Origin of the sequence: Burkholderia multivorans ATCC BAA-247 (assembly GCF_000959525.1) — a bacterium.
GTDB classification, from domain to species: Bacteria; Pseudomonadota; Gammaproteobacteria; order Burkholderiales; family Burkholderiaceae; genus Burkholderia; species Burkholderia multivorans.
In genome coordinates, this window is record NZ_CP009831.1 from 2,123,308 (window position 1) to 2,238,650 (window position 115,343).

Annotated in this window: 84 protein-coding genes, 2 tRNA genes, 3 rRNA genes and 3 pseudogenes (2 of these 92 only partly in view); 50 read left to right on the forward strand and 42 right to left on the reverse strand. The window is 66.9% G+C overall.

Going from position 1 to position 115,343, the window contains the following annotated elements; genetic code table 11:
• On the reverse strand, positions 1-154 hold the beginning of the coding sequence (locus tag NP80_RS11480) for a 2-hydroxyacid dehydrogenase (RefSeq protein ID WP_006411486.1). 776 nt of this gene lie to the left of the window's left edge; only the first 154 of its 930 coding nucleotides appear in the window; its start codon is at positions 152-154; its stop codon lies beyond the left edge, outside the window.
• Positions 155-321: 167 nt separating this feature from the next.
• Here NP80_RS11480 and osmF point away from each other — a divergent pair, with 167 nt between their 5' ends.
• The 5 genes from osmF to NP80_RS11505 all read left to right on the forward strand — a co-directional run bounded on the left by osmF (position 322) and on the right by NP80_RS11505 (position 4,997).
• Entirely contained in the window at positions 322-1,245 is a 924-nt protein-coding gene (gene osmF / locus NP80_RS11485) for a glycine betaine ABC transporter substrate-binding protein OsmF (RefSeq protein WP_006411484.1), read from the forward strand.
• Positions 1,242-2,420, forward strand: coding sequence for an ABC transporter permease (locus tag NP80_RS11490; protein WP_045593454.1), 1,179 nt, complete (start codon positions 1,242-1,244; stop codon positions 2,418-2,420). The genes osmF and NP80_RS11490 overlap by 4 nt, the downstream gene beginning before the upstream one ends.
• A complete protein-coding gene (locus NP80_RS11495) occupies positions 2,417-3,355 on the forward strand; it encodes an ABC transporter ATP-binding protein (protein WP_045593456.1) in 939 nt (312 codons plus the stop codon). The genes NP80_RS11490 and NP80_RS11495 overlap by 4 nt, the downstream gene beginning before the upstream one ends.
• On the forward strand, positions 3,352-4,143 hold the full coding sequence (locus NP80_RS11500) for an ABC transporter permease (protein WP_045593458.1): 792 nt from the start codon (positions 3,352-3,354) through the stop codon (positions 4,141-4,143). Before NP80_RS11495 ends, NP80_RS11500 begins: the two co-directional genes overlap by 4 nt.
• A 194-nt stretch (positions 4,144-4,337) precedes the next feature.
• Positions 4,338-4,997, forward strand: a complete 660-nt coding sequence (locus tag NP80_RS11505; protein ID WP_006411878.1) for a lytic transglycosylase domain-containing protein — start codon at positions 4,338-4,340, stop codon at positions 4,995-4,997.
• A 210-nt stretch (positions 4,998-5,207) separates the two neighbouring features.
• On the opposite strand, the gene NP80_RS11510 is transcribed toward NP80_RS11505, so the two are convergent.
• From NP80_RS11510 to NP80_RS11535, 6 genes are read right to left on the reverse strand one after another with little or no spacing between them, the layout of a single operon-like run.
• Positions 5,208-5,648, reverse strand: a complete 441-nt coding sequence (locus tag NP80_RS11510) for a dihydroneopterin aldolase (protein WP_006405983.1) — start codon at positions 5,646-5,648, stop codon at positions 5,208-5,210.
• Complete coding sequence (locus NP80_RS11515; RefSeq protein WP_035489014.1) at positions 5,645-6,277, reverse strand: sarcosine oxidase subunit gamma; 633 nt, start codon at positions 6,275-6,277, stop codon at positions 5,645-5,647. Before NP80_RS11515 ends, NP80_RS11510 begins: the two co-directional genes overlap by 4 nt.
• A complete protein-coding gene (locus NP80_RS11520) occupies positions 6,267-9,278 on the reverse strand; it encodes a sarcosine oxidase subunit alpha family protein (protein ID WP_035948262.1) in 3,012 nt (1,003 codons plus the stop codon). Before NP80_RS11520 ends, NP80_RS11515 begins: the two co-directional genes overlap by 11 nt.
• Positions 9,275-9,574 carry a sarcosine oxidase subunit delta gene (locus NP80_RS11525; RefSeq protein ID WP_006396311.1) on the reverse strand — a complete coding sequence of 100 codons (300 nt, stop codon included), beginning with the start codon at positions 9,572-9,574 and terminating at the stop codon, positions 9,275-9,277. The genes NP80_RS11520 and NP80_RS11525 overlap by 4 nt, the downstream gene beginning before the upstream one ends.
• A gap of 16 nt (positions 9,575-9,590) precedes the next feature.
• Positions 9,591-10,835 carry a sarcosine oxidase subunit beta family protein gene (locus NP80_RS11530; RefSeq protein WP_006396310.1) on the reverse strand — a complete coding sequence of 415 codons (1,245 nt, stop codon included), beginning with the start codon at positions 10,833-10,835 and terminating at the stop codon, positions 9,591-9,593.
• A gap of 15 nt (positions 10,836-10,850) precedes the next feature.
• Entirely contained in the window at positions 10,851-12,236 is a 1,386-nt protein-coding gene (locus NP80_RS11535) for an L-serine ammonia-lyase (protein ID WP_006396309.1), read from the reverse strand.
• 260 nt (positions 12,237-12,496) lie between these two features.
• On the opposite strand from NP80_RS11535, the gene NP80_RS11540 reads away from it, so the two are divergent.
• The 8 genes from NP80_RS11540 (at position 12,497) to denD (ending at position 20,773) form a co-directional block, all read left to right on the forward strand.
• Positions 12,497-13,564, forward strand: a complete 1,068-nt coding sequence (locus NP80_RS11540) for a GlxA family transcriptional regulator (protein ID WP_006411879.1) — start codon at positions 12,497-12,499, stop codon at positions 13,562-13,564.
• A gap of 347 nt (positions 13,565-13,911) precedes the next feature.
• Positions 13,912-14,616: a FadR/GntR family transcriptional regulator gene (locus tag NP80_RS11545; protein ID WP_006396307.1), complete on the forward strand. Its 705-nt coding sequence runs from the start codon at positions 13,912-13,914 to the stop codon at positions 14,614-14,616.
• Positions 14,617-14,663: 47 nt separating this feature from the next.
• Positions 14,664-15,554, forward strand: coding sequence for an L-threonate dehydrogenase (ltnD, locus tag NP80_RS11550; RefSeq protein WP_006411877.1), 891 nt, complete (start codon positions 14,664-14,666; stop codon positions 15,552-15,554).
• Between the two features lie 18 nt (positions 15,555-15,572).
• Positions 15,573-16,859, forward strand: coding sequence for a 3-oxo-tetronate kinase (otnK, locus tag NP80_RS11555; protein WP_006409745.1), 1,287 nt, complete (start codon positions 15,573-15,575; stop codon positions 16,857-16,859).
• Positions 16,859-17,497 (forward strand): 3-oxo-tetronate 4-phosphate decarboxylase, encoded by a 639-nt coding sequence (gene otnC / locus NP80_RS11560; protein WP_172488720.1) that lies wholly within the window; start codon positions 16,859-16,861, stop codon positions 17,495-17,497. The genes otnK and otnC overlap by 1 nt, the downstream gene beginning before the upstream one ends.
• Positions 17,498-17,600: 103 nt before the next feature.
• Positions 17,601-18,926 (forward strand): MFS transporter, encoded by a 1,326-nt coding sequence (locus tag NP80_RS11565; protein WP_035946489.1) that lies wholly within the window; start codon positions 17,601-17,603, stop codon positions 18,924-18,926.
• Between the two features lie 61 nt (positions 18,927-18,987).
• Positions 18,988-19,764, forward strand: coding sequence for a 2-oxo-tetronate isomerase (otnI, locus tag NP80_RS11570; protein ID WP_006396302.1), 777 nt, complete (start codon positions 18,988-18,990; stop codon positions 19,762-19,764).
• A gap of 37 nt (positions 19,765-19,801) precedes the next feature.
• Positions 19,802-20,773, forward strand: a complete 972-nt coding sequence (gene denD / locus NP80_RS11575) for a D-erythronate dehydrogenase (protein WP_006409739.1) — start codon at positions 19,802-19,804, stop codon at positions 20,771-20,773.
• 120 nt (positions 20,774-20,893) lie between these two features.
• Here the strand turns inward: denD and NP80_RS11580 are convergent, their stop codons facing one another.
• Entirely contained in the window at positions 20,894-21,181 is a 288-nt protein-coding gene (locus NP80_RS11580; RefSeq protein ID WP_006409741.1) for a DUF4148 domain-containing protein, read from the reverse strand.
• Positions 21,182-21,271: 90 nt separating this feature from the next.
• Here NP80_RS11580 and NP80_RS31520 point away from each other — a divergent pair, with 90 nt between their 5' ends.
• The 8 genes from NP80_RS31520 (at position 21,272) to NP80_RS11620 (ending at position 26,358) form a co-directional block, all read left to right on the forward strand.
• Positions 21,272-21,715 (forward strand): hypothetical protein, encoded by a 444-nt coding sequence (locus NP80_RS31520; RefSeq protein ID WP_172488715.1) that lies wholly within the window; start codon positions 21,272-21,274, stop codon positions 21,713-21,715.
• Positions 21,716-21,782: 67 nt separating this feature from the next.
• Entirely contained in the window at positions 21,783-22,472 is a 690-nt protein-coding gene (locus tag NP80_RS11590) for an aspartyl/asparaginyl beta-hydroxylase domain-containing protein (RefSeq protein WP_035946485.1), read from the forward strand.
• A gap of 144 nt (positions 22,473-22,616) precedes the next feature.
• Entirely contained in the window at positions 22,617-22,871 is a 255-nt protein-coding gene (locus NP80_RS11595) for a type II toxin-antitoxin system HicA family toxin (protein ID WP_035946484.1), read from the forward strand.
• Entirely contained in the window at positions 22,868-23,227 is a 360-nt protein-coding gene (locus tag NP80_RS11600) for a type II toxin-antitoxin system HicB family antitoxin (protein ID WP_006409751.1), read from the forward strand. Before NP80_RS11595 ends, NP80_RS11600 begins: the two co-directional genes overlap by 4 nt.
• Before the next feature lie 37 nt (positions 23,228-23,264).
• Positions 23,265-24,113: a hypothetical protein gene (locus NP80_RS30800; protein WP_140401773.1), complete on the forward strand. Its 849-nt coding sequence runs from the start codon at positions 23,265-23,267 to the stop codon at positions 24,111-24,113.
• A gap of 219 nt (positions 24,114-24,332) precedes the next feature.
• The gene (locus NP80_RS11610; protein ID WP_006396296.1) at positions 24,333-24,731 is read left to right on the forward strand and encodes a nuclear transport factor 2 family protein; all 399 of its coding nucleotides are present in this window, start codon (positions 24,333-24,335) and stop codon (positions 24,729-24,731) included.
• Between the two features lie 120 nt (positions 24,732-24,851).
• Positions 24,852-25,121, forward strand: coding sequence for a MoaD/ThiS family protein (locus tag NP80_RS11615; protein WP_006396295.1), 270 nt, complete (start codon positions 24,852-24,854; stop codon positions 25,119-25,121).
• Between the two features lie 79 nt (positions 25,122-25,200).
• Complete coding sequence (locus tag NP80_RS11620; RefSeq protein WP_006396294.1) at positions 25,201-26,358, forward strand: WD40/YVTN/BNR-like repeat-containing protein; 1,158 nt, start codon at positions 25,201-25,203, stop codon at positions 26,356-26,358.
• Between the two features lie 133 nt (positions 26,359-26,491).
• Here the strand turns inward: NP80_RS11620 and NP80_RS11625 are convergent, their stop codons facing one another.
• From NP80_RS11625 to NP80_RS11640, 4 genes and pseudogenes are all read right to left on the reverse strand, one after another.
• The gene (locus NP80_RS11625; protein ID WP_006409742.1) at positions 26,492-27,442 is read right to left on the reverse strand and encodes a choline ABC transporter substrate-binding protein; all 951 of its coding nucleotides are present in this window, start codon (positions 27,440-27,442) and stop codon (positions 26,492-26,494) included.
• A 100-nt stretch (positions 27,443-27,542) separates the two neighbouring features.
• Positions 27,543-28,541 carry a GlxA family transcriptional regulator gene (locus NP80_RS11630; RefSeq protein WP_006396291.1) on the reverse strand — a complete coding sequence of 333 codons (999 nt, stop codon included), beginning with the start codon at positions 28,539-28,541 and terminating at the stop codon, positions 27,543-27,545.
• 109 nt (positions 28,542-28,650) lie between these two features.
• Positions 28,651-29,547 carry a choline ABC transporter permease subunit gene (choW, locus tag NP80_RS11635; protein WP_006405970.1) on the reverse strand — a complete coding sequence of 299 codons (897 nt, stop codon included), beginning with the start codon at positions 29,545-29,547 and terminating at the stop codon, positions 28,651-28,653.
• Positions 29,540-30,825: pseudogene (locus NP80_RS11640) on the reverse strand (quaternary amine ABC transporter ATP-binding protein); the annotation flags it as partial. The gene choW and the pseudogene NP80_RS11640, both read right to left, overlap by 8 nt.
• Before the next feature lie 447 nt (positions 30,826-31,272).
• On the opposite strand from NP80_RS11640, the pseudogene NP80_RS11645 reads away from it, so the two are divergent.
• The 10 genes and pseudogenes from NP80_RS11645 (at position 31,273) to NP80_RS11690 (ending at position 50,406) form a co-directional block, all read left to right on the forward strand.
• Positions 31,273-34,223: pseudogene (locus NP80_RS11645) on the forward strand (DUF2339 domain-containing protein).
• Positions 34,220-35,620 (forward strand): DUF3999 domain-containing protein, encoded by a 1,401-nt coding sequence (locus NP80_RS11650; RefSeq protein WP_045593462.1) that lies wholly within the window; start codon positions 34,220-34,222, stop codon positions 35,618-35,620. Before NP80_RS11645 ends, NP80_RS11650 begins: the two are co-directional and overlap by 4 nt.
• Before the next feature lie 269 nt (positions 35,621-35,889).
• Positions 35,890-36,540, forward strand: coding sequence for an NADPH-dependent FMN reductase (locus NP80_RS11655; protein ID WP_006411298.1), 651 nt, complete (start codon positions 35,890-35,892; stop codon positions 36,538-36,540).
• A gap of 223 nt (positions 36,541-36,763) precedes the next feature.
• Complete coding sequence (locus tag NP80_RS11660) at positions 36,764-36,982, forward strand: hypothetical protein (protein WP_006396283.1); 219 nt, start codon at positions 36,764-36,766, stop codon at positions 36,980-36,982.
• A gap of 96 nt (positions 36,983-37,078) precedes the next feature.
• Complete coding sequence (locus NP80_RS11665; protein ID WP_006411299.1) at positions 37,079-37,981, forward strand: aminomethyltransferase; 903 nt, start codon at positions 37,079-37,081, stop codon at positions 37,979-37,981.
• Between the two features lie 942 nt (positions 37,982-38,923).
• Positions 38,924-45,754 (forward strand): ESPR-type extended signal peptide-containing protein, encoded by a 6,831-nt coding sequence (locus NP80_RS30805; protein ID WP_045593560.1) that lies wholly within the window; start codon positions 38,924-38,926, stop codon positions 45,752-45,754.
• 121 nt (positions 45,755-45,875) lie between these two features.
• Complete coding sequence (locus NP80_RS11675; RefSeq protein WP_045593467.1) at positions 45,876-46,538, forward strand: OmpA family protein; 663 nt, start codon at positions 45,876-45,878, stop codon at positions 46,536-46,538.
• A gap of 268 nt (positions 46,539-46,806) precedes the next feature.
• Positions 46,807-47,952, forward strand: coding sequence for a DUF2827 domain-containing protein (locus NP80_RS11680; protein ID WP_006396278.1), 1,146 nt, complete (start codon positions 46,807-46,809; stop codon positions 47,950-47,952).
• Between the two features lie 14 nt (positions 47,953-47,966).
• Entirely contained in the window at positions 47,967-49,121 is a 1,155-nt protein-coding gene (locus NP80_RS11685; RefSeq protein WP_006396277.1) for a DUF2827 domain-containing protein, read from the forward strand.
• 148 nt (positions 49,122-49,269) lie between these two features.
• Complete coding sequence (locus NP80_RS11690) at positions 49,270-50,406, forward strand: DUF2827 family protein (RefSeq protein ID WP_006396276.1); 1,137 nt, start codon at positions 49,270-49,272, stop codon at positions 50,404-50,406.
• Positions 50,407-50,724: 318 nt separating this feature from the next.
• On the opposite strand, the gene NP80_RS11700 is transcribed toward NP80_RS11690, so the two are convergent.
• From NP80_RS11700 to NP80_RS11730, 7 genes are all read right to left on the reverse strand, one after another.
• Positions 50,725-51,099 (reverse strand): hypothetical protein, encoded by a 375-nt coding sequence (locus NP80_RS11700; protein WP_006410096.1) that lies wholly within the window; start codon positions 51,097-51,099, stop codon positions 50,725-50,727.
• 119 nt (positions 51,100-51,218) lie between these two features.
• Complete coding sequence (locus tag NP80_RS11705) at positions 51,219-52,034, reverse strand: EAL domain-containing protein (RefSeq protein ID WP_006405956.1); 816 nt, start codon at positions 52,032-52,034, stop codon at positions 51,219-51,221.
• Between the two features lie 708 nt (positions 52,035-52,742).
• Positions 52,743-53,885 (reverse strand): DUF2827 domain-containing protein, encoded by a 1,143-nt coding sequence (locus NP80_RS11710; protein WP_006405955.1) that lies wholly within the window; start codon positions 53,883-53,885, stop codon positions 52,743-52,745.
• Positions 53,886-54,148: 263 nt separating this feature from the next.
• A complete protein-coding gene (locus NP80_RS11715; protein WP_006410103.1) occupies positions 54,149-56,161 on the reverse strand; it encodes an acetyl/propionyl/methylcrotonyl-CoA carboxylase subunit alpha in 2,013 nt (670 codons plus the stop codon).
• A 59-nt stretch (positions 56,162-56,220) separates the two neighbouring features.
• Positions 56,221-57,006, reverse strand: coding sequence for an enoyl-CoA hydratase/isomerase family protein (locus tag NP80_RS11720; RefSeq protein WP_006396268.1), 786 nt, complete (start codon positions 57,004-57,006; stop codon positions 56,221-56,223).
• Positions 57,007-57,025: 19 nt separating this feature from the next.
• Entirely contained in the window at positions 57,026-58,633 is a 1,608-nt protein-coding gene (locus NP80_RS11725) for a carboxyl transferase domain-containing protein (RefSeq protein ID WP_006396267.1), read from the reverse strand.
• A gap of 30 nt (positions 58,634-58,663) precedes the next feature.
• Complete coding sequence (locus tag NP80_RS11730; RefSeq protein WP_006396266.1) at positions 58,664-59,845, reverse strand: isovaleryl-CoA dehydrogenase; 1,182 nt, start codon at positions 59,843-59,845, stop codon at positions 58,664-58,666.
• Positions 59,846-60,015: 170 nt separating this feature from the next.
• Between NP80_RS11730 and NP80_RS11735 the strand changes: the two genes are divergently transcribed.
• Positions 60,016-60,762: a TetR/AcrR family transcriptional regulator gene (locus NP80_RS11735; protein WP_172488719.1), complete on the forward strand. Its 747-nt coding sequence runs from the start codon at positions 60,016-60,018 to the stop codon at positions 60,760-60,762.
• 44 nt (positions 60,763-60,806) lie between these two features.
• Here NP80_RS11735 and NP80_RS11740 read toward each other — a convergent pair whose 3' ends face one another.
• Entirely contained in the window at positions 60,807-62,729 is a 1,923-nt protein-coding gene (locus NP80_RS11740; protein WP_035946788.1) for an SMP-30/gluconolactonase/LRE family protein, read from the reverse strand.
• 531 nt (positions 62,730-63,260) lie between these two features.
• The gene (locus NP80_RS11745) at positions 63,261-64,454 is read right to left on the reverse strand and encodes a porin (protein ID WP_035946791.1); all 1,194 of its coding nucleotides are present in this window, start codon (positions 64,452-64,454) and stop codon (positions 63,261-63,263) included.
• Positions 64,455-64,868: 414 nt separating this feature from the next.
• Between NP80_RS11745 and NP80_RS11750 the strand changes: the two genes are divergently transcribed.
• Complete coding sequence (locus NP80_RS11750) at positions 64,869-65,411, forward strand: GNAT family N-acetyltransferase (RefSeq protein ID WP_006410099.1); 543 nt, start codon at positions 64,869-64,871, stop codon at positions 65,409-65,411.
• Positions 65,412-65,509: 98 nt separating this feature from the next.
• On the forward strand, positions 65,510-66,244 hold the full coding sequence (locus NP80_RS11755) for a metallophosphoesterase family protein (RefSeq protein WP_006410095.1): 735 nt from the start codon (positions 65,510-65,512) through the stop codon (positions 66,242-66,244).
• 107 nt (positions 66,245-66,351) lie between these two features.
• Here NP80_RS11755 and NP80_RS11760 read toward each other — a convergent pair whose 3' ends face one another.
• Together NP80_RS11760 and NP80_RS11765 are read right to left on the reverse strand one after the other, a co-directional pair.
• On the reverse strand, positions 66,352-67,680 hold the full coding sequence (locus NP80_RS11760; protein ID WP_006410101.1) for an ATP-binding protein: 1,329 nt from the start codon (positions 67,678-67,680) through the stop codon (positions 66,352-66,354).
• Positions 67,677-68,417 (reverse strand): response regulator, encoded by a 741-nt coding sequence (locus NP80_RS11765; RefSeq protein ID WP_006410090.1) that lies wholly within the window; start codon positions 68,415-68,417, stop codon positions 67,677-67,679. The genes NP80_RS11760 and NP80_RS11765 overlap by 4 nt, the downstream gene beginning before the upstream one ends.
• 228 nt (positions 68,418-68,645) lie before the next feature.
• Here NP80_RS11765 and NP80_RS11770 point away from each other — a divergent pair, with 228 nt between their 5' ends.
• Positions 68,646-69,227, forward strand: coding sequence for a thioredoxin family protein (locus NP80_RS11770; protein ID WP_006410104.1), 582 nt, complete (start codon positions 68,646-68,648; stop codon positions 69,225-69,227).
• Between the two features lie 76 nt (positions 69,228-69,303).
• On the opposite strand, the gene NP80_RS11775 is transcribed toward NP80_RS11770, so the two are convergent.
• Entirely contained in the window at positions 69,304-69,942 is a 639-nt protein-coding gene (locus tag NP80_RS11775; protein WP_006405940.1) for an FMN-binding negative transcriptional regulator, read from the reverse strand.
• 162 nt (positions 69,943-70,104) lie between these two features.
• Here NP80_RS11775 and pdxR point away from each other — a divergent pair, with 162 nt between their 5' ends.
• Positions 70,105-71,610, forward strand: coding sequence for a MocR-like pyridoxine biosynthesis transcription factor PdxR (pdxR, locus tag NP80_RS11780; protein ID WP_045593469.1), 1,506 nt, complete (start codon positions 70,105-70,107; stop codon positions 71,608-71,610).
• 162 nt (positions 71,611-71,772) lie between these two features.
• Positions 71,773-74,004 (forward strand): penicillin-binding protein 1A, encoded by a 2,232-nt coding sequence (locus NP80_RS11785; RefSeq protein ID WP_045593471.1) that lies wholly within the window; start codon positions 71,773-71,775, stop codon positions 74,002-74,004.
• A gap of 4 nt (positions 74,005-74,008) precedes the next feature.
• Here the strand turns inward: NP80_RS11785 and NP80_RS31900 are convergent.
• Together NP80_RS31900 and NP80_RS11795 are read right to left on the reverse strand one after the other, a co-directional pair.
• Positions 74,009-75,321: pseudogene (locus tag NP80_RS31900) on the reverse strand (hypothetical protein).
• Positions 75,322-75,520: 199 nt separating this feature from the next.
• Positions 75,521-76,939: an MFS transporter gene (locus NP80_RS11795; RefSeq protein WP_006405936.1), complete on the reverse strand. Its 1,419-nt coding sequence runs from the start codon at positions 76,937-76,939 to the stop codon at positions 75,521-75,523.
• A 429-nt stretch (positions 76,940-77,368) separates the two neighbouring features.
• Between NP80_RS11795 and NP80_RS11800 the strand changes: the two genes are divergently transcribed.
• The gene (locus NP80_RS11800; RefSeq protein WP_006405934.1) at positions 77,369-79,816 is read left to right on the forward strand and encodes a DUF3772 domain-containing protein; all 2,448 of its coding nucleotides are present in this window, start codon (positions 77,369-77,371) and stop codon (positions 79,814-79,816) included.
• Positions 79,817-79,928: 112 nt separating this feature from the next.
• Here the strand turns inward: NP80_RS11800 and amaB are convergent, their stop codons facing one another.
• Positions 79,929-81,440 (reverse strand): L-piperidine-6-carboxylate dehydrogenase, encoded by a 1,512-nt coding sequence (amaB, locus tag NP80_RS11805; RefSeq protein WP_035947022.1) that lies wholly within the window; start codon positions 81,438-81,440, stop codon positions 79,929-79,931.
• Between the two features lie 605 nt (positions 81,441-82,045).
• Here amaB and NP80_RS11810 point away from each other — a divergent pair.
• From NP80_RS11810 to NP80_RS11820, 3 genes are all read left to right on the forward strand, one after another.
• Positions 82,046-83,626: an amino acid permease gene (locus NP80_RS11810; protein ID WP_035947016.1), complete on the forward strand. Its 1,581-nt coding sequence runs from the start codon at positions 82,046-82,048 to the stop codon at positions 83,624-83,626.
• Between the two features lie 132 nt (positions 83,627-83,758).
• A complete protein-coding gene (locus NP80_RS11815; RefSeq protein WP_035947018.1) occupies positions 83,759-85,027 on the forward strand; it encodes an NAD(P)/FAD-dependent oxidoreductase in 1,269 nt (422 codons plus the stop codon).
• 125 nt (positions 85,028-85,152) lie between these two features.
• Positions 85,153-85,827, forward strand: a complete 675-nt coding sequence (locus NP80_RS11820; RefSeq protein WP_012468043.1) for a TetR/AcrR family transcriptional regulator — start codon at positions 85,153-85,155, stop codon at positions 85,825-85,827.
• Here the strand turns inward: NP80_RS11820 and NP80_RS11825 are convergent.
• The gene (locus NP80_RS11825) at positions 85,812-87,647 is read right to left on the reverse strand and encodes a phospholipase D-like domain-containing protein (RefSeq protein ID WP_035947020.1); all 1,836 of its coding nucleotides are present in this window, start codon (positions 87,645-87,647) and stop codon (positions 85,812-85,814) included. The genes NP80_RS11820 and NP80_RS11825 overlap by 16 nt on opposite strands.
• 223 nt (positions 87,648-87,870) lie before the next feature.
• Complete coding sequence (locus tag NP80_RS11830) at positions 87,871-88,629, reverse strand: DeoR/GlpR family DNA-binding transcription regulator (RefSeq protein ID WP_006405927.1); 759 nt, start codon at positions 88,627-88,629, stop codon at positions 87,871-87,873.
• A gap of 207 nt (positions 88,630-88,836) precedes the next feature.
• Here NP80_RS11830 and NP80_RS11835 point away from each other — a divergent pair, with 207 nt between their 5' ends.
• The 3 genes from NP80_RS11835 (at position 88,837) to nadE (ending at position 91,304) form a co-directional block, all read left to right on the forward strand.
• Complete coding sequence (locus NP80_RS11835) at positions 88,837-89,022, forward strand: hypothetical protein (protein ID WP_006405926.1); 186 nt, start codon at positions 88,837-88,839, stop codon at positions 89,020-89,022.
• A 155-nt stretch (positions 89,023-89,177) separates the two neighbouring features.
• The gene (locus NP80_RS11840; RefSeq protein ID WP_045593474.1) at positions 89,178-90,053 is read left to right on the forward strand and encodes a DMT family transporter; all 876 of its coding nucleotides are present in this window, start codon (positions 89,178-89,180) and stop codon (positions 90,051-90,053) included.
• A gap of 372 nt (positions 90,054-90,425) precedes the next feature.
• Positions 90,426-91,304, forward strand: a complete 879-nt coding sequence (gene nadE, locus NP80_RS11845) for an ammonia-dependent NAD(+) synthetase (RefSeq protein WP_006405924.1) — start codon at positions 90,426-90,428, stop codon at positions 91,302-91,304.
• 79 nt (positions 91,305-91,383) lie between these two features.
• On the opposite strand, the gene NP80_RS11850 is transcribed toward nadE, so the two are convergent.
• The 3 genes from NP80_RS11850 to NP80_RS11860 all read right to left on the reverse strand — a co-directional run bounded on the left by NP80_RS11850 (position 91,384) and on the right by NP80_RS11860 (position 95,551).
• Positions 91,384-93,060, reverse strand: coding sequence for a S10 family peptidase (locus NP80_RS11850; protein WP_006410336.1), 1,677 nt, complete (start codon positions 93,058-93,060; stop codon positions 91,384-91,386).
• Between the two features lie 71 nt (positions 93,061-93,131).
• A complete protein-coding gene (locus NP80_RS11855) occupies positions 93,132-94,721 on the reverse strand; it encodes a S53 family peptidase (RefSeq protein WP_006410334.1) in 1,590 nt (529 codons plus the stop codon).
• A gap of 206 nt (positions 94,722-94,927) precedes the next feature.
• Positions 94,928-95,551: a LysE family translocator gene (locus NP80_RS11860; RefSeq protein WP_006409255.1), complete on the reverse strand. Its 624-nt coding sequence runs from the start codon at positions 95,549-95,551 to the stop codon at positions 94,928-94,930.
• A gap of 134 nt (positions 95,552-95,685) precedes the next feature.
• Here NP80_RS11860 and NP80_RS11865 point away from each other — a divergent pair, with 134 nt between their 5' ends.
• Positions 95,686-96,150, forward strand: a complete 465-nt coding sequence (locus NP80_RS11865; protein WP_006409251.1) for an Lrp/AsnC family transcriptional regulator — start codon at positions 95,686-95,688, stop codon at positions 96,148-96,150.
• Positions 96,151-96,216: 66 nt separating this feature from the next.
• Here the strand turns inward: NP80_RS11865 and NP80_RS11870 are convergent, their stop codons facing one another.
• Positions 96,217-97,131, reverse strand: coding sequence for a LysR family transcriptional regulator (locus NP80_RS11870; RefSeq protein ID WP_006402851.1), 915 nt, complete (start codon positions 97,129-97,131; stop codon positions 96,217-96,219).
• A 138-nt stretch (positions 97,132-97,269) separates the two neighbouring features.
• On the opposite strand from NP80_RS11870, the gene speB reads away from it, so the two are divergent.
• Together speB and NP80_RS11880 are read left to right on the forward strand one after the other, a co-directional pair.
• On the forward strand, positions 97,270-98,226 hold the full coding sequence (gene speB, locus NP80_RS11875; RefSeq protein ID WP_006409250.1) for an agmatinase: 957 nt from the start codon (positions 97,270-97,272) through the stop codon (positions 98,224-98,226).
• A 51-nt stretch (positions 98,227-98,277) separates the two neighbouring features.
• Positions 98,278-99,618, forward strand: coding sequence for an MFS transporter (locus tag NP80_RS11880; protein WP_006409253.1), 1,341 nt, complete (start codon positions 98,278-98,280; stop codon positions 99,616-99,618).
• Between the two features lie 58 nt (positions 99,619-99,676).
• Here NP80_RS11880 and metE read toward each other — a convergent pair whose 3' ends face one another.
• Positions 99,677-101,971, reverse strand: a complete 2,295-nt coding sequence (gene metE / locus NP80_RS11885) for a 5-methyltetrahydropteroyltriglutamate--homocysteine S-methyltransferase (RefSeq protein ID WP_006409257.1) — start codon at positions 101,969-101,971, stop codon at positions 99,677-99,679.
• 126 nt (positions 101,972-102,097) lie between these two features.
• On the opposite strand from metE, the gene NP80_RS11890 reads away from it, so the two are divergent.
• The 3 genes from NP80_RS11890 (at position 102,098) to NP80_RS11900 (ending at position 107,008) form a co-directional block, all read left to right on the forward strand.
• On the forward strand, positions 102,098-103,006 hold the full coding sequence (locus NP80_RS11890) for a LysR family transcriptional regulator (RefSeq protein ID WP_035946045.1): 909 nt from the start codon (positions 102,098-102,100) through the stop codon (positions 103,004-103,006).
• Between the two features lie 87 nt (positions 103,007-103,093).
• Complete coding sequence (locus NP80_RS11895) at positions 103,094-104,683, forward strand: inorganic phosphate transporter (protein WP_006409254.1); 1,590 nt, start codon at positions 103,094-103,096, stop codon at positions 104,681-104,683.
• Between the two features lie 1,581 nt (positions 104,684-106,264).
• Positions 106,265-107,008, forward strand: a complete 744-nt coding sequence (locus NP80_RS11900) for a 2OG-Fe(II) oxygenase (RefSeq protein WP_006409252.1) — start codon at positions 106,265-106,267, stop codon at positions 107,006-107,008.
• 99 nt (positions 107,009-107,107) lie between these two features.
• Here NP80_RS11900 and NP80_RS11905 read toward each other — a convergent pair whose 3' ends face one another.
• The 8 genes from NP80_RS11905 to phnY all read right to left on the reverse strand — a co-directional run.
• A complete protein-coding gene (locus NP80_RS11905) occupies positions 107,108-108,532 on the reverse strand; it encodes a DHA2 family efflux MFS transporter permease subunit (RefSeq protein ID WP_006405914.1) in 1,425 nt (474 codons plus the stop codon).
• A gap of 258 nt (positions 108,533-108,790) precedes the next feature.
• Positions 108,791-108,903: ribosomal RNA gene (rrf, locus tag NP80_RS11910) — 5S ribosomal RNA — on the reverse strand.
• 112 nt (positions 108,904-109,015) lie between these two features.
• Positions 109,016-111,896 (reverse strand): 23S ribosomal RNA (locus NP80_RS11915).
• A 290-nt stretch (positions 111,897-112,186) separates the two neighbouring features.
• A tRNA-Ala gene (locus NP80_RS11920) sits at positions 112,187-112,262 on the reverse strand.
• Positions 112,263-112,302: 40 nt separating this feature from the next.
• A tRNA-Ile gene (locus NP80_RS11925) sits at positions 112,303-112,379 on the reverse strand.
• A gap of 61 nt (positions 112,380-112,440) precedes the next feature.
• A 16S ribosomal RNA gene (locus tag NP80_RS11930) occupies positions 112,441-113,973 on the reverse strand.
• The 16S, 23S and 5S rRNA genes sit together here with 2 tRNA genes alongside, the layout of an rRNA operon.
• Before the next feature lie 509 nt (positions 113,974-114,482).
• A complete protein-coding gene (locus tag NP80_RS11935) occupies positions 114,483-115,034 on the reverse strand; it encodes a phosphonate degradation HD-domain oxygenase (RefSeq protein ID WP_006406898.1) in 552 nt (183 codons plus the stop codon).
• 4 nt (positions 115,035-115,038) lie between these two features.
• On the reverse strand, positions 115,039-115,343 hold the final stretch of the coding sequence (gene phnY / locus NP80_RS11940; protein ID WP_006406897.1) for a phosphonoacetaldehyde dehydrogenase. 1,150 nt of this gene lie beyond the right edge of the window; only the last 305 of its 1,455 coding nucleotides appear in the window; its start codon lies beyond the right edge, outside the window — the gene reads right to left on this strand; its stop codon occupies positions 115,039-115,041.

A 115,343-nucleotide genomic window follows, 5' to 3' on the forward strand; every position in this document is an offset into this window, starting at 1 on the left:
CGTTGGTCAGCACCGCGCGGATCGTGCCGCCGTGCTCGGCGATCGTGCGTTCGCGCAGCTCGGCAGTCGGTGCATGGCGCACCTCGAACGACGCGGCAATGCGGCGCTGCGCGTCGTCGCGCAGCGGAATGAGGACCAGCAGTTCCGGTTTCATGGCAGCAGATGTCCGCAGGGCGGGAACGGCTTGCAGTGTAGCAAGGCCGCGCGCCGGCTGCCGGTTGTCCCCACGCGCGCAGGGGCCACGCGGCCGCGCGCGGTTTGCCAAAGCCGGCTCAGTCAAGTAAGTTTCGGCGTACGCCCCCGTCCTGGAGATTGGCCACGATGAAGCTCGCCCTGCCCGCCCGGATCCTGGGCCTCGCACTCGCCGCATCCGTCGTCGCACCCGGTGCACACGCGGATGCGCCCGTCGTCGTATCGTCGAAGATCGACACCGAAGGCAACCTGCTCGGCAACGTGATCGCGCAGGTGCTGAAGGCGCACGGCATTCCCGTCACCGAAAAGATCGCGCTCGGCGCGACGCCGATCGTACGCAAGGCGCTGACGAGCGGCGAGATCGACATCTACCCCGAATACACCGGCAACGCCGCCTTCTTCTTCAACAAGGCCGACGATCCGGTCTGGAAGAACGCGAGCCAAGGCTACGACACCGCGAAGCAGCTCGACTATGCGGCGAACCACCTCGTGTGGCTCGCGCCGGCGCCCGCCAACAACACGTGGGGCGTCGCCGTGCTGTCGTCGGTCGCGCAGGCGCGGCATCTGAAAACCTTCAGCGATTTCGGCAAGTGGGTCGCGGGCGGCGGCAACGTGAAGCTCGCCGCATCGGCGGAATTCGTCAACAGCGCATCGGCGCTGCCGTCGTTCGAGAAGGCGTACGGCTTCAAGCTGAAACCCGATCAGCTCGTCGTGCTGTCCGGCGGCGACACGGCCGCGACGATCAAGGCGGCCGCGAACCAGACCGACGGCGTGAACGCCGCGATGGTGTACGGCACCGACGGCGGGATCGCATCGAGCGGGCTCACGGTGCTCGACGACGACAAGCACGTGCAGCCCGTCTATGCACCGGCGCCGGTGATCCGCGAAGCGGTGCTGAAAGCGCATCCGCAGATCGCCGACTATCTGAAGCCCGTGTTCGCGAGCCTCGATCTGAAGACGCTGCAGATGCTCAACGCACGCATCCAGATCAACGGCGAGCCAGCGGCCGGCGTCGCCAAGAGCTATCTGAAATCGAAGGGCTTCGTGAAATGACGATGCGCGCGGCGGCCTGCGCGCGGCGCGTGACACCGGACAAGGTCGGCATCCTGATCGGCCTGCTGACGATCGTCGCCGTGCTCGGCATGCCGTTCGTCGTGCTGCGGCCGAATCGTATCGCGGCCGGCACCGGGCTGTCGGTGTTCGCGGCGCTGCCGGTCGCGCAGGGTGCGGCGCTCGCGACGCTGTGGATCGTCGGCGCACTCTGGGCGATGACGGCGAGCCGCCCGACGTGGCGGCTCGCGGCCGGCTGCACATGGCTCGCGACGCTCGCGTATGCGCTCGGCGCCGCCACGTCGCACGCGGTCGCACCCGACGACATGCTCGCGCGCGTGTCGCCGGCGGCCGGCGTGTGGGTGCTGCTGTTCGCGTGGGCCGTGCTCGTCGCGGACGCGCTCGCCCGGCTCGCGTTCGGTCCGTGGCGGAGGCTCGCCGCGCTCGTCGTCGCGATCGCGGCGGTGTCGGTGCCGCTCGCGACCGGCTGGTGGGACGGGCTCTCCGTGATGCGCGAATACGCGGTGCGCAGCGACGACTTCTGGCGCGAGGCAAGCCGTCATCTGTCGCTCGCGGGCGGCTCGGTCGCGGCCGCGCTCGTCGCGGGGCTGCCGCTCGGCATCGCATGCGCGCGCGCGGCGCCGGTGCGTGCAATCGTGATGCCGGTGCTCAATATCGTTCAGACGATTCCGAGCATCGCGATGTACGGGCTGATGATGGCGCCGCTCGGCCTGCTCGCCGCGCACGTGCCGCTCGCGGCAGCGCTCGGCGTGCGCGGCATCGGCGTCGCGCCCGCCGTGCTCGCGCTGTTCCTCTACTCGCTGCTGCCGATCGCGTCGAGCGTCGCGGTCGGGCTCGCGCAGGTGCCGCCGCATGTGACCGAAGCGGCGCGCGCGATGGGCATGACGCGCGCGCAGCGGCTGTTCCGCGTCGACCTCGTGCTTGCGCTGCCGGTGATCCTGAGCGGCGTGCGCGTCGTGCTCGTGCAGAACATCGGGCTGACCGCGGTCGCCGCGCTGATCGGCGGCGGCGGGTTCGGCACCTTCATCTTCCAGGGAATCGGGCAATCGGCGGCCGACCTCGTGCTGCTCGGCGCGATTCCGACGATCGCGCTCGCGCTCGCGGCCGCGGTCGTCTTCGAAGCCGCGACGTCGCTCGCGAAAGGACGGTCCGGATGATCGAAATCGATCGCGTCGGCAAACGCTTCGGCGACATCGTCGCCGTCGACGACGTCTCGCTGACGATGAAGCAAGGCACCATCACCGCGCTCGTCGGCGCATCGGGCAGCGGCAAGTCGACGCTGCTGCGGATGATCAACCGGCTGATCGCACCGACGAGCGGCACGATCCGCATCGACGGCACCGACACGGCCGGCGTGCCGCCCGAGCAGCTGCGGCGGCGCATCGGCTACGTGATTCAGGGGCACGGCCTGTTTCCGCACTGGAGCGTCGCGCGCAACATCGCGACCGTGCCGCGCCTGCTCGGCTGGCGCCCCGACCGCATCCGCGCGCGCGTCGCCGAACTGCTCGAGCTGTTCCATCTCGCGCCGGCCGAGTTCGCCGACAAGCTGCCGCACGAACTGTCGGGCGGCCAGCAGCAGCGCGTCGGCGTCGCGCGTGCGCTCGCGGCCGAGCCCGCGATGCTGCTGATGGACGAACCGTTCGGCGCGCTCGATCCGATCATCCGCAACAAGGCGCAGGACGATCTGCTCGCGCTGCAGCGGCGGCTCGGCATCACGGTCGTGATCGTCACGCACGACATCGAGGAAGCGCTGAAGCTCGGCGACACGATCGCCGTGATGGACGGCGGCCGCCTGCTGCAGGTCGCGACGCCGGGCGACATACTCGGCAATCCGGCCGAGGGTGTCGTCGAGCAGCTCGTCGCGGGCGTCGACCGCCCGTTGCGCCTGCTCGCGCTGACCCCGGTCGACGCTGTCGCCGAAGCGGGCCACGCGGACGGCGCGCCGATCGAGGCCGCGCGCACGCTGCGCGATGCGATCTCCGAGCTGCTGTGGCGCGGCGTCGATGCGCTGCCGGTCGACGACGGCCACGGCCGTCCGTCGCGCCGCATCACGCTCGACGCGATCCGCGCGCATGCGAGGAAGCCCGCATGAATGCGCGCGATGCGCTGCGCGGTACGCCGTCGGCGTCGCGGCCGTTCACGGCGCGCCGGCTCGTCGCGCCCGCGGCGCGCGCGGCCGCGCTCGCGCTGCTGCTCGTGCTGCTGCTGCGCCCGGCCTGGCTGCACGGCTGCTTCGCGCCGTTCGCCGACAACGGCGCTCCGGTGATCTACGATCGCGCAAGCCTGCTCGATCTCACGCTCGCGCATCTCGGTACGGTCGCGCTGTCGAGCGCGATCGGCACGCTGATCGCGGTCGCGGCCGGCATCGCCGTCACACGGCCGTTCGGCGCGGACTTCCTGCCGGTCGCACGCAGCATCGTCGACATCGGTCAGACCTTTCCGCCGGTCGCCGTGCTCGCGCTCGCGGTGCCGGCCGTCGGCTTCGGATTGAAGCCCGTGCTGATCGCACTCGTGCTGTACGGGCTGCTGCCCGTGTTCGAAAGCACGATCGCCGGGCTCGAGGACGTGCCGCGCGACGTCGTCGAAGCCGCGTGTGGAATGGGGATGAGCGGCTGGCAGCGGCTGATGTCGGTCGAGCTGCCGCTCGCGTTTCCGGTGATCGTCAACGGCATCCGGCTCGCGGTCGTGATCAATCTCGGCACTGCGACGATCGGCTCGACGGTCGCCGCGCGCGGGCTCGGCGACGTGATCATCGCCGGCCTGCAGACGTCGAACACCGCGTTCGTGCTGCAAGGCGGCGTGATCGTCGGGCTGCTCGCGGTGCTCGTCAGCGATGCGATCGGCGCGGTGGCGCGCATCGCGGCCGCGCGACGCGCGTAGCGCATAACGCGTGGTGCGTGGTGCATAACGCGTTGCGCGACGCGACCATTCGTCAGGACGCCGTTGGGTGTTCATGCAACCGGTTTAGCGCCGCCCGTCACACACCTACAGATCGCTTTCGTTCGAGCGCCGCTTCGAATGCGCGACGGAATTGGCCGATATACTGTGCGCCTTCCGTTCTCCCCCATTCGCCCATGCGACGGTTACTCTGGCTGATCGTGCTTTCGTTCGGCGTCGCGCACCAGGCGTCGGCGCAACCGGCATCGGCGCCGGCCGCGCCCGCTGCCGCGGACGTTGCGGCCGCATCGACCGCGCTGCCCGCATCCGACCCGCTCGCCGCCGCCGATCAGCCGAACGAAGCCAATCGGCGGATCACGGCGTATCTGACGAAGAAGTTCGGCGTCGCGAAGGAAAAGGCGATCAAGCTCGCGGACATCGTCAGCGCGACCGCGACGAAATATTCGCTGCCGCCGGCGCTCGTCTACGCGATCATCTCGATCGAATCGCGCTTCCAGGAAAAGGCGCGCGGCCAGCATGGCGCGACCGGGCTGATGCAGGTCGTGCCGGCCGCGCATCGCGGGCTGCTGCGCAACGTGACGGATCTGACCGAGCCGAACGCGAACGTCGAGGCCGGCTCGGCCATCCTGTCCGGCTATGTGAAAGCGGCCGGCGGCAACGTGCAGGCCGCGCTGAAGAGCTACGGCGGATCGAATGCGTATGCGGCGAAGGTGCTGCAGCGCGTCGATTCGTTCCGCTTCGTGCTCGAGCCGGCCGACGAGGCGAAAGCCGGCAGCGATGCGAAGGCGCGCATGGTGCCGGTCGGCGATTCGTCGCCGGCGCCGCGCAAGCCGTAAGCGGGCGCCGCGCGAATCACGGAGCAGGCAGGCAAGGATAAAGCGCTGTCGGCGCGACGCCACAACATACCTACGAAAATATCGGCATTACAGGCGCACCAATGCAGAACGGCCCATTGTTCCGATATTTCAGGAACAACGGGCCGCTTCCCGTCGGTCGCATCGATTATTCCGATATTCCAGGAATAATCCCGCCCGCACCGCCAGCGCTCAGATCTGCCCGGCCGCGCCCGTCCACCGCAGGTAATCGCCGCGCGTCCAGTCGAGCGACACGCCGACGCGCTTCGTGCCCGGCCGGATCTTCGGCTTGTGCACCGACAGCGTCAGCGATTCGAGGGCGGGCCATTCGCGAAACGACAGTGCCGCGATGTCGGCGACGAGCGTCTCGAGCAAGCGCGTATGCGGCTTGTGCGCGAGATACGACGCGATCCGCGCGCAGTAGCCGTCGTAATCGATCCACTCGCCCTGCTCGCTCGGCTCGCAGCGATACTCGAGCCGCGCATCGATCACGATCGGCTGCGGCGCCTCGTGCTCGTGCGCGTGAATGCCGACGCGCGCGGGCACCTTCAGTTCGTCGACGAACACGCTCCAGCCGCGCCCGCGCAGGCGCGGTCCGTCGACCGCCGCGAACGGTTCGTCGAACGGCTTCATGATGCGAGCGGCGCCGCGGCGTCGAGCATGATGCGCACGAAATAGTCGGCGAAGCTGCGGCGCACGACGATCTCGTACGACGCGTCGCCGGTCGGGATCAGCACGATCGACGCCTTGAAGTAGTGCGACTGCGCGCACTGGCCCGGCTTCAGCACGCGCGGATGCAGATCGAGCGGGCAGCCGCGTGCGAGCACGTCGCGCACGCGCTCGCCGCCGATCTCGACGACCGTGTAGCCGCTGCCGACGTCGACCGCCGCCGCATACGAACCCTGCACGGCCTCGGCGAGCTGCGCTTCGAGCACGCCGGCCTGCACGGGCCCGTTCGAGCGCACGAGCCATTCGTCGGGACCGAGCCACAGCACGTCGTAGTCGGCGCTGCGCGCGACGGTGTTCGGCTCGGCCGGCGGCCGGCAGCCGACCACGCGCTCGAACGCGCCGACGAACGCCGGATCGCTCAGCTCACCGCGCACGTTCACGAGATCGAGGAACGGCCGCTCGCGCAGCGTGAACTTCTTCGAGGCGCGCGCCTGATGCGTTTTCAGCAGGTCGGCCGCGCCGACGAACGGCGACTCGAGCCGCACGCTGCCCGTGCCCGCCACCGGCGTCTGGTTTCTGGTCTCATTCCACATGCTGGCGCACCCCTTCCGTATCGTAGAAAACCGGGCTCGAGATCTTCGCGGTGACGCGCTTGCCGTTGGCCAGCGGAATCACGACGCTCTCGCCCATCTTGTTCAATCCGCCCTTCACCACTGCCAGCGCGATCGAGCGCTTCAGGATCGGGCTGTAGTAGCTCGACGTCACGTGGCCGATCATCGGCGTCGGTTCGACCGTCGAAATCTGCGTGTCCTTCGCGACGATCTGGGCGCCTTCCGGCAGCACGAACTGCTCGTCCTCGGTCAGCAGGCCGACGAACTGCTTGCGGCCTTCCTTCGCCGTGTCCGAACGCGACAGCGAACGCTTGCCGAGGAAGTCCTTCGACTTCGCGACGAGCCCGCCCATCCCGAGGTCGTACGGCGTGACCGAGCCGTCCGTGTCCTGACCGACGATGATGTAGCCCTTCTCCGCACGCAGCACATGCATCGTCTCGGTGCCGTACGGCGTGATGTCGAACTCGGCGCCCGCCGCCATCAGCGCTTCCCACACCGCGCGGCCCGCATTGGCCGGCACGTTGACTTCGTACGCGAGTTCGCCGGAGAAGCTGATCCGCATCACGCGCGCCTTCACGCCCGCGACGGTGCCGTTCCGGTAGCTCATGAACGGGAACGCTTCGTTGCCGAAGTCGATGTCCTGGCAGACCTTCTGCACGACCTTGCGGCTCTTCGGGCCGACCACCGCGAACGTCGCCCAGTGATCGGTGACGGACGCGAGGCGCACCTTCATGTCGGGCCATTCCGTCTGCAGCCAGCGCTCGAGCCACGTGAGCACGCGCGCGGCGCCGCCCGTCGTCGTCGTCATCATGAAGTGCTGATCGGCGAGGCGCACCGTCACGCCGTCGTCGAACACCATGCCGTTTTCGTCGAGCATCAGCCCGTAGCGGCACTTGCCGACCTCGAGCTTGTTCCACGGGTTCGTGTACATCCAGTTCAGCAGCTTCACCGCATCGGGGCCCTGGATGTCGATCTTGCCGAGCGTCGAGGCATCGAGAATGCCGACGCTGTTGCGCACCGCGAGACATTCGCGCTTCACGGCCGCATGCAGATCCTCGCCCTTCTTCGGGAAGTACCACGGGCGCTTCCAGTTGCCGACGTCCTCGAACATCGCGCCGTGCTCGACGTGCCATTCGTGCACGCAGGTCTTGCGGATCGGATCGAGGAAGTCGCCGAGCTCGCGGCCCGCGAACGTGCCGAACGACACGGGCGTGTAGTTCGGGCGGAACGTCGTCGTGCCCGTTTCCGGAATCGTCTTGCCGAGCGCCTGCGCGAGAATCGCCATCCCGTTGATGTTGCCGAGCTTGCCCTGATCGGTGCCGAAGCCCATCGCGGTATAGCGCTTCACGTGCTCGATCGACTCGAAGCCTTCACGTGCGGCCAGCAGGATGTCCGCCGCCGACACATCGTTCTGGAAGTCGACGAACTGCTTCGGCCCGCGCGCGGCGGCCTCGCGGCTGCCGACGAGCCAGAGCGGCTGCAGTGCGCCTTCGACCGTTTCGGCAACCTGCGGCGCCACCGGGCGCTGCGCGGCCGTGAAACCGGCCGCTTTCGCCGCTTCCGCACCGGCGTCGAGCGCGAGGCGCAGTGCGCGCGCCAGCCCGAACTCGCCGGCGGCCGCGCCGACGCTCGCCTCGGCCTGCACCGGCTTGCCGGGCAGGAAGCACGCCTTCTCGTCGCTCCAGCACGCCTTGCCGCCCGACTGCGCGAACAGGTGCAGCACGGGGCTGAAGCCGCCCGACATCGCGAGGAGGTCGCACGGCAGCGTCTGCAGCTTGCCGCCGGTCTGGCCGTTCGTATAGGACGCGACGTCGACCGACGATACGCGCCACTTGCCCGAGGCGGCCGTCACGACCGTCCCGCTCATCACCGTCACGCCCTGCCGCTTCGCGGCGGCCGGCAGCGCGCCGTTCGACGACGCGCGCGAATCGACGATCGTCACCTTCGCGCCGCAGGCCTTCAGATCGAGCGCGGTCTGGTACGCACGGTCGTTGTTCGTGAACACGACCGCATTGCGCCCCGGCAGCACGCCGAAGCGATGAATGTAGGTCGACACCGCGCCGGCCAGCATCACGCCGGGCAGATCGTTGTTGCCGAATACGATCGGCCGCTCGTGCGCGCCGGTCGCGAGAATCACGCGCTTCGCACGCACCTTCCACAGCAGTTCGCGCGTGCCCTTGCGCATCGACACCGGCAGGTGATCGGTCAGGCGCTGCGTGATCGTCACGAGGTTGTGATCCTGATAGCCGAACGCGGTGCTGCGCGACAGGATCGTCACGTCCGGCAGCTTGCGCAGCTCGGCCTCGATCTTCTCGACCCATTGCAGCGCCGGCTTGCCGTCGATCTCCGCACGGCACGACAGCAGGCTGCCGCCGAGCTCGCGCTGATCGTCGACGAGCATCACGCGCGCACCGGCCGTCGCCGCCGCGTGCGCAGCGGCGAGACCCGACGGGCCACCGCCGACCACGAGCACGTCGCAATGCGCGTAGCACTTGTCGTAGCGATCGGCGTCGAGCGTGTCGGGCGCCTTGCCGAGGCCGGCCGCCTCGCGGATCTTCTCTTCATACTTCGGCCACATCTTGCGCGGCCACATGAAGGTCTTGTAGTAGAAACCGGCGGGCAGGAAACGCGACAGCTTCTGGTTGATCGCGTATTTGTCGTTCTCGAGCGACGGCTCCGCATTCACGCTCGTCGCGACGAGCCCCTGATACAGCTCGATCTCGGTCGCGCGCGCATTCGGCACCGTGTACGGGCCCGACTCGAGCTGCACGACGGCATTCGGTTCCTCGACGCCGGCCGTCACGATCCCGCGCGGACGGTGATACTTGAAGCTGCGCGCAACGAAGTGCACGCCGTTCGCGAGCAGTGCGGACGCGAGCGTGTCGCCCTGGAAGCCCTGATACGTGCGTCCGTTGAACGTGAACGTCAGCGGAATCGCGCGATTGATGCGGCCACCGGTGCCGAGGCGGTCTTTCTGGCTCATTTGCTCGTGCCCTCTTCGTGTGCGTTGCCGGCGGTTGCCCCGCCGAACTTCTCGTAGCTCTTGATTTCGTACGTGACGGTGTCGCGCGTGACCTTGAACCAGCGGCGGCAGCCCTGCGTGTGCAGCCATTGCTCCTTGTGGAGCCCGCGCTTGTTCTCGCGCATGAACACGTACTCGCCCCACTCGCGGTCGGTCATCGTTTCATTCGCGACCGGGCGCACGATGTCGGCTTCGCCGCCGCACGTGAACTCGGATTCGGCGCGCGGCCCGCACCACGGACATTCGATCAGCAACATGTTGGTTTCTCCTCGTTCAGTGCGCGACGGCGGCGGCGCCGTGTTCGTCGATCAGGTGGCCGGTGTAGAAGCGGTCGAGCGAGAACGGCGCGTTCAGGGGATGCGGTTCGTCGCGAGCGATCGTATGGGCGAACACCCAGCCCGAGCCCGGCGTCGCCTTGAAGCCGCCCGTCCCCCAGCCGCAGTTGAAATACAGCCCCTTCACGTCGGTCTTGCTGATGATCGGGCAGGCGTCCGGCGACACGTCGACGATGCCGCCCCACTGACGGTTCATGCGCACGCGCGAGAACACCGGGAACATTTCGACGATCGCCTGCAGCGTGCCTTCGATGATGTGGAAGCTGCCGCGCTGGCCGAAGCCCGTGTATTGGTCGATGCCCGCGCCGATCACGAGGTCGCCCTTGTCGGACTGGCTGATGTACGCGTGCACGGCGTTCGACATGATCACCGAGTTGACGACCGGCTTGATCGGCTCGGACACGAGCGCCTGCAGCGGATGGCTTTCGATCGGCAGCCGCACGCCGGCCATGTCGGCGAGCGTCGTCGTGTTGCCGGCCGCGACCACCGCGACCTTCTTCGCCTTGATGAAGCCCTTGACCGTGTCGACGCCGACCACCGCGCCGCCTTCGCGGCGAATGCCGGTGACCTGGCAGTTCTGGATGATGTCGACGCCCGCGCGGTCCGCGCCGCGCGCGAAGCCCCATGCGACGGCGTCGTGACGCGCGACGCCCGCGCGACGCTGGATCGATGCGCCGAGCACCGGATAGCGGCTGTTCAGGTTGATCGTCGGCTCGATTTCCTTCACCTGTGCGGGCGTCAGGAATTCCGCATCGACGCCGTTGAGCCGGTTCGCGTTCACGCGGCGCTCGGTGTCGCGCACGTCCTGCAGCGTGTGCGCGAGGTTCATCACGCCGCGCTGGCTGAACATCACGTTGTAGTTGAGGTCCTGCGACAGCCCTTCCCAGAGCTTCATCGCCTTCTCGTACAGCGCGGCCGATTCGTCCCACAGATAGTTCGAGCGCACGATCGTCGTGTTGCGCGCGGTGTTGCCGCCGCCGATCCAGCCTTTCTCGAGAATCGCGACGTTCGTGATCCCGTGCTCCTTCGCGAGGTAGTACGCGGTCGCGAGCCCGTGCCCGCCGCCGCCGACGATCACGACGTCGTACTCACGCTTGGGCTCGGGGCTCTTCCATTGCTTCTCCCAGTTCTCGTGATACGAGAGGCCGTTGCGGAACAGGCTGAATATCGAGTAGCGGCTCATGTTGATGGTCCTTCGTTAGCATTCGATGACGTTCACGGCCAGACCGCCGCGCGACGTTTCCTTGTATTTCGTCTTCATGTCGGCGCCCGTCTCGCGCATCGTCTTGATGACCGAGTCGAGCGACACGTAGTGCTGACCGTTGCCCTTCAGCGCCATGCGCGACGCGTTCAGCGCCTTGATCGCGCCCATCGCGTTGCGCTCGATGCACGGGATCTGCACGAGCCCGCCGACCGGGTCGCAGGTCATCCCGAGGTTGTGCTCCATGCCGATTTCGGCGGCGTTCTCGACCTGGTCCGGCGTGCCGCCCATCACGGCCGCGAGCGCGGCCGCGGCCATCGAGCATGCGACGCCGACTTCGCCCTGGCAACCGACTTCCGCGCCGGAGATCGACGCGGTTTCCTTGTAGATGATTCCGATCGCCGCGGCGGTCAGCAGGAATTCGACGATGCCCGCCTCGTTCGAGCCCGGCACGAACTTCACGTAGTAGTGCAGCACGGCCGGAATCACGCCTGCCGCGCCGTTGGTCGGCGCGGTGACGACGCGCCCGCCCGCCGCGTTCTCCTCGTTGACGGCCATCGCATAGAGGTTGACCCAGTCGAGCATCGACAACGGATCGCGCAGCGATTCCTCGGAGCGCGCACGCAGCCGCGCATTCAGTTCGGCCGCGCGGCGCTTGACGCGCATCGGGCCCGGCAGATCGCCCTCGACCTTGCAGCCGCGCTCGACGCAGGCGGCCATCGTGCGCCAGATCGCGAGCAGCCCCGCACGCACTTCGTCTTCCGGACGCAGCGCGCATTCGTTGCGCATCATCAGCTCGGCGATCGACAGCCCGTGCTCGCGGCACTGGCGCATCAGGTCGTCGCCGGTGCGAAACGGATACGGCACCTCGGCCGCCGCGCGCACGCCGTTGACGCGATCGCCGTCGCGGTTCACGACGAAGCCGCCGCCGATCGAGTAATACTCCTTCTCGACGAGCAGTTGACCGTGTTCGTCGAACGCCTGGAAGCGCATGCCGTTCGGGTGCACGATGCTCGTGCCCGTCATCAGCTTCCGGTAGAAGCCGATGTGCTCCTTCTCATCGAAGCGGATCGTCTGCTTGCCGAGCAGCGACAGCGACTTCTCGGCGCGGATCGCGGCGAGGCGCGGCTCGATCAGATCCGGATCGATCGTGTCCGGCAGATGGCCCTCGAGGCCGAGCAGCACGGCCTTGTCGGTGCCGTGGCCCTTGCCCGTGGCGCCGAGCGAGCCGTACAGCTCGACGCGCACGCGGCGCACGAAGCCGAGCAGGTTCGCGTCCTCCACGTGCGACGCGAAGCGGCACGCCGCGATCATCGGTCCGACCGTATGCGAACTGGACGGTCCGATGCCGATCTTGAACAGGTCGAAAACGCTGACGTTCATCTGGCTTCCTCTGGATGGCACTGCAAAGTGACGTTGGACGCCAGTACATCAAAGCGTAAAATCCGCCGATAGAACAAAAACGGCATCGGCGTGGGATAGCGCCGCCAAGCGCTCGGCCGCCCGGCCCGAAAGTGCGTTTTGGCGATGGTTCGCGACGAAAAACCACAAGTCCGGCCGCGTCCGCATCGCGCGGCCGCGCGCCGGTTGCCGTATCCTGAACAGCGTGAGACCGCCCGCCCGGCGTAACGAGATTTGCCGCAATGACACCCGACGTACCCGCTTCCCCTCTCGCCGAACCGGCGCCGCGGCGCATCCGCTTCGGCATCGTGCTGCTGCCGAACTTCACGCTCACCGCGTTCTCCGGGTTCGTCGACATGCTGCGGCTGTCCGCCGACGACGGCGACTACAGCAAGCCCGTGCGCTGCGCGTGGAGCGTGATCGGCGACACGCTCGCGCCGGTGCGCGCGAGCTGCGGGATCCAGATCACGCCGTGGGAAACGTTCGATGCGGCCGAGCCGTTCGATTACGTGGTCGTCGTCGGCGGGCTGCTGCACTCGGGACCGCAAGCCGGCCCCGAAACGCTCGAGTTCATCCGTCGCGCGGCCGCGCGGGGCGCCACGATCGTCGGGATCTGCACGGGCGTGTTTACGCTGATGCGCGCCGGCGTCCTCGACGGCTACCGCACCTGCGTGAGCTGGTTCCATTACTGGGATTTCATCGAGCGCTTTCCGAACGCCGATCCCGATCTGCTGATCGCCGACCGGCTGTTCGTGATCGACCGGCGGCGCATCACCTGCTCGGGCGGGCGCGCATCGATCGACGTTGCCGCCGCGATTCTGCTGCGCCACTTCGAGCACGCGACCGTGCAGAAGGCGCTGCGCATCCTGCTCGTCGGCGAGATGCAGAAGGGCAATGCGCCGCAGCCGCATCCGCCGGGCCTCGAGCCCGCGACGCATCCGAAGGTCAAGCGCGCGATTCTTCTGATGGAACAGCATGTCGGGCGCGCGCTGCCGCTCGAGGAACTCGCATGCAAGCTCGATCTGTCGACGCGGCAGCTCGAGCGGCTGTTCAAGGCCGAAACCGGCAAGAGCCCGCAGGCGTTCGCGAAGCAGGTGCGGCTGCGCACGGCCGCCTGGCTGCTGACCAGTTCGGACCGCACCGTCGCCGACATCGCGTCGAGCTGTGGATTCGCCGACGCGTCGCATCTCGGGCGCGAGTTCCGCAAGCAGTTCGGCGTGCCGCCGGCCGCGTATCGCGAGCGTGGCGGCGACGAAGCGGCAGCCGCCGCGAGCGTGACGGACGACGCGCTTCACGACGAAGTCGAGTGAGCGGGCAGTCCGTCGGCGCGTGACGATCGGCCTGCGCCAGCGCGAAAACCAGACGTTCATGCCGCGCGTGTGCCGGCGCCCCCGCTCGAGCGCCAGCAGAGTGGCTACGGACTGACCGAGCGCGGCCCTTCTCCCGGTTCTCCCTGCTCCAGTCGAGCCGCGCAATTCCCTGCCGCTCGCCTCCGACGGCGCGGCCGCGCAATCACATTGCGCGCCGTTCGCGTCAAAATGGAACCGGTTCCAGTCAGTTTCGCCGATGTTCGTGCATTTTGACCGAGGGTATTCCCGGATGCCTCACCGCGATCAAATTTGTATGATGACCACATCACCTTACAAGCTATCGCGTCATGTTCGAGAAAATCCCTGCCCGTGCGATGAGCGACCACGTCGCGCAGCAGCTGCTGAAGCAGATCGAAGCCGGCAGCTTCGTGGCGACCGGCAAGCTGCCGACCGAAGCGGTGCTCGCGCAGGAATTCGGCGTGAGCCGCACCGTCATTCGTGAAGCGATCTCGCGGCTGAAGAACGAAGGCGTCGTCGAGCCGCGCCAGGGCAGCGGCGTGTACGTGAACCAGCACGGCGCGATCCGGCCGCTGCGCATCGACTATGCGGAAGCGGTCGAGGCGAGCTCGCTGCCGCATCTGCTCGCGGTGCGTCGCGCGATCGAAGCCGAAGTCGCGGCCGAAGCCGCGCTGCGTCACAGCGACGAAGACATGGCCGACATCGACGACGCGCTGCGCAAGATCGACGAAGCGGTCGCCGAGGGGCGCGACGGCGTCGCCGAGGACGTCGCGTTCCACCGTACGATCGCGGCCGTCACGGGCAACCCGTACTTCCTCAAGACGCTGCAGTTCCTGAACCAGTATCTCGAAGCGGGCGTGAAGGTCACGCGCCGCAACGAAGCCACGCGCGAGGACTTCTCACGGCAGGTGCGCGAAGAACATGCGGCGATCGCCGACGCGATCCGCTCGCGCGATCCGATGGCCGCGCGCAACGCGGCGCGCACGCACATGTACAACGCTGCGCGCCGTCTCGCGGAAGCCGGCATCTGCTGACGCCGCGGCGCATTCCCGAATCTGTTCCGAATCGATCAAGGTTGACCATGTCACGAAATGTTGGAGTCATCGGCCTCGGCGCGATGGGCCTCGGCGTCGCGCGTTCGCTGCTGCGCGCGGGCTTTCGCGTGCACGCATGCGACGTCCGTGAAGCGGTGCTGCACGCGTTCGCGGCCGAAGGCGGCATCGCCTGCGCGACGCCGGCCGAACTCGGCGCGCAGTGCGACGTCGTCGTCACGCTCGTCGTCAATGCCGCGCAGACGGAAACGGTGCTGTTCGGCGAACACGGCGCGGTCGCGTCGATGAAGCCGGGCGGCGTCGTGATCGCGAGCGCGACCGTCGCGCCCGACTTCGCGGTCGCGCTCGGCGCGCGCATCGAGGCGGCCGGCCTGCAGATGCTCGACGCGCCGGTGTCGGGCGGTGCCGCGCGCGCGGCGTCCGGCGAGATGACGATGATGACGTCCGGCCCCGCCGCCGCATACGCGGCGTGCGAAGACGTGCTCGCCGCGATGGCGGGCAAGGTCTACCGTCTCGGCGATACGCACGGTGTCGGCTCGAAGGTCAAGATCATCAACCAGCTGCTGGCCGGCGTGCATATCGCGGCCGCCGCCGAAGCGATGGCGCTCGGCCTGCGCGAAGGCGTCGATCCCGATGCGCTGTACGACGTGATCACGCACAGTGCCGGCAATTCGTGGATGTTCGAGAACCGCGTGCCGCACATCCTGAACGGCGACTACACGCCGCTGTCGGCCGTCGACATCTTCGTGAAGGATCTCGGCCTCGTGCTCGACACCGCACGCCGCAGCAAATTCCCGCTGCCGCTGTCGGCGACCGCGCACCAGATGTTCATGAGCGCGTCGAGCGCCGGTCACGGCGGCGAGGACGATTCCGCCGTGATCAAGACTTTTCCCGGCATCACGCTGCCGCCCGCCCGCTGATTCGAACCACGCCTTGCCATGACCCCTTCCGCTTCCCGTCCCCTGCTCGGCTGCATCGCCGACGATTTCACCGGCGCGACCGATCTCGCGAACATGCTCGTCAAAAGCGGCATGCGCACCGTACAGACGATCGGTGTGCCGGCCGAGTCGGCATCGATCGACGCCGATGCGATCGTCGTCGCGCTGAAGTCGCGCACGATTCCGGCCGCCGACGCCGTCGCGCAGTCGCTCGCCGCGTACGAATGGTTGCGCGCGCAAGGGTGCCGGCAATTCTTCTTCAAATACTGCTCGACGTTCGACTCGACCGACGCCGGCAACATCGGCCCCGTCGCCGATGCGCTGCTCGACGCCGCCGGCGGCGGCTTCACGATCGCCTGCCCCGCGTTTCCGGAAAACGGCCGCACGATCTATCACGGCCACCTGTTCGTCGGCGACGTGCTGCTCAACGAATCGGGCATGGAGAACCATCCGCTCACGCCGATGAAGGATGCGAATCTCGTGCGCGTGCTGCAGCGGCAAACGCCGTCGAAGGTCGGCCTGATCCGCTACGACACGATCGCGCGCGGTGCCGCCGACGTGCGCGCCTGCATCGCGCAGCTGCGCGCCGACGGCGTGCGCATCGCGATCGCCGACGCGCTGTCGGACCGCGATCTGTATGTGCTCGGCGAAGCCTGCGCAGCGCTGCCGCTCGTCACCGGCGGCTCCGGCATCGCGCTCGGGCTGCCCGAGAACTTCCGCCGTGCCGCTGAGCTCGCCGCGCGCGACAACGCGGCATCGCTCCCGCGCATCGACGGCACGTCGACGGTGCTCGCCGGCAGCGCATCGAAGGCGACCAACGCACAGGTCGCCGCATGGCGCGCCACGCGGCCGAGCTTCCGCATCGATCCGCTCGCGGCCGCGCGCGGCGAGCCTGTCGTCGAGCAGGCGCTCGCGTTCGCGCGTTCGCATCTGCCGGAACCGGTGCTGATCTACGCGACCGCGACGCCCGACGAAGTGATGGCCGTGCAGCAGGCGCTCGGCGTCGAGGCGGCCGGCGAACTCGTCGAGCGCACGCTCGCCGCGATCGCGCACGGCCTGCGCGCACTCGGCGTGCGCAAGTTCGTCGTCGCGGGCGGCGAGACGTCCGGCGCCGTCGTGCAGGCGCTCGGCGTGAAGTCGCTGCAGATCGGCGCGCAGATCGATCCGGGCGTGCCGGCAACGGCGACCATCGACACCGAGCCGCTCGGCCTCGCGCTGAAGTCCGGCAATTTCGGCGCGGTGGACTTTTTCGACAAGGCGCTGCGCGCGCTCGACGGAGCCGCATGATGAGCATCGAAGCGAAGCTGCGCGAAGAAATCTGCGTGGTCGGCGCGAGCCTGTACGCGCGCGGTCATGCGGTCGGCAGTGCGGGCAACATCAGTGCGCGGCTGCCCGACGGCTGGCTCATCACGCCGACCGATGCGTGCCTCGGCCGGCTCGATCCGAACGACATCGCGAAGGTCGATCTGAACGGGCAGGCCGTGTCGGGCGGCAAGCCGTCGAAGACGCTGACGCTGCATCGCGGCATCTATGCGCGCAACGCCGAAGCGAACGGCATCGTCCACACGCATTCGACGCACCTCGTCGCGCTGACGCTCGCGGGCGTGTGGCGCGACAGCGACGTGCTGCCGCCGATCACGCCGTACTACGTGATGAAGGTCGGCCACATTCCGCTGATCCGCTACCGCCGCCCGGGCGACCCCGACGTCGCGGCCGAAGTCGCGGCGCTCGCCGACCGCGTGCGCGGTGTCCTGCTCGATCGGCTCGGCCCGGTGATGTGGGGGCCGTCGGTGTCGCACGCGTCGTACGCGCTCGAAGAACTCGAGGAAACCGCGCGGCTGTGGCTCATGACGAACCCGAAGCCCGAGCCGCTGCCCGATGCGGCGCTCGACGAACTGCGCGCCGCGTTCGGCGCGCGCTGGTAGCACGCGAATCTCACGCCCGCCGTGTGCGCGGGCCCTTCCGTCAGCACACACCTACGACCGGCAGCGTACGCGCCGCCGGCACTCGCCACCTTTGGAGACGACGATGACTGCACTCGACGCGGCTGCGGGCCGCTCGCCCGCCGCGGCCGCCAGCCCGGCCGAACTCGACCTGACCTACAAGAAAGTGTTCTGGCGCATCGTGCCGTTCCTGATGCTCTGCTACGTGGTCGCGTATCTCGATCGCGTCAACGTCGGCTTCGCGAAGCTGCAGATGTCGCAGGACCTCGCCTTCAGCGAAACGGTGTTCGGCCTCGGCGCCGGCATCTTTTTCCTCGGCTACTTCCTGTTCGAGCTGCCGAGCAACATGCTGATGCACCGGATCGGCGCGCGCATCTGGATCGCGCGGATCATGATCACGTGGGGGCTGCTGTCCGCCATGTTCGCGTTCGTGAAAACGCCGACGCAGTTCTACGTGCTGCGCTTCCTGCTCGGTCTCGCCGAAGCGGGCTTCTATCCGGGCGTGATCCTCTATCTGACGTACTGGTTCCCGTCGCACCGCCGCGCGAAGATCATCGCGGTGTTCATGTCGGCGATTCCGGTGTCGGGCATCTTCGGCAACCCGCTGTCGGGCTGGATCATGGAGGCGTTCCACGGCGGCTCGGGCTTCCACGGCTGGCAGTGGATGTTCATGATCGAAGCCGTGCCGGCCGTGCTGGTCGGCATCGCGACGATCCTTTATCTCGACAACAATATTCGCAGCGCGAAGTGGCTGAACGAGCGCGAAAAGCAGCTCCTCGAAGACGAGATCGCCGCGCAGCCGCAGGAGCAGCAGAAGCAGGGCCATTCGCTGAAGGCCGTGTTCGCCGACCCGCGCATGTGGTGGATGTCGCTGATCTACTTCGCGTTCGTCACCGGCCAGTACGGGCTCACGTTCTGGATGCCGACGCTCGTCAAGTCCACCGGCATCACCGACACGCTGCAGGTCGGCCTGCTGTCCGCGATTCCGTTCGTCGTCGCGATCGTCGTGATGAACCTGTTCGGCCACAGCGCGGACAAGCGCCGCGAGCGCCGCTGGCACCTGATCGTGCCGGCGCTGATGGGCGCCGCCGGCTTTGCGGTCGCCGCGTCGTACTCGCACAACACGGCGGTGTCGATCGTGTTCCTGTCGATCGCGGCGGGCGGCGTGCTGACCTGCGCACCGCTGTTCTGGTCGCTGCCCACCGCGTTCCTCGCGGGCAGCGCGGCCGCCGCCGGCATCGCGATCATCAACTCGGTCGGCAACCTCGCCGGCTTCGCGAGCCCGTACGTGATCGGCTATCTGAAAGACCTCACGCACAGCACGTCGTCGGGCATGTACGTGCTCGCCGCGATGCTCGTGATCGGCGCGTTCGCCGTGTGGCTCACGCCCGCGAAACTCGTGAACCGCTGATCGGCTACCGTTCGATGCGGGGCGTCACGCCCCGCCCCATTCATTCACAGGATCCGCTGCCATGCCACGCTTCGCCGCCAATCTCTCGATGATGTACAACGAGCACGCGTTCCTCGAACGCTTCGCCGCCGCCGCGTACGACGGCTTCAAGGCCGTCGAGTACCTGTTCCCGTACGACTTCGCGGCCGAGGACATCCGCGCGCGCCTCGACGCGCACGGCCTCGAGCAGGCACTGTTCAACGCGCCGCCCGGCGACTGGGCGGCCGGCGAGCGCGGCATCGCATCGCTGCCGGGCCGCGAGGACGAGTTCCGGCGCGGGATCGACCGTGCGCTCGACTACGCGCGCGTGCTCGGCAACAAGAAGCTGCACGTGATGGCCGGCCTCGTCGCGCCCGGCGCCGATCGGGCGCGCCATCGCGACACGTACGTCGCCAATCTGCGTCACGCGGCGCAGGCGGCGGCCGCGCACGGCATCACGGTGCTGATCGAGCCGATCAACCAGCGCGACATGCCCGGCTATTTCCTGAGCCGCCAGGATGACGCGCATGCGATCCGCGCGGAAGTCGGCGCGCCGAACCTGAAGGTGCAGTTCGACTGCTACCACTGCCAGATCGTCGAAGGCGATCTCGCGATGAAGCTCAAGCGCGACTTCGCGGGCATCGGCCACATCCAGATCGCGGGCGTGCCCGAGCGGCACGAACCGGATCTCGGCGAACTGAACTATCCGTATCTGTTCGAGCTGATCGACGCGCTCGGCTACGACGGCTGGATCGGCTGCGAATATCGGCCGAAGGCCGGCACGTCGGCCGGCCTCGGCTGGCTCAAACCGTACCTGTAATTCGCGTATCTGACGTATTCCTGCGAGGGCAACCAATATGAAAGTACTGATCACCGGCGGCGCCGGCTTTCTCGGCCAGCGGCTCGCGCGCAAGCTGCTCGAGCGCGGCGAACTGACCGGCCCCGACGGCCGGCCTGAAAAGCTCGACGAGCTGGTGCTGCTCGACGTCGTCGCCGGCAGCGACTTCGGCGACGCGCGCGTGACGTCGATCGTCGGCGACATCGCCGATCGCGCCGTGCTCGAGCGCGCGATCGACGCGCAAACGGGCGCGATCTTCCATCTCGCGGCGATCGTCAGCGGGCAAGCCGAAGCCGACTTCGATCTCGGCATGCGCATCAACCTCGATGCGTCGCGCACGTTGCTCGAAGTGTGCCGCGCGCGCGGGCATCGGCCGCGTGTCGTGTTCACGAGCTCGGTCGCGGTGTACGGCGGCACGCTGCCGGACGTCGTGCAGGACGATACCGCGCTGAATCCGCAATCGTCGTACGGCACGCAGAAGGCGATCGCCGAGCTGCTGCTGTGCGACTACGCGCGACGCGGGTTCGTCGACGGCCGCGTGCTGCGCCTGCCGACCATCAGCGTGCGGCCCGGCCGGCCGAACGCGGCGGCTTCGTCGTTCGCGAGCGGGATCATTCGCGAGCCGCTGAACGGCGAGGAAAGCGTCTGCCCGGTGCCGGGTTCGACGCGGCTGTGGCTGCTGTCGCCGCGCGCAGCGATCGACGCGCTCGTCGCCGGTTGCGAGCTCGATGCCGCGCAGCTCGGCAGCAAGCGCGTGATCAACCTGCCCGGCATTTCGGTGTCGGTCGACGAGATGATCGCGGCGCTGCGCGAAGTGGCCGGCGACGAAGTCGTGAAGCGGATCCGTCATGTGCCGGACGAGCGCGTCGAGAAGATCGTCGGCAGCTGGCCCGGCCGCTGGGACACAACGCGCGCGCATGCACTCGGTTTGAAAGGCGATGCATCGTTCGCGGACGTGATTCGCAGCTATATCGACGACGAACGGCGCTAAAGGCGTGGCGCTTCGGCGCCGTGGTGCGCGGTGCGAGGCGCGACGCGCATGCGCGTCGCGCACATCGCGCGCGGCCGCGACATGCCGACGGCCGATACGCAGCCCGCACACACGAACGCGCTAGTTCGTCATCCGTGCGGGCGCGCCGACACCGTCGTCGGCCGACGCGGCGATCCGTCGTTGCGTCTCGGCCTGGGCCTGCGCCTGAACCGCGAGCTTCGCCTCGGCCGCCTGAATATCGGCGGGATACGTACCGTCGTCGCCTCTCGACGGATCGTAGCCGGCCGCTTCGAGACGCATCAGTTCGTCGCGTACCTGTGCGCGCGTCAACGGCGCGGTCGGCTGCGCGAAGGCGGACTGAACGACGACGGCAGCCGTCGTCGTCAAGAGGGCGATCAAGGTTTTCATCGTGAGCTCCTCAGTTTTTGCGCGACGCGCATCCGCTCGGGAATGCGCGCCTCATATGCGCACGCGCGGCATCAACTGCCGAAGTAAAGCGTGCAGAAACTTTCGGGACCGACACACGCCGCCGGCCGCTTGCCCGACGGCAGCGCAGAAGGCCCGCCCGCTTCCGATGCCGCAGCCGCATCAGCGCCGATTGCCGTATCGCCGTTCGCTTCCGGCATCGGCCTGATCGGCGCCATCGACTGCACGCCATCCGCGTCGCGCGCGAGCTGCGCGACCTGCATACGCATCGGCGACTGCGCGCGCGCCGGCATCGCCCCACTCGCGATCGCGCTGGCCGCGACGAGCGCGACGATCCATCCATCCGTGTTCATGTTCCACTCCTTCAGAAGTCGACGAGACGACGTGCTGCACCCGTACGACGACGGAGCGTGGCCGTTTATTCCCGCGCCGCACGATCGGCGCGCACGACGCGGTGCCGCCCCCTTTTTGCGTTGCGGCGCGCGGCCGCTGTCATTCATTCGTCAGCCGGCGTAACCTGACGTAACCGTCCCCTTGCGCGTCTGGGGCAGACTGACGGCACTTCGTGGAGCGCCGCTCGAACATGTCCGTTGCCTACGACTACGCCGCCGGCCTGCTGCGCCGGCTATACGACCGTCACATCGACGGCGGCGCGGTGCTCGACGCGTCCGCCTTCCCCGACGCCGACCGTTTCGTGCACGCGTGGCGCGCGATCCGCGCGGAAGCGCTCGCGGTCGCGCGCGACCTGCCGCGCATTCCGCGCTTCCACGAGATCATGCGAGAGCAGCACGACATCTCGGCCAACGATGCGCGCGACTGGCGGATGTTCATCATGCAGGCGTACGGGCAGCCGTTTCCGCGCAACCTGTCGCGCTGCCCGACCGTCGCGTCGATCGTCGCGACGTCGCCGGACGTGCTGTCCGCGTCGCTGTCGTTCCTCGCGCCGGGCAAGCACATTCCGCCGCATCGCGGGCCGTTTCGCGGGATCCTGCGCGGCTATCTGGTGTTGTCGATGCCCCGTCGCGCGGACGGCACGCCGGCCGCCGTGCTGAAGGTCGACGGCCGCGAATACCGGCTCGACGAAGGCCGCTTCCTGCTGTGGGACGACACGTTCGAGCACGAGGTATGGAACGACAGCGACGACGTGCGGATCGTGCTGCTGCTCGACATCCGCCGGCGCGACACGCCGCGCATGCTGAGGTGGTTGTCGAATGCGGTGATCGGTATCGTGCGGCTCGGGATACGGCTGCGTGGCGGGTCGATTCCGGTGTAGCGTGTTGTGGCGGCGCGCGAGTGGCAGCGGCCGGCGGACTCGGGCTAGACAGCGGCGGAGCCGGCGTCCTGTCCCAATTGTCCAAAGCTCCGACGATATCATTTTCTGATAGCATTTGATATCAGAATCTGCTATCATTTGGGCATGAAAACCAAGCACGCCCGCACGCTCACCGCGATCTACACGAAGCCGACTTTGGGTGGCATCGTGTTCGCGGATATCGAAACTTTGATTGTCGCGCTGGGCGGCAGCATTCACGAAGGCGCCGGGTCGCGCATCGCCTTCGAGCTGAACGGGACGCGCCGATACCTGCATCGCCCGCATCCTGGCAAAGAGGCGAAGCGCTATCAGGTCGAAGATGTGCGCGACTGGTTCAACGAATTGGGGATAAAGCCATGACCAACGCAATGACGTACAAGGGCTATTACGCCCGCGTCGACTTCGACGGCCGCGACAATATTTTTGTCGGGCACGTGCTCGGCATCGCCGACAAGATCAGCTTTCACGGTGAGACGGTGGCCGAGTTGACGCAAGATTTTCATGCGGCCGTCGATCACTATCTCGAAGAATGCGCCCGCATGGGTCGGGCGCCGCAAAAGCCTGCGTCTGGAAAACTGATGCTACGCCTCAACCCCGAAACGCATGCGGCCGTCGGTGTGGCCGCCGCCGTTGCAGGTGCCAGCGTGAATCAATGGTCGGAAGAGGTATTGGGACGTGCGGCTCGCGAAGTACTTGAGCGTGCCGCGCACGCCTGAGCGTGCCCATTGAAGACTTCCGCATCGGATTGCCACGGTGGCGACATTGAATAGCGTCGCGACTACCCCCGACCGCTACACGAAGTTGTTGGGAGAATACGATGCGATGCTCGACTATGCGTGCGCTATGTCTGATCGCTTGGCGGACCACCGCATAGGCGCCAGGCATCTAGCGTATGCCGAGACCATTTTTACCAAACTCGTTTGTCATGGCGTAAGCCTGAAAAAGCTCTGTCCGACACTCTCGCCTTCGCATGAACTTTGGGACATTGGCGCAATTTGTGCCGTTGCGCGCACACTAATCGAGGCGTTCGACGCGCTGGCATATATCAGCCTACAGCCAGTACTTCCCGCGCAGCGAGAACTGCGGCTTCTGGCATGGGAGCTGCATAGTCATGAGCGGCGCTTGGTGATGTTGGATGGTATTGGGGCGAGTGGTCCGGAGGTAGAAGCGGTCCGAACGGCGGCAAATAGCCTACGCGAAGCAGTTATGGCTCATGCGCTATATACCGAACTGCCCAGCGGTGCAAAGAAGCGTATCGAGTCACGTGATGCACCCGACATGCTTCTTAGCCAAAGGGAATTGAACTCCTCGTGCGGCGTCTGTCATGATTTTTATGCGGTCGTGACCAGATTTCTCTCACAGTACGTGCATACGCACCCATTGGCGCTGAATCAACTGGCGTTGACCCACGCCGGGGATCCGGGGGCGTTGCACCTGATCGCACTGGCTGTGCAATACGCGACGGCTTTCCTCGCAAAAGCCATAGAAGGGATGGGCTCGCTCTGGCCGGACATACGCGTCGACATGTCGGAAGATTTAGAGCGCGCCTACGTTGTATGGTTGAGAGTTGTGCAAAAAGGCGTGAAAGGAATCACGCTGTGACCGGCAACATCGTTGCCAATTATTGAAATTCCTTGGATACCGGAACTTCTGACTCGGGAATCGGCTGCCTCCGGTCCTTGTTCGCACCCGGTGAGCAGTAGAACAGGTTCCGGAAATTGCCCCCGTCACTTCGCACTCTTCAACGAAACCACGTGCAGCCTGCACGCCCGCTGCACCCCGAACGCAGCATTGCTCGTCGACACACAACGGAGAACACGAATGGCCCCGTCGCCCGATTCCACCTACGCGCGCCAGATCGACACCTATCTGCAAGCGCTCGAACGCGGCGACGTCGCCGCAATCTGCGCGCTGTTCGCGCCCGATGCGCAGATTCATTCGCCGTTTCTCGGCTGGATGGCGCCCGCGCCGTTCTTCGAGAAGGTCGCGGCGGCGTCCGGGCAGAGCCGCATCACGCCGATCGACATCTGCGTAAGCACCACCGGCGCCCGTCGCGCGACAGGCTATTTCGTCTATGACTGGGGACTGAAGGACGGCTCGGTCGTCACGTTCGAATGCGTCGACGTGTTCGAATTCGACGAAGCCGGGTTGATCGAGCGGATGAAGATCGTCTACGACACGCATCCGGTGCGCGGCGCGGTCGGCGACAAGTACGCGTAAGCTGACGCCCGCGGCCCGCGTGCGATGCTGCATCGCAATGCGGTCGCGCCAAAACGATCGCCTACACTACAGAACCGGCGCAACCATCGCTCCGTCCGCCCCACTTTCCGGTGTCCCGCCATGGCGCATCTGTTTTTCGCCGCGTCGATCCAGCGGCATATCGAGACGCCCGAGCGCGACGTCGACGCGCATTCGCTCGGCGAAGCGCTCGACGCGGTGTTCCGCGAGCAGCCGCGACTGCGCGGCTATATCGTCGACGATCAAGGCGCGCTGCGTAAGCATCTCGCCGTGTTCATCGACGGCCGGCCGATCCGCGACCGGCAGCGGCTGTCCGACGCGCTCGCCGCAGACAGCCGCGTGTACGTCGTGCAGGCGCTGTCGGGCGGCTGACGTCCGCCGCGCAGAACGAACGACGAAACGAACGACGCGGCGCCGCCATGCAGCGCGCGCCGGTGAACAGGAGACATCGATGAACGACCGTTTGCTTGTCGCGACCCGCAAGGGCCTGTTCGTGCTGCATGCGGACGGCAGCGGCCGCTGGACGCTCGGCGATCCGCACTTCGCCGGCGAACCGGTCGGCATGACGCTTGCCGATCCGCGCGACGGCACGCTCTATGCGGCACTCAATCTCGGTCACTTCGGCGTCAAGCTGCATCGTCGCCGTGCTGGTGCGGCCGAGTGGGAAGAATGCGCGGTGCCCGTCTATCCGCCGCAGCCGGCCGACGCACCGCGCCCGAACGGCGATGCGCACGCGAGCGCCGCCGCCGATCCGGACGGCAACGCCGCATCGCCCGCGCCCCCGCAGCCGCCGTGGACGCTTCAGCAGATCTGGTCGCTCGAAGCCGGCGGCGCCGACGAACCGGGCGTGCTGTGGGCTGGCACGATTCCCGGCGGCCTGTTCCGCTCCGACAACGGCGGCGACTCGTGGGTGCTGAACCGCGCGCTGTGGGACCGCCCCGAGCGCCCCGAATGGTTCGGCGGCGGCTACGACGCGCCGGGCATTCATTCGGTGATGGTCGACCCGCGCGACAGCCGCCACGTGACGGTCGGCATTTCGTGCGGCGGCGTCTGGCAGACCGACGATGGCGGCGCGAGCTGGCGCGTCACCGCAGACGGGATGGAAGCCGACTACATGCCGCCCGAGCGGCGCGGTGAACCGAACGTGCAGGACCCGCACCGCGTCGTCCAGTGCGCGGCCGCGCCCGACGTGCTGTGGGCGCAGCATCACTGCGCGATCTTCCGCTCGACCGACGGCGGTGCGCGCTGGCAGCGCATCGAAGCGCAGCCGTCGAGCTTCGGCTTCGCCGTCGCCGTGCATCCGCGCGATCCGGACACGGCGTGGTTCGTGCCGGCCGTCAAGGATGCGTGCCGGATTCCGGTGAACGGCGAATTCGTCGTCACCCGTACGCGCGACGGCGGCCGCAGTTTCGAGCGACTGTCGAACGGCCTGCCGCCCGCACCCGCGTACGATCTCGTGTACCGGCACGGACTCGCGGTCGACGATTCAGGCACACGGCTCGCGATGGCGTCGACCACCGGCGCGCTATGGACGTCCGACGACGGCGGCGATCGCTGGCAACTGGTGTCCGCGCATTTGCCGCCGGTCTATTGCGTGCGGTTCGCGTGACTGCGGCGAAGACGTAGCGCCGCGCGCGATTGTCCCGACGAAAAACCCCCCGCGCAGGCGGCGTCGGCCGCCATACTCGCGGGGGTATCGCGCGGCCGCCGCCCGGCGATGCCCGAGCAGCAGCGCGCGCCGCTTACTGCACGCCGAGATAGGCCTTCACGGCCGGCAGGCCGGGCTTGCCGTCGATCGTCGTCACGCCGGCGAGCCACTTGTCGAGCGACTGCGGATTCGCCTTCAGCCATTCCTTCGCGGCCTTGTTCGGGTCTTCCTTGTTCATGATCGGCACCATCACGTGGTTCTCGATCGACGTCGTGAACTGCAGGTTCGACACGAACTTCGCGACGTTCGGGCAGCGCTGCGCATAGTCGGGCGGCGTGGCCGTCAGCACCTTCGCCTCGCCGTAGTTCGGGCCGAACACGTCGTCGCCGCCGGTCAGATAGTCGATCTTCATCTGCACGTTCATCGGGTGCGGCTCCCAGCCGAGGAACACGATCCACTGCTTGTCGCGGATCGCGCGATTCACCTCGACGAGCATCCCCGCCTCGCTCGACTCGACGAGCTTGAACTTGCCGAGGCCGAACTGGTTCGTGTCGATCATCTTCTTGATCAGCGCGTTGCCGTCGTTGCCCGGCTCGATGCCGTAGATCTTGCCGTTCAGCTTGTCCGCGTATTTCTGGATGTCCTGGAACGACTTCAGGCCGCCCTGATAGACGTAGTCGGGCACCGCGAGCGTGTATTTCGCGCCGGTCAGGTTCGGCGTCGCGAGCACCTTGATCGTGCCGGCCTTCGTGAACGGCTGGATGATCGGGTCCATCGTCGGCGACCAGTAGCCGAGGAACACGTCGATCTGTTTGCTCTTGATCCCCGCGAACGTGATCGGCACCGACGCGATCGTCTTCGTCGGGTTGTAGCCGAGACCTTGCAGCATCGTCGACGCGAGGCCCGTGGTCGCCGCAATGTCGGACCAGCCGACGTCCGCGAACCGGACGTTCTTGCACACCGGCGGATCGGCCGCGTAGACGGCCGACACCGGCGCGGCGGCGATCCCGACGCCACATGCCGCTGCGATCAATAGGCGCTTCATCTGTCTTCTCCTCAATGTGATGCTGTTTGCACGAGTGCGGGATCGTTGATGGACACCGCGCGCCGCGATCCCGGCGGCGTCGCGGATGGTGTTGAAGCCGTCAGCGGCCGGGCAGCCGGCGCTCGTAGCTCGGCGCGTGGCCGAACTGCGCGCGATAGGCCTTGCTGAAGTGACACGGCGAATGAAAGCCGCACACGGTCGTCACGCGCGCGATCGACGCGTCGGTCGTGCGCAGCAGATCGCGCGCGCGCTTCAATCGCAGCGTCAGGTAATAGTGCGTCGGCGACACGTTCAGATACACCTTGAACATGCGCTGCAGATGCCGCTGCGACAGCCGCACGAGCCGCGCGAGCTCCTCGAGCGACAGCGGTTCCTCGATGTTCGCCTCCATCAGCCGCACGACCTCGATCAACTCCGCGCGCGAAAAGCCGACGCGCGCATCGACCGGAATCGGCTGCGTATCGGTCGAGCTGCGGATGCGTTCGAGGATGAACTGCTCGGACACCTGCGCGGCGAGCTGCTGCCCGAAGCGCATGCCGACGAGGTTCAGCATCAGGTCGAGCGGCGCGGTGCCGCCGGTGCAGGTGAGCCGGTCGCGATCGACGACGAACAGCTCGTCCGCGAAGCCGACCTGCGGAAACTCGGTATGCAGCGCCGACAGGTTTTCCCAGTGCACGGTGCAGCGGTAGCCGTCGAGCAGCCCGCTCGACATCAACGCATAGGCGCCGGTGCAGATGCCGCCGAGCGGCAGCCCGCGTTCGGCGAGCGCGGCGAGCGTGTCGCGCGCGACGTCGTCGACGACGTCGCGGATGCGAATGCCGCCGCACACGATCATCACGTCGGGCAGGCGCGTGTAGTCGAGCGCCTGCGTGGGCCGCACCGCGATGCCGTTGCTCGCGTGCACGGGCGCGCCGTCGAGCGAATAGATCGACCAGCGATAGTGGTCTTCGCGCGCGACGTAGTTCGCCATCCGCAGCACTTCGACCGCGCTCGAGAACGCGATCATCGAGAAGTTCGGCAGCGTCAGGAAACCGAAGTGTGCGAGGGACGAAACCGGTGAAACGCAGGCGGCGGGCGCGACAGCGGCGGCGGACGTCACATCGCTCTCCTATCGAGAGGTTGCACGAAACCTGCCCCGCGGCGCGAACCGCGGGAGCAGGAACTGGACGAGGGAGAGGCGGCGGGACGAGGCGCCCGCCGCCGGGCGATCAGGCCTGCGCGGGCGCGGCCTTCACGCGAAACAGCTGCTTGAGTCCGGCGAACAGCGGTGCCCGCGCGGCGCCCGGCGCACGGCCGAAGCTTTCGGTGATGCGGTCGAGAATGATCGCGAGCAGCACGACCGACAGACCGCTTTCGAAGCCGAGGCCGATATCCAGGCGCTGGATGCTCGCGAGCACGTCGTTGCCGAGGCCGCCCGCGCCGACCATCGACGCGATGATCACCATCGACAGCGCCATCATGATCGTCTGGTTCACGCCCTGCATGATCGACGGCAGCGCGTTCGGGAACTGCACTTTGTACAGCAGCTGCCACGGCGTGCAGCCGAATGCCTGGCCGGCTTCGACGATCTCGCGGTTCACGTGGCGGATGCCGAGGCTCGTCAGACGCACGGCGGGCGGCATCGCGAAGATCACCGTCGACAGGATCCCCGGCACGCGGCCGAGACCGAACAGCATCGCGGCCGGAATCAGATAGACGAAGGCGGGCATCGTCTGCATCAGGTCGAGGATCGGCCGCACGATGGCGGCGACCCACTTGCTCTTCGCGGCCCAGATGCCGAGCGGAATGCCGAGCACGAGGCTGATGATCGTCGACGACAGCGTGAGGCCCAGCGTGATCACCGTCTGATCCCAGAAGCCGGTCGCGAAGATCAGCAGCAGCGACAAGGTGGTGAACAGCGCGAAGCGCCAGCCCACGCGCCACAGCCCGATGCCGATGAAGAACGCCATCATCAGCCACATCGGCACGGCCTGCAGGCCGTGCTCGATCAGTGCGGCCAGCCCTTCGATCGCGCGACCGATCGCATCGAACGTCGCGGCATCATGGTCGAGCAGGTAATGAACGGACTGGTCGACCCAACTACCGAGCGGAATCATTTCAGACATGGGAGCCTCGCGAACGCGTGATGGCCTTCAGGATGAGCGCGCGGTCGACCGAACCGCAGTAGCAGCCGTCGTCGTCGACGACGGGCAACGCGTTCGGGCTCGCGACCACGCGCGCGACGACGTGCTCGAGCGACGCGTCGCGGCGGATGCTTTCGATCGGACGCAGCGCCGGCGTCGTGCTGCCGATCGCGTCGCGCGTGACGAAGCCGCGGATCTTGCGTTCGGCGTCGAGCACGAATGCGTATTCGGCGCTGCCGTTCAGCGATGCGGCGACGTTGGCCGCGTCGAACTTCGACACGAGCGGCACCGCGCCCGTCTGCATCAAGTCGCCGGCCGTCAGGTAGCGGCTGGTGTCGATGCCGTCGAAGAACGCGCGTACGTAGTCGTCGGCCGGGTTCGCGATGATGTCCTGCGGCGTGCCGACCTGCACGAGCCGGCCGCCTTCCATGATCGCGATGCGGTTGCCGATGCGCAGCGCTTCCTCGAGATCGTGCGACACGAACATGATCGTGCGGCGCTGTTCCTTCTGCAGCTGAAGCAGCACGTCCTGCATTTCGCGGCGCTTGAGCGGATCGAGCGCGGAGAACGCCTCGTCCATGATCATCAGCGACGGGTTCACGGCCAGTGCGCGGGCGAGGCCCACGCGCTGCTGCATCCCGCCCGACAGCTCGGACGGCAGCTTGTGCGAGAACGGTGCGAGGCCGACCTGCTCGAGCACCTCCATCGCGCGCCGTTCGCGCTCCTTCTTCGCCATGCCGGCGACCTCGAGGCCGAACGCGGCGTTCGACAGCACGGTGCGGTGCGGCATCAGCGCGAACGACTGGAACACCATGCTCATGTCCTTGCGGCGCAGCGCGGTGAGCGCCGAGCGGCGCGCCGACGCGACGTCGAGCCCGTCGACGAGCACCTTGCCGGCGCTCGGATCGACCAGCCGGTTCACGAGGCGGATCAGCGTGGATTTGCCGGAGCCGGACAGGCCCATCAGCACGAAAATTTCGCCTTCCTGCACGTCGAACGATACGTTATGCACGCCGACAACCTGGCCCGTGCGCTTCAATACCTCGTCCTTCGTCGCACCGGCAGCGAGCATGTCGAGCGCCTGCTGCGGGTTGCTTCCAAACACCTTGCACAGACCTTCGACTACGACCTTGGGGGCATCCATCGAAACCTTCTCCTCGTGTAGCGGGGACTCACGCGTGTCACAGCGTGCCTACATAGTTGCCAGAAAAAACCCGGGCCTGCCGACGAATTACGACAAACGCTTGCGCAAATACGACACGGCCCGCGGCCGCGCCGCGCCTCGCGCCACACGGCGCGGCATCCGATTGCGGCGATGCAAAACGCGCTGCGCCAGCAGCGACGGGCGATCGCGTACGCGCTTGTGCGCAGCAACGCACGATTCGTCTGACGACGTTTTGCGACAAGCGCGTTCGCCTGCGCGTCGCTTTACGACAATTTCACGTCCGATCGGCCGCATCCGCGGATAAAAGCATGACCGTGCAAAAAGGCCGCGCGCGCGTCGCGGCCAACGCGGCAATTGCGGGCGGCCGCTGTGATACATTCCGGGCAAACCCGCAGCCCGCCATGACGGCGCGATCGCCGCGACACAACGATCGCGCACACACGACACCGCATGCCGGTTCGCCTGCCGGCTGCAGCATACCGCCTCGATCCGCACGCGTAGCGATCGAAGGACGATAACGATATGAGAGAGGGAACTAGGCGATGAACTGGGCCTTTGCCGCAATCGGCTTCATCGTGGGCGGCATCGCCGCCCTGATCGAGAACGTGTCGCTCGAAACGGGCGCGCTGCTCGGCGCGGCCGCCGGCTTCTATCTGGGTCACCTGCTGAAACGACGCGGTCGCGACGATCGCGCCGCCGCTGCGCCGGAGCACTCCGGCGCGCACGACGCGCAACCGGCTGCCGCGACGCTCGCCGAGCGCGTCGCGCGCCTCGAAGCGACCGTCGATACGCTCACGCGGGAGCTCACGTCGTTGCGCGCGCAACTTGCCGGTGCGAAGACGGGCGCGCCATTGGAGAGCTACGAAGATGCGGCGCCGGCCGGGTCGTCCGCTGCATCGCCTTCCGAAGCGGACGACGTCGCACCGGTCTCGCCGTCGCCGGCCATCGCCGCGACGCCGGTCACCGCCGCCGTGCAAAGCACCCGCGCGCAAACCGTTGCGCACGCACCCGCTCCTGCCTCTGCCCCAGCTACCGGGAGTGCCGCAACGCCGCCCGATCGCACCGGCGCCACGCCGACGCCTCGCGAACCGGGCCTCGCCGCCCGCGCGCTCCGGGCCGCGCGCGAGTGGCTGTTCGGCGGCAATACGGTCGTGCGCGTCGGGATCGTCGTGCTGTTCTTCGGCGTCGCGTTCCTGCTGAAGTACGCGGCCGACAACGATCTGCTGCCGATCGAATTCCGCCTCGCCGGCACCGCGCTCGCCGCGACCGTGCTGCTCGCGCTCGGCTGGCGGCTGCGCGCACGTCGCGCCGCTTACGGGCTCGTGCTGCAGGGCGGCGGCGTCGGCCTGCTGTATCTCACCGTGTTCGCCGCGACGAAGCGCTACGAGCTGCTGCCCGTCGGCGCCGCCTTTGCGGTGATGGTCGCGATCTGCGCGCTGAGCGCGTTCCTCGCGATCCGGCAGAACGCCATGTCGCTCGCGACGATGGGCAGCGCGGGCGGCTTTCTCGCGCCCGTGCTGCTGTCGACCGGGCACGGCAGCCATGTCGCGCTGTTCGGCTACTACGCGCTGCTGAACGCCGGCATCTTCGCGATCGCATGGTTCAAGGCGTGGCGTCCGCTGAACCTGCTCGGCTTCGTGTTCACGTTCACGATCGGCTCCCTATGGGGCGCGATGTCGTACCGCCCCGCGCTCTTCGCCAGCACCGAGCCGTTTCTCGTGCTGTTCTTCCTCATGTATGTCGGCATCGCGTTGCTGTATGCGGTGCGGCGCGAACTTGCGCTGCGGCACTACGTGGACGGCACGCTCGTGTTCGGCACGCCGCTCGTCACGACCGCGCTGCAGGCGGCGCTCGTCGCGGACGTTCCGTTCGCGCTCGCGTGGAGCGCCGTCGCGTTGTCGGCGTTCTACATCGCGGTTGCCGCATGGCTCGCGCCGCGGCGCGCACGGCTCGGGCTGCTGTTCGAATCGATGCTCGCGCTCGCCGTGATCTTCGCGACGCTCGCGGTGCCGCTCGCGTTCTCCGGCCCGACGACGAGTTCCGCCTGGGCGCTCGAAGGTGCGGCGCTCGTCTGGCTCGCGGTACGCGAGAAGCGCATCGTGCGGTTCGGCTTCGGCCTGCTGATGCAGCTCGCGGCAGCCGGCGCGCTGTGCGTGGGCCTGCTCGTCCGCGACGATGGCGCCGCGCTGCCCGTGCTGAACAGCGTGTATGTCGCCATGCTGCTGATCGCGCTCGCCGGCGTGTTCACCGGCTGGTGGCTGCACGGTCGCGACGATGCGCGTGCGTGGCACGCGTGGATGCCGGCGATCGGCATCGCGGCGGCCGCATGGGGACTGCTGTGGTGGATCGGCGGCGGCGTGCATGAGATCCTCGCGTACGCCGCGCGCCGCATCGCGATCGCTTCGTCGTCGACGCGATCGTGCTGTTCGCGGCCGGCACGGCATCGCTCGCGCATATTCTCCGCCGCCGGCTCGCATGGCCGATCGCCGAATGGCCCGCACTCGCGCTCGCGCCGGCCCTCGCGTTGCTGGCGGTGTACGCGTACGCGCTGTACGAAGCGCCGCTGTCCGGGATCGGCGCACTCGCGTGGCCGATCGCCGCGATCGCATGCTACGTGCTGCTGTGGCGCCAGTCGCGCAGCACGGTGAACGGCGATCCGGCCACCGCCTCGGCGCCCGATCGCATCGTGCGCGCGCAGACGTTTGCGATCGCGCCGCTGCATACGCTGATGTTCTGGACGCTGTGCGGACTATGCGCGCTGGAAGGGTTCTGGCGCCTGCGCGCGTTCGTGCCCGAAGGCGCATGGAGCTGGAGCGCGTGGGCATACGGCTTCGGTGCGCTGCTGCTGCTCGTCGCCGGGCCCGGCGCGCGGCTGCGCTGGCCGGTTGCCGCTTTTGCGCACGCCTATCAGATCGGCGGCGCCGCGCCGCTCGCCGCGCTGCTGTGGCTCTGGAGCATCGCGAGCGTGACGAGCGACGGCGACGCCGCGCCGCTGTTCTGGCTGCCGCTGCTCAATCCGCTCGACGTCGCGCAAGGCGTCGCGTTTGCGGCGGTCGCCGTATGGCTGCACCGGCTGACGGCGCTCGGCATCGCGTGGCGCTCACGCGCAGTCGACTATGCGATCGGGGCGACCGTATTCCTGTGGTTCAACGCGCTGCTGCTGCGCACGCTGCATCACTGGACCGGCGTGCGCTACGCGCCCGGCCCGATGGTCGAGTCGATGCGCGTGCAGGCCTCGGTCTCCGTGTACTGGACGCTCTGCGCGCTCGCGACGATGATCTGGGCGACGCGCCGCGGACGGCGCGCGCTCTGGTTCGTCGGCGCGGCGCTGCTCGCGCTGACGGTCGTCAAACTGTTCGTGTTCGATCTGTCGCACGTGACCGGCATCGAACGCATCGTGTCGTTCATCGGCATCGGCGTGCTGCTGCTGTTGATCGGCTATTTCTCGCCGCTGCCGCCGAAGGCCGCGGCCCATCGGGAAGACACGCGATGAAACCGTTCGCCGCCCTGCTTGCGCTGAGTCTGTCGACGTCGTTCGCGACGGCCGACGCCGCGACGCCCGCCGAACGCGTCGCACAACGGTTTGCGCTCGACCTCGACGGCAGCGCCGCGTACTACCAGCTCACCGTGCCGCAAGCCGTCTATGCGGCGAGCCGGCGTGACGATCTCGGTGACGTGCGCGTGTTCAACGGCGCGGACGAGCCCGTCCCGTACGCGCTCGACGCACGCGCGGCCGCGGCGCCGGCCGCGCCGCCGTCGCGGGCGCCGGTGCACTGGTTCGCGCTGCCGCCCTCGCGCACGGCGCGCGACAACGCGCCGCTCGGCGTGTCGGTCGGCCCCGACGGCGCGCTGCGCGCGGCCCTCGCGGCGCCGGCGCCCGCGAAGCGCGGGGGCGATCTGGTCGATCTGTCGCATGCGGACGGCGAGCCCGATGCGTTGCTCGTGCATCTGCGCGACGACAGCTATCAGGGGCGCGTCGCCGTCGATGCGAGCGACGATCTGCGCACATGGCGTCCGCTCGGCGAGACGCAACTGCTGAAGGTCGGCACTGGCGCGGATCTCCTCGTGCAGGAGCGCATCGCGCTCGACGGCGCGCGGCCGCGCTATCTGCGGCTCAACTGGCTCGACGGCGCGCCGGAGATCGCGTCGATCGACGTCGAAACGCGCCCGTCCGATCCGTCCGCGACGGATGCCGCGGCGGTGCCGCGCCAATGGCGCAACGCGGTGCGCGTGCAGGCCGACGACGTGCGCGGCGCGTACCGCTTCGATACCGACGGCGCGTATCCGATCGACCGCGTGCGCATCGATCTGCCGCAGCCGAACACCGTCGCGCGCGCCACGCTGCAAAGCCGCGCGACGCCGCAGGCACCCTGGCGCGACGTCGCGACTGCCGTGCTGTTCCGGCTGCAGCGCAACGGCGGCGAGCAGCGCAATCCGCCGCTGACGTTCGCCGCGAACACCGATCGCGCATGGCGGCTCGTCGTCGACATGCGCAACGGCGGGCTCGGCGGCGGGCAACCGACGATTGCGGTCGGCTGGCATCCTGCGGTACTGACGTTCGTCGCGCGCGGCGCGCCGCCGTTTACGCTCGGCGTCGGCAATGCGTCGCTCGCGTCGACCGCCGCGACGCGCGACGCGCTGCTGGTCGGGCTCGCACCGGAAGTCCGGCCCGCGCGCGTCGGCGCGGCGCTGCCGGTGGCCGAACCGCCGCCGGCACCGGTCGATATCGATACCGACGCGACACGCCGCTACGTGCTATGGGGTGCGCTGGCGGTCGCGGTTGCGATGCTCGGCGCGATCGCATGGCGTCTCGCACGCGGCACCGGCACCGGCACCGGCACCGGCGACGACAGCCGCGACAGCAGCGATATTCGCGACGGCGGCAACTAGCGCGACGGACGAAAAAAAGCCCCGCCTGCATCCGCGCGGCGGGGCCAACCCATGTCAGTCGAGACATCATGGAGGAGACGGTTTCATCATATCGACGGCGCCGCGCCGGCCCAACCAAGCATTTCTGCTATCGTTCTGCGCCGCACTGCACACGCCGCGTCGGCATATCGATAGAACGAAAAGTCGTTTTCACAGTGGCGACGCGGTCGTTACCATGCAGTTTTAAGCCTGTGCTTAGCCGGGCAAGCCATTCCCGAGAGGAGCGCCCCTTGACTGCATTCGATCAACATCGCCGGCCGTTCGTCGTCGGCATCGGCGGGACCACCCGCGCCGCGTCGTCGACCGAGCGCGCGCTGTCGTTCGCGCTGCGCGGCGCGCAGGCGGCCGGCGCGCGTACGCGCCTGTTCGACGGCCCGTTCCTGCATACGCTGCCCCACTACGCGCCCGAACAGAACACGCTGACCGACGCGCAGCGCGAACTGATCGACGCCGTGCGCGAGGCCGACGCGATCATCATCGCGACGCCCGGCTATCACGGCGGCGTATCCGGTCTCGTGAAAAACGCGCTCGACACGCTCGAGGAACTGCGCGGCGACGCGCGGCCCTACCTCGACGGACGCGCGGTCGGCCTGATCGTCACGGCGTACGGCTGGCAGGCGGCCGGCACCGTGCTCACGTCGCTGCGCTCGATCGTCCATGCGCTGCGCGGCTGGCCGACGCCGTTCGGCGCAACCGTGAACACGCTCGAGACGCGCTTCGACAGCGCGGACAGCTGCTCGGACCCGAAGGTGGTCGCCCAGCTCGAAACCGTCGGCGCGCAAGCGGCCGAATTCGCGCTCGCGTTCGCTTCGCATCGCGCCGCCACGCATGCGGCATCGGTCGACGCGCTCGCGCCCGTGCTGAAGATCGCGAACCAGTAACCGCCCGTTCTCTGCGCCGCCCGCGCCCGGCCGACGTTCGCCGCGCGCGGGCGGCGCGTTTTCGGACGCGCGCCGCGCGCGTTGCACGCGCGGATGCGGTCGTCCGATGCCGTGCAGCGATAACGATCGCGCGCGGCGCATGATTAGCATTGGCCGAAAGATTGGTTCACGCCCGCGACCGATTTTCGTACGCTGACAGCCCGAACCTTCTTTGCACAGGCCCATGAACCGCACGATCCGCTACAAGGGCTACGAAGTGGCCCCCGCCGCCGCCCGGCTGCCGAACGGGCTGTTCGCCGCCAACCTGACGATCGAGAAGGCAAGCGGCGGCCCGTCATCGCACGCCGTTTCGTTCGACGCGATCGATTTCTTCTTCGAGGAAGAGCACGCGCTCGCCTATGCGTCCCGCTGGGGACGGCTATGGGTCGACACGCACGCGTGACATTCGTCAAGCGACGCGCGTCATGGCCGTACGAAAAATACGCGAAACCGGAACCTATGTGAGAATCTTTCGTTCCGTAATCGCATAACAACAGCCATGACTGACACGCTGCAGGAAGAGCACGCAGCAGCAGATCACGCAATGCGCAACTGGACCTTCGAGAGGCAAGGTCCCGTCAAGATCGGTTCCGACGCGCACAAGCAGATGTTCTGCCGCATGCTGCTCGACACGCACAACCCGTACAAGCCGGCCGTGATCGACTGGCCGCCGCTGAAGCCGGACGAACTCGAACGGCTCACGTCGCTGCCGATCTGGGACATCGCGGTCCAGACCGAAGGCCGCGCGTCGATCCGCGTCGCGACGTTCGCGTCGACGGTCGACGATCCGCTGCTGCGCCAGGCGCTCGAGATGGACGGCGGCGAGGAAGCGCGCCACAAGGTCGTGCTGTCGAAGCTCGTCGAGGCATACGGGATCAAGCTCGCACCCGAGCCGCCGTATCCGGCGCCGAACGATCCCGAATGGTCGTGGATGGTCACGGGCTTCAGCGAATGCATCGACAGCTTCTTCGCGTTCGGCCTGTTCCGTTCCGCGCAGCGCTCCGGCTACTTCCCGCCCGAACTCGTCGAGACCTTCGAGCCGGTGATCCAGGAAGAAGGCCGTCACATCCTGTTCTTCGTGAACTGGTTCGCGTGGTACTGGCGCAACATGCCGTGGTGGCGCCGCCCATGGTTCTTCGCGCGCGTCGCGGCCGTGTGGGCGTTCCTGATCTGGGAGCGGATCGGCATCGCGCGCGGTATCGACGCGGACGGCGTCGCGCATGACGCGAACTTCCCGGCGACCGGCACGGCCGCCGTCGGCGATGCGCTGAACCCGCGCGAACTGCTGGAACTCTGCCTGACCGAGAACGACCGCCGGATGGCGGGCTACGACACGCGCCTGCTGCGACCGATGTTCGTGCCGCGCCTGGCGCGCTTCGCGCTGCGTTTCCTGCGGAAGTAAGCCTCTACGCGCGGCCCCGCCGGAATCGGCGGCGCCCGCTCCATGTGCGCCACGCATCCCGAACCTTTGGGCTCCGCGGCGACCATCCTCCCGTTCGTCATCGCGCCGCTCCGTGGGCGCGCATTCGTCCGACGATTGCGCTGCAGCCTCGTTGCTGCAGCGCCTCTGCTCGTCGTCCAAGCCCCATTTGCGTCGCTTCTGCGTGCCGGCTGCGGCGGGCGGGCATCGCGTGTTCAGGCGATTTTCCGGCGCGACCTGCTGAAATCTGCCAATTGGGAGAAATTCGCCAAATTCGACGAGATGTTCGCAGCGCGGTCAGTTGCATTTTTTTACATCTTTGTGAAGCCGGCACGACGCACGTATCGGCCGCAAGCGCCCGCCGGACGGGCCGCCGACGGTCGCCACATGCGTATTTCGGCATAGTCGATCGTTACTTTAATCGGCTTTTGAGATTTAAATTATTATAAAAATGACGTCATCAAAACGATTAAGACAAGCACATCGCAAATCACGAAATTCAACATCCGCGATTATCAAAAAGATTTACGCAATAACATTACATACAAGAAAGGTTCGCCCACCCCGCAAACGTTTGCGGTTTCATTTTCCTTTCATGATGGTAAGAAAGATAACCAATGGCTTGGCTGGACGCATCTCTACCTGATTGATTTTACGCAACTTTCACATCAACCCCAGGTCTCCCGTCAATCTTTCTCTCCGCCTTTCACGATGTTTCATAGGCATTACGATCAGAAGTGCCTGAACTTCATCCATTGACGATCTTTTAACTTTCGACCGAGCGAATTTTTCACTCCTTTGCAATCTCGAAAATGCACCTCCCATAAACTCCGCTCGTCATTTTGAGATTGGCGCGAGCGCACGGCAGATTCGACGACCGAAAAGAGCCAGGTGTGTTGCGTGCTTATTTGGAGGTAGCAGGACATGAACCGCACATACCGCTCGATCTGGAACGAGGCGCTCGGCGCCTGGGTCGCGGCATCCGAACTCGACGCCGCGCGCGGAAAGCCGAACAAGTCCGCCGTCGCGATCGCCGCCGCCGTCGTGCTGACGGCGCTGCCCGCCCTGGCAAGCGCCAACACGTTCGTGCCCGGCACGACGAACGGCTCGCAATTCACCGTCTCGTCGTGTACGTCGAGCGGCGGCAACGGCACCGTCGGCCGCACGACCACCGGCAACACGAACGCATATGCATCCGACGGCTCCGGCACGTATTCGACCGTCGCCGGCTGTAACGCGAGCGGCAACAGCAACCTCGCGGCCACCGCCTACGGCGCGTTTGCGCAGATCACCGGCACGGGCGGCACCGCGACGGGCTTCCTGTCGTCGGCCGCGCTGTGGGGCACGGCGGCCGGCCTCGAATCGACCGCGAGCGGCGCCGGTTCGACCGCGCTCGGCTTCGGCGCAACCGCGAATGCGCTGAACTCGGTGGCGATCGGCGGTGCGGCCGGCAACGGCACGACGCCGCTGTCGTACGCGAACTCGACGATCGCGTCGGGCGCCGGCGCGGTCGCGATCGGCAGCAACGCGACGAAGGGCGCGCAAGCGGCCGCGTCGGACGGCATCGCGATCGGCGGGCAGTCGTCGGTCGCGTCGGCGGCCACGTCGGGCATCGCGGTCGGCCGCGGTGCAACCGTCAACGGCGCATACGGCATCGCGCAAGGCGACGGTGTCGTGTCGGGTGCGACCGGCCGCAACGTGGCGATCGGCTCGACCGGCACGACGGCGAACGGCGGTACGGCAAGCGGCGGCGCGGTTGCGATCGGCCGCGGTCAGACGGCGACCGGCGACGGCGCAGTGGCAATCGGCGACCCGAACAGCGCGACCGGCACCGGCGCGCTCGCGGTCGGCGCGAACAACACGTCCAACGGCCAAGGCGCGGTGGCGCTCGGCAACGCGAACTCGGCGAGCGGTACGGGCTCCGTCGCGATGGGCAACGGCAACACCGCGTCGAACAGCTCGGTGGCGATCGGCAGCTCGGCGAATGCGACGGGCACGAACGGCTCGGTCGCGATCGGCAACTCCGCGACGGCGAACGGCACGGGCGCGATCGCGCTCGGCAATGTCGGCAGCTTCGCGGCCAATACGCAGGCGACCGGCGCAGACGCGCTCGCACTCGGCAACGGCGCGACGGCGAGCGGCAACGCGGGCGCGGTGGCCGTCGGTGCGGCCGCGGTCGCGTCGAACTCGTACGCGACCGCGTTCGGTTCGAACTCGACCGCGTCGGGCGCGGGTTCGGTCGCGTTCGCGCAAAACGCGACGGCGTCGGTGACGAATGCGATCGCGCTCGGCGTCGGGTCGACCGCGAACGTCGCGAATTCGGTCGCACTCGGCAGCAACTCGGTGACGAGCAGTGCGCTGACGTCGACGTCCGGCGGCACGACGCCGGTCAGCAACACGACGATCGGCGGCCAGACCTTCGGCAACTATGCGGGCGCGGGCGCGGCAGGCGGCGTCGTCAGCGTCGGTCAGCCGAACGCGGAGCGCCGCGTGCAGAACGTCGCCGCGGGGCTCGTCAGCGCGACCAGTACGGATGCGATCAACGGCAGCCAGCTCTATGCTGTGGCGAGCACGACGACGTCGAGCATCTCTTCGCTGTCGACTTCCGCTTCGACCGGGATTTCGTCGGCGAATAGTTCGATCGGGTCGCTGTCGACGGCGACGTCGAGCAGCATCTCTTCGCTGTCGACCTCGGCTTCGACGGGTATCTCGTCCGCCAATAGCTCGATCAAGTCGTTGTCGACGGGGCTGAGCTCGACCAATAGCTCTGTTACGTCGCTGTCGACTGGCCTTAGCTCGACCAATAGCTCCGTTACGTCGCTGTCCAGCTCGGCTTCGACCGGGATTTCGTCGGCGAACAGTTCGATCGGGTCGTTGTCGACTGCAACGTCGAGCAGCATCTCTTCGCTGTCGACTTCCGCTTCGACGGGTATCTCGTCGGCGAACAGCTCGATCGGATCGCTGTCGACGGGCCTTAGCTCCACCAATAGCTCGGTTACGTCGCTGTCGACTTCGGCTTCGACCGGCATCTCTTCGGCGAATAGCTCGATCGGATCGCTGTCCACGGGCCTGAGCTCGACCAACAGCTCTGTTACGTCGCTGTCCACCTCGGCTTCGACCGGCATCTCGTCGGCGAATAGTTCGATCGGCTCGTTGTCGACTGCAACATCGAGCAGCATCTCTTCGCTGTCGACTTCCGCTTCGACGGGTATCTCGTCGGCTAATAGCTCCATCGGATCGCTCTCGACTGCAACATCGAGCAGCATCTCTTCGCTGTCGACTTCCGCTTCGACGGGTATCTCGTCGGCTAATAGCTCCATCGGATCGCTCTCGACTGCAACGTCGAGCAGCATCTCTTCGCTGTCGACTTCCGCTTCGACCGGTATCTCGTCGGCGAACAGCTCGATCGGGTCGCTGTCGACGGGCCTTAGCTCCACCAATAGCTCGGTCACGTCGCTGTCCAGCTCCGCTTCGACCGGCATCTCGTCGGCGAACAGCTCGATTGGCTCGCTGTCGACGGGCCTCAGCTCGACGAACAGCTCCGTCACGTCGCTGTCCACGTCGACCTCGACCGGCATCGCGTCGCTGTCGACCTCCACGTCGACCGCAATCGAAGCGGCGAAAACGCACTACTACAGCGTCAACGACGGCGGTACGCAAAAGGCGAACTACGCCAACGACGGGGCAACGGGCGTCAACGCGCTGGCCGCGGGCGTCGCGGCGAGCGCCGCCGGTGCGAGCAGCGTCGCGGTCGGCGATAGCGCAAACGCGAAAGCCAACGGCACGGTCGCGATCGGTCGGAACGCGGTCGCGAACAACGTCGGCGACGTCGCGCTCGGCAGCGGCTCCGTGACGGCGGCGCCGAACCCGACGCCGACAGGCAGCGTCGGCGGCGTCACGCACACGTTCGCAGGCGGCAACCCGACCAGCGTCGTCAGCGTCGGCGACAAGGGCGCCGAGCGTCAGGTGACCAACGTCGCGGCCGGCCGCATCACCGCCGACAGCACCGATGCGATCAACGGCTCGCAACTCTTCGCGACCAACTCGGCCGTCGACTCGCTGTCGACCACGGTGTCGTCGTCGAGCAACGCCATTTCGTCGCTGTCGACGGGATTGTCGTCGACCAATAGCTCGGTCGTTTCGCTTTCGACTTCGACGTCGACGGGTCTGTCCTCGGCTAACAGCTCCATCGCCTCGCTCTCGACGTCGACTTCGACCGGTCTGTCGTCGGCCAACAGTTCGATCACGTCGCTCTCGACTTCGACCTCGACGGGTCTGTCGTCGGCCAACAGCTCGATCACGTCGCTCTCGACTTCGACTTCGACGGGTCTGTCATCGGCCAACAGCTCGATCGGATCTTTGTCGACCGGCCTCAGCTCGACCGATAGCTCGGTCGCTTCGCTTTCGACCTCGACCTCGACTGGCCTCTCGTCGGCTAACAGTTCGATCGGCTCTCTGTCGACCGGCCTCAGCTCGACCGATAGCTCGGTCGCTTCGCTCTCGACTTCGACTTCGACGGGTCTGTCGTCCGCTAACAGCTCAATCACGTCCCTGTCGACATCGACCTCGACCGGTCTGTCATCGGCTAACAGTTCGATCGGTTCTCTGTCGACAGGCCTCAGCTCGACCGATAGCTCGGTCGCGTCGCTTTCGACCTCGACCTCGACTGGTCTCTCGTCGGCGAACAGCTCAATCGGCTCTCTGTCGACCGGCCTCAGCTCGACCGACAGCTCGGTCGCTTCGCTTTCGACCTCGACTTCGACCGGCCTCTCGTCCGCTAACAGCTCGATCGGCTCTCTGTCGACGGGCCTCAGTTCGACCGATAGCTCGGTCGCGTCGCTTTCGACCTCGACTTCGACCGGTCTCTCGTCCGCGAACAGCTCGATCGGCTCTCTGTCGACCGGCCTCAGCTCGACCGATAGCTCGGTCGCGTCGCTTTCGACTTCGACTTCGACTGGTCTCTCGTCGGCAAACAGCTCGATCGGTTCTCTGTCGACCGGCCTCAGCTCGACCGATAGCTCGGTCGCTTCGCTCTCGACTTCGACTTCGACGGGGCTCTCGTCGGCCAATAGTTCGATCACGTCGCTCTCGACTTCGACCTCGACGGGCCTGTCATCGGCCAACAGCTCGATCGGATCTTTGTCGACCGGCCTCAGTTCGACCGATAGCTCGGTCGCTTCGCTGTCGACTTCGACGTCGACTGGCCTCTCGTCGGCGAATAGCTCGATCACGTCTCTGTCGACTTCGACTTCGACCGGCCTCTCGTCGGCAAACAGCTCGATCGGATCGCTGTCTACCGGCCTCAGCTCGACCGATAGCTCGGTCGCTTCGCTGTCGACCTCGACTTCGACCGGCCTCTCGTCCGCGAACAGCTCGATCGGCTCTCTGTCGACGGGCCTCAGCTCGACCGATAGCTCGGTCGCGTCGCTTTCGACCTCGACTTCGACCGGTCTCTCGTCCGCGAACAGCTCGATCGGCTCTCTGTCGACAGGCCTCAGCTCGACCGATAGCTCGGTCGCGTCGCTGTCGACTTCGACTTCGACTGGTCTCTCGTCGGCAAACAGCTCGATCGGTTCTCTGTCGACCGGCCTCAGCTCCACCGACAGCTCGGTCGCTTCGCTCTCGACCTCGACTTCGACCGGTCTCTCGTCGGCAAACAGCTCGATCGGTTCTCTGTCGACGGGCCTCAGCTCGACCGATAGCTCAGTCGCTTCGCTCTCGACCTCGACTTCGACCGGCCTCTCGTCGGCGAATAGCTCGATCACGTCCTTGTCGACTTCGACCTCGACCGGTCTCTCGTCGGCTAACAGCTCGATCGGTTCTCTCTCGACCGGGCTCTCCTCCGCAAACAGCTCGATCACGTCCTTGTCGACCTCGACCTCGACCGGCCTCTCATCGGCCACCAGCTCGATCGGCTCGCTGTCGACCGGCCTCTCCTCGGCCAACAGCTCGATCGGCTCCCTGTCGACCGGCCTCAGCTCGACCAACAGCTCGGTCGCTTCGCTGTCGACCGGCCTCAGCTCGACCGATAGCTCGCTCGCTTCGCTGTCGACCTCGACTTCGACCGGTCTCTCGTCGGCCACCAGCTCGATCGGCTCTTTGTCCACCGGGCTGAGCTCGACCGACAGCACGCTCACGTCGCTGTCCACGTCGACCTCGTCGGGCATCGGCTCGCTGTCCACCGGCCTGAGCACCGCGAACGACTCGATCACGTCCCTCTCCACGTCGACGTCGACCGCCATCCAGGCAGCGAAGACGCACTACTACAGCGTCAACGACAACGGCACGCAGCAGGGCAACTACAACAACGACGGCGCAACCGGCATCAACGCACTCGCAGCCGGCACGAACGCCGGTGCGACGGGCGCGAGCAGCGTCGCGGTCGGCGACGGCGCGACCGCGTCGTCCGACGACGCAGTCGCGATCGGCCACGACGCGACGGCGACCGGCGGCAAGGCCGTGTCGATCGGCTCGGCGAACACCGCGAGCGGGGACGGCGCGGTCGCGCTCGGCGCAAAGAACGCGGCGACCGGCACCGGCGCAGTCGCACTCGGCAACGCCAACACGGCGACCGGCGACGGCTCGCTCGCGATCGGCAACACGTCGACGGCTGCCGGCGCGGGTTCGCTCGCCTTCGGTACGAACGCGGTCGCGAAGAACGTCAACGACGTCGCACTCGGCACCAACTCGGTCACGGCAAACGCGAACCCGACGTCGAGCGCCACGATCGGCGGCGTCACGTACCTGTTCGCAGGCAGCGCGCCGACGAGCGTCGTGAGCGTCGGCGCGCCGGGCGCGGAACGCCAGATCACGAACGTCGCCGCCGGCCGGATCTCGGCCGACAGCACCGACGCGATCAACGGCAGCCAGCTCAACGCGACGAACCAGGCGGTCAACAGCCTCTCCACGTCGACCGCGTCGAACATCTCGTCGCTGTCGACCGGCATCGGTTCGCTGTCGACGGGCCTGAGCTCGACGAACAGCACCGTCGCATCGCTGTCCACGTCGACCTCGACGGCGATCGGCTCGCTGTCGACCGGCCTCAGCGCGACGAACAGCAACCTCACGTCGCTGTCCACGTCGACGTCGACCGGCATCGGCTCGCTGTCGACCGGCCTCAGCTCGACGAACAGCACGGTCGCGTCGCTGTCGACGGGCGTGACGAACATCAACAACCAGCTGACGCAGCTCTCGACGACGCTGAACAACAACACGACGCGCTCGCTCACCACCAACGGCGTTACCGCCGACATGAACGGAACGGGCAACGATCGTCCGGTCGTCGCGGCCGGCTCGAACTCCGTCGCGATCGGCGCGAATTCGACGGACGGCGGCCGCTCGAACGTCGTGTCGGTCGGCAGCGACACGCAGCAGCGCCAGATCACGAACGTCGCGCCGGGCACGCAAGGCACCGACGCGGTGAACGTGAACCAGCTGACGGCCGTGCAGTCGACGCTGTCGACGGCGTTGTCGGGCCAGCAGGCGCAAATCAACTCGCTCGGCTCGCAGCTGCAGCAGACGGACCAGATGGCGAAGCAGGGTATCGCGGCTGTCGGCGCGATGGCGTCGATCCCGCAGCTCGACCGCGACGCCAACTTCGGGATGGGGATCGGCGCATCGACGTTCCTCGGCCAGAAGGCGATGGCCGTGAACATGCAGGCGCGCATCAGCGAGAACCTGAAGGCGTCGATCAACGGCGGCTTCAGCGGCAACCAGAAGGTGATCGGCGCAGGCATGCTGTACCAGTGGAAGTAACGCGCCGCGCCGCCCGCGCGGTCGGCCTGCGAGGCCGGCCGCGTCGCGGCGGCCGGCTGCACGATGCGCGCGGCACGATCTGCGGCGCGCTTGTGTCCATTCAGGATTCGAGGACGAAACCGTGAACAAACTCGCTCTTGCGCTCGCACTGTCGAGCGCGGCGCTCGCCGCCTGCTCGACGGCATCGGGCCCGACCTTCAGCGCCTCCGAACTGCAGCCGCGCGATGGCGTGCGGACGTTCCAGGTGGACTGCCACGGTCTGCTGTCCGGCCCGCAAACCTGCATGAAGGCCGCGCGGAAGATCTGCGGCGAACAACCCGTGCGCGCCGTCGACACGATGCGCGCGCTGCGCGACGGCAGCGATCCGGCCACGCTGGTGTTCCAGTGCGGCGCCCCGCCGGCCGACGCCGCCCCGGCCGCCGAGCCCGCGCCCGCCGCGGTCGAACATGTGAGCCTCGCCGGCGACGCGCTGTTCGCAAGCGGCCTCGCGACGCTGACGCCGGCCGCCCGCGCGTCGCTCGACAAGCTGCTGAACGCGTACGGCGACCGCTCGTACACGCAAGTCAGCGTCACCGGCTATACGGATTCGGTCGGCAGCGACGCATCGAATCTCGCGCTGTCGAAGCGGCGGGCGGAAGCCGTCGCCGCCTATCTGCAGCAGCGCGGGCTGAATGCGCGCACGCTGACGGTGACGGGGCGCGGCAGCGCCGATCCGATCGCGACGAACGCGACGGCCGAAGGCCGCGCGACCAACCGCCGCGTGGAAATCTCGCTGCAGCGCTGACGCGCCGCGGCCGGCGGCCGGCGGCCGGCGGCGCATGGACCGACGACACTGTCGCGAACGGCCGCCCCACTCCACAAACCGGCGACTTCCGTGCCACAATCGCCGCAGCCGCCGAGCGGGGCCCGTCGGCGCGCGCCGCCGCGCCATGCGCGGCACGTCGGCTGCCCCGCTCGCGCGTACGCAACCATGACGATCCACGGCGCGCCGTGTTCGTGCGAGGCGCTCGGCGCCGCGGCCGAACGCGCGCCGCCGCAGAGGAAAAAAGCTGGTGACGGACATCAATGAAACCGCTTCGGGCCGCGCCCGCAAGCAACGGCCGGCGGTCGGCATCTCGCTGTTCGCGCGCGACGGCCAGGCGATCTGGGAAAACGGCATCCATCAGAACATCGCATTCCTCGCGATGATGCTCAAGCGCTCGGACCGCGTGGGCCCGGTCTATTTCCTGAACGGCGGCGACGCGAAGGCACTGCCGGCCGGACTCGATCTCGACGGCCTCGACGTGCCGCTCGTGAATCCGGCCGACGTCACGCACGACATCGACGTCGTGATCGAAATGGGCGCGCAGCTGCCGGTCGAATGGCTCAGACATGTGAAGGCGCTCGGCGCGAAGCTCGTCGCCTGCTATGTCGGCCATACGTACAGCGGTCTGGCCGAAACGCCGATCTTCGACAAGCCGTCGGGTCACATCTTCAACGGCACGCAATTCGACGAAGTCTGGGTGCTCGAGAAGTCGCAAAAGATCGACGTGCCGCTGCTGCGCACGCTGACGCGCGCGCCCGTCTATACGATTCCGCATCTGTGGTCGCCGTATTTTCTCGATCGCCGCATCGCCGCGCTCGCGGCCGAAGGCGCGACGTTCGGCTATCGGCCGGGCCGCCGCCCGTGGCGGCTCGCGACGCTCGAGCCGAACATCTCGGTCGTGAAGACCTGCCACTATCCGATGCTCGTGTGCGACGAACTTTATCGCGCGCGCCCCGATACGGTGCAGCACCTGTTCGTCGTCAACTCGATGCACATGAAGGAACATCCGACCTTCGTGCACTTCGCGAACAGCCTCGATCTCGTGCGTCAGCACAAGGCGACGTTCGAGCCGCGCCTCGATCTACCGGGCTTCATGGCGCGCCATGCGGACGCCGTCGTGTCCCACCACTGGGAAAACGCGCAGAACTACCTGTACTACGACGTGCTGTACGGCGGCTACCCGCTGCTCCACAACTCGCCGCTGCTCGGCGACGCCGGCTACTACTATCCGGACTTCGATTCCGCCACGGGCGGGCGCGTGCTGCTCGATGCGTGGCTGCATCACGACGAACGGCTCGACGACTATCGCGCCAAGGCCGACCGGCTGCTGCGCGCGGTCTCGATCGACAACCCCGCGAACCTCGACGCGTTCCTCGCGCGTCTGGTCGCCTGAACCGGAGCATGCACATGTCGGACTCCACTGCCCGCCACGCATCCGGCGACGGCAAACGTCTCGTCGTCGGCGTGTCGCTGTACGTACGCGGCGCCGGCCAGTCGCTGTGGGAAAACGGCATCTTCCAGAACTGCCTGCTGCTGATCCTGCTGCTGCGCCAGTCGCCGCTCGTCGCCGAAGCCGTGATGGTGAACGGCGGCGAGCAGCTCGCCGATCCGCAGATGATGCTCGGCGAATGGGACGTGCCGCTGCTGTCGATGGACGAAGCGCTGCAGCGCTGCGACGTGCTGATCGAAATGAGCGCACAGTTCGGCGCCGATTATCTGCGCGCGTTCCGCGAACGCGGCGGCAAGGTCGTGACGATGCGCGTCGGCAACGACTACGTGATCGACATCGAGCGCGCGATGTTCAACAAGCCGTCGGGTTTCCTGTTCTCGGGCGCGCCGTACGACGCGGTATGGACGATTCCGGAATTCGAGCGCTCGTGCCTGCATTACTACCAGACAGGCCTGCGCGCGCCCGTGACGATCGTGCCGCACATCTGGCATCCGATGCTGTTCGATAAGGCGCGCGCGACGCTCGGGCCCGGCCTGTCGTACGGCTATCGGCCCGGTCGGCCGCGCTGGCGCGTGACGATGTTCGAGCCGAACATCTGCATGGTGAAGACGAGCATCATCCCGATGCTCGTCACCGAAGAAGCGTATCGCGCGCAGCCGGCGTTCCTCGACATCGTGCGCGTGTGCAACACGGTACACATGAAGGAGCACGCGACTTTCGTGCACTTCGCGAAGAGCCTCGACATCGTCAACCACGGCATCACGACGTTCGAGAGCCGCTACGCGGTGTACGAGTTCATGGCCGCGTACGGCGACGCCGTCGTGTCGCACACGTGGGAAAACGCGCAGAACTATCTGTACTACGAGCTGCTGTACGGCGACTATCCGCTGATCCATAATTCGCCGTTCCTCGGCAAGGCCGGGTATTACTATCCGGACTTCGACTGCCAGGCCGGCGGCCGCGCGCTGCTGCAGGCCTTTGCCGAGCACGACGCGAACCTCGACGCGTATCGCGAGCAGTCGAAGCACGTGCTCGACTCGGTCAGCATCTACAACCCCGACAACGTGGCCGCGTATACGGACGCGATCGCCGCGCTTTATCGCGACGCGTGACGCGCCGCGGCCGTCCGACTCGAACATGAATCCGAATCCCCTGCTCTCCTGCAAACGATATCCGGTCGGCCGTGCCGTCGCTGCCGTCGCGCGCGGCGCGCACGCATTTTTCGCGCAGTAAGCCGCGCCGACCCTTCCGGAGCCGCCGATGAAAATCAATGTCGCGATTACGATGAACGTGCAGCGCGACGCGACGCAGTCGATCTGGTATAACGGCGCGAACCAGCATTGCGTCTATCTGTACATGCTGCTGAAGCGTTCTCCGCTGATCGGCGAGGTGTGGCTCGCGCACGACGACGGTATCGCCGAGTATCCGCAGGCGCTGATGATGGACGCGTTCCGCGATGCGCTGCGGCCGCTCTCCTCGGTGATCCATCAGACCGACCTGCTGATCGAGATGAACGCGTTCATCGATTCGACGCACGCGCAAGCGGTGCGGCAGCGCGGCGGCAAATGCGTGTCCTACCGGTTCGGCAACGACTACGTGATCGCCGTCGAAACGATCAACTTCGAGAAGAACAACTGGCGGCCGAATCCGCACCGCGTGCAGTTCGACGAAATCTGGACGAACCCGCAGCACATGCATACGTGCGCCGCGTACTTCCAGGCCGTCTATCGCGCGCCGGTGATCGAACTGCCGCACATCTGGTCGCCGTATTTCATCGAACGCAGCCTCGATGCGGACCCGGAACTGAAGGCGCGCTTCGGCTACCGCAATCACGGCCGCGCGAAACGGATCGCGTTCTTCGAGCCGAATTTGAACGTCGTGAAGAGCGCGCTCGTGCCGATGCTCGCTGCGAACGCGTGCTATGTCGAGCATCCCGAACTCGTCGAACACGTGTACATGACCAACACGTTCGACAAGAAGGAAAACGTCGCCTTCAAGCATCTCGCGCTCGGGCTCGAGATGGTGCGCGACGGCAAGGCGACCGCCGACGTGCGTGCGCCGTTCGTCGCGTGGGCAGCGCATCACACCGACATCGTCGTCTCGCACCATTGGGAAAACGGCCTCAATTACCTGCTTTACGACGCGCTGTACGGCAACTACCCGCTCGTCCACAACTCGGCGTTCCTGCGCGACGTCGGGTACTACTATCCGGACTTCGAGATCTTCGATGCGGCGCGCGCGATCGCCACCGCCGCGCAGACGCACGACGAACGGCTCGACGACTACGCCGCAGCCGCACGCCGCTGCCTGCAGCACGTCGATGCGCTCGCCGAGCACAACGTGCGGATCCATACCGAGCACGTGCAGCGCCTGTTCGCCGGGCGCGCGCTTGGCTGAGCGCGTCGGCAGGGCATCCTGCGATCGCACACTTCAGCGATCTCGCGGCACCGAGACGCGCGGCGGACGTCGTCGCGACGACCTGCCCCGCGCATAACCGTCTCGCCGGCGCGCGCGTGCTGCCGGCCGTGCGACTACTGCCGAGCGGGAACGCAGACGCACACCCGGCAACGGAAACGCACTCCGCGCTGTATCGGGGCAAGCGGATCGCGCGCTCGGCGCGCGCCGGACAACGGGACGACGCGGTCGATCGCGCCATGGCGACGATGGCGATCGTCCGCGGCGGTTTCGCGCGCGCATGGCGCTGAGGCCGCGCCGCTACGGGCGTGCGCGCCGCTCGCAGTGCGCGGCGAACGCACGGCCGTGCAGCCGACCGATGCGCATGAGCACCGCGAAGCGACGCATCGACGCGCGGCTGGCGCCGCCGGCCAGCCGCGCCAGCCGTTCGGCCACGCCGAGCGCGACGGCCGACTCGTCGCCGCACGCGCCCGCCAGTACGCCGGCGTAATAATGCCGCGCGGCCAGTTGCCGGTCGGCCGCATCGAGCGGCTTGATGCGATGAATGCGCGCGGACACGGTCGTCAACCCGTCGAGGAACGGCGCGACATCGATCGGCCGGCCCGACGACGCGGCGCCGAGCTGGCGCAGCATGTCGGCCAGTTCGACGATTGCCGCGAGCGAGCGCGCATCCATTACCGGTAACGCGGCTTCTTCCGTGGCCGCCTGGTTCGTCCCCGCCATGCCGATGCCCCTGTTGCGATCGCGCGGCCGTGCGCGGGCACACGTGACGCCATGCGACCGTGCGTGCGCCGTCATGCGGCAGCCGGCGAACGCCATGAGAAACGAATGCCCTGCGCCCACGCGACGCCGGCCTCTACGATCATCTGCCGATCCATTTCGTTTTCGACGCCCTCGACGACGACGTGACGCGCACCCTCGTGCGCGAACGCGATGAGCCGCCGAAGCTGGTAGCGCCCGATCGCGTTGCGCTTGATCATCGGCAGAATCGAGCGGTCGAGCTTCACGATGTCGGGGTTGCCGACCGCCAGATTGTTCAGTGCACTGAAGCCGATTCCGAAGTCATCGATCGCGATGCGGCATCCGGCCTGCCGGAACCGCGCCACGAACGTGCGGCCCGCGACCGGATTCAGCGGCCCGGTCTCGGTGATTTCGACGACGAGCCGCGCGGCGACGGAGGGCTCGCGTTCGAGCCGCGCGAAGGTCGGCCGCCACGCGTCGTCCATCACCGCGCTCGAGGCGGACATGTTGCAGCCGTAGACGGCCGTTGGATCGGCGCGCAGCTGATCGATCGTGCGGTTCACGACCAGCCGGTCGAACCAGCGCATCAGCCCGAGCGATTCGAGGCGCGGCAAAAAGGCGATCGGCGGCCATGCGCCGCGCGCGTCGCGCCGCAGCCGCGCGAGACATTCGTCATACAGGACGCCGCCCGACAGGTCGGCCCGGCACACCGGCTCGTACACGAATTCAAGCCGGCTTTCTACGAAACTGCGTACCGAAGCGAGGTCGACAGGACCGTCCGGCACGCCGAACACCTTACCGATTTCATCGCGACTCGCTTCCCGATTCTGTTCCCTGTCCGCCGTCAGGCGACGTTCGACCGCATTCATCCGGTGCTCCGGCTAGTGGTAGGCCGCCGCTGGCGACCGACCCGACGCGACACGCGGAGCGCAACGATCGCGCTCCGCCGCTTACCCGGCTCATCCCGTGTCTTCGATCTTCTTCGGAAGCGTACTTGCCATTTCAGCACACCGTCGAATTCGTTATTTTCAACCGTATTCATCCGCCGAAAATACGCGACGCGCTCTGCATGGACTGTACGAAAGCTTACACAATGCGGGACGCGGCTCCGCCACCGTTCGATTCGATATCGCGAAGAGAAAACGGGACGTTATTATGCGCGGCAGGGGAATGATTATGCCGGCGTGCGACCCGGCGCGTTTGATCGGATAAATCGCATCGCGAACGGCCGGCGTGCCATTATGTGGGACACGTCCGCGACGTGCTTTGCACATGGCGCAGATGATTTGGAGGTGCCACACTCCGTATACTCGTTCGCACCTCCAGCTAATTATCGCGTTTAATACGATATTATTAAATATATAGACATAATGACCGGAATTTAAAACAGGCAATCCGAACGCATTATATAAAAATTGCCGATTGAAAACTATTTAACAAATTTTCAGAATCGTTCACCTATAAAATGATTTTCGACGGATTCCTCGGAACCGTCGAATTCGTGCCTTGAAAGCCGTCGAACCGTCGAGGTTCGGCGGTTCCTTTTCAGCGCGCCCCCGCGCCCGGCACGCCGCGCCTTACGCGGTTCTCGCACCGGTCAGGTTCGCGAGCAGCGCATCGTATTCGGCCACGAGCGCCGGGCTCGCCGACGTATAGCGGCGCAGAATCTCGCGCTGGCGGCGCGTATAGGCTTCCCAGTCGTCGTCGTGCGCATGCAGCGCGCGCAGCAACGCATCGGCGCCCTGCTGAACGTCGTTGTCGGGATAGTAATAGCCGAGATCGGGCGCGAGGCTCGCGTTATGCACGAGCGGATAGCCTTGCCAGCACACGTCGAAGTAGAAATAGTTCAGCGGATTCGACCACTGGTGCGACACGACCACATCGGTCAGCTCCGCGAGGAAAACCGGCGTGTCGAAACGTCCGACGAAGCTCGCCTTGCCCGCGCGCACGATGTCCAGATAGTTCATCAGCATCACGAATTCGGGGCTCTCGTGCGCGAGGCGCTCCGCGTTCGTCACGTGCGTGAAGGCGATCGCATCGGGATCGCGACGGTACGCCTCGTCGATGATCAGCATCGGATAGACACAGAACTTCACGACGTCGTGATTCGGCTCCATCACCGTCAGCCGCTTGCCGCGCTCGCCGCGCGGCCGGTATTCGCCGTGTTCCGGCAGCGACTGCGCGCGCTCGGTCAGGAACATCGGATCCCACACGAACGGCACGACGCGGCCCGGGCAGCGGCGCAACGACTGCAGGAACGGCAGCGACGACGGCGCGATCTGCGGAATCGCCCACACTTCGTCGTAGCCGCGGTTGATGAACAGCGTGTCCCAGAGCCGCCGGCCGAACAGGATCGACTCCATCGCATTGATGTACTCGACACCGCAGCAATAGCTGACGATCTTCGCGCCGCGCGCCTTCAGGTATGCGGTCTGTTCCGCGTCGATCTGCCCGCCGAGCTCGATCAGCACGTCGAGCGCATCCTTCATGTCGGCGAACGCGCGCGTGTCGAACACGCGGCGATCCCACGGCAGCGCGTCGGTCAGCGGTACGGCCGTCGTGTTGACGAGCGTGACGCGGTAGCCGTGCGGCGACGCCATCAGCAGCTTCGCGAGAAACAGCGCGTTCTGCTTGATGCCGTTGATCCACAGGCTTTCGTCGGGGGTGCGCAGGCCGATCGTGATACCGATGCGCAGGCCGTTCAGGACAGGAGACGTCATCGTCGGCGGGACAGGAAAGGAAAGATCCAGTGTAGCGTGCGCGTCCGCGCAGGCCGAAACGACTCGCATTCTAGCCGAGCATCGACGCGCCGACTGTCATGGATCGTCAGCAGCGACCGGGCGCTGCATCGCCCGGTCCAAGCGCGCCTGCTTTCCGGCGCGCGGCTTCGACGGCGGCCCGATCGTCGCGAGGATCGCACGCCGGGACGCCGCGCGCCGCGTTTCAGCCGCGCGCGCCGATGCGCGAGGACCGCCGACGGTCCTCACGCACGCGCAGCTTCCGCTTCCGCCATCACGAGCAGTTGCGCGCCGTCGGCGACCTGATCGCCGACCGCATACAGCACTTCCGCGACCACGCCCGCGCTCGGCGCGCCGATCGTGTGCTCCATCTTCATCGCCTCCATCACGATCAGCGGCGTGCCGGGCTCGACGCGCTGGCCCGGCTCGACGAGCACCGCGATCACCTTGCCCGGCATCGGCGCGGTCAGGCGGCCGCCGCCGTGCTCGGCATCGCCGGCGTGCGCGAGCAGGTTGCGCCACTCGAACGTTTCGGCCGTGCCCTGCGTGAACACGTGGAAGCTGTCGCCATCGACGATCACGCGGCCGCTGCTGCGCATGCCGTCGAGCAACACGTCGAAGTCGAGCGGCGTCGCGCCGCGCGACCACGCGAACGACTGCGCGGCGCCGTCGCCGACGGCGATTCGCGCGGCGGCGCCGTCATGGTCGTACGCGACCGTCACGTCAGCCTCGCGCTCGACCGCGTGCCATTCGAACGTGCGCCGATAGCCGGCGTTGAGCCGCCAGTCCGACAACGCGCTCCACGGCGACGAACCGTCGCCGGCCGCGTCGCGTTCGCGCGCGAGCAGCGCCGCGCAGGCCAGCGCGAGCGACGCACGCGGCGGCTGTTGCGGCGCGAACAGCACGTCGTGATTGCGCTCGATCAGCCCCGTGTCGAGATCGGCCGTCGCGAACGGCTCGCAAGCGACGATCCGCTGCAGGAACCCGGCGTTCGTGTGCAGGCCGACTACCTCGCACGCGCGCAGCGCGCGCAGCATCCGGCCGAGCGCTTCGTCGCGATCGGCGCCGTGCACGATCAGCTTCGCGATCATCGGATCGTAGAACGGCGTGATCGCATCGCCTTCGCGCACGCCGCTGTCGACGCGCACGGGCGCGCCGATATCGAACTCGACGCCGTCCGGCAGCCGCAGATGCTTGAGCGTGCCGGTCGACGGCAGGAAGCCGCGCGACGGATTTTCCGCATAGAGCCGCGCCTCGATCGCATGGCCCTGCACGCGCAGCTCGTCCTGCTTCAGCGGCAGCGGCTCGCCGGCCGCGACGCGCAGCTGCCATTCGACGAGATCGAGCCCCGTGACCATCTCGGTGACCGGATGCTCGACCTGCAGACGCGTGTTCATCTCCATGAAGTAGAACGCGTCGCCCGTCATGATGAATTCGACGGTGCCCGCGCCGACATAGCCGACCGCGCGCGCGGCCGCGACGGCCGCCTCGCCCATCGCGCGGCGCACGTCGTCGGACAGGCCCGGCGCCGGCGCTTCCTCGAGCACCTTCTGGTGACGGCGCTGCACCGAGCAGTCGCGGTCGAACAGATACACGGTGTTGCCGTGCGTATCGCCGAACACCTGCACCTCGACGTGGCGCGGCCGCGTCAGATACTTCTCGATCAGCACGCGATCGTTGCCGAAGCTGCTCGCCGCTTCGCGCTGGCACGAGGCGAGCGCCGCGGGGAAATCGTCGGAACGCTCGACCACGCGCATGCCCTTGCCGCCGCCGCCCGCGCTCGCCTTCAACAGCACCGGGTAGCCGATCGCATCGGCCTCGCGGTGCAGCGTCGCCGGGTTCTGGTCGTCGCCGTGATAGCCGGGCACGAGCGGCACCGCGGCCGCGTGCATCAGCGCCTTGGCCGCGGCCTTCGAGCCCATCGCGGCGATCGCGTCGACCGGCGGCCCGATGAACACGATCCCGGCCGCCGCGCACGCCTGCGCGAAATCCTCGTTCTCCGACAGGAAGCCGTAGCCGGGATGAATCGCCTGTGCGCCGGTCGCGCGCGCGGCTTCGATGATGCGCTCGATGCGCAGATAGCTGTCCGCGGCCGCCGAGCCGCCGATATGCACCGCTTCGTCGCACGCGGCGACGTGCTTCGCATTCGCATCGGCGTCGGAATAGACGGCGACGCTGGCGATCCCGAGACGTTTGCACGTCGCGGCGACGCGGCACGCGATTTCGCCGCGGTTGGCGATCAGAATCTTGTCGAACATGGCTGTCGTCCGGAAAAGGTTGGGGTCACGCGACACGGGCGGCGCCGGCCGCCGCGCGTTCAATCACGCCAGGACGGCGTGCGTTTCTCCAGGAAGGACGCGATCCCTTCGCGCGCTTCCGCGCCCGCGCGGGTACGCGCGATCCAGTCCGCGGTCTGCTCGATCAGCGCCGCATCGAGCGGACGGCCCGCGACGTCGGCGACGAGCCGCTTGCACGCGCGCACCGCATCGGGGCCGTTCGCGACCAGCGTCGCGGCCAGCTTCGCGACGGTCTCGTCGAGCGCCGCGGCCGGCACCGCATCGTGGATGAAGCCGAGCGACGCCGCACGCGCGCTGTCGAACACCTCGGCGGTCGTGAAGTAGCGGCGCGCCGCGCGCTCGCCCATCGCGCGCACGACGTACGGTGCGATCGTCGCCGGAATCAGCCCGAGCCGCGCTTCGGACAGGCAGAACTTCGCGGTGTCGGCCGCGATCGCGATGTCGGCCGCGGCCACGAGACCGACACCGCCGGCGTACGCATCGCCCTGCACGCGCGCGATGACCGGCTTGCCGCAGCGGTGGATCGCCTCGAGCATCCGTGCGAGCTTGCGCGCGTCGGCGCGGTTCTCGTCGTCCGAGTAGCCCGCCATCTTCTTCATCCAGTTCAGGTCGGCGCCCGCGCAGAAGGCCGGGCCTTCGGCCGCGAGCACGACCGCGCGCACGCCCTCGTGCGCGTCGAGCCATTCGAACGCGGTGGTCAGCTCGGCGATCGCCGTCTCGTTGAACGCGTTGCGCACGTCGGGGCGCGCCAGCGTGACGGTCGCGACGCGGCCGGCTTCGCTTACCTTGATCGTTTCGTATCGCATCGGTCAGTCCTCCCCGGCATCACATGCGGAACACGCCGAAGCGCGTCTCGTCGATCGGCGCGTTCATCGCCGCGGCGAGCCCGAGGCCGAGCACGTCGCGCGTCTGCGCGGGATCGATCACGCCGTCGTCCCAGAGCCGCGCGCTCGCATAATACGGATGGCCTTGACGCTCGTACTGCTCGCGGATCGGCTGCTTGAACGCCTCCTCCTCCTGCGCGGACCACGTGCCGCCCTTCGCCTCGATCCCGTCGCGGCGCACAGTCGCGAGCACCGACGCGGCCTGCTCGCCGCCCATCACCGAGATCCGCGCGTTCGGCCACATCCACAGGAAGCGCGGACCGAACGCGCGGCCGCACATCCCGTAGTTGCCGGCGCCGAACGAGCCGCCGATGATCACCGTGAACTTCGGCACCTTCGCGTTCGACACGGCCGTCACCATCTTCGCGCCGTGCCGCGCGATGCCTTCGTTCTCGTACTTGCGGCCGACCATGAAGCCCGTGATGTTCTGCAGGAACACGAGCGGAATCTTGCGCTGGCAGCACAGCTCGATGAAGTGCGCGCCCTTTACCGCCGACTCGGAAAACAGGATGCCGTTGTTCGCGACGATCCCGACCGGATAGCCCCAGATATGCGCGAAGCCCGTGACGAGCGTCGTGCCGTAGCGCGCCTTGAACTCGTCGAACTCGGAATCGTCGACGATGCGCGCGATCACCTCGCGCACGTCGAACGGCTTGCGCGTATCGACGGGAATCACGCCGTAGAGGCTCGCTGCGTCGTAGCGCGGCGGCTTCGGCTCGCGTACCGCGACCGGCGACGGAATCTTCGGCGCCAGATGACCGACGATGCTGCGCGCGATCGACAGCGCATGCGCGTCGTTCTGCGCGAGATGATCGGCAACGCCCGACAGCCGCGTATGCACGTCGCCGCCGCCGAGATCCTCGGCGCTCACTTCTTCGCCGGTTGCCGCCTTCACGAGCGGCGGGCCGCCGAGAAAAATCGTGCCCTGGTTCTTCACGATGATCGACTCGTCGCTCATCGCCGGCACGTAGGCGCCGCCCGCCGTGCAGGAACCCATCACGACCGCGATCTGCGCGATGCCGGCCGCCGACATCGTCGCCTGATTGAAAAAGATGCGGCCGAAGTGGTCGCGATCGGGGAACACGTCGTCCTGGTTCGGCAGGTTCGCGCCGCCCGAATCGACGAGATACACGCACGGCAGCCGGTTTTCCGCGGCGATTTCCTGCGCGCGCACGTGCTTCTTCACCGTGATCGGATAGTACGTGCCGCCCTTGACCGTCGCGTCGTTGCAGACGATCACGCATTCGCGGCCGGCGATCCGGCCGATGCCGGTGATGATGCCGGCGCCCGGCGCGTCGTCGTTGTACATCCCGTTCGCCGCGAGTTGCGACAGCTCGAGAAACGGCGAACCCGGATCGAGCAGCTGCGCGATCCGGTCCCGCGGCAGCAGCTTGCCGCGCGCCAGATGCTTGTCGCGTGCGGCCTGACCGCCGCCTTGCGCGAGCTGCTCGATCTTCGCGCGCAGATCGGCGACGACCGCCTCGAGCGCCGCGGCATTCGCACGGAATTCTTCCGAACGCGGATTCAGTTTGGATTCGATGATCGGCATCGACGGAGCTCCGTTCGCGTGACGTGGGCGTTACATCGTTTCCGCGAACAGCTCGCGGCCGATCAGCATCCGGCGGATCTCGCTCGTGCCGGCACCGATCTCGTACAGCTTCGCGTCGCGCCACAGGCGGCCGACCGGGTATTCGTTGATGTAGCCGTTGCCGCCGAGGATCTGGATCGCCTCGCCGGCCATCCACGTCGCCTTCTCGGCCGTATAGAGGATCACGCCCGCGCAGTCCTTGCGCACCTGACGGATATGGTCGCTGCCCGCCGAGTCGAGATGGCGGCCGACCGCGTACAGATAGGCGCGGCATGCCTGGAACGTGGTGTACATGTCGGCGACCTTGCCCTGAATCAGCTGGAACTCGCCGATCGACTGGCCGAACTGCTTGCGGTCGTGGATATAAGGAACGACCGCATCCAGACACGCGGCCATGATGCCCGTCGGGCCGCCCGACAGCACCGCGCGCTCGTAGTCGAGGCCGCTCATCAGCACCTTCACGCCGCCGTTGAGCTGGCCGAGGATGTTCTCTTCCGGCACCTCGACGTCCTGGAACACGAGCTCGCCCGTATGCGAGCCGCGCATGCCGAGCTTGTCGAGCTTCTGCGCGACCGAGAAGCCCTTCATGCCCTTCTCGACGATGAAGGCCGTGATGCCGCGCGGACCGGCGTCGACGTCCGTCTTCGCATAGACGACGAGCGTGTCGCAATCGGGACCGTTCGTGATCCACATCTTCGTGCCGTTCAGCACGTAGCGGTCGCCGCGCTTGTCCGCACGCAGCTTCATGCTGACGACGTCGGAGCCGGCATTCGGCTCGCTCATCGCGAGCGCGCCGATGTGTTCGCCCGAGACGAGCTTCGGCAGATACTTGCGCTTCTGCGCTTCGGTGCCGTTGCGGTGGATCTGGTTCACGCAGAGATTCGAGTGCGCGCCGTACGACAGGCCGATCGACGCCGATGCGCGCGAGATCTCCTCCATCGCGACCATGTGCGCGGTGTAGCCCATGTTCGCGCCGCCGTACTCCTCGGCCACCGTCATCCCGAGCACGCCGAGATCGCCGAACTTCTTCCAGAGATCCATCGGAAACTGGTCGGTGCGGTCGACCTCGGCCGCGCGCGGCGCGATTTCCTTCGCCGCGAATGTCGCGACGGCATCGCGCAGCATCTCGATATCTTCACCGAGCATGAATTGCACGCCGGGCAGGTTGCTCATGTCTCCTCCGTCTCCAGAAAGTGCGTCGCATGCGCCGATTTCTGAGTTTTGCTCAAATCGGGCAATACGCCGATTCATTGACCATTACTGCGGAAATTTCGCACAGTTTCGCGCGGCGTCGTGGTGGGCGTCAATAGCTTTTTTGAGTGACACTCAGTTATCATGCGGAGATGACAGCCGCTACCGCCCGCACCATGACCGCCACCGACAAAGCCGAGCGCGCCGACGCGCCGCGCGCGCCCGCCGGCCGCAAATCCCAGCAGCGCGTGCAGGACATCCTGCGGGCCGGGCGCGACGTGTTCGCCGAAAAGGGTTACGAGCACGCGACGGCCGCCGAGATCGCGCAACGCGTCGGCGTGTCGGAGGCGACCGTGTTCAGTTACTTCCGCGGCAAGCGCGAGCTGTGCGCGCGCGTGATCGCCGACTGGTATGACGAAATCATCGCGGCGTTCGAGCACGGGATGCCGCAGGAGGCGACCGTGCAGCAGCAGTTCGCGTTCATCGTGCGTACGCATCTGCGGCTGATGCTCGTGAACGGCACGGGGCTGTGCGCGCTGGTGCTGTCCGAAGGTCGCGCGAAGCAGCACGCGCTGAGCGACGAGCTCACCGCGCTGCAGCGCCGCTACACGGCGCCGTTGATGAGCGTGCTCGCGCGCGGCCAGGCGGCCGGGCAGGTGCGTCGCGACATGCCGCTGAGCCTGCTGCGCTCGATGGTGTTCGGCCCGATCGAGCACGTGCTGTGGGACGCGATCCTCGGGCACCGCAAGCTCGATACGGAAACGACCGCGACGCAGCTGATCGACATGCTCTGGGCGGCCGTGCAGCCGCCCGCGCCCGAGCAGGCCGCGCTCGTGCGGTTCAGGAACGAGGTCGCGGAGGCGATGAAGCGGCTGGAAGCGTCGCCGGAACGAGAATAGGTCGGTGCGTCAGGCCTGCCGTCGACAATCGCCCGCGCCGTCCGTCACGGCCGCCAGCGGTACACGACGAGACTCGAGCCGTTGTAATTGTCCTTCGTGATCACGTATTCGCCGGTCGAGCGCAGATAGGCGCGAATGCCGTACATCGAGTCGACGTCGTTGCCGACATCCATCGCCGATGGGTTCGAGTTCGTCAGCGTCGTGACGAGGCCGCCCGTGTTCAGGTCGTACACGTCGATGTTCGGCACCGTGTGCACGTAGCCGACGAACAGATAATGGCCGGCCGCCGCGATCGACTTCGGGTTTGCGCTCGTCAGGTCGATCGCGAGGCTCGGCGTAGTTTTGTTGCCCGCTTTCCAGCCTCGATAGATCTCGATATGGCCGTTCATCGCGGTCCAGTCCCAACTGCCCGAAATGCCCTGCGCAAGGATCATCGTGTCGCTGTCGGACTGGTAGATGATGCGCGTGAGCGGCAGCACCGAACGCGGAATCTGGATCTGCTCGGGCGCACCCCACGAAGGCTTGCCGTTCGCGTCGAAACCCGTCATCGGGTAGTGCGAGATGTTGTTGGTGCGGTCGAGCCCGGCCCACACGTCGCCGTTGCCGTCGATCGCGAAGCCGGCCGTCACCTGCAGGCTCGTGTTGAACGGCTTGCCGGGAATCGAGCCGTCGGGAATCGCGATGTAGCCGCTCGCCGGATTGAAGTGATAGAAGTTGAAGTTGCCGGGATTCTGACCGGACGCGACCAGAATCCGGTTGCCGCCGACCGTCACGAGCTGCCCGAAATGCTGACCGCGCTGATAGTCGTTCATGTCGAGGCGCGGGTCCTTCGGATAGGTGAACGGATCGATCGTATTCGCGACGAACGTGCCGCCCGCCGTGCCCGTATAGACGTTGTTGCCGCTATAGAAGAACGCACCGTCGGTCGCCGGATCGGGAGCGGCGGCGCCCTCGAAGTTCAGCGCCTGCAGTTTCCATTGCAGCGCGCCGGTCGGGCTGTATGCGTGGATGTCGGTGCTGCCGTTGCGCCCGAGATCCCAGCCGCCGCCCCACGCGTTGTTCAGCACGTACAGATTGCCGGCCGCATCCTTGCCGATGCCGACCACGCGCGTGAAGCGCTTGTCGCCGACCTGCCCCTTGACGCCCGTCGTCGTGTTCAGATAGCCGCCCTGCACGCCGAAGGTGCCGATCTGCAGCGGCACGCCGATGAGCGCGTAGATCTTGATGTTCATGTCGGGCCCTTGATCGCCCACCATCAACTGCCCGGTCGATGCGTCGAAATACAGCGACGACGGCCGCGCCCCGGCCGCCATCTGGATCGTGTTCATCTGCGTGCCGGTCGGGCTGAACTGGACGACCACGCCCGCGCTCATGCGCGCGACCCACAGATTGCCCGCCGCATCGATCGCGAGCGCGCCCGGCCCTTGCACGCCGATGTCGCGCTGCCACACGCCGTCGGTCGTATAGACGCGCACGCGATTCCCGTAGAAGTCGCTCGCATACAGCAGATTGCCGGCCGTCGCGAGGCCTGTGATGACGTCGGCGTACTGAATGCCCGTCCACGTGCTGACCGGAATGCGCAGATCGCGCGCGTTGGTGCTGCGGTTGTAGCGGCCGACCGAGCCGCTGCCGAACGTACGGTTGTAGCCGAGGGCGACGAACAGCGACGTCGCGTTGCCCGTGATCGCGCCGCCCTGGAATTCGTCGTGGATGCCGATCGTGCCGAGCGACTGCCCGTTCTGGTAGATCGCGACGCCGCCCGCGTTTTCGTCCCAGCGCGAGGCCGTATAGATCACGCCTTCGGGCGCGACCCACATCGAGCGCGCGCCGTTGCCGACGTGGGCGGCCAGTGTGCCGAACGTGTTCGCGAGCCAGTCGGTCGTGTATGGCGTCTGCGCATGCGCGACCGGCGCGAGCAGGATCATGCACATTACAATCAATGCCGCGCGGATTTGTTTCATCGACATGAACGATTTCCCCTAAAAACGCATCAGTTTCGACACTATCAATCGACGGACATCCGATATTCGTGATACTGCAAAAACCATTTTTTTGCCGACGCGAATTATCTCATTCATTTTTTACCATCAGGAGACCGCGGCTTCGCGCGGCGCAATGGTCGTTCGGGCCGACGCAATGCCGAATTCGCGCGGTCTTTCTCATGCAATTGTGCCGTTTAATTTCTTACGGAATTTTCTGCCGACTCTTTCAATGGAAATGCGTCAATTTTTCTGATGCGTGCGCATCCAACTGAATTGCCGTGGCAACGCATCGATGATTACAGACAGAAATTCGAATGAAAGAAAAAATATCGTCCGGAGCGCCGGAAGCGACACGGCAATGCCGGCAACGGGAGCGGTGCGTGCCGCGCACGCGCGGTCGCACGATGTCCGCCGCGGGCGCGGCGGAGAGCGGAGAATGAACCGGCGTGGCGCGGCTCGTGTCGACGAGCCGCGCGCCGCGCCGGCGATCGGAAGGGTTCGACGCTACGCGCCGCGTCAGAACCGCTGACGCAACCCGAGGCTGACGATCGCCTGAGACTGCGTATCGGACGAATGGCCGTTCGCCTTGTCCGACACCGACGCGGTCGCGGCCACCGGCCGGCCGAGCGCGTCGAGCGTCATCCCCGACGCATGCTGGTACGCGCCGAGCAGATAGACGCTGGTGCGCTTCGACAGGTCGTAGACGGCGCCGAGCGTCACGTTGTGGTACTGCGCGCGATCGTCGATACCGTCGACGTCGCTGCCGCGCGTGTAGCTGTAGCCCGCGAACAGCTGCGTCTGCGGGCGCACGTTCCAGCGCGCGAACACGCCGGCCACGTTGAACGTCGCGTGGCCGCTGAACAGCGAGCGGTCGCCGCTGCGGTACTGCACGTTGCTGTAGTTCACGCCGACCACCGCCGGCCCGAAGTCGTACGTCGCGCCGGTCGCGATGATCTGCTGCGATTGCGCGCTCGCATAGCCTTCGTTGATCGACGAGTTGAACAGGCCGTCGTCGGTGCTCTGCCACTTGCCGAGCGTCGTGTCGGTCGCGCCCGTCTTGCTGTTGTCCGAACGCTCGTAGCCGACGCCCACACGCAGCGGCCCCGCCGCATAGGCTGCGCCGACGCTCCACGTATTGCGCTGCTTCATGCTGCCCGGCTGGCCGCCGAAGCCGTACAGCGCGCCGAACGTGAAGCCCGCATAGTTCGCGCTCGTGTACTTGATCGAGCTGTCGACGCGCGCGGTCTGGTCGAGATCGTCGATGTCGCCCGGATGCGCGCCGAAGCCGCCGATGAACGACGACGGGCCGACCGGGCTCACGAAGTCGTCGAGCGACGTGTACTGGCGGCCGAGCGTGATCGAGCCGTAACGGTCGCTCCCGACGCCGACGAACGCCTGCCGGCCGAACTGGCGTCCGCCTTGCCCGGACGTGCCGTTCGTGATGTCGAAACCGTTCTCGAGCACGAACAGCGCGCGCAGGCCGCCGCCGAGATCCTCGCTGCCCTTGATGCCCCAGCGGCTGCCGGACAGGTTGCCGGTCGTCAAGCCGACGTTCGAGTGCCCGGTGTACGCGCCCGGCGTGCCGACGCGCTCGTTGCTGCGATACGTCACGCCCGCATCGACGATCCCGTACAGCGTGACGGAGCTTTGCGCGGATGCGAGGCCCGCGAGCGAGAGGAGCAGCGGCGCTGCGATCAGTTGCTTGTTCATGATTGTGATGTCTCCGGGCTCGGGCCCGTTGTTGTAGCTGTGTTCGGCCGCCCGGGGCGGACGGCCGGCGAGTAGTCGCGCGGCGCTGCGAGTCGCCGGCGTGCCGCACGCATCGACGCGCGCAGGCGCGCGATCGCGCATCGGGCATGCCCGGTGCGGCCGCCATCGTAGTTGGAACCGGTTCCCGTCGAAAGGGCAATAATTAAAAAAGTTTATTTCGAAAATAGAGATAGTCTGCGGCGCGGCAGAAATGCCCCGGGGCTAACGGAGGATCGATAATCGCCCCATACCAGCGAGTGGAGCGCCGTTCATGCAAGCAACGACTCCGCCGGCCGCGGCCGGACGTTCAGCCTGTGCGGTGCCGCGCCGGGCCGCAAGCGTGCGCATGGCGTCGCTCGAAACGGGCGCGATGAAATGAAGATCGACACGCCGCCCGCTTCCGGCTTTCCGGGCCTGTCCGTCAGGCAACTCGACCGCGCCGACCTCGACGCATGGTTCGCCTACCTGTCGATGCCGGACGTCGTCCGCCACACGAGCTGGAATTTGCGTTCGCGCAACGATTTGCTGCCCTTGTTCGACGGCCTCGAGTCGTCCGATCCCGATTCGATTCGCCGGCTCGCGATCGTCGACGACACTTCGGGCGCCCTCGTCGGAACGATCGGGCTGCATACGGTCTCCACGGCCAACCGTTGCGCCGAAATCGCGTACGACCTCGCGCCCACGCATTGGGGCCGCGGCATCGCGCGTGCAGTGTGTGCGAGCGTGACGGCCTGGGCATTCGCCGAAGGCGGCTTCATGCGCATGCAGGGCGTCGTGCTGACCGACAACATACGCTCTGCGCGCGTGCTGGAAAAATGCGGCTACCGCTACGAAGGGCTGCTGCGCGCGTACAGGATGGTGCGAGGCGTGCCGGGCGATTTCGCGATGTACGCCCGCCTCGCAACCGACACCGCCTGAGCGCAGCGCAGTCGCTGCCCGGCATCGCGCGCATCGCCGATTGGACGGCACACGCCGAATTCGCGACAATCGTCGCGCCCCCCTTTCCGACGCCTGCCATGAAAATCGCCGCGCTGTCCGACATCCACGGCAACCTCGCCGCGCTCGACGCGGTGCTCGCGGACATCCGCCGCCGCGGCGCCGACGTGATCGTGAATCTCGGCGACATCGTGTCGGGCGCGCTGCATCCGGCCGAAACGGCCGACCGGCTGATCGCGCTCGACCTGCCGACGATCAAGGGCAATCACGAGCGGCAGTTGCTGAGCGACGATCGCGAATCGCTGCGGCTGTCCGATCGCTGGGCGCGCGACACGCTGCGCGATGCGCATCTCGCGTGGATCGCCGCGCTGCCGCCGCGGCTGATGCTCGACGACGACGTGCTGATGGTGCACGGCACGCCGGCCAGCGACCTCGTCTATTTCCTCGAAACGGTGACGCCCGACGGCTGCCGCGCGGCGACGCCGGACGAGATCGCGCAACGCGCGGGCAACGAAACGGCGCCGCTGATCCTGTGCGGCCACACGCACGTGCCGCGCGCCGCGACACTCGAAGACGGCCGGCTGATCGTGAATCCCGGCAGCGTCGGATTGCAGGCGTACGCGGACGATCATCCGCATCCGCACCGGATCGAAAACGGCACGCCGCATGCGCGCTACGCAATGGTGTCGCGCACGGCGGCCGGCTGGCACGCCGAATTCCATGCGGTCGACTACGACTGGGACACCGCCGCCGCGACGGCAGCGGCGCGCGGGCGCGACGACTGGACCGTCGCGCTGCGCACCGGCCGCTGCTGATAGGCGCAAACGCCATCCGAAGGCCTGTCGCCCGTCTGTTCCCGCACGCGCGACGCGGCCGCGCCGCGCCGGAACGCTAAAGCGACCGGCCACACGCCATGCGTTCGCTACGCCGCCGCATTCACGAGCGTCAGCCGCGCATCGAGTCCGCCACCGCCATCCTGCCGATTGCTCAGCGTCAGCGTGCCGCCCATCGCGAGCGCGAGCTGGCGCGCGATCGCGAGGCCGAGGCCCGTGCCGCCCGTCTCGCGATTGCGCGACGTCTCCACACGGCGGAACGGTTCGAACACCGCGTCGAGCTGATCGTCCGGAATGCCGGGCCCGCGGTCGCGCACGACGATCACCGCGCCGCCGTCCGGCGCCGGCTGCACGTCGATCTCGGCTGCACCCGCGAACTTCAGCGCGTTGTCGACGAGATTGCCGACGATCCGGCGCAGCGCCTTCGGCCGCGTGACGAGCGCAAGCGGCGCGCGGCTGTGCAGCGCGACGTCCTGCCCCGCATCGACGTAATCGCAGACGATGCTGTCGAGCAGCGCATCGAGATCGATGCGGCGCGCCGCCTCGTCGGAGCCGTGCAGCGTACGCGCATACGCGACGCCCTCCTTCACCAGATGCTCCATCTCGATCAGGTCTTGCCGCAGCTTCGCGCCTTGCGCATCGTCGTCCATCACGTCGACGCGCAGTCGCATCCGCGTGATCGGCGTCTGCAGATCGTGCGAGATCGATGCGAGGATCTGCATCCGTTCGGTCATGTACTGCGCGATGCGATCCTGCATCGCGTTGAATGCGCGCGCCGCGCGTGCGACTTCGGACGGTCCGTCCTCGCTGAGCCGCTCGCCCTTCAGGTCGGGGCCGAGCGCGTCGGCGGCGAGTGCGAGCTGCTTGAGCGGCCGCGTCGCGAGCCGCACCGCGAGCCAGCAGCACGCGGCCAGCACCGCGAGCTGCAGCGCGAGCACGGCCGGCAGCCAGTCGGACAGCGGCACCGTCGACATCGGATGAATGTCGATCGTGAGCGGCGAGCCGTCGCTCAGCCGCAGATGCACTTGCAGATGTTCGCGATCGCCGGGAATCGCGTTCGCGGTCAGCGGATACCGGCCGCCGATGCCGTCCGAGATCGACCGCTCGACGCGCGCCGACAGCCGCGCCTCCGGCGGCGTACCGGTTTCGCCGGGCCCGAGGATGAACGTATAGCTGCGTCGCGCGAGACGCGGCAGCCACGCGGCACGCTCGTCGGGCGGCAGATGATCGAGCAGCGCGACCGAGCTCGCGACTTCGCGCTCGATGTAGCCCATCATCAGGTTGGTCGTCGCCTGATCGCGTTCGGTGACGGTGAGCCAGAACGACAGCGTCTGCGCGAGCGCGAGCCCCACGCACAGAATCAGCGCGAGCCGCGCAAACAGCGAGCGCGGCCAATGCCACGGGATGCGCGCGTTCACGATGTGCCTTCGATCGCGGTGACGGCCGACGAGAACACGTAGCCTTCGTTGCGCAGCGTCTTGATGTAGCGCGGCTCGCGCGCGCCGTCGCGCAGTCGCTGGCGCAGCCGGCTCACGAGCAGGTCGATCGAGCGGTCGAACGGATCCGACTGGCGGCCCTGCGTGAGATTCAGCAATTGATCGCGCGTCAGCACGCGCTGCGGATGATCGAGAAATACGCGCAGCAACCGGTATTCGGCGCCGCTCAGCGCGACGAGCGTACCTTCCGCATCGAGCAGATGGCGCCCCGCCGTGTCGAGCCGCCATTCGCCGAAGGCGAGCATGCCGGCCGTCTCCGTCACCTGCATGCCGGGCGGCAGCATCCGCGCGCGGCGCAGCACCGAACGGATCCGCGCGAGCAGTTCGCGCACCGCGAACGGCTTCGCGAGATAGTCGTCCGCACCCATTTCGAGGCCGACGATCCGGTCGGTTTCCTCGCTGCGCGCGGTCAGCATCAGCACCGGCACCGTGCGGAATTTGCCGGCGCGCAGATCGCGGCACAGCGCCAGGCCGTCCTCGCCCGGCAGCATCAGGTCGAGCACGATCAGGTCGGGCGCGCCGTCGTCGAGCACGCTGCGCATCTCGCGCCCGTTCGCGGCCAGCGACACGCGCATGCCGTTCTTCTCGAGATAGTCCGCGATCAGTTCGCGAATGGCGCGATCGTCGTCGACGATCAGCATGTGGTCGGGCTTGTCCATGGATCGGTGTCGTACTCGTGAAGGGCGGCGGGGCGATGTCCGCCTTTATACCGCGGCGAACCGGCGCGTTTGTATCGCACTGTATCGCGCCGCCGTCGCGACACACAACATTGCACACGCGCGGCTCGCCGGACACATCGCAGATACGTCGCAGCGGCCCAATGACGGCTATCGCAACCCGACCGGCCGGCGCCCGCGCGCAGCAGCCGGCCGCACCGGAGAAACGCCATGCTGCCCCGATTCAGGACCGCCGCCTTCGTGATCGCCCTCGCCGCCACGGCCGGCCTCGCCGCGTTCGCCGGCACACGCGACGAGGCGGGCACGATGGCCTCGTTCGCCGGCTCGCGCGCGCCCGAGTTCGCCGGCATCGACCGCTGGCACAACAGCGCGCCGCTCACGCTCGACCAGTTACGCGGCAAGGTCGTGCTCGTCGACTTCTGGACGTACTCGTGCATCAACTGCATTCATACGATTCCGTACGTCAACGACTGGTACCGGAAATACCGCGATCGAGGGCTCGTCGTCGTCGGTGTGCATACGCCCGAGTATCCGTTCGAACGCGACGCGAAAAACGTCGCCGACGCGATTGCGCGCTTCGGCATCCGCTATCCGGTCGCGCAGGACAACCGTTACGACACGTGGCGCGCGTACGGCAACCAGTACTGGCCCGCGCTGTATCTGATCGATGCGAACGGCAAGATCGTCTATACGCGGTACGGCGAAGGCGCGTACGACAAGACGGAGGCCGCGATTCGGGCCGCGCTGGCGCAAGCCGGCGAACGTGCGAAGGACGCGACGCGCACGCAGTAGCGTCGCCCGGCGCACGCGTGCACGAGCACGTGCATGAGCGCTTGCGGCCGATGCCCGTCCGTGATCGGCGAACGCGTCATTCGCGTTTCGCGTCGGCCGCCGCGAGCATCGCGCCGCCGATCGCGACGTTCCCGCTCGCGACCAGCGCTTCGCCTGCGCCCCGAATATCGGCGGCCGCCTTGTTCTGCCCGAGCTTGCGCTTGCCGACGAGCCGCGTGATCTCGATCTGCAGGCCGACGATCGATTGCAGCATCGCCTCGAGATAGTCGGACGGCGCGTCGCCCATCTTCCACGGCACCGGCTGCGATGCCTCGTGCGTGCGCGTGAGCCGCGCGACGACACCGCGCACGAACTTCTCGTCGTCGCGCACCGTAATGCGGCCGTGCGCATGCACGACCACGTAGTTCCACGTCGGCACCTGGCGGTGCGTCGCATGCTTGCTCGGATACCAGTTCGGCGAGATGTATGCGTCGCCCGCGTGGAAGATCACGAGCACGTCGTCGCCGTTCGCGACCGCCTGCCACACCGGATTCGCGCGCGCGACATGCGCGTGCAGCTCGCCGAGGCCGCCGTCGCCGGGCAGCCATTCGAACGGGAGGTGGTTCGCGTCGAGCCCGTCTTTCCCGTGCGTGATCAGGCTGCCGAACGGATGGCGCACGATCAGCTCGCGCAGCACGTCGGGGCGGGATTCGGCGAAATCGGCAGGGACATACATGCGGCGGCTCCACGATCGGACAGGATTCTTCGGACGACGCGCGGGCCGGCGGGATGCGGCTCACGGCACGCCCGTCGCGCGGCTTGCGCAATGCGCCGATTGTGGCTGCAAACTGGTTTATGCTGTAGAGCCGGTTTCGAACAATTTTGGTAGACCAGAATCATGGCAAGAACGGCGCGGATCGTCGACATCCCGTCGCTCGGCGCGCTCGATCGCGCGACCGGCGACCTGAGCCGCCAGCTCGCGCAGGCGCTGCGCGAAGCCGTGCGTCGCGGCGACGTCCGGCCCGGCGACACGCTGCCGTCCACGCGTCTGCTGGCGGCATCGCTGCAGGTCGCACGCGGCACCGTCGTCGACGCGTATGCGCAGCTTGTCGCCGAAGGCTTTCTCGAGTCGCGCGCCGGCGCCGGCACGCGCGTCGCGCATGCGCTGGCCGCGCCGCCGCCCGCGCGTTCGGCCGTGCGCCGGCCGCGCACTCGCACGGGGCTGCCGGAGCCGGCCGCGACGTTCGCGCGCATCGCGCAGGAGTTCCGGCCGTTGCCGCCCGCGCCGTTCGCGATCTCGGTGCCGGCTGGCCTCACCGCGCCCGACGACGTATGGCGCCGCCTCGGCAACCGGCTGCGCGCACGCGGCGCGGGCGCGCCGTCCGGCTACGCCGATCCGCAAGGCGCGCTGCCGCTGCGCGCAGCGATCGCCGATTACGTGCGCCGCTCGCGCTCGGTGCGCTGCGAAGCCGATCAGGTCGTGATCACGAGCGGGACGCAACAGGGGCTCCATCTGGCGACGCAGGTCCTGCTCGGCGCACACGATCGCGCGTGGGTCGAGAATCCCGCTTACCGCGGCATCACGGCGCTGCTCGACAGCACGGGCCGCCGCGACGCGATGGTGCGCGTGCCCGTCGATGCGGACGGCATCGACGTCGACGCCGGCATGCGCGCAGCGCCCGATGCGCGCGTCGCGTTCGTGACGCCGTCGCACCAGTATCCGCTCGGGATGCCGATGAGCATGGCGCGGCGCAATGCGCTGCTCGCCTGGGCGCGCGCGCATCGCGCGTGGATCGTCGAAGACGACTACGACAGCGAGCTGCGCTATGAAGGCCATCCGTTTCCGTCGCTGCAGGGGCTGGACCCCGAGCGCGTCGTCTATCTCGGCACGTTCAGCAAGGTGCTGTTTCCATCGCTGCGGCTCGGCTACGTGATCGCGCCGGACGATCTGGTGCCCGCGTTCTGCGGCGCACGCGTGCTGATGGATCGTCATGCGCCGACCGCCGATCAGTACGTGCTCGCTGCGTTCATCGCCGAAGGCCATCTCGACCGGCACATCCGTCGCGTGCGCGGCGTCTATGCGGAACAGCGCACGCTGCTGATCGACACACTCGGCGCACGGCTGCCGCGCGCGCTCGCCTGGGTGCAGCCCGGCGATCAGGGCATGCATGTCGTACTGTGGCTCGCCGACGGCATCGACGATCTCGACGTCGTCGCACGCGCGGCCGACGCCGGCATCGCGGTGCGCGCGGTTTCGCCGATGTTCGCGCCGGGCACCGCGCGGCCCGGCCTCGTGCTCGGGTTCGGCGGATTCGGCCGCGCCCGGATGGAAGCCGCGGCGCAGCGGCTCGCCGAAGTGATCGTCGAGGCCGCCGGCGCGGCGCGCCGCCGACGCGCGCGGTAAATCGCGTGCCGGGTCGCGCACCGATACGTGCATGGCACCGCGGAAAGGTTGTCGGCGCGCAACAAACGTAATCGTCTGTAAATCCTGCAAGCGAAACGCCGTTTGCGCCGCATTCGCCGCGCGCGCGTTTGCTAGCATCGCGGCTTTTTCCGCCCTTCCGCCGTGAATCGCTTCGTGTCGTTCCTTCGCCTCGCACTGGCGCGCTGCCGCGCGCGCGTCGCGCCGTTCGCCGCCGGCTGCGCGGCCCGCCTGCGCGCAGCGCTGCGCGGCGCCGCACACGCGCTTCGCCATCCGACGCGCCGCGGCATTGCGTTGACGCTCGCCGCGATACCGACGCTCGCGGTGCTGGTGCTGCTCGCGTTCGTGCCGTTCACGCCGAGCATCGGCGACATCCGCAAGGCACGCATCGAGCGGCCCGCACGCGTGCTGTCGGCCGACGGCAAGCTGATCGCGGAGTTCCGGCCGGTCAACCGCGAATGGGTGCCGTTGAAGCTGATTTCGCCGCACGCGGTCGACGCGTTGATCGCGACCGAGGATCGCCGCTTCTACGCGCACCACGGCATCGACTGGCGCCGCACGCTCGCGGCCGCGTTGCACACGTTCGGCGGCGAGCGCCAGGGCGGCTCGACGATCACGCAGCAGCTCGCGCGCAATCTCTATCCGGACGAAGTCGGCCGCGCGCCGACGCTCACGCGCAAACTGAAAGAGCTCGTCACTGCGTTCAAGATCGAGATGGTGTACAGCAAGGCCGAGATTCTCGAGACATATCTGAACACGGTGCCGTTCCTCTACAACGCGTACGGCGTCGAGATGGCCGCGCGGACCTACTTCGGGAAATCCGCGGACCAGCTCGACGTCGTCGAAAGCGCGACGCTCGTCGGGATGCTGAAGGGCAACAGCTACTACAACCCGGTGCTCAATCCCGAGCGCGCATTGCAGCGCCGCAACGTCGTGCTCGAGCAGATGGCGAAGGCCGGCATGCTGTCGGCGAGCGAACTGGCGCGGCTGCAGCGCCGGCCGCTGCGCGTCGACTTCGAACGGCAGACGGCCGAGCCGGGCCTCGCGCCGCATTTCGCGGTGCAGGTCCGCAAATGGCTGATCGCGTGGGCCGACAGCCACGACTACGATCTGTACTCCGACGGTCTCGTGATCCGCACGACGCTCGACGCGCGTCTGCAGCAGATGGCCACGCGCGCGCTCGTCCAGCAGACCGACCGCTTGCAGGCCGTCGCCGACGCCGCCTGGCGCGGCCCGTCGGGATGCGGGCTGCGCAACGCGCTGTTCCGCGGCTTCATCCGGCAGACGCCCGATTACCGCGACGCGCGCGACGCGGGGCTCACCGATGCGGCGGCACTGACGCAGCTCGGCGCGAACCGCGCCTTCGTGCGCGCGCTGTGCGAACGCAAGACACAGGTGCAGGCCGGCTTCGTCGCGATCGATCCGCGCAACGGCGCGATCCGCGCGTGGGTCGGCAGCCCCGATTTCGGCGACGAGCCGTTCGACCACGTCGAGCAGGCGCGGCGCCAGCCGGGCTCGACGTTCAAGCCGTTCGTCTACGGCGCCGCGTTCGCGGACGGCGCCCGGCCGAGCGACACGTTCGTCGATCGCGACGTCGCGATTGCGCTCGGCGATGGCACTGTGTGGCGCCCCACCGACGCGGAGCCGCCGACCGGCGCGCCCATGACGCTGCGCGATGCGCTCGCGCTGTCGCGCAACCGGATCACCGCACAGCTGATGCAGCGCGAAGGCGCGGCGAAGGTCGCGCGGCTCGCGCGCGCGATGGGCGTGCGCGACAGCCCGCTCGAGGCGGTGCCGTCGCTCGCGCTCGGCACGAGCCCCGTCACGCTGAAGGAGATGGTGTCCGCGTACGCGACGATCGCGAACCGCGGCGTCTATGTCGCGCCGCAGGCGATCACGCAGATCGAGGATCGCAACGGCAAGGTGCTCGCGCGCTTCGCTGACGCGCCACCGCAGCGCGCCCTGCCGGCCGACGCGGCGCTCACGCTCGTCGACGTGATGCGCGACGTCGTCGACCGCGGCACGGGCGCCGACATCCGCACGCGTTACGGGATTCGCGGCGACGTGGCCGGCAAGACCGGCACGACGCAGGACAACGCGGACGGCTGGTTCATCCTGATGCATCCGCAGCTCGTCGCGGGTGCGTGGGTCGGCTTCGACGACGGCAGCGTGACGCTGCGCAGCGACTACTGGGGTGCGGGCGCGCACAGCGCGTTGCCGATCGTCGGTGCGTTCTATGTCGACGCGCTGCGTGCACGCGCGATCGATCCGCACGCGCAGCTCTCGCCCGATTTCCGCCCGCGCGCCGCGCCGGCATCCGCGCCGAAGCGGCGCGTGCATCCGGGCCTGTTCGACTGGCTGCGACTGTTCCGCTAGCGCGTCAGTCCGCCGTATCGCCGCCCTTCGGCAGCTTCGACCACGCGCCGCGGCCCGGCAGCGGCGACCACGCCGGGCGCGTCTTGCGCGCGCTGTCGATCACGACCAGATAGCGGCCGGCGATCGGCGAGATCTCGCGGTCGCCGCGCAGCACCCACAGCGACTTGCCGGCCTCGACGCGCGCCTGATAGTCGTCGTCGAGAATTCCGTGCCGGTCGAGGAACGTGTTGAGCGACGCGGGAATCCGCACGCAGCCCTTCGAGTGGCGGATGCCGAGCAGCGGCTCCAGCCGATCGGGATCGGTCGCATGCATCTGAAAGCGCATCGCCGACTTGCCGCCCTTGCCCCAGCCACGCTCGCCGTCGATCCAGCCGAAGTCGAAGATGCGCATGTCGCGGTGGCCGTAGCCGCGAATGCCGTTCTCGTTCGTCGTGCCTTCCGCGCGGAAGTCCATGTGGTCCGGCGAATGATGGAACACGCCGAGCGGCGTCAGGAAGTGATCGTACTGGCCCGGCAGCCCCGTCGCGACCGGCGCGGCGCCGATCAGCAGCCACGCGTTCGCGGGCGTCGCGCGGAAGTAGATGAACAGCGCCTGCACGTTCGGCGCGCGATCGACCATCGCCACGTATTCGCCGGCCAGATCCGCGAGATCGGCGGCGGCGAGTGCGCGCTGAAGCCGTTCGCCGTACGCGCGCTGTTCGTTCGCGGGCACGTTCAGGCGACGCGTGACTTCCTGCGCGAAGCGCTTGCGCATGTCGAGCGCGCGGGCCGTCGCGCTTTCGGCTTCGTGGGCGGACAGCGGCGGATGCCGGCGCGGCGGCGTCGGTGCCGCCTCGCTGGCCGGCGTTTCGGATGCGGCCGATGCGGGTGTCGCGCCGGATGCGCCGGACGCGCCGGACGCGGTGGACGCGGTGGACGCGGTGGGCGCCGGCGCGGCCGCCGATGCACCGCTTGCCGCATGCGGACGCGAAGCTGCGGGCGCGGCCGAAGCGGCCGACGCACCGGACGCTCCGCTTTCGGCATGGGGACGCGAAGCCGCGGGCGCCGCCGAAGCGGCCGGCGACGATCCCGCCGTCGCGGACGACGGCGTATCGGACGCAGCCCACGTGGCAGACGGCGCGACGACGGACAGGGACGGGACGGCAGCGAGCCACATGCAGGCGGCCACTGCGAGGGTACGGCGACGCGGTCGAGCAACTCGCCGCGTCAGGTCGGAAAGCATCATGCGGTCGTTGACCATCGGCCGGGCCGGCGCTCGCGCAGGGCGAGCGGCACGCATTGCGCGAAAAGCCATCGAGACGGTCGGCGCGACGCAATGCGCGCGATGTCGACGCCTCTTCGCGGCGGAAGCCGTGCGCCGATGCCGCGCGCCCGGTCCGATGGTGAGCTAATGAGTCGTCAGGGCTACGATTCTACGCGTGCACGGCGAAATCGGCAGCGACGCGGCGCCCGTTTCGCCGCGGATTTGCGTTTCGTTACGGTTGTTTCAACGCGTGACCGTGCCGCGCGCACCGTCTCATCGCGAGATCGCTTCGAGCGCGATGCCCTTCGTGCGCGGCCCCATGATGCCGATCGCGGCCATCACGATCGCCATCGCGCCCGCAATGAACGCGAACACGCCGACCGTGCCGAAGCCCTTGAGCACCGCGGCAATCACGAACGACGAGAAAATCGCCGAGAAGCGGCTCCACGAGTAGACGAAGCCGACCGCGCGCGCACGGATCGACGTCGGGAACAGCTCGGCCTGATACGCATGGAAGCTGTACGACATGATGTTGCTCGCGAGCGTCAGGCCGATGCCGAGCACGATCAGCAGCGCGCCGATCGTCGTCTGGCTGAACAGCAGCCCGCAGACGAGCACCGTCGCCGCCATCGCGACGATCACCGACTTGCGCTCGAAGCGGTCCGCGATCACGAGCCCGATCAGCGGGCCGATCGGCGCGGCGAGCGCGATCACGCTCGAATACATCAGGCTCGACGTGATCGTGATCCCCTGCTTGATCAGCAGCGTCGGCACCCAGTTCGCGAACCCGTAGAAGCCGACCGTCTGGAACACGTTGAAGATCGTCATCATGATCGTGCGGCTACGATACGGCGGCACCCACATGTCGCGGAAGCTGCCGCGTTCGGCAACCGGCTCCGCCGGGGCGGGCGCCGGCAGCGGCCGCCCGTATTCGGCCTCGACCTTCGCTTCGAGCGCACGCATCACGCGATCGGCTTCGTCGAGCCGGCCCTGCTGCGCGAGCCAGCGCGGGCTTTCCGGCAGTTCGCGGCGAATCCACCAGACGAAGATCGCGCCGTGCGCGCCGATCAGCACGACCCAGCGCCAGCCGTCGAGGCCGAACGGCGCGCGCGGCACGAGCAGATACGCGAGGAACGCGACCACCGGCACGGCGACGAAACCGACCGCCTGCTCGCACGCGAACGCGCGGCCGCGAATCTGCTTCGGCACGAGCTCGGAGATGTACGTGCCGATCGTCACCATCTCGACGCCGAGGCCCAGCCCGACGACGAAGCGCCAGAAATTCAGCCCCGTCGCGGTGTCCTGAAACGCCATCACGACGTTCGCGGCCGTGTACCACAGCAGCGACCACGTGAAGATCGCACGGCGCCCGAAGCGATCGGCGAGAAAGCCGCAGGCGATCGTGCCGACGAACAGCCCCGAAAACAGCGCGGCGATGAAGCTCGCGACGCCCGTCGTGCCGAACAGCCCGTGCGTCGTCGCGCTGAGGATCCCGCTTTTCACGAGACCGGGCGCGACGTAGCCGCTGTACAGCAGATCGTAGAGTTCGAAGAAGAAGCCGAGGCTCAGCAGCACGACGAGCTTCCACACGCTGCGCGTCGGCGGCAGCCGGTCGAGGCGGGCCGAAATCGTGCCGGCGTCGATCAGCGGGGATCGGGCCGGCGCCTGCGGGATGCTGTCCGTTGAAGCCATCGTGATGCGTCTCCTGTCTTGTCGTCTGTTGTTGTCGCGGCCATCCGCGCCGCGCGAATCGCTGCATTGTACCGGCACGTGCCGCGCTTACGTGCCGCACGCGACGGCATGCGGCGGCGCGCGGCGGCGGCGCGGATGCGCTGGCGCGGCCGGAAAGATGTAAATTTCGTAACCGTCTGTCGGCCGCCGGCGCACGGCAAAGGCCGCCGCATCGGCCGCCGCGCGCCGACGCCGCCGTGCGCGCAGCCCCCGCCGCACGGGGCACACGCGGCGATCGCGGCCCCACGCGCCGCGCGCGCCATCGCATCGGACGGCGCGCCGACACGCCGTCGCCGCCGCCGTCGCGCCCCGGTAACATGCTACGGGGCCAACCGCCGGCCGCCCGATGCCTGTCGGCAAACAGGCGTGTCGGCAAATCGTAAGCAATCCATGTTCATACAACGACTTTCTCATTTCGCCCGCCGGATTGCGCTGATCGCACTGCTGCAGTTCGCAGTCGTCGCGACCGCGTCGGCGTTTCCGGCCGCCGCCTCGGCGCCGAGCGCGAGCGCCGTCGGCGCCGCACCCGTTCCGACGATTTCGCTCGGCGACGCGCTCGCGCAACTCAAGCAGATGCAGGCCGAACAGGACCGCATCAAGCAGAAGACGTCGACGTCGACCACCAGCAAGGAGCTCGACGCGCTCGAAGACGCGACGCAGCAACTGAGCGCCGCGGTGGAGAAACTGCAAGGCGAGCTCACGCCGCAACGTGTGCAGTTGCAGGCGCAGCTCGACGTGCTCGGGCCGCCGCCCGCGCCGGGCGCTGCGCCGGAAACGCCGGCCGTCGCGCAGCAGCGCGCGACGCTGAATGCGCGCAAGGCGCAGATCGAGGCAGCGCTGAAACAGGCCGCCGATCAGAAGACCAATCTCGCGAACCTGTCCGATCAGTTCGCGAAGCTGCATCGCAGCCTGCTCAGAAACCAGCTCGCGTTCCGTTCGGCCAGCATTTTCAGCGCGCAGTTCTGGCTGCCGCTGTTCCATCTGCCGCCGGACGACGTCCAGCGGCTCGGCGCTTTCCAGCGCGAGCTGCGCGACATGCTCGGCTCGTCCTGGACGCCCGGCCAGCGCGCGACCACCGTGCTGCTGTTGATCGCCGCGCTCGCGGCGTGGCTCGGCGGACGCCGGCTGCTCGAGTACGGGCTCGCGTGGATCTGCCTGAACCGTCTGCCGCCGACGCGGCTGCGCCGCAGCGCGCTCGCGCTGTCGACCGCGGTCGCGACGCTCGTGGCGACCGCGGTCGCCGTGCAGATCCTCTATCTCGCACTCGCGCGCCACTACACGCCGACACCGGCGATGAGCGATCTGTGGGACCAGTTCGTGAAACTCGCCGCGACCTGCGCGCTGATCGCGGGCCTCGGTCGCGCGCTGCTGTGTACGAAGCATCCGTCGTGGCGGCTGCCCGCGCTCGCCGATCCCGTCGCGCTCGCGATGCGACCGTTCCCCGGCGTGCTGGCCGCGCTGCTGCTGATATCGGGCACGCTCGAGTCGATCGACCGGATCGCGGACACGAGCCTGTCGGTCACGCTGCTCGGCCGCGGCTTCGTGTCGCTGGTCGTCGCGCTGACGGTGGGCGCGTCGCTGCTGCGCGCGAACCGCGTGCGCAGCGCGCTGGCGGCGGCCGGCGAATCGCCCGAGCAGCGCTCCACGCTCGCCGGGCTGATCCACGCGGGCGTGACGCTCGCGATCGTCGTGTCGCTGATCGCGCTGGCAATCGGCTACATCACGGTCGCGCGCTTCATCACGTACGAGCTCGTGTGGTTCGAGATCGTGCTCTGCAGCGTGTACGTGCTCACGCAGCTGACGCGCGACGCGAGCGAGAGCCTGTTCTCGGTGAACCTGTCGACGGGCAAGCAGATCAAGCATCTGTTCGCGCTCGACGACCGGCATCTCGAACAGGCACACACCGTCGTGTCGGGCGTCGGCACGAGCCTGCTGATGCTCGTCGCGGCGATCGCGCTGCTGACGGGCGGCTTCGGCACGACGCCGAGCGATCTGCTCGACAGCGCGATCGCGATGATCGGCGGCCAGCGGCTGCAGAGCCTGAACATCATGCCGGACCGCATCATGAACGCGGTGATCGGGTTCGCGATCGGCTTCTATCTGCTGCGCTCGGTGCGGCGCTGGCTCGACAACGAGTTCCTGCCTGCGCTCGGCATGGACAGCGGCATGCGTGCGTCGCTCGTCACGCTGTTCGCGAACGTCGGCTACGTGCTGCTTGTGCTGATGACGCTCGGGCTGCTCGGCGTAAAGTGGAGCAACCTCGCGTGGATCGTCAGTGCGCTGTCGGTCGGTATCGGCTTCGGCCTGCAGGAGATCGTGAAGAACTTCGTGTCGGGGCTGATCCTGCTGACCGAGCGGCCGGTGAAGGTGGGCGACATGGTCAGCATCGCCGGTGTCGAAGGCGACATCCGCCGCATCAACGTGCGCGCGACCGAGATCCAGCTCAGCGACCGCTCGACCGTGATCGTGCCGAATTCGCAGCTGATCTCGCAGAACGTGCGCAACGTGACGATGGGCAACAGCACGCAGGGCGTCGCGACGCTGATGCTGACGTTCCCGCTGAACACCGATCCGGAGCAGGTGCGCGACCTGCTGCTCGAGGCATACCGCGCCCACCCGGCGATTCTCGAGAAGCCGGCGCCGTCGGTCACGTTCAGCCAGCTCGCGCCGGACGGCATTACGCTGAGCGTGACGGGCTACGTGGCGAGCCCGCGCATCGCGGGTTCGACGAAGAGCGATCTGCTGTTCGAGATCCTGAAGCAGCTGCGTGCGGCGAAGATCACGCTGTCGAGCCCGCAGGTGCTGGTGCTGCACAACGAGCCGGCGAGCGACGCATAACGCACGGCGCCGATCGCACCGGACGCCTCACAGACGAAACGGGCCGGCTGCCGCATCGCGGCAACCGGCCCGTCGGTTTTGATGCCGGCGGCGCGAAGCGCGCCGCCCGCGCTTACACGTCGAACTTCACGCCTTGGGCAAGCGGCAGTTCGCGGCTGTAGTTGATCGTATTCGTCGCACGACGCATATACGCCTTCCACGCATCCGAACCCGACTCGCGGCCGCCGCCCGTTTCCTTCTCGCCGCCGAACGCGCCGCCGATTTCCGCGCCGCTCGTGCCGATGTTCACGTTGACGATCCCGCAGTCGCTGCCGGCCGCCGACATGAACTGCTCGGCCTCGCGCATGTCGTTCGTGAAGATCGCCGACGAAAGGCCTTGCGGCACCGCGTTGTGCACCGCGATCGCATCGTCGAAGTTGTCGTAGACCATCACGTACAGGATCGGCGCGAACGTCTCGCGCTCGACCACCGCCGACTGCTTCGGCATCCGCACGATAGCCGGACGCACGTAGTACGCATCCGCATGACCGACGTCGACACGCTCGCCGCCCTTCACTTCGCCGCCCTGCTCGCGCGCATCGGCGAGCGCCTTCTGCATCGCGTCGAACGAGGCGCGATCGACGAGCGGGCCGACGAGCGTGCCTTCCTCGAGCGGGTTGCCGACCTTCACCGACGCGTAGGCCTTCTCGAGGCGCGGCAGCAGCTGATCGACGATGCTCCGGTGCACGATCAGGCGGCGCAGCGTCGTGCAGCGCTGGCCGGCCGTGCCGACCGCCGCAAACGTGACCGCGCGCACGACGAGATCGAGATCGGCGCTCGGCGCGACGATCATCCCGTTGTTGCCGCCGAGTTCGAGGATGCCGCGCGCGAGACGCTGGCTCAGCACCTTCGCGACCTCGGTGCCCATCCGCACGCTGCCCGTCGCGCTGACGACCGGCACCTTCTTCGACGAGGTCAGCACCTCGCCGACATCGCGCGTGCCGAGCACCAGCTGATGCAGCCCTTCGGGCGCGACGCCCGGATGGGTCTTGTCGAACTCGCGCAGCGCCTTGCCGAGCAGCACGTGGCATGCGATCGCGGTGAGCGGCGTCTTTTCCGACGGCTTCCACACGACCGGATCGCCGCACACGAACGCGAGCGCCGCATTCCATGCCCACACCGCGACCGGGAAGTTGAACGCCGAAATCACGCCGCACACGCCGATCGGGTGCCACGTTTCCATCATCCGGTGACCCGGACGCTCCGACGCGATCGTCAGGCCGTAGAGCTGGCGCGACAGGCCGACCGCGAAATCGCAGATGTCGATCATTTCCTGCACTTCGCCGAGGCCTTCCGACGCGATCTTGCCGGCCTCGAGCGTGACGAGGCGGCCGAGCGCGGCCTTGTGCTCGCGCAGCACGTTGCCGAACACGCGTACCAGCTCGCCGCGCACCGGCGCAGGCACCGTGCGCCACTTGAGGAATGCGTCGTGCGCGGCGTCGATCTTGCGCTCGGCCTCGGCGGGCGTGTCGACCGCCAGCGTCGCGAGCGTCGCGCCGTCGAGCGGCGAACGCGCGGTCAGCGCGTTGCCTTTCCACTGGGCGAGATCGATGTCGAGCGCAGCAAGAATGTCGTTGAATTGCATCACTTCCTCTTCAGGGACAGATTGATCGGTGCGGCGGCGACGCCGCCCGCGTGATTCGATTGGAGCGCGTTCGCGCGCCTTGTGCAAGCGGATGCGCGCACCGCCGCGCCGTTGCGCGATGCCGCGCACGAACTGCGGCATCGCCGCCGCCGAGGCGGCCGGCCGGCACGCCCATGCGCTCGCGGCGCACGATCCATGGACGACATTGTGGGTGGCCACAAGTCGGGCGGCTATTGATATTAACTCACCACTTCATTCGAAAAACGCAAGACCGCGGGCGTATCGGCGACCGTCTCGGGCTCGCCATACGTGCGCCGTGAACGCCGGGCGCGGGCTTGCACCACGCGCCGCGACGTCGCGCGCCTGCCTGGTAAGTTGATGACGAACCTGCATCACCCTGTGCGGAAATATCGTTTGCCGCACGGCGACCGGCCGCCCACAATCGGGGCCACGTCGAGGTGCGATCTGCACCCGGCGCGCTGACGGCCGCCGACGCGCGGCCGCACGGCGAACGAAGGCGATGCGCGCCGCCCGCGCGATCCGCGCGGACGCACCGCCGCGTCGCATCGACAACAAAATTCCGGAGACAGCGCCCAGCGCCCGCCATGCACTCAGATGCCCGCCCCGATTCGTCCCGTCCGCCCGGCTCGCGCGCCGCGAAGCCGGCCCTCCACCGCCGCCTGCAGGCGCGCCATCTGCGGATGATCGCGATCGGCGGCTCGATCGGCACGGGCCTGTTCGTCGCGTCCGGCGCGTCGATCTCGCAGGCCGGCCCCGGCGGCGCGATGTTCGCCTACATGGTGATCGGGCTGATGGTGTATTTCCTGATGACGAGCCTCGGCGAAATGGCCGCATTCATGCCGGTGTCGGGCTCGTTCGCGACCTACGGCGCGAAGTTCGTCGACGAAGGCTTCGGCTTCGCGCTGGGGTGGAACTACTGGTACAGCTGGGCCGTCACGCTCGCCGTCGAACTGGTCGCCGCGCAGCTCGTGATGCACTACTGGTTCCCGCACGTACCGGGTGTCTGGTGGAGCGCGCTCTTTCTGACGCTGATCTTCGCGCTCAACGCACTGTCGGTGCGCGGCTTCGGCGAGGCCGAATACTGGTTCGCGCTGATCAAGGTGCTGACCGTGATCGCGTTTCTCGGGGTCGGTCTGCTGATGATCTTCGGGATCATGAAGGGCGGCCCGAGCGCGGGCCTCGCGAACTTCACGATCGGCGACGCGCCGTTCGTCGGCGGCCTGCCGGCGATGATGGGCGTCGCGATGATCGCCGGCTTTTCGTTTCAGGGCACCGAAATGATCGGCGTCGCAGCCGGCGAATCGGAAAACCCGCGCACGACGATCCCGCGTGCGGTCAGCCAGATCTTCTGGCGCATCCTGCTGTTCTACGTGCTCGCGATCTTCGTGATCGGCGTGCTGATTCCGTACACCGACCCGAGCCTGCTGAAGACCGACGTGACCGACATCGGCGTGAGCCCGTTCACGCTCGTGTTCCGTCACGCGGGCCTCGCATTCGCGGCCGGCGTGATGAACGCGGTGATTCTGACGGCAGTGCTGTCGGCCGGCAACTCGGGCATGTACGCGTCGACGCGCATGCTGTACAACCTCGCGACCGAAGGCCGCGCACCGAAGCTGTTCGCGAAGCTGTCGGCAGGCGGCGTGCCGCGCAATGCGCTGTACGCGACGACGGCGGTCGGCGCGCTGTGTTTTCTCACCTCGCTGTATGGCGACAAGACCGTGTACATGTGGCTGCTCAACACGTCCGGGATGGCGGGCTTCATCACATGGCTCGGGATTGCGGTCAGCCACTACCGTTTCCGCAAGGGACTGCTCAAACAGGGTTACCGTCTCGATCAGCTGCCGTACCGGTCGAAGTGGTTCCCGTTCGGGCCGATCTTCGCGTTCGCGCTGTGCGCGATCGTCGCGCTGGGGCAGGACTACCAGGCGTTCTTCGCGGCGCGGATCGACTGGGTCGCCGTCTCCGCGACCTATATCGGGCTGCCGTTCTTCTTCGCGATCTGGATCGGCTACGCGCTGGTGCGCAAATGCCGGCTGGTCCGCTACGAGGACATGGACATCGCACCGTGGATCGAGCGCAACGCGACACCCGAGCCGGCCCCCGACACCTCGGCCGGCTACGCCGCCTACGTCGCGCGGCCCGCGAACCCGACGTCCGGCGCATAAGTGCGCCGCCGCGCCACGCGCCGACGCTGCGCGCGGCCGGCGCCACCCCAACACCATTCGACGCGGCGCGCGCGTTCAGGCAAGATCGACGCGCGCCGCCCGTTTTTTCGACGTCACGACTTGCCGAATCGCATGCAGAACTTCTACGAAGCCACCGTTACCCGCCCGCCGTATCCGCAACTGAGCGGCACGCTCGACACGCAGGTCTGCATCGTCGGCGGCGGCCTTGCCGGCCTGTGCACGGCGCTCGGCCTCGTCGAGCGCGGTGTGCGCGATGTGATCGTGCTCGACGGCGAGCGCGTCGGCTTCGGCGCCTCGGGCCGCAACGGCGGCTTCGTGTTCGGCGGTTACAGCCTCGACAACGCGGACCTGCTGCGCACGCTCGGCCGCGACGAAGCGCGCCGCCTGTACCGGTTGACGGTCGACGCGGTCGACCTGATCCGCGCGCGGATCGCGCGCTACGGGATCGACTGCGACATCGTCGATCGCGGCGTGATGCTCGCGAACTGGTTCGACGATCCGTCGCGGCTCGACGGCGTGCGCACGCTGATGAAGCGCGAATTCGACGTCGACTGGGAACCGGTGACGCGCGACGCGTTGCGCGCGCAACTGCATACCGCGCGCTACCACGGCGGTCTGTTCGAGCCGAACGCCTTCCACTTCCATCCGCTGAAGTACGTGCTCGGCGTCGCGGCGGCCGCCGCACGCGGCGGCGCGCGCATCTACGAACGCTCGGCCGCGCTCGGCATCGCGCGCGAAGGCGCGGGCTACGTCGTGCGCACGGCGCACGGCAGCGTGCGCGCGAAGGACGTCGTGTTCGCGGGCGGCGGCTACGCGCGCGGCGTGTCGCCGCGCATCGAGCGCGCGGTGCTGCCGATCGCAACCTACGTGATCGCCACCGAGCCGCTCGGCGAACGGCTGAAGGACGCGATCGACGCGCCGTATGCGATCTACGACACGCGCTTCGCATTCGACTACTACCGGCCGCTGAAGGACACGCGGATCCTGTGGGGCGGCCGCATCTCGGTGCTCGACCGTGGCCCCGACGCGATCGCGCGGCTGCTGCGCCGCGACCTGCTGCGCGTGTATCCGCAGCTCGCGGACGTCAAGGTCGATTACGCCTGGGGCGGACTGATGAGCTATGCGCGGCACAAGATGCCGCAGATCGGCCGCGACGCCGACGGCGTCTGGCATGCGATCGCGTTCGGCGGCCACGGGATGGCGCCGACCACGGTGGCCGGCGAAACGCTCGCCGCTGCGCTGGCCGAAGACCGGCCGGTGCCGGACGGCTTTCGCGCCTTCGGCCTCACGCGCACGTTCGGGCTCGCAGGGCTCGCGGCCGCGCAGCTGACCTACACCGCGTACCAGGCGCGCGACGCGCTCGCCGCGTACCGCCGGTGAGCGTCGCGGGCCGCGCTGGCGCGCCCGGAACGGCGCCGGAAAGCGAGCCGGCGCTCGAGGAATCGTCGATTTTCCGCATGCTAGAATGCCCGTTCCACGCCGCCGCGAAGCCAGAACAACCGCACATGAAAGCAGGAAGCAAGGCCGCCACGTCCGACAACCGCGCGCTTCCGTCCGATGCACGGCGCAAATACGATCCCGAGCAAACCAAGCGCAACATCCTCGACGTCGCCACGCAGGAATTCTCCGCGATGGGGCTCGCCGGTGCGCGTGTCGACGCGATCGCCGAGCGCACGAACACGACGAAGCGGATGCTGTACTACTACTTCGACAGCAAGGAAGGCCTGTACGAGGCCGTGCTCGAAAAGGTGTACGGCGACATCCGCGCGCTCGAGCAGGAACTGCACGTCGGCGACATGGAACCGCGCGAAGGGATGCGCCGCCTCGTCGAATTCACGTTCGACTATCACGACAAGCATCGCGACTTCGTTCGCCTCGTATCGATCGAAAACATCCACGGCGCGAAGTATCTCGAACAGCTGAAGTCGTTCAAGAACCGCAACGTCAGCATCATCAAGACGCTCGAGGAACTGCTCGAGCGCGGCGCGGCGAGCGGCGCGTTTCGCAAGGACATCGACGCGTTCGACCTGCATCTGCTGATCAGCTCGTTCTGCTTCCATCGCGTCTCGAACCGCTACACGTTCGGCGCCGCGTTCGGTCGCGATCCGTCGGCGCCGCGGCTGCGCACGCGCCATCGCGACACGATCGCCGAAGCCGTGCTGCGCTACATCGCCGCGTAACGCAGACGTTCGCGGTCGCTCGTTTCCGTTTCCGCGCTCGCATCGGCCGGCGCGGGCGACGCCAGTGCGCACCGCGCCTTCTCCTCCGGGCTCCCCGCCACGAAATACTTGCGCGCCCAGCGTGCATCGGGCGCGAGCGCGAGCCGCGCATGCGCGCCCGTGCTGCCCTGCTTCGCCTCGATCGCGAGCGCCCGCGCCCGGTAGTGTTCGTAGAGCCGCAGGAATTCCGCGAGATAGGTGCCGGCGATCCGCGCGTCGCGAATCTCGAGCAGGTTCTCGTCGTTGTACTGCTCGGAGTTGCGGCTCATGTTCGCCGAGCCCGTATAGACGATCGGATTCTCGCCTTCCGCATCGATCACGATGAACTTGTGATGGATCACGACGGGCGGATAGGCCGGTGCCGGTTCGCCCGGAAATAGCCGCAGTTCCGGCTCGAAACCCTGCGGCACCGTCGCGGGCGAGAAATACGCGGCGTCGATCACGTCGCGATGGTCGCGCCGGCGATGGTACAGCTCGAGGTTTGCGAGCGTCGCGGCGTCGAGCGACTGCCCCGCCTGCTGCGCCGCGTCGGCCTTCGTCGCGCTGCCCGCGCTGATCCGGTTCACGAGTCCGAACATCATCAGCCCGCGATCGCCGGCTGCAAAGCATGCGTCGCGCAGCGCCGCGTCGGTCGGCATGAACAGGCAGAACGACACCGAATGCTTCGCGGCCGCGATCGCGGCGACGATCGTGTCGATCTCGGTGCGCCGGCCCGCCGGCTCCGGCGAAAACGCGACGCGCACCTGCGCGCCGCCGATCGTCACCGGCGCCGACCAGCCCGACGACAGGCGCGCCGTCTCCGCAATCGACGGATTCGCGGCCAGCGCCCGCGCACGCTCTTCGTACAGCGCGGCCAGCTCCGGGGAGTCGAACGCGTGCAGCACGTTCGCCTGCTCGGTGAGCCCTTCCGTCGTGAAGTTCGCGGACCCTGTCAGTACGCGCGCGGGCGCGACGCCCGCGCCGGTGTTCGTCACGATGAACTTGTCGTGCATGATGTGCGTCCTGTCGCGCGGCGCGAGCGTCGCGAGGCCCTGCAGCGCGTCGACGGCCGGCTGGTTCGGCGACGGCAGCGGCCGCTTGCCCTTGCGGGTCGTCACGTGCGCGTCGTAGACGATCGCGAGCGACGCCTCGCCGTGCGCCCGCCCGAACGCTTCGAAGGCGGGCAGCGCCCACAGCGTGTCCGTCAGGTGATAGACGGCCGACACCGCGCGCGAGGCCGGATCGAGCATCTCGGCGAACACCTGCTCCATGTCGTTCGCGAGCCAGGTACGCAGCTTCAGCGCCTGCGCGTCGCTCGGCGCTGCGTCCGGCGCGAGGCCGAGCGCCGCGACCTGCCTGGCGAACGCCTGCGAACTGACCACCGCGCGGTTGAACCAGGTGCCGATCCCGTCCTCGATGTGCGCGGGCAGCACGATGCGGCACACGCCGGCCTGCGCGTCGAGCAGTTGCAGACGCTCGGGCGTGCCGACGACCGGATACACGTCATAGCGAAACGCCGCCCCGCGATCCTGCGGATCGATGCGCGCGTCCCACCACATGAATTTCTGGATCGGCGCCTGGTCGGTCGGCGCGTCGCCCTGCGTATCGGCGGCCGGGCCGTCGAACGTCAGCCGGTTCGGCAGCCAGCTGGCCGACGCACGCCTGCTGCCGTCCGCCGACCGGAAGCCCGGCGTGCGCCGGATCGCGAAGCCGAGGAAGTCGGCACGCGACTGCGCGTCGGGCCAGTCGAACGCCAGCAGGACGAGAGTGGGCGACAGATAGCTGCGTACGCGCACGGACATTCGTTGCTCCCTGGCCCGCGGCCGGGCCGATTCAATGGAGAAATCGCGACTGTTCCCGTCTTCGCCGGTACGGGCGGCGCGTCAGCGCGCTGCGGCCAGGGCGGACGCAGCCAGCCGCGGCCGCGCAGGTACCGCACGCAATCGGCGAGAACCGGTGTCGAGTGTCCGTGTCGATGTTTCCGTCGGAATGACGGTTCGATGAAGCTTCTGTGTCGTGCGCGCGTCAGCCGCAGAGCACGAGTTCGATGCCGCGTGCGGTCAGCGCGCGACGTACGGCGCGGTCGGGCGCGCGCTCGGTCACCAGATAGCGCGCGGCCGACGTGCCGTTGATGCGCACCGGCGTCACGCGGCCGAACTTCGAATGATCGGCGACGATGATCGCGGTGCCGGCGGCCGCGATCATCCGGCTGCGCACCTCGGCCGCGAGCCGCGAGTAGTCGGTGCAGTCACCGTCGGCCGTGATGCCGCCCGCGCCGACGAACGCGAAATCGACGTGGTATTGCGCAAGCTGCTGGATCGTGTCGAGGCCGAACGTCGCGTCCTCGTCGTCGGACAGCTCGCCGCCGAGCAGCGTCACGCGATTGCCGTTGCGCCGCGCGAGTACGAGCGCGGTGCGCCAGTCGTTCGTGTAGACCGACAGCCGATGCCGGTCGGCGAGCGCGAGCGCGACCGCGTGCGGCGTACTGCCGGAGTCGATCAGCACCGATGCGCCGTCCGGCACGAACTCGGCCGCACGCCGGCCGATCGTGCGCTTCGCGTCGGCGTTCGCCGCCTCGCGCTCGGACAGGCTCGGCTCGCGCCGGTCGGCCGCCAGCGCGCCGCCGTGCGTCATCACGAGCAAGCCGCGCGCGGCGAGCGCGTTCAGATCGCGCCGCACGGTCTCGCGCGACACGTCGAGCGAGCGCACGAGTTCCGCGACCGACAGCGCGCCCGATCGACCGAGTTCCGACAGGATGTACTGATGACGTTGTTCCGCGAGCATCGCGCGTTGCGCCCGAGGCGACAGGTAATGGGATGGCCGGCCATTGTATTACGGCCGTTTGACTGCGATTTGACGACGGCGCGCAGGCCGCGACGGGCATCGGCGAAATGCGAAATGGTGTATTGCCTGCCGCGCGCGAATCGGCGCGGCGCGCGTTGCTACACTCTGCGCTTCGCCCAATCACCGACCAGCCAGGGGACTCGCGCAATGTATCGCAAAGGCAGTGTGCTCGAAATCCAGTTTTCGCCCGAACGTCTGAACGACGGCGCCGGCGATCCGTACTGGATCGATCTGACGCTCGACGAAGCGCGGCGCTTGTACGAGCAGCTCGCCGCACGTTTCGCATCCGACGCGCGCGCGAACCAGCCGCTCGACACGTTCTCGCTCGACTGATCGCGGCGCCGTCCGGCCGCCGGCCTGTGTGCTGCGGCACGCGCAGGCCGGCGGCCGCGCGCGAGTGCAGGATTCGACAAGACGCGCGCGCCGCGTCGACCGATACTGGCCGACTTCCCGATTTCGTCCGGCCGCGCGTCCGCGGCCCGTCACGCATGCTCACGTCGCTCGTCGCCGCGTTGTTCGTCGCGCTCTGGTCCACCGGCTTCATCGTCGCCCGGGCGATCAAGCCGTATGCCGATCCCAACCTGTTCCTGCTCGCGCGCTTCGCCGGCACCGCCGCGCTGTTCGCGGTCGTCGCGCTCGCGGCCCGCGCGCCGTGGCCCGCACGCCGCGAATGGCCGCGTCATCTGATCGCGGGCGCGCTCCTGCAAGGCGTTTATCTCGGCGCAAGCTACTGGGCCGTCGCGCAGGGGCTCAACGCCGGCGTGATGGCGCTGCTCGGCGCGTTGCAGCCGCTCGCGACCGCCGTGCTCGCGGTGCCGCTCTTCAACGAGCGGTTGCCGGCGCGCGGCTGGCTCGGGATGGCGCTGGGGCTCGTCGGCGTCGCGCTCGTGCTCGCGCCGAAGGTGTCGGGCGGCGTCGCCGCCGCGTCGCCGGGCGCGGCGCCGGCGTGGCTCGTCGTCGGCGTGTCGGTGCTGTCGGTCGGCGCAATCACGGCCGGATCGCTTTACCAGAAGGGCAAGCTCGCACAAAGCGATCTGCGCACGGCGGTCGCCGTGCAGAATCTCGGCGCGGCGCTCGTCGCGGCCGTGTTCGTCGTGCTGCTGCACGAATCGCGATGGATCGGCGCGCCGGCGCTGTGGGTGTCGCTCGTCTGGGGCGTCGTCTTGCTGTCGGGCGGCGCGGTCACGATGCTGATGTGGATGCTGCGGCGCGGCAACGCGGCGCGCGCGACGTCGCTCCTGTTCCTCGCACCGCCGCTCGCCGCGCTGCAGGGTTATCTGCTGTTCGACGAGACGCTCGCGGCGATCCAGCTCGCCGGGTTTGTGCTTGCGCTGGCGGGTGTCGTGCTTGCGCGCCAGCGTTGAGGCGGGTGGCATTGGGCTGGCGGCTGGCGCCTTGCCTCTCCTGTCCTGCGTCTCGCGTCCCGTGCCGTAGGTACCGTGCCCCGCGCGTCCCGTGCCTGGCCTTTCGCGCCTCGCCTTTCGCGTCTTGCGTCTTGCGTCTTGCGTCTTGCGTCTTGCGTCTGGTGGCTCACGGCTCGCGACTCACGGCTTGCGCCTCGCGCCTCGCGGCTCCCCCCGGCGGCTTGCACCTCATGCCGTGCGTCCCGCATCCCACACCGCGAACGTCACGTATCGCATGCGCAACGCCCCCCGCACGATCGCACCCGGCGCGCGGCAGGGCACGGCGATTGCGCTTATGATGAGCGCCTTGCATTTCGTTCCGGAACTTTCCCCATGACAGCCGCCGATTACGCCAGCCGCCAACGCGCGATCATCGCCGAACTGAACGTTGCACCACACTTCGATGCCGACGCCGAAATCGCGCGTCGCGTCGATTTCCTCGCGCAATATCTGCGCTCGACCGGCCTGCGGACCTATGTGCTCGGCATCAGCGGCGGCGTCGATTCGTCGACGGCCGGCCGCCTCGCGCAGCTCGCGGTCGAACGCCTGCGCGGCGAGGGCTACGATGCGCGCTTCATCGCGATGCGTCTGCCGAACGGCGTACAGAACGACGAGGCCGACGCACAGCGCGCGCTCGCGTTCGTGCGCGCGGACGAAGTGCTGACCGTCGACGTGAAGCCCGCCGCCGACGCGATGCTGAAGTCGCTGATCGCCTCCGGCCACGCGTTCGACACGCCGGCGCAGCAGGATTTCGTGCACGGCAACATCAAGGCGCGCGAGCGGATGATCGCGCAATACGCGGTGGCCGGCGCGCGCCGCGGCATCGTGATCGGCACCGATCACGCGGCCGAATCGCTGATGGGCTTCTTCACGAAGTTCGGCGACGGCGGCGCGGACATCCTGCCGCTCGCCGGCCTGAACAAGCGTCGCGTACGCGCGGTCGCGCGTGCGCTCGGCGCCGAAGACGCGGTCGTGATGAAGGTGCCGACCGCCGATCTGGAAGAGCTGCGTCCGCTGCGTCCGGACGAGCACGCGTACGGCGTCACGTACGACGAGATCGACGATTTCCTCGAAGGCAAGCCGGTCGAAGACCGCGTGTACGAAACGGTCCTGCGCTTCTACGACGGCTCGCGCCACAAGCGCGCGCTGCCGTACACGCCGTTCGACTGGCCGGGCCTCGGTATCGCCTCGAACGCCGGCCACTGCGGCTGACGCGGCCGGGGCCCACCGATACCGGCCACCGGCCGCGCGCGACACCGTTGCGCACGCGGCCGGGCAAGCGGGCACGACGCTACGCGTGCCCGCCCGTCTTCTTCGCCTGCAGCGCGCGGATCCGCATCCGTGCGCCCGTATCGGCGACCGTCGCGTCGTACATCGTCGCAAGATCGCGCTTCAGCGCAGTGCGCGAACCGGCGTCGAGATACACCATGTGTCCCGACGGATAGAAGCGCGCGGACAGGTTCTGCCGCACCTTCTGATCCTCGAGCGGCATCTGCTGCAGGTCGATCACGGTCTGATAGAACGGCGTGACGAAGTCGTACAAGCCGTTCGCGGACAGCACCTTGAGATCGACGTTCAGCGCCATCACCGCCGCGAGATCGCCGGCCGTGTAGAGAATCAGGTTCCCCTTCGCATCGATGCCCTGCTGCTCGCCGGTCGGATCGATGTGGCTGAAGTCCCAGTTGCGGAACGCCTGGTCGTTCAGGTCAGTGAACGCCGAATTCGACGTGAACTTCAGCTGCTCGTTCAGATAGCTGTTCCACATCGCCGTGTAGACGCCCGTCACGGCCGTCATGGTCGGATCGTTGCCGCCCGAGTTCGGATCGATCTTGCCCGCGATGCCGGTCGAGATCGCGGTCACGCGGCCGTCGTACGCACCGAGCGCGAGCCCGCGCGCGTGCAGCAGCGTCGTCAGGAACAGCGAATTGCCGCGCGCGTCGTAACCGGCGATGTCGAGGTTCCAGGATTTGAGCGTGTCGGTATCGATGCCCGTGTAGTCCGACAGCTTCTTCACGACCGCCGGGTCCGCATGCGGGCGCTTGCGCAGCGCGTTCAGATAATCGGTACGCGCGAACTGCGCGACTTCCTCGACGAACGCGCCGAGATCGGCCGGCGCCGGCGTGATGCCGAGCCGCTTGTGATACCACGCGTCGGCCGCCGCGGTCGGCAGCGTGCCGACCGGATTGCCGGCCTGCCGATAGTCGAGAATCGACGACTGCAGCGTGATGCCGTTCAGATCGACGCCGTCCTCGTGCAGCTTGTACGCGAGCACGCAGCTGCGCGCCGTGCCGTACGACTCGCCGAACAGGTATTTCGGCGAATTCCAGCGATTGTTCTTCGTCAGATAGCGCTTGATGAATTGCTTGAGCGAATCGGCGTCCTGGTCGACGCCCCAGAAATCGCGGTTCTTGTTCGGCGCCACCGCCGCCGAATAACCGGTGCCGACCGGGTTGATGAACACGAGGTCGCTGTGGTCAATGAGGCTGTCCGGGTTGTCCTCGATCTGGTACGGCGCGGGCGGCGTGAAGCCCGGCATCGCCGTCTTGATCCGCTTCGGCGCGAACGAGCCGAGCAGCACGAACACCGACGACGAACCGGGCCCGCCGTTGTAGAAGAACGTGACGGGCCGCGTTTCCTCCTTCGCGTTGTCGGCAGTGAAGGCGACGTAGAAGATCTTCGCGGCCGGCTGCGAACTGCTCGGATCGACCGTCACGAGGTGGCCGACCGTCGCCGTATACGCGATGCGCCGGCCGCCGATCAGGATCGTGTGATGCGTGATCGCGGCCGCTTCGGTCGTGTCGGTGACCGAGTCGTCGGGGCCGTTGCCGTACGCGACCGGATCAAAGAACGGCTGGTCGCGCCCGTGGCTCAGCGCGACCGGGTCGACGCTCGGCGGCACGCCGTGCGAATTGTGGTCGCCATGATGCAGCGGATACACGCCGCCGGAGGATGCGGAATCGATGCCCATCGTGCTGCTCCTGGAAGTAAGAAAAGACGCGGGAAACCCCGCGTCGAACGAAAAGCCGTGTGTCGCGCGCGTCAGCTCGACGGCTTGCGCGCGAGGATCGCCGCGAGCTTCGCGCCGTCGGGGCTGCCGAGCCCGGTGCAGGCGTCCCAGCCGGCGGCCGCCGCGAACGTGCCGTTCGATCCTTTCGTGATGTCGCGCAGCGCGTCCGGATGCCGGTACAGCTTCGGGTTGATCCAGCCGGCCGACGTGCCGGCCGCTGCGTTGATCCGCGCGATCAGCGCGGCCCACAGCGGCGCGACCGCGCTCGTACCGCCCATCACGGCCGGCGTGCCGGCGACGGAGACCTCGTAGCCCGTCTGCGGCGACGCATCGCCCGCGACGTCGGGCACGCCGCGCTTCGCGAGCGGCGCGCGGCTGCCGTCCGCGCGCGTTAGCGAGAGCCCGTGCTGCCACGCCGGCAGATCGAACAGCGTGCTGACACCGCCACCGCCCGCGCCGCCGCCGGACGCCTCGTCGTTCCACGCGACTTCGCTGCGGATGCCCTGCCCCGGCAGCGCGTCGAGCTGCGTGCCGCCGCAGCCGAGCACGTACGGGCTCGATGCGGGGAAGTCGACGTGATCGGCGCCGTCCTGCAGCCCGTCGCCCGAGCCGCTGTCGCCGGACGCCGCGCAGACGGTGATGCCCTGCGCGGCTGCCGCCTGCAGCACGCGGTTGAACGCCTGCGCGGATTGCGCCTGCCAGATCGCCTCCGGGCCGCCCCAACTGATCGAGATCACCGACGGCTTGTTCTTCGTGTCGTTGACGGCCGCGTTGACGGCCTGGATGAAGCCCGCATCGCTGTTCGGCGCGAAGTAGACGGCGATTTTCGCGGCGGGCGCGATCGCGCCGGCGATCTCGATGTCGAGCGCGACTTCGCCGTCCGGGCCGTTCGGATCGCCGGTCGGCGTGTTGCGGCCGGTGCCGACGTTCACGTCGACGAGCGTCGGCGGCGTCTTGATGCCGAGCCCGCTGAAGTACCGCGCGATGTCCGCGGCGCGGTAGCCGCCGCCGAGCTCGACGATCGCGATGCACTGGCCAGCGCCGTCGCCGGCCGGAAACCCGTACAGCGACGCGAGCTGCGGCGGCGTGAACGTGACGCTCGCCGCGCCGCGCGCCGGCTTGAACGGCGGGCGCAGCCGGAAGTGCGGCCGCGCCTGCGGGCGGCTGTCGAGGCCGAGCACGGCCGTGACCGCATCGCCGAGCTCGTCCGGCAGCGCGATCGGCCCCGAGCGGCCGCGATACTGCCCGATCGCGTGATGCTCGAAACGCTCGAGCGTGACGCCGAACGCGGTTTCGAATTGCTTGATGGTGCCCGACAGCACGACGACGCTTTCGGCCGGATCGACGCGATCGACCGTCAGCTGATGACGGCGCGCGAAGTCCTCGGTTTTGCGGATGTCGTCGGGGCTTGCCGAGAAGCGCTGCGCGAATGCGTCGCGCGACAGCGGTTTGGCTTGCGGATCGCCGCTGGCGAGCCGCTGGAGCAGCGTGTCGAGTTGCCCTTCTTCCTGCCGCCGCAACATGATCGTGACGTGGATGCGTTCTGCCGGATCGCACGGGCCGAGACACTTGGAGTCGGCGACGATTCGGGGTTCGCGGTCGGCGTGAAGATGCCTTGCCATGTTCAGACCCTCCTTTGTACCGCGTTGCACGGAACAGCCAGGAAATCGGACATGGCCGACGGAAGACGGTTCCGTGTGGTCAGTCGGGTTCGCAGTCGCGCGAAGTCACAGGAAGTGTAGAACAGTCGGATGATTTGCGCGCGGCGCGCGGCGTGCGGCGCGCAGCGCGCGGCAGGCGCGGGGCGGCCGCGCGCTGCCGCACGCGCTCAGTCCATCGACAGCCGCAGCGCGAAGCCGAGCAGTGCGGCAGAGAACGTCCAGCGCTGCACCGTCTGCGCGAGCGGATGCGCACGCATCCATGCGGCGATCCGCGACGCGCCGAACACGCAGGCGAGATCGAAGCAGACGCCGGCCGCGACCAGCAGCGCGCCGAGCGCGAACATCTGCCAGACGACCGGCCCGGCCTCCGGCCGCACGAACTGCGGCAGCAGCACCGAGCAGAACAGCAGCGCCTTCGGATTCAGCAGGTTGGTCAGCAGCCCTTTCACGAACGACTGACGCAGTTCGCCGGCCGCGGCCGCGTCGCCGTTGCCGATGTCGAATACCGGCGAGCGGAACACCTGGATCGCGACGTAGCCGAGATAGAGCGCACCGCCGTAGCGGATCGCTTCGTAGAGCCACGGCGCGCTGCGGATCAGCGCCGCGACGCCGCACGCGGACAGCGTCACGTGCGCGCTACGCGACAGCGACAGGCCGGCCGCGGCCGCGATGCCGGGCCGGACGCCGCGGCCGATGCTGGTCTGCAGCACGAGCGCCATGTCGGGCCCCGGCACGGCGTAGATCGCCGCGAGCGCGGCGAGATAAATGAACAGCAAATGCGTGGAAATCATCGTCTTCCCCCGTCCCTCAACGGCGATAGTTTGCCGCTGGCGGATGAGGGTTTATTGGCCGTCTTCTGCCCCGCACTCGCATTTGATAGCGGAATCCGCCACAATTTGCGCATTCGAACAGGATTTCCGCCAAGATGACCGAACTCGACAAAACCGACCGCGCGATCCTCGCCGCGGTGCAACGCGACGGGCGCCTGTCGATCGCGCGGCTGGCCGACAGCGTCGGCCTGTCCGAGACGCCGTGTGCGCGGCGGCTGAAGCGGCTGGAAAACGACGGCTACATCGAGCGCTACCGTGCGCAGCTGTCGCGCAAGGCGCTCGGCTTCGGCGTCGTCTCCTTCGTGCTCGTGCGCTTCGCGACGCACGACCGCAAGGTCGCCGACCGCTTCGAGCGCGAGGTGCTCGGCATCGAGCGGATTCTGTCGTGCCACAACGTCGCGGGCACGGCCGACTATCTGTTGCAGATCGTTGCGCGCGATCTCGACGACTACGGCACGTTCCTGCGCGACTCGCTGCGGATGCTGCCGGGCGTCACGTCGATCGAATCGGCGCTGTCGCTGCGCGAGGTCAAACACGACGCGGGGCTGCCGGTGCCTTGATCGCGCGGGCGGCGAAGCCGCGAACGCCAAATCGAAGCCACGCGCGGCGCGCGGCGGGGAATGGTGTCAGGCCGGCGTATCCGGCGTGTGGTGCGCGCGCTCGAGGTCCTCGAGAAACGCTTCGACGAGCGGATTGCCGCGCCCGCTGCGCGCGACGACCATGTGAAACGTGACGTCGTAACGCAGCCGCTCCGGATCGAGCGGCGCGAGCAGCCCTTGGGCGACGTACGGCGCCGCGAAATGCTGCGGCAGATAGCCGAGGTGATGGCCCGACAGGATCAGCAGCGCGACGGCCTCCATGTTGTCGGCGGTCGCCGTCACGCGGTCGGGGGTCGTCGACATCTGCGCTTCCGGCAGCGGGTACGAGCGCCAGGCCCACTCGAATCCGGCGACGTCCTCGGGCGTCAGCGTGCCCGCGCGCGCGAACAGCGGATGGCCGCGGCCGCAATACGCGACCTGCCGCTCGACGAACAGCGGCGTGTATTCGAGCGACGGCACGCGATGCCAGAAATAGCCGACCGCGATCTGGATCTCGTCGCTCAGCAGCTTCTCCTCGAGATCGCCCGGCGCGCGCACCGAGATCGAGAAGCGCACGGCCTCGTCGCGCGTACGGAACGCGGCGATCGCCTCGGCGATCCGCGCGTTCTGGCTCACCGGCGTATGGCCGATCAGCCCGATATTGAGCGTGCCGACCAGCTGGCGATCCATATGCCGCGCGGCCATGCCGAATTCGTCGAGCGCTGCGAGCAGCTTGCGGCTCATCGCGTGGAACCGCTCGCCCTTCGGCGTGAGCCGGAAGCCGCTGCGGCCGCGCTCGCAAAGCCGATAGCCGAGCCGCGTCTCGAGCGACGACAGCTGCGCGCTGATCGTCGACTGGCCGACGTTCAGCACCGCCTGCGCCGCCGATACGCCACCCGCGTCCGTCACCGCGAGAAACACGCGGATCAGCCGCAGATCGAGGGTCGACAGATTCCCCAGCACGCTATTCCCCTTCCATGCATCGATGAAGATCGATGTTTACGTCGATATCTTCGCATTCTTCTTTAAGGCCGGAACGCGTACAACTGTGCGCCGAGCCGCGTCGAATGATACGGCAACCCCACATTGGAAGAGCGCCCCATGAACGACCACACCCATTTCCAGCCGCTCGGCGGCAATGAAATGCCGCGCTGCGGCGGCATCGCGACGATGATGCGCCTGCCGCACGTGGCGAGCGCCGCCGGCCTCGACGCCTGCTTCGTCGGCGTGCCGTTCGATCTCGGCACGTCGAACCGCACCGGCGCACGCTTCGGCCCGCGCCAGATCCGTACCGAATCCGTGCTGCTGCGCCCGTACAACATGGCGACGCGCGCCGCGCCGTTCGATTCGCTGCAGATCGCCGACATCGGCGACGTCGCGATCAATCCGTACAACCTGCACGATTCGATCGCGCGCATCGAAGCCGCGTACGACGCGATCCTCGAGCACGACTGCAAGCCGATCACGCTCGGCGGCGATCACACGATCGCGCTGCCGATCCTGCGCGCGATCCACCGCAAGCACGGCAAGGTCGCATTGATCCACGTCGATGCGCACGCCGACGTGAACGATACGATGATGGGCGAAAAGATCGCGCACGGCACGCCGTTTCGCCGCGCGGTCGAGGAAGGCCTGCTGCACGGCGACAAGGTCACGCAGATCGGCCTGCGCGGCACCGGCTACGCAGCCGAAGACTTCGACTGGTGCCGCGAGCAGGGTTTCCGCGTCGTTCAGGCGGAAGAATGCTGGAACAAGTCGCTCGCGCCGCTGATGGACGAAGTGCGCGAGCGCGTCGGCGACACGCCGGTCTACATCAGCTTCGACATCGACGGCATCGATCCCGCCTACGCACCGGGCACCGGCACGCCGGAAATCGCGGGCCTCACGGTGCCGCAGGCACTCGAGATCATCCGCGGCGCGCGCGGGCTGAACATCGTCGGCTGCGATCTCGTCGAAGTCGCGCCGCCGTACGACCCGTTCGGCACGACGGCATTGCTCGGCGCGAACCTCGCATACGAGCTGCTGTGCGTGCTGCCGGGCGTCGCGTACCGCGACTGACGCGCGCCGCGACCATTCCCAATCAGAGGATTCAAGAGGAGCCAGAAAAAGATGGAGACTTCCGTCAAGCAACCGAAGCGGGCGGCGCTTGCGTCGTTCGTCGGCACGACGATCGAGTGGTACGACTTCTACAGCTATGCGACCGCCGCCGCCATCGTGTTCGGCCCGCTGTTCTTTCCCGGCGAGAACCGCTTCGTGAGCTTGCTCGCGTCGTTCGGCTCGTTCGCGGTGGGCTTTTTCGCGCGGCCGTTCGGCGGCGTGCTGTTCGGCTATCTCGGCGACCGCTTCGGCCGCAAGCGCTCGCTGCTCGCGACGCTGATGCTGATGGCCGTGTCGACGGTCGCGATCGGCCTGCTGCCCACCTATGCGACGGCCGGCATGCTCGCGCCGATCCTGCTCGTGCTGATGCGCGTGCTGCAAGGGATCGCGGTCGGCGGCGAATGGGGCGGCGCGGTGCTGCTCGCCGGCGAACATGCGCCGGCAGGCAAGCGCACGTTCTTCGCCTCGTTCGCGCAGCTCGGCAGCGCGAGCGGCCTGATCCTGTCGATGCTCGCGTTCGGCGCGATCAGCACACTGCCGAAGGAAGACCTGATGAGCTGGGGCTGGCGCCTGCCGTTCCTCGCGAGCGCGGTGCTGCTCGCCGTCGGCTTCGTGATTCGCGCAAGCGTGTCCGAATCGCCGGAGTTCGAGGAGGTGCGCAAGAGCGGCGACACCGCGCGCAATCCGGTGCGCGAGGCGCTGAAGTACTGGCCGCTGCTGCTGCTCGCGATCGGTGCGAACGTATACGGGATCGCCGGCGTGTACTTCAGCAACATCTTCATGATCAGCTATGCGACGCAGTTCCTGTCGCTGGACCGCTCGATGGTGCTGCATTGCATGACGATCGTGGCCGTGCTGCAGTTCGTCGTGCAGCTCGCGGCCGCGTTCTTCGCGCAGCGCTTCGGAACGACGCGCGTGCTGCTGATCACCGGCGCGTGGGCCGCGATCGTGCCGTTCGTGATGCTGCCGCTCGTGCATGTCGGCACGCCGCTGTCGATCACGGTCGGCGTCGGCCTCGCGACGCTCGCGGAATCCGGCTACTACTCGGTCGTCGCGGGCTTCGTGAGCGGCATCTTCGTCGCACGGATCCGCTACACGGCGATCTCGATCGCCTATCAGGTGTGCGGCGCACTCGCCGGCGGCCTGACGCCGCTCGTCGCGACGATCATCGCGCAGAACACCGCGCCGCAGTGGTGGCCGCTCGCGATTCAGTACACGAGTGCCGCAGTGCTGTCGTCGCTGTGCGTGTGGCTGATCTCGCGCCGCGTCAGCATCGACGATGCGGGATCTTCCGCGAAGGATGTCGATGCGCTGCCGCGCGCTGGCGCGCACACCGCCGCGCATACCGCGTAAGCGTCGCACTTCGCCGGGCAGACCTCGGCGCCTGCCCGGCGCGCCGCGCGCGGCGACGTTACCGCTGCTGCGCGCGCAGCGTCTTCGCGGCCGCCACCATGTTGGCCAGCGCCGGAATCACTTCCTCCCACCGGCGCGTCTTCAACCCGCAATCCGGGTTCACCCACAGACGGTCGGCCGGGATCCGCTCGGCCGCCTTCTTCATCAGCGCGACGATGTGGTCCTGTGTCGGAATGTTCGGCGAATGAATGTCGTACACGCCGGGCCCGATCTCGTTCGGATACCTGAAGCTGTCGAACGCGTCGAGCAGTTCCATGTCGGAGCGCGACGTTTCGATCGTGATCACGTCGGCGTCCATGTCGGCGATCGACGCGATGATGTCGTTGAACTCCGAATAGCACATGTGCGTGTGGATCTGCGTGTCGTCGCGCACGCCGTTCGCGGCGAGCCGGAACGACTCGACCGCCCATTGCAGATACGCACTCCATTGCGAACGGCGCAGCGGCAGCCCTTCGCGCAACGCGGCCTCGTCGATCTGGATCACGCGTACGCCGGCCTTCTCGAGATCGAGCACTTCGTCGCGGATCGCGAGCGCGAGCTGACGGCAGGACACCGAGCGCGGCTGGTCGTCGCGCACGAACGACCAGTTCAGGATCGTCACGGGACCCGTCAGCATGCCCTTCATCGGCTTGTGCGTCAGCGACTGCGCATACGCGATCCATTCGACCGTCATCGCCTTCGGGCGGCTGATGTCGCCGAACAGGATCGGCGGCTTGACGCAGCGCGAACCGTACGACTGCACCCAGCCGAACCGGCTGAACGCGAATCCGTCGAGCTGCTCGCCGAAATATTCGACCATGTCGTTGCGCTCGGCTTCGCCGTGCACGAGCACGTCGAGTTCGAGCGACTCCTGCTCGCGCACGCTGCGCTCGATCTCGGCACGCATCGCCGCGCGATAGCCGGCTTCGTCGAGCGTGCCCGCCTTGAAGCGGCTGCGCGCGTGCCGGATCTCCGCGGTCTGCGGGAACGAGCCGATCGTCGTCGTCGGGAATGCCGGCAGATTCAGTTGCGCGGCTTGCTTCGCCGCGCGCTGCGGATACGGGCTCGCGCGATCGCCGAGACGTGCATCGATACGCGCAATCGCGTCCTTCACGGCCGCGTTGTGCACGCGCGGCGAGCGGCGGCGCGAGTCGATCGCGGCGGCATTCGCGGCAAGCGCGTCGGCAACCTTGTCGCGCCCTTCGTTCAGCGCGGTCGCGAGCACCTTCAGCTCGTCGAGCTTCTGCAATGCGAAGGCGAGCCACGAACGGATGTCGGCATCGAGCCGGTCCTCGCTCGCGAGGTCGACCGGCACGTGCAGCAGCGAGCACGACGGCGCGAGCCACAGCCGGTCGCCGAGTTCCTTCGCAAGCGGTTCGAGCCAGTCGAGCGTCGCGTTCAGATCTGTCTTCCAGATATTGCGGCCGTTGATCGCGCCGACCGACAGCACGCGGTCCGCCGGCAGTTCGCGCACGACTGCGGCGATCTCGTCGCGCGCGTTGATCGCATCGACATGCAGGCCGTCGACCGGTAGCGACGCCGCAAGCGTCAGGTTGTCCTGCAACTCGCCGAAGTAGGTCGCGAGCAGCAGCTTGATGCGGCGCGTCTCGAGCGCCGCATAGGCGGTGCGCAGTGCGTGCCGCCATTCGGCATCGAGTTCGGTGACGAGAATCGGCTCGTCGACCTGCACCCACTCGACGCCTTGCGCAGTCAGCGTATCGAGCAGCGCGCCGTATACGGGCAGCAGTTTCGGCAGCAGCGCGAGCCGGTCGGAATCGTCCTTCGACTTGCCGAGCCACAGATAGGTGACGGGGCCGAGAATCACGGGCTTCGCGGTCACGCCCGCCGCGCGCGCCTCCGCGAGATGCTGAAGCAGCCGCGACGGATCGAGCGAGAAGTTCGTATCGGCGTGGAACTCCGGGACGATGTAGTGATAGTTCGTGTCGAACCACTTCGTCATCTCGCCGGCCGCGACGCCGCCGCAGCACGCGGCGTGCGCGTCGGCGGACTGCGCGGAACGGCCGCGCGCCACGCGGAAGTAATTGTCGAGCGGATCGCCGGGAAAATCCCGCACGCGCTTCGGCAGATTGCCAAGCGTGAAGCTCATGTCGAGCACCTGATCGTAGAACGCGAAATCGCCGATCGGCACGAGATCGAGCCCGCGCTGATCGTTCCAGTGCTGCCGACGCAGCGCCGCGCCGAGCGCCGTCAGTTCGTCGCGCGACGATTCGCCGTTCCAGTAGCGTTCGAGACCGAACTTGAGTTCGCGCTTCGCGCCGATGCGTGGAAAACCGAGGTTGTGTGTCGTGACCATGGAGCTGCCGTTCTGAAGGAATGATGGATCGGCAGCCATGATAGGGATTTCAACACATGAAATAAAATGGCATTATTTCATTCATCCATCAAAACTGTTCATGTATCCGGTTCGCCGGCGCACGTCATGCTCGAACGTTTTCATCTCGTCGTCATTCGCGAAGTCGAACGGCAGGGCTCGCTGACAGCCGCCGCCAACGCGCTGCATCTGACGCAATCGGCCTTGAGCCATACCGTCAAGAAGCTTGAGCAGCAGCTCGGCACGCCGATCTGGGACCGCGAAGGCCGCGGGCTGCGGCTCACGCAGGGCGGCCAGTATCTGCTGCGGCTCGCGCATCGGCTGCTGCCGCAGTTCGAGTTCGCCGAGGAACGGATGAAGCAGTACGCGAAAGGTGAGCGCGGCACGCTGCGCATCGGGATGGAATGCCACCCGTGCTATCAGTGGCTGCTGAAGGTCGTGTCGCCGTACCTGTTGCGCTGGCCGGACGTCGACGTCGACGTGAAGCAACGCTTCCAGTTCGGCGGAATCGGCGCGCTGTTCAGCTACGACATCGACGTGCTCGTGACACCCGATCCGCTGAACAAACCGGGGCTGCGGTTCGATCCGGTATTCGACTACGAGCAGGTGCTGGTCGTCGCAGACGCGCACCGTTTCGCCCGCGCCGATTACGTGACGCCCGAACAACTCGTCGACGAAGTGCTGATCACGTACCCGGTCGAAACGGACCGGCTCGATATCTACAACCAGTTCCTGACGCCGGCCGGCATCGTGCCGAGACGGCACAAGTCGATCGAGACGACCGACATCATGCTGCAGATGGTCGCGAGCGGACGCGGCGTCGCCGCGCTGCCGAGATGGCTCGCCGACGAATATGCAGACCGGATGCCGGTCGTGCCGGTCAAGCTCGGCAAAAAAGGAATCGCGAAACAGATCTTTCTCGGCATCCGCGAAGCGGACGCGCAGATCGACTATCTCGCCGCGTTCGTCGCGCTCGCACGCGAATCGACGTGGCACGCGCCGCGCCTGTTGAGGTAAGCCGCGCACGGCGGCCGAGACCGCTGTCATCAAACTGACTGAATGGCGACGCTAGGATCGGACGGGACTCCTTCACGAGATGCCGCCATGAACCAGCCTGCTCCGTCCGCCGCCAATCAGGGCTCCGTCGAGCGCACCCGACAGATCGGCTATGCCGCCTTCCTGCTCGTCCTCGTCGGCGGCGGCGTCTACATCGCGACCCATTTGCTCGCCGATCTCGCGCCGGTTCGGGAGGGCTCGCTGTTCCCGTACCTGATGCTCGGTGCGGCGCTGCTGATCGCGCTCGGCTTCGAGTTCGTGAACGGCTTTCACGATACGGCGAACGCGGTCGCGACCGTGATCTACACGCACTCGCTGACGCCGAACGTCGCGGTGATCTGGTCCGGCATGTGGAACTTCCTCGGTGTGATGGTCTCGAGCGGTGCGGTCGCATTCGGAATCCTGCAGCTGCTGCCGGTCGAACTGATCCTGCAGGTCGGCAGCGGCGCCGGGTTCGCGATGGTGTTCGCGCTGCTGATCGCGGCGATCGTATGGAATCTCGCGACCTGGTATTTCGGACTCCCATCGTCGAGCTCGCATACGCTGATCGGCTCGATCATCGGCGTCGGGCTGATGAACCAGCTGATGCATGGCTCGTCCGGCACGAGCGGCGTCGATTGGGGACAGGCGCTCGGCGTCGGCAAATCGCTGCTGTTCTCGCCGATCGTCGGCTTTGTCTGCGCGGCGCTGCTGCTGCTTGCGCTGAAGGCCGTCGTGCGGATTCCCGAGCTCTACAGCGAGCCGCAGAAGGATCAGCCGCCGCCGTTCTGGATCCGCTGCCTGTTGATCCTGACCTGCACCGGCGTGTCGTTCGCGCACGGGTCGAACGACGGGCAAAAGGGCATGGGGCTGATCATGCTGATTCTGATCGGTACCGTGCCGACTGCGTATGCGCTGAACAAGGCCGTGACGCCGGCCGAGTCGCAGACGTTCGTCGCGGTCGCGAACCAGGCCGCCGCGACGCTCGGCAAATATGCGAACGGCGTCGCGCCCTCGGCGAATCCGCGCGCCGATGTCGAGCATTACGTGCAGCATCGCGAACTGACGCCCGCCGTGATTCCCGCCGTGCAGCAGCTTTCCCGGTCGCTGGCCGGCGCGGTCGGCTCGTCCGGCTCGATGGCGGCCGTCCCGCAGGGCGACGTCGACAACGTGCGCAACACGATGTACCTCGTGTCGGAGGCGATCCGGCTGATCGAGAAGTCCGGACAGCCGGCGTTCGCCGCTGACGACAAGCTCGCGATCGACAACTACCGCTCGCAACTCGACCACGCGACGAAGTTCATTCCGACCTGGGTGAAGGTCGCGGTCGCGATTGCGCTGGGGCTCGGCACGATGGTCGGCTGGAAGCGGATCGTCGTGACGGTCGGCGAAAAGATCGGCAAGCAGCGCCTGACGTACGGCCAGGGCGCGTCGGCCGAACTCGTCGCGATGCTGACGATTGGCGCCGCGGATGCGTACGGGCTCCCGGTCTCGACGACACACGTGCTGTCGTCCGGCGTGGCCGGCACGATGGCCGCGAACGGGTCGGGGCTGCAATGGGGGACGGTTCGTAGTCTCGTGCTCGCGTGGGCGCTGACGCTGCCGGCGTCGATTGTGCTGGCGGGGGCGCTGTATTGGGTGTTTCGGTCGCTGGCGTGAGGGTAGCGGTGGTCGGGGCGGGTTTGCCGAGGTCGAGCGCGGCTGTGAGGTGGTGACTGACCGGTTGATCGACGCTGTGCGTGGCGTGATGGCGATCGGGTGGCGGTCGCGATCGCGTCGCCGCGGGCGATGCCGCTCGCGGTGGCAGGCGCTGGCGATTCACTAACAATGGCGATCGCATCGGCGCCGATGCCCCGTCGGCAGTAGCGATCGCGTCGGCACTAGTGATCTGATGGCGATAGCGACCGCGTCGGCACGCCGTCGATCCGGCAGCAATAACGATCGGGGTGGCACCGGCAACCCGCTCGTCATGGCGATCGCGTTGGCACTAGCGAGTTGCCAGCGATCACGTCGGCGCCGTGGATTCGCCTACGATGGCGATCGCGCTTCGCACCGGTGGTTCGCCTGAACCGCGACCGGGTTGGCACTGGGGAGCCGCCAACGGTGTCGACCGCGTCGGCTGGCATCCGTGCTTTCCTAGCGTTCGCGTTAGCACTGGTGATTCACTAGCGGCGAAGATCCCGTTGGCACCGGCGACTTCTAGCGGCCTCGATGGCGTTCCACCCACGATTCACTAGCGGCGGCGGTCGCGCTAGCACTGGCGATTCACTGGCGGGGACGATTCCGTCGGGACTGGCGACCGCTGGCCACCTCGATCGATCGCACTGACGATTCACTAGCGGTGGCGATCGCGCTGGACACGCGATTCACCAGCGGCGACGATCCCACTGGCACTGGCGATTCACTGGCGGGGACGATCCCGTCGGGATTGGCGACCGCTGGCCACCTCGATCGCGTTCGCACCGGCGATTCACTAGTGGGACCATCCCACTGGCAGTGGCGATTCACTGGCGGGGACGATCCCGTCGGAACTGGCGACCGCTGGCCACCTCGGTCGCGTTAGCACCGGCGATGCACTAGCGGCGACCATCCCGCTGGCAGTGGCGATTCACTCGCGGCGATGATCCCACTGGCACTGGCGATTCACTAGCGGGGACGATCCCGTTGGGACTGGCGGCCGCTGGCTACCTCGCTCGCGTTCGCACCGGCGATTCACTAGCGGCGACGATCCCGTTGGTACCGGCGACCGCGGGCCACCTCGACCGCGTTCGCACCGGCGATTCACTGGCGCTGGCGATCGCGTTGGTACTGGCGACTCATTCGCAATGGCGTTGGCACCGTCGCTCCAGTAGCCGCAACGATCGCGTTCGCAAACTCGAGCCGCCAGCGATGCCGATCGCGTCGACACCGTCGATTCCCGGCGCGGGTGGCCGCCGTCGGGATGGCGGAACAGCCGGCCGGCGATACGTCGGCCCCACGTCGTCGCCCCGCTCCGCCTTCGTTCCCCACCGAATTGGCGCGCAAGATCCGGCACGCATCGACGCGCGCTCGCCTCTACACTGAAGCCATTCATGGGTCATCGCGGAAAGCAGCACGAACGTCGCTGCCCGAATGGCGTTGTCGCGTATCGGGTCGTGCCGACCCCATATCGCCGCGTATCGCAGTGTGCGCTCCCCGCGAGCCGCGACGCCGACCATCCCGCAACCGCAACGCCGCACCGCTGACGAACGGAGTACGTCTGTGAACATTGCCGATCTTCCCCGCACGGCCGAACCCGTCGACGTCGCAAGTCGCGTCGACGCGCTCGACTGGCACCTCATCGACACCGACCTGGACGGCTACGGCTGCGCGCACGTGCCGCGCCTGTTGTCGCCCGACGAATGCCGCGCGCTCGCGGCGCTCTATCCGGACGACACACGCTATCGGTCACGCGTCGTGATGGCGCGGCACGGATTCGGGCGAGGCGAATACAAGTATTTCGCGTATCCGCTACCGACACTCGTCGATGCGCTGCGCACCGCGCTGTATCGCCATCTCGCGCCGATCGCGAATCGCTGGAATCGTGCGCTCGGCATCGATACACGCTACCCCGCCGATCTGGCTGCGTTTCTCGCGCGCTGCCACGAGGCGGGACAGACGCGCCCGACACCATTGCTGCTCCAGTACGGTCCCGGTGACTACAACTGCCTGCATCAGGATCTATACGGCGAGCATGTGTTTCCGCTGCAGGTCGCGATTCTGCTGTCCGCGCCGGAGCGCGATTTTACCGGCGGCGAATTCGTGTTGACCGAGCAGCGACCGCGGATGCAGTCGCGCACAGAAGTGGTGCCGGTGGCGCAAGGCGATGCGGTGGTTTTCGCCGTGCATAGCAGGCCGGTGCAAGGCACGCGCGGCATTTATCGCGTGAACCTCCGTCATGGCGTGAGCCGGATCCGCAGCGGGCATCGGCACACGGTCGGCATCATTTTTCACGACGCGCAGTGACAGTCGCGCCACTGCGACTGCGACTGCGATATTCGCCGACGAGCGGAGGCGGCACACGCTTCGCCGCGCGGATGTACGTCATATCCGCGCGCCGCTCGCTTACCCGCGTGCGGCGCTTGCACGCAGCCGATCGCCCGCATCGCGTGCGAGCCGCGCGTAACCGGGCAACGTCAGCAACGCGAGCACACCGGCCGCGACGAAGGCCCATCGAAAATCCTCGAGCAGATAATGAACGCCGCCCGTATCGCCACGCAGCGAAGCCGCAACGCGCAGCGACAGCGCGCCGAGCGCGATGCCCATGCCGATCGTCATCTGCTGCGCGGCGCTCCATAGCGTGCTTGCCGCGCTCGTCTGCTGAGTGGGGATGTCGGCATACGCGAGCGTCGCCAGCGTCGTGAACTGCATCGATCGCGTCAGTCCGTAGACGAACACGACGAGCAGCGTGATCGCGAGCGGCGTCGACGCCGTGAGCCAGCCGCATGCGATCGTGCAGATGCCGACAATGGTCACGTCGACGAGCGCGACACGGCGGAAGCCGAACCGATCGAGGATCCACGACGTGCCGGCCTTCATGCCGAGATTGCCGAGTGCGCTCGCGAGCAGCAGCAGGCCCGACTGAAACGGCGATAGTCCGAAGCCAATCTGGAACAGCAGCGGGAGCAAATACGGCACCGCGTTGATCGCAATCCGCGTGATCGATCCGGTGATCACGGTGACCGAGAACGTCGGCACTTTCAGCGTCGTGAAATCCAGCAGCGGGTGTGCGCATCGCCGCGCATGAACCCACGCGGCAATGCCGAACAGCAGGCTGGCGCCGACGAGCATGCCGGCCTGCGCGAACCGCGCATTTTGCTGCCCGGCCGTTTCGGTACCGAGCAGTAGACAGGTCAAGGCGCCGCCGGCCAGGACGAACCCGATCCAGTCGAGCGGCCGCTGCTGCTCCGCGCGCGTGTTCCGGACGATGAGCCAGGTGCTGACGAGTGCGGCGATACCGAACGGCACGTTCAGCAGGAAGATCCAGCGCCACGATGCATAAGTCGTGATAAAGCCGCCGATCGGTGGTCCGACGACTGGCGCAACGATGCCCGGCCAGGTGATCGTCGCGATCGCGCGCATCAGCCGCGATTTCTCGGTGCTGCGCACGACGATCATTCGGCCGACCGGCACCATCATGGCTCCGCCGACGCCCTGCAACAGCCGCGCGGCCGTGAATGTCCCGACGCCGTTCGACAGACCGCAGAGTACGGAGGCGCCGGTAAAGACCACGATGGCGCTGCCGAACACCGTTCTCGAGCCGTAGCGGTCGGCGATCCAGCCGCTGATCGGGATGAAGACCGCGAGCGCGAGCATGTAGGCCGTCATACCGAGGCTGAGCGCATTCGGTCCGACGCCGAACGTGTGCGCCATTTGCGGTAGCGCGGTCGCGATCACGGTGGTGTCGAGATACTCCATGAAGAATGTCGCGGCGACGAGATACGGCAGGAAGTCGGTCGTCCGATCACCTGAGGCGGAACGAGCAGTCATGAACGGTGTAATAGACGGGGATGCAGAAACGCCGGCCGCCGTCGCTGACGGTTACAGCTGGAGCCGGCACGAATCGCGATATTACCCTGAAGAGGTGATTTCCCGCTTTGGCTGGGTATGTCGATGCATGGTGCGCGGTGCAGGCACTGACTGTGCGTGCGATGCGCTGGAGACGGGAAGAGGATTAGAGCGACGCATTTCGGCCGCCGCAAATGCAAAAACCCCCGCCTGCTCGGGCGGGGGTTCTTGGCTTAGGGAGCCTGACGATTACCTACTTTCACACGGGAATCCGCACTATCATCGGCGTAGAGTCGTTTCACGGTCCTGTTCGGGATGGGAAGGGGTGGGACCGACTCGCTATGGTCATCAGGCAAAGAGGGTTGTTGCGCAGCTTCGCAGCGCAACCAATCGGGAAGAAGCAGTAATTTTGGTTGTGCGTATCGCACACGAGAATCGACAAGTTCTGTAAGACAGACTTGTTATAGGATCAAGCCTTACGGGCAATTAGTATCGGTTAGCTGAACGCATTACTGCGCTTACACACCCGACCTATCAACGTCCTGGTCTCGAACGACCCTTCAAGGAGGTCAAGCCTCCAGGGATATCTCATCTTAAGGCGAGTTTCCCGCTTAGATGCTTTCAGCGGTTATCTCTTCCGAACATAGCTACCCGGCGATGCGACTGGCGTCACAACCGGTACACCAGAGGTTCGTCCACTCCGGTCCTCTCGTACTAGGAGCAGCCCCCTTCAAATATCCAACGCCCACGGCAGATAGGGACCAAACTGTCTCACGACGTTTTAAACCCAGCTCACGTACCTCTTTAAATGGCGAACAGCCATACCCTTGGGACCGGCTACAGCCCCAGGATGAGATGAGCCGACATCGAGGTGCCAAACACCGCCGTCGATATGAACTCTTGGGCGGTATCAGCCTGTTATCCCCAGAGTACCTTTTATCCGTTGAGCGATGGCCCTTCCATACAGAACCACCGGATCACTATGACCTGCTTTCGCACCTGCTCGACTTGTCGGTCTCGCAGTTAAGCACGCTTATGCCATTGCACTATCAGCACGATTTCCGACCGTACCTAGCGTACCTTCGTACTCCTCCGTTACCCTTTGGGAGGAGACCGCCCCAGTCAAACTGCCTACCATGCACTGTCCCCGATCCGGATCACGGACCAAGGTTAGAACCTCAAACAAACCAGGGTGGTATTTCAAGGACGGCTCCACCGAAACTAGCGTTCCGGTTTCATAGCCTCCCACCTATCCTACACAGATCGGTTCAAAGTCCAATGCAAAGCTACAGTAAAGGTTCATGGGGTCTTTCCGTCTAGCCGCGGGTAGATTGCATCATCACAAACACTTCAACTTCGCTGAGTCTCGGGAGGAGACAGTGTGGCCATCGTTACGCCATTCGTGCAGGTCGGAACTTACCCGACAAGGAATTTCGCTACCTTAGGACCGTTATAGTTACGGCCGCCGTTTACCGGGACTTCAATCAAGAGCTTGCACCCCATCATTTAATCTTCCGGCACCGGGCAGGCGTCACACCCTATACGTCCACTTTCGTGTTTGCAGAGTGCTGTGTTTTTATTAAACAGTCGCAGCCACCAGTTTATTGCAACCCCTTCACCCTTCCAGCGCAGGCTGGTCAAGCTACAAGGGCGTACCTTATCCCGAAGTTACGGTACCAATTTGCCGAGTTCCTTCTCCCGAGTTCTCTCAAGCGCCTTAGAATACTCATCTCGCCCACCTGTGTCGGTTTGCGGTACGGTCATCGTTAGACTGAAGCTTAGAGGCTTTTCTTGGAACCACTTCCAATTGCTTCGCGACCGAAGTCGCTCGCGCCACACCCTTGAATCCTGCGCCCGGATTTGCCTAAGCGCCTTCTCCAATGCAGCGACCGGGACGTCCAACACCCGGACAACCTTCCGCGATCCGTCCCCCCATCGCATCTAACGACGGTGCAGGAATATTGACCTGCTTCCCATCAGCTACGCATTTCTGCCTCGCCTTAGGGGCCGACTCACCCTACGCCGATGAACGTTGCGTAGGAAACCTTGGGCTTACGGCGAGGGGGCCTTTCACCCCCTTTATCGCTACTCATGTCAGCATTCGCACTTCCGATACCTCCAGCATCCTTTACAAGACACCTTCGCAGGCTTACGGAACGCTCTCCTACCATGCGAGCAAGCTCGCATCCGCAGCTTCGGTATATGGCTTAGCCCCGTTACATCTTCCGCGCAGGACGACTCGATCAGTGAGCTATTACGCTTTCTTTAAAGGGTGGCTGCTTCTAAGCCAACCTCCTGACTGTTTTAGCCTTCCCACTTCGTTTCCCACTTAGCCATATTTGGGGACCTTAGCTGGCGGTCTGGGTTGTTTCCCTCTTGACACCGGACGTTAGCACCCGATGTCTGTCTCCCGTGATTGCACTCTTCGGTATTCGGAGTTTGCTATGGCGGGGTAATCTGCAATAGACCCCCCAACCATGACAGTGCTCTACCCCCGAAGGTGAGACACGAGGCACTACCTAAATAGTTTTCGGAGAGAACCAGCTATTTCCAGGTTTGTTTAGCCTTTCACCCCTATCCACAGCTCATCCCCTAACTTTTCAACGTTAGTGGGTTCGGACCTCCAGTACGTGTTACCGCACCTTCATCCTGGCCATGGATAGATCACCTGGTTTCGGGTCTACGCCCAGCAACTGAACGCCCTATTCGGACTCGCTTTCGCTACGCCTGCCCTATACGGTTAAGCTTGCTACTGAACGTAAGTCGCTGACCCATTATACAAAAGGTACGCCGTCACCCCTTACGAGGCTCCGACTGTTTGTATGCATGCGGTTTCAGGATCTATTTCACTCCCCTCCCGGGGTTCTTTTCGCCTTTCCCTCACGGTACTGGTTCACTATCGGTCGATCACGAGTATTTAGCCTTGGAGGATGGTCCCCCCATCTTCAGACAGGATTTCACGTGTCCCGCCCTACTTGTCGTACACCTAGTTCTTTCATACTGTTTTCGCCTACAGGGCTATCACCTGCTATGGCCGCACTTTCCAGAGCGTTCGGCTAACAATACGAATAAAGAGTACAAGGCTCATCCCATTTCGCTCGCCACTACTTTGGGAATCTCGGTTGATTTCTTTTCCTGCGGTTACTTAGATGTTTCAGTTCACCGCGTTCGCTTCACATGACCTATGTATTCAGTCATGGATACTCCATACGGAGTGGGTTTCCCCATTCGGACATCCCCGGATCAAAGCTTGTTTGCCAGCTCCCCGGGGCTTTTCGCAGGCTACCGCGTCCTTCATCGCCTGTGATCGCCAAGGCATCCACCACATGCACTTGTTCGCTTGACCCTATAACGAGTCTGTCTCATGGACAGTCGCTACAGGTTGAGTTCTCGCGTTGTGCCGTATTCCAATTGAGTCGAACATGAAGTTCGAATCATCTTGAGATACATCGATACAATCACAACCCGGATAGTTTCCACGTCCATCTCATAAGACGCTTCCGCTATCCAAATTACTTACTTCTTCCTGATTGTTAAAGAACGACAGCCGATACAGTTTCCTGCATCACTCTGACTGGCTCAATCGCCAATGCAAAGCGCTCGCTGAATTTTCAGCAAACTCTTAGCGTTGGTGATTGGTGGAGGCAGACGGGATCGAACCGACGACCCCCTGCTTGCAAAGCAGGTGCTCTCCCAGCTGAGCTATGCCCCCATGTACAGAGACCACCCAGGTTTCTTCTCGCCAGACAACTTGGTGGGTCTGGTTGGATTCGAACCAACGACCCCCGCCTTATCAAGACGGTGCTCTAACCGACTGAGCTACAGACCCCTGAGTCTGTCTTGATTACAGCCGATAAGCGTGAGCGCTCAACTTCGCGAGATAGCTCTGGAAAGGAGGTGATCCAGCCGCACCTTCCGATACGGCTACCTTGTTACGACTTCACCCCAGTCATGAATCCTACCGTGGTGACCGTCCTCCTTGCGGTTAGACTAGCCACTTCTGGTAAAACCCACTCCCATGGTGTGACGGGCGGTGTGTACAAGACCCGGGAACGTATTCACCGCGGCATGCTGATCCGCGATTACTAGCGATTCCAGCTTCATGCACTCGAGTTGCAGAGTGCAATCCGGACTACGATCGGTTTTCTGGGATTAGCTCCCCCTCGCGGGTTGGCAACCCTCTGTTCCGACCATTGTATGACGTGTGAAGCCCTACCCATAAGGGCCATGAGGACTTGACGTCATCCCCACCTTCCTCCGGTTTGTCACCGGCAGTCTCCTTAGAGTGCTCTTGCGTAGCAACTAAGGACAAGGGTTGCGCTCGTTGCGGGACTTAACCCAACATCTCACGACACGAGCTGACGACAGCCATGCAGCACCTGTGCGCCGGTTCTCTTTCGAGCACTCCCGAATCTCTTCAGGATTCCGACCATGTCAAGGGTAGGTAAGGTTTTTCGCGTTGCATCGAATTAATCCACATCATCCACCGCTTGTGCGGGTCCCCGTCAATTCCTTTGAGTTTTAATCTTGCGACCGTACTCCCCAGGCGGTCAACTTCACGCGTTAGCTACGTTACTAAGGAAATGAATCCCCAACAACTAGTTGACATCGTTTAGGGCGTGGACTACCAGGGTATCTAATCCTGTTTGCTCCCCACGCTTTCGTGCATGAGCGTCAGTATTGGCCCAGGGGGCTGCCTTCGCCATCGGTATTCCTCCACATCTCTACGCATTTCACTGCTACACGTGGAATTCTACCCCCCTCTGCCATACTCTAGCCTGCCAGTCACAAATGCAGTTCCCAGGTTGAGCCCGGGGATTTCACATCTGTCTTAACAGACCGCCTGCGCACGCTTTACGCCCAGTAATTCCGATTAACGCTCGCACCCTACGTATTACCGCGGCTGCTGGCACGTAGTTAGCCGGTGCTTATTCTTCCGGTACCGTCATCCCCCGACTGTATTAGAGCCAAGGATTTCTTTCCGGACAAAAGTGCTTTACAACCCGAAGGCCTTCTTCACACACGCGGCATTGCTGGATCAGGCTTTCGCCCATTGTCCAAAATTCCCCACTGCTGCCTCCCGTAGGAGTCTGGGCCGTGTCTCAGTCCCAGTGTGGCTGGTCGTCCTCTCAGACCAGCTACTGATCGTCGCCTTGGTAGGCCTTTACCCCACCAACTAGCTAATCAGCCATCGGCCAACCCTATAGCGCGAGGCCCGAAGGTCCCCCGCTTTCATCCGTAGATCGTATGCGGTATTAATCCGGCTTTCGCCGGGCTATCCCCCACTACAGGACATGTTCCGATGTATTACTCACCCGTTCGCCACTCGCCACCAGGTGCAAGCACCCGTGCTGCCGTTCGACTTGCATGTGTAAGGCATGCCGCCAGCGTTCAATCTGAGCCAGGATCAAACTCTTCAGTTCAAACCTGTTACTGTTTTCGGTTCTCTCGAACCGGTCGCTCACTCAAAGCTGACAGGTCATATGAATTGCTTCATAAACCTGACTTACTTTAGTGTGAGACTCTTGATACTTTTGCTATCCCGATCCGAAGATCAGGTCTCGCTCACATCAAGCGCCCACACTTATCGGCTGTTAGTTTTTAAAGAACATGTCTGCGAGCAGATCGTCTTGCTCAGCAGCGCTGCGTTGTCAGCAGCAGAGAAGCGAGATTATGAACACTGTTTCGCAGATCGTCAACAACTTTTTTCACTACATCGTTGCGACTGCGGGGTTCTTCTTCCTTCGTCGGGCGGGTGCTCACACTGCAGCACACGTCCGACTTCGCTTCCCCTTCCGCGCCGCGTTTCCGTTAGCGCGAAAGAGGCGTGATTCTATGCAGCCCACGCCCGATGCGCAAGGGGTTTCGCGAAAAAAATCCAGGGCCCCGCACGCTATCGCGCGCGGGGCCCTGGATCGACACGCCGGAACGCTCAAGCCGCGCGTACCTGCCGCGCGACGATCTCCATATAGTGATCGAGATCCGGCGTCGGCTTGCCCTCGGCCTTGGCCGTATCGTCCCAGCGGCGCAGACGCAGCGCGTCCTCCGCATACGGACGCCGCATGAACGTCGCCGCCTCCTCTTCGCTGAACACGCCGCCCTGCAGCGCGAGGCTGCGCACCGAGTCCGGCGACAGACTCTGGAGGTAGCCGGCGTCCGTCCGGCACAGGCAGCGCTTCGCGTCGACATGTAGCCGGATCGGCTCGAGCACCGCGTCCGAAAACAGCGGCCGCAGAAACGGCAGCACGAAATACTGATGCAGATCGTCGATCCCGCGCGCGCTCGGTGTCTCGCCCTGGCGATTCAGCAAATGCCCGAGGTCGTGCAGAAACGCGGCCGCGACGAGCGCCTCGTCGGCGCCGGCCTCTTCCGCCAGCAGTCCGCTCTGCAGCGCATGCTCGAGCTGCGTCACCGGCTCGCCGCTATAGGCGACATGGCCGTGCTCGCGATACAACCGATCGATGTCTTCCACTGTCAGCGCCATTGCGTCACTCCCAAGGCAACGAGAAGGTCTTCAGGTTCGTGAAGCTCTTCATCGCCTCCTGAACGCCTTCCTTGTAACCGAGCCCCGAATCCTTGATCCCGCCGAACGGCGTCAGCTCGAGCCGGTATCCGGGCACTTCCCATACGTTCACCGTCCCCACGTTCAACTCGTTCACGAATCGCACGATCGCCGCCGTACTATCGGTGCACACACCCGACGACAGCCCGAACGCGGTGCCGTTGCTGATCCGGATCGCGTCGTCGATCGTGTCGAACGCGATCACCGGCGACACGGGGCCGAACGTCTCCT

Bases quoted from the DNA above. Each gene is read 5' to 3' on its own strand.
- NP80_RS11610 (WP_006396296.1), top strand. From the start codon at position 24,333: ATGGCCCCGTCGCCCGATTCCACCTACGCGCGCCAGATCGACACCTAT.
- NP80_RS11545 (WP_006396307.1), top strand. From the start codon at position 13,912: ATGTTCGAGAAAATCCCTGCCCGTGCGATGAGCGACCACGTCGCGCAG.
- NP80_RS11865 (WP_006409251.1), top strand. From the start codon at position 95,686: ATGACCGAACTCGACAAAACCGACCGCGCGATCCTCGCCGCGGTGCAA.
- NP80_RS11625 (WP_006409742.1), bottom strand. From the start codon at position 27,442: ATGAAGCGCCTATTGATCGCAGCGGCATGTGGCGTCGGGATCGCCGCC.
- NP80_RS11835 (WP_006405926.1), top strand. From the start codon at position 88,837: ATGTATCGCAAAGGCAGTGTGCTCGAAATCCAGTTTTCGCCCGAACGT.
- NP80_RS11745 (WP_035946791.1), bottom strand. From the start codon at position 64,454: ATGAACAAGCAACTGATCGCAGCGCCGCTGCTCCTCTCGCTCGCGGGC.
- NP80_RS11495 (WP_045593456.1), top strand. From the start codon at position 2,417: ATGATCGAAATCGATCGCGTCGGCAAACGCTTCGGCGACATCGTCGCC.
- NP80_RS11905 (WP_006405914.1), bottom strand. From the start codon at position 108,532: ATGACTGCTCGTTCCGCCTCAGGTGATCGGACGACCGACTTCCTGCCG.
- otnI (WP_006396302.1), top strand. From the start codon at position 18,988: ATGCCACGCTTCGCCGCCAATCTCTCGATGATGTACAACGAGCACGCG.
- NP80_RS11705 (WP_006405956.1), bottom strand. From the start codon at position 52,034: ATGAATGCGGTCGAACGTCGCCTGACGGCGGACAGGGAACAGAATCGG.
- NP80_RS11725 (WP_006396267.1), bottom strand. From the start codon at position 58,633: ATGCCGATCATCGAATCCAAACTGAATCCGCGTTCGGAAGAATTCCGT.
- NP80_RS11765 (WP_006410090.1), bottom strand. From the start codon at position 68,417: ATGGACAAGCCCGACCACATGCTGATCGTCGACGACGATCGCGCCATT.
- NP80_RS11665 (WP_006411299.1), top strand. From the start codon at position 37,079: ATGACTGACACGCTGCAGGAAGAGCACGCAGCAGCAGATCACGCAATG.
- amaB (WP_035947022.1), bottom strand. From the start codon at position 81,440: ATGCAATTCAACGACATTCTTGCTGCGCTCGACATCGATCTCGCCCAG.
- NP80_RS11740 (WP_035946788.1), bottom strand. From the start codon at position 62,729: ATGTCGATGAAACAAATCCGCGCGGCATTGATTGTAATGTGCATGATC.
- NP80_RS11595 (WP_035946484.1), top strand. From the start codon at position 22,617: ATGAAAACCAAGCACGCCCGCACGCTCACCGCGATCTACACGAAGCCG.
- NP80_RS11935 (WP_006406898.1), bottom strand. From the start codon at position 115,034: ATGGCGCTGACAGTGGAAGACATCGATCGGTTGTATCGCGAGCACGGC.
- NP80_RS11540 (WP_006411879.1), top strand. From the start codon at position 12,497: ATGACACCCGACGTACCCGCTTCCCCTCTCGCCGAACCGGCGCCGCGG.
- NP80_RS11890 (WP_035946045.1), top strand. From the start codon at position 102,098: ATGCTCGAACGTTTTCATCTCGTCGTCATTCGCGAAGTCGAACGGCAG.
- NP80_RS11615 (WP_006396295.1), top strand. From the start codon at position 24,852: ATGGCGCATCTGTTTTTCGCCGCGTCGATCCAGCGGCATATCGAGACG.
- NP80_RS11795 (WP_006405936.1), bottom strand. From the start codon at position 76,939: ATGGCTTCAACGGACAGCATCCCGCAGGCGCCGGCCCGATCCCCGCTG.
- ltnD (WP_006411877.1), top strand. From the start codon at position 14,664: ATGTCACGAAATGTTGGAGTCATCGGCCTCGGCGCGATGGGCCTCGGC.
- NP80_RS11510 (WP_006405983.1), bottom strand. From the start codon at position 5,648: ATGAAGCCGTTCGACGAACCGTTCGCGGCGGTCGACGGACCGCGCCTG.
- NP80_RS11850 (WP_006410336.1), bottom strand. From the start codon at position 93,060: ATGGGCATCGATTCCGCATCCTCCGGCGGCGTGTATCCGCTGCATCAT.
- osmF (WP_006411484.1), top strand. From the start codon at position 322: ATGAAGCTCGCCCTGCCCGCCCGGATCCTGGGCCTCGCACTCGCCGCA.
- NP80_RS11660 (WP_006396283.1), top strand. From the start codon at position 36,764: ATGAACCGCACGATCCGCTACAAGGGCTACGAAGTGGCCCCCGCCGCC.
- NP80_RS30805 (WP_045593560.1), top strand. From the start codon at position 38,924: ATGAACCGCACATACCGCTCGATCTGGAACGAGGCGCTCGGCGCCTGG.
- NP80_RS11535 (WP_006396309.1), bottom strand. From the start codon at position 12,236: ATGAACGTCAGCGTTTTCGACCTGTTCAAGATCGGCATCGGACCGTCC.
- NP80_RS11770 (WP_006410104.1), top strand. From the start codon at position 68,646: ATGCTGCCCCGATTCAGGACCGCCGCCTTCGTGATCGCCCTCGCCGCC.
- NP80_RS11895 (WP_006409254.1), top strand. From the start codon at position 103,094: ATGAACCAGCCTGCTCCGTCCGCCGCCAATCAGGGCTCCGTCGAGCGC.
- NP80_RS11715 (WP_006410103.1), bottom strand. From the start codon at position 56,161: ATGTTCGACAAGATTCTGATCGCCAACCGCGGCGAAATCGCGTGCCGC.
- NP80_RS11810 (WP_035947016.1), top strand. From the start codon at position 82,046: ATGCACTCAGATGCCCGCCCCGATTCGTCCCGTCCGCCCGGCTCGCGC.
- speB (WP_006409250.1), top strand. From the start codon at position 97,270: ATGAACGACCACACCCATTTCCAGCCGCTCGGCGGCAATGAAATGCCG.
- NP80_RS11710 (WP_006405955.1), bottom strand. From the start codon at position 53,885: ATGACGTCTCCTGTCCTGAACGGCCTGCGCATCGGTATCACGATCGGC.
- NP80_RS11840 (WP_045593474.1), top strand. From the start codon at position 89,178: ATGCTCACGTCGCTCGTCGCCGCGTTGTTCGTCGCGCTCTGGTCCACC.
- NP80_RS11590 (WP_035946485.1), top strand. From the start codon at position 21,783: ATGTCCGTTGCCTACGACTACGCCGCCGGCCTGCTGCGCCGGCTATAC.
- choW (WP_006405970.1), bottom strand. From the start codon at position 29,547: ATGTCTGAAATGATTCCGCTCGGTAGTTGGGTCGACCAGTCCGTTCAT.
- NP80_RS11580 (WP_006409741.1), bottom strand. From the start codon at position 21,181: ATGAAAACCTTGATCGCCCTCTTGACGACGACGGCTGCCGTCGTCGTT.
- NP80_RS11800 (WP_006405934.1), top strand. From the start codon at position 77,369: ATGTTCATACAACGACTTTCTCATTTCGCCCGCCGGATTGCGCTGATC.
- pdxR (WP_045593469.1), top strand. From the start codon at position 70,105: ATGGCAAGAACGGCGCGGATCGTCGACATCCCGTCGCTCGGCGCGCTC.
- NP80_RS11690 (WP_006396276.1), top strand. From the start codon at position 49,270: ATGAAAATCAATGTCGCGATTACGATGAACGTGCAGCGCGACGCGACG.
- NP80_RS11525 (WP_006396311.1), bottom strand. From the start codon at position 9,574: ATGTTGCTGATCGAATGTCCGTGGTGCGGGCCGCGCGCCGAATCCGAG.
- NP80_RS11730 (WP_006396266.1), bottom strand. From the start codon at position 59,845: ATGAGCAACCTGCCCGGCGTGCAATTCATGCTCGGTGAAGATATCGAG.
- NP80_RS11520 (WP_035948262.1), bottom strand. From the start codon at position 9,278: ATGAGCCAGAAAGACCGCCTCGGCACCGGTGGCCGCATCAATCGCGCG.
- NP80_RS11815 (WP_035947018.1), top strand. From the start codon at position 83,759: ATGCAGAACTTCTACGAAGCCACCGTTACCCGCCCGCCGTATCCGCAA.
- NP80_RS11530 (WP_006396310.1), bottom strand. From the start codon at position 10,835: ATGAGCCGCTACTCGATATTCAGCCTGTTCCGCAACGGCCTCTCGTAT.
- NP80_RS11500 (WP_045593458.1), top strand. From the start codon at position 3,352: ATGAATGCGCGCGATGCGCTGCGCGGTACGCCGTCGGCGTCGCGGCCG.
- NP80_RS11750 (WP_006410099.1), top strand. From the start codon at position 64,869: ATGAAGATCGACACGCCGCCCGCTTCCGGCTTTCCGGGCCTGTCCGTC.
- NP80_RS11490 (WP_045593454.1), top strand. From the start codon at position 1,242: ATGACGATGCGCGCGGCGGCCTGCGCGCGGCGCGTGACACCGGACAAG.
- NP80_RS11825 (WP_035947020.1), bottom strand. From the start codon at position 87,647: ATGTCCGTGCGCGTACGCAGCTATCTGTCGCCCACTCTCGTCCTGCTG.
- NP80_RS11600 (WP_006409751.1), top strand. From the start codon at position 22,868: ATGACCAACGCAATGACGTACAAGGGCTATTACGCCCGCGTCGACTTC.
- metE (WP_006409257.1), bottom strand. From the start codon at position 101,971: ATGGTCACGACACACAACCTCGGTTTTCCACGCATCGGCGCGAAGCGC.
- NP80_RS11650 (WP_045593462.1), top strand. From the start codon at position 34,220: ATGAAACCGTTCGCCGCCCTGCTTGCGCTGAGTCTGTCGACGTCGTTC.
- NP80_RS11685 (WP_006396277.1), top strand. From the start codon at position 47,967: ATGTCGGACTCCACTGCCCGCCACGCATCCGGCGACGGCAAACGTCTC.
- NP80_RS11735 (WP_172488719.1), top strand. From the start codon at position 60,016: ATGACAGCCGCTACCGCCCGCACCATGACCGCCACCGACAAAGCCGAG.
- NP80_RS11515 (WP_035489014.1), bottom strand. From the start codon at position 6,277: ATGTGGAATGAGACCAGAAACCAGACGCCGGTGGCGGGCACGGGCAGC.
- NP80_RS11820 (WP_012468043.1), top strand. From the start codon at position 85,153: ATGAAAGCAGGAAGCAAGGCCGCCACGTCCGACAACCGCGCGCTTCCG.
- otnC (WP_172488720.1), top strand. From the start codon at position 16,859: ATGAGCATCGAAGCGAAGCTGCGCGAAGAAATCTGCGTGGTCGGCGCG.
- NP80_RS11830 (WP_006405927.1), bottom strand. From the start codon at position 88,629: ATGCTCGCGGAACAACGTCATCAGTACATCCTGTCGGAACTCGGTCGA.
- NP80_RS11700 (WP_006410096.1), bottom strand. From the start codon at position 51,099: ATGGATGCGCGCTCGCTCGCGGCAATCGTCGAACTGGCCGACATGCTG.
- otnK (WP_006409745.1), top strand. From the start codon at position 15,573: ATGACCCCTTCCGCTTCCCGTCCCCTGCTCGGCTGCATCGCCGACGAT.
- NP80_RS11880 (WP_006409253.1), top strand. From the start codon at position 98,278: ATGGAGACTTCCGTCAAGCAACCGAAGCGGGCGGCGCTTGCGTCGTTC.
- NP80_RS11620 (WP_006396294.1), top strand. From the start codon at position 25,201: ATGAACGACCGTTTGCTTGTCGCGACCCGCAAGGGCCTGTTCGTGCTG.
- NP80_RS11565 (WP_035946489.1), top strand. From the start codon at position 17,601: ATGACTGCACTCGACGCGGCTGCGGGCCGCTCGCCCGCCGCGGCCGCC.
- NP80_RS11720 (WP_006396268.1), bottom strand. From the start codon at position 57,006: ATGCGATACGAAACGATCAAGGTAAGCGAAGCCGGCCGCGTCGCGACC.
- NP80_RS11505 (WP_006411878.1), top strand. From the start codon at position 4,338: ATGCGACGGTTACTCTGGCTGATCGTGCTTTCGTTCGGCGTCGCGCAC.
- nadE (WP_006405924.1), top strand. From the start codon at position 90,426: ATGACAGCCGCCGATTACGCCAGCCGCCAACGCGCGATCATCGCCGAA.
- NP80_RS11855 (WP_006410334.1), bottom strand. From the start codon at position 94,721: ATGGCAAGGCATCTTCACGCCGACCGCGAACCCCGAATCGTCGCCGAC.
- NP80_RS11755 (WP_006410095.1), top strand. From the start codon at position 65,510: ATGAAAATCGCCGCGCTGTCCGACATCCACGGCAACCTCGCCGCGCTC.
- NP80_RS11860 (WP_006409255.1), bottom strand. From the start codon at position 95,551: ATGATTTCCACGCATTTGCTGTTCATTTATCTCGCCGCGCTCGCGGCG.
- NP80_RS11775 (WP_006405940.1), bottom strand. From the start codon at position 69,942: ATGTATGTCCCTGCCGATTTCGCCGAATCCCGCCCCGACGTGCTGCGC.
- denD (WP_006409739.1), top strand. From the start codon at position 19,802: ATGAAAGTACTGATCACCGGCGGCGCCGGCTTTCTCGGCCAGCGGCTC.